Annotated in this window: 107 protein-coding genes, 2 pseudogenes and 2 riboswitches (1 of these 111 cut by a window edge); of the genes and pseudogenes, 41 read left to right on the forward strand and 68 right to left on the reverse strand. The window is 62.9% G+C overall.

Annotated features, from left to right (window positions below; translation table 11 throughout):
- The 5 genes from BC360_RS00005 to ccoG all read right to left on the reverse strand — a co-directional run.
- A partial coding sequence (locus BC360_RS00005) for an NAD(P)-binding domain-containing protein (RefSeq protein ID WP_161491346.1) occupies nucleotides 1-293 on the reverse strand: 293 nt, incomplete at its 3' end.
- A 180-nt stretch (nucleotides 294-473) separates the two neighbouring features.
- Complete coding sequence (ccoS, locus tag BC360_RS00010) at nucleotides 474-632, reverse strand: cbb3-type cytochrome oxidase assembly protein CcoS (protein WP_025427340.1); 159 nt, start codon at nucleotides 630-632, stop codon at nucleotides 474-476.
- Entirely contained in the window at nucleotides 629-2,920 is a 2,292-nt protein-coding gene (locus BC360_RS00015; protein WP_065793819.1) for a cation-translocating P-type ATPase, read from the reverse strand. Before BC360_RS00015 ends, ccoS begins: the two co-directional genes overlap by 4 nt.
- Nucleotides 2,917-3,414: a FixH family protein gene (locus tag BC360_RS00020; RefSeq protein ID WP_065783341.1), complete on the reverse strand. Its 498-nt coding sequence runs from the start codon at nucleotides 3,412-3,414 to the stop codon at nucleotides 2,917-2,919. Before BC360_RS00020 ends, BC360_RS00015 begins: the two co-directional genes overlap by 4 nt.
- Nucleotides 3,411-4,985, reverse strand: a complete 1,575-nt coding sequence (gene ccoG / locus BC360_RS00025) for a cytochrome c oxidase accessory protein CcoG (protein ID WP_065793820.1) — start codon at nucleotides 4,983-4,985, stop codon at nucleotides 3,411-3,413. The genes BC360_RS00020 and ccoG overlap by 4 nt, the downstream gene beginning before the upstream one ends.
- 431 nt (nucleotides 4,986-5,416) lie before the next feature.
- On the opposite strand from ccoG, the gene BC360_RS00030 reads away from it, so the two are divergent.
- From BC360_RS00030 to BC360_RS00040, 3 genes are all read left to right on the forward strand, one after another.
- Nucleotides 5,417-6,202: a helix-turn-helix domain-containing protein gene (locus tag BC360_RS00030; protein ID WP_244512638.1), complete on the forward strand. Its 786-nt coding sequence runs from the start codon at nucleotides 5,417-5,419 to the stop codon at nucleotides 6,200-6,202.
- 80 nt (nucleotides 6,203-6,282) lie between these two features.
- Entirely contained in the window at nucleotides 6,283-6,705 is a 423-nt protein-coding gene (locus BC360_RS00035) for an SRPBCC family protein (protein WP_065794211.1), read from the forward strand.
- The gene (locus tag BC360_RS00040; RefSeq protein ID WP_065793822.1) at nucleotides 6,698-7,051 is read left to right on the forward strand and encodes a VOC family protein; all 354 of its coding nucleotides are present in this window, start codon (nucleotides 6,698-6,700) and stop codon (nucleotides 7,049-7,051) included. Before BC360_RS00035 ends, BC360_RS00040 begins: the two co-directional genes overlap by 8 nt.
- 280 nt (nucleotides 7,052-7,331) lie before the next feature.
- Here BC360_RS00040 and ccoP read toward each other — a convergent pair whose 3' ends face one another.
- The 4 genes and pseudogenes from ccoP to ccoN all read right to left on the reverse strand — a co-directional run bounded on the left by ccoP (nucleotide 7,332) and on the right by ccoN (nucleotide 10,814).
- Nucleotides 7,332-8,195: a cytochrome-c oxidase, cbb3-type subunit III gene (gene ccoP / locus BC360_RS00045; RefSeq protein WP_065793823.1), complete on the reverse strand. Its 864-nt coding sequence runs from the start codon at nucleotides 8,193-8,195 to the stop codon at nucleotides 7,332-7,334.
- Nucleotides 8,196-8,282: 87 nt separating this feature from the next.
- A pseudogene (locus BC360_RS32585) lies at nucleotides 8,283-8,432 on the reverse strand (cbb3-type cytochrome c oxidase subunit 3); the annotation flags it as partial.
- 14 nt (nucleotides 8,433-8,446) lie between these two features.
- On the reverse strand, nucleotides 8,447-9,178 hold the full coding sequence (ccoO, locus tag BC360_RS00055; RefSeq protein ID WP_065793824.1) for a cytochrome-c oxidase, cbb3-type subunit II: 732 nt from the start codon (nucleotides 9,176-9,178) through the stop codon (nucleotides 8,447-8,449).
- Nucleotides 9,179-9,191: 13 nt separating this feature from the next.
- A complete protein-coding gene (gene ccoN, locus BC360_RS00060) occupies nucleotides 9,192-10,814 on the reverse strand; it encodes a cytochrome-c oxidase, cbb3-type subunit I (RefSeq protein WP_065793825.1) in 1,623 nt (540 codons plus the stop codon).
- Between the two features lie 190 nt (nucleotides 10,815-11,004).
- On the opposite strand from ccoN, the gene BC360_RS00065 reads away from it, so the two are divergent.
- Nucleotides 11,005-11,529: a hemerythrin domain-containing protein gene (locus BC360_RS00065; protein ID WP_413813712.1), complete on the forward strand. Its 525-nt coding sequence runs from the start codon at nucleotides 11,005-11,007 to the stop codon at nucleotides 11,527-11,529.
- Nucleotides 11,530-11,586: 57 nt separating this feature from the next.
- Here BC360_RS00065 and BC360_RS00070 read toward each other — a convergent pair whose 3' ends face one another.
- The 8 genes from BC360_RS00070 to hemN all read right to left on the reverse strand — a co-directional run bounded on the left by BC360_RS00070 (nucleotide 11,587) and on the right by hemN (nucleotide 19,503).
- Nucleotides 11,587-12,297, reverse strand: a complete 711-nt coding sequence (locus tag BC360_RS00070; RefSeq protein WP_065793827.1) for a PAS domain-containing protein — start codon at nucleotides 12,295-12,297, stop codon at nucleotides 11,587-11,589.
- Between the two features lie 340 nt (nucleotides 12,298-12,637).
- Nucleotides 12,638-13,567, reverse strand: a complete 930-nt coding sequence (locus BC360_RS00075) for a lipid A biosynthesis lauroyl acyltransferase (protein WP_065783464.1) — start codon at nucleotides 13,565-13,567, stop codon at nucleotides 12,638-12,640.
- An 11-nt stretch (nucleotides 13,568-13,578) separates the two neighbouring features.
- Nucleotides 13,579-14,607 carry a zinc-binding dehydrogenase gene (locus BC360_RS00080; RefSeq protein WP_065783350.1) on the reverse strand — a complete coding sequence of 343 codons (1,029 nt, stop codon included), beginning with the start codon at nucleotides 14,605-14,607 and terminating at the stop codon, nucleotides 13,579-13,581.
- Between the two features lie 54 nt (nucleotides 14,608-14,661).
- Nucleotides 14,662-15,945 (reverse strand): beta-ketoacyl-ACP synthase, encoded by a 1,284-nt coding sequence (locus BC360_RS00085; RefSeq protein ID WP_065783351.1) that lies wholly within the window; start codon nucleotides 15,943-15,945, stop codon nucleotides 14,662-14,664.
- Between the two features lie 12 nt (nucleotides 15,946-15,957).
- Complete coding sequence (locus BC360_RS00090) at nucleotides 15,958-17,160, reverse strand: beta-ketoacyl-ACP synthase (RefSeq protein WP_065783352.1); 1,203 nt, start codon at nucleotides 17,158-17,160, stop codon at nucleotides 15,958-15,960.
- 2 nt (nucleotides 17,161-17,162) lie between these two features.
- Entirely contained in the window at nucleotides 17,163-17,648 is a 486-nt protein-coding gene (locus BC360_RS00095; protein WP_065783353.1) for a 3-hydroxyacyl-ACP dehydratase FabZ family protein, read from the reverse strand.
- A gap of 116 nt (nucleotides 17,649-17,764) precedes the next feature.
- Entirely contained in the window at nucleotides 17,765-18,049 is a 285-nt protein-coding gene (locus BC360_RS00100; protein WP_139109848.1) for an acyl carrier protein, read from the reverse strand.
- Between the two features lie 104 nt (nucleotides 18,050-18,153).
- Nucleotides 18,154-19,503: an oxygen-independent coproporphyrinogen III oxidase gene (gene hemN, locus BC360_RS00105; RefSeq protein ID WP_065794212.1), complete on the reverse strand. Its 1,350-nt coding sequence runs from the start codon at nucleotides 19,501-19,503 to the stop codon at nucleotides 18,154-18,156.
- A gap of 376 nt (nucleotides 19,504-19,879) precedes the next feature.
- On the opposite strand from hemN, the gene BC360_RS00110 reads away from it, so the two are divergent.
- Nucleotides 19,880-20,617: a Crp/Fnr family transcriptional regulator gene (locus BC360_RS00110; protein ID WP_065783354.1), complete on the forward strand. Its 738-nt coding sequence runs from the start codon at nucleotides 19,880-19,882 to the stop codon at nucleotides 20,615-20,617.
- Nucleotides 20,618-20,751: 134 nt separating this feature from the next.
- Here the strand turns inward: BC360_RS00110 and BC360_RS00115 are convergent, their stop codons facing one another.
- The 6 genes from BC360_RS00115 to BC360_RS00140 all read right to left on the reverse strand — a co-directional run bounded on the left by BC360_RS00115 (nucleotide 20,752) and on the right by BC360_RS00140 (nucleotide 26,173).
- Nucleotides 20,752-21,141 carry a L,D-transpeptidase gene (locus tag BC360_RS00115; protein ID WP_244512657.1) on the reverse strand — a complete coding sequence of 130 codons (390 nt, stop codon included), beginning with the start codon at nucleotides 21,139-21,141 and terminating at the stop codon, nucleotides 20,752-20,754.
- 278 nt (nucleotides 21,142-21,419) lie between these two features.
- Nucleotides 21,420-22,394: an adenosylcobinamide-phosphate synthase CbiB gene (cbiB, locus tag BC360_RS00120; RefSeq protein ID WP_065783356.1), complete on the reverse strand. Its 975-nt coding sequence runs from the start codon at nucleotides 22,392-22,394 to the stop codon at nucleotides 21,420-21,422.
- On the reverse strand, nucleotides 22,395-23,450 hold the full coding sequence (gene cobD / locus BC360_RS00125; RefSeq protein ID WP_065783357.1) for a threonine-phosphate decarboxylase CobD: 1,056 nt from the start codon (nucleotides 23,448-23,450) through the stop codon (nucleotides 22,395-22,397).
- Complete coding sequence (locus BC360_RS00130) at nucleotides 23,447-24,748, reverse strand: cobyrinate a,c-diamide synthase (RefSeq protein WP_065793829.1); 1,302 nt, start codon at nucleotides 24,746-24,748, stop codon at nucleotides 23,447-23,449. Before BC360_RS00130 ends, cobD begins: the two co-directional genes overlap by 4 nt.
- Nucleotides 24,745-25,587 (reverse strand): uroporphyrinogen-III C-methyltransferase, encoded by an 843-nt coding sequence (gene cobA / locus BC360_RS00135; protein WP_065793830.1) that lies wholly within the window; start codon nucleotides 25,585-25,587, stop codon nucleotides 24,745-24,747. Before cobA ends, BC360_RS00130 begins: the two co-directional genes overlap by 4 nt.
- 136 nt (nucleotides 25,588-25,723) lie before the next feature.
- Nucleotides 25,724-26,173 (reverse strand): cobalamin biosynthesis protein, encoded by a 450-nt coding sequence (locus tag BC360_RS00140; RefSeq protein ID WP_065793831.1) that lies wholly within the window; start codon nucleotides 26,171-26,173, stop codon nucleotides 25,724-25,726.
- Nucleotides 26,174-26,539: 366 nt separating this feature from the next.
- Between BC360_RS00140 and BC360_RS00145 the strand changes: the two genes are divergently transcribed.
- The 3 genes from BC360_RS00145 (at nucleotide 26,540) to BC360_RS00155 (ending at nucleotide 29,327) form a co-directional block, all read left to right on the forward strand.
- Nucleotides 26,540-27,325 (forward strand): TSUP family transporter, encoded by a 786-nt coding sequence (locus tag BC360_RS00145; protein WP_065783361.1) that lies wholly within the window; start codon nucleotides 26,540-26,542, stop codon nucleotides 27,323-27,325.
- Between the two features lie 768 nt (nucleotides 27,326-28,093).
- Nucleotides 28,094-28,411 carry a hypothetical protein gene (locus BC360_RS00150; protein ID WP_244512639.1) on the forward strand — a complete coding sequence of 106 codons (318 nt, stop codon included), beginning with the start codon at nucleotides 28,094-28,096 and terminating at the stop codon, nucleotides 28,409-28,411.
- Between the two features lie 322 nt (nucleotides 28,412-28,733).
- The gene (locus BC360_RS00155) at nucleotides 28,734-29,327 is read left to right on the forward strand and encodes a methyltransferase family protein (RefSeq protein WP_065793832.1); all 594 of its coding nucleotides are present in this window, start codon (nucleotides 28,734-28,736) and stop codon (nucleotides 29,325-29,327) included.
- A 29-nt stretch (nucleotides 29,328-29,356) separates the two neighbouring features.
- Here the strand turns inward: BC360_RS00155 and BC360_RS00160 are convergent, their stop codons facing one another.
- From BC360_RS00160 to cobU, 5 genes are all read right to left on the reverse strand, one after another.
- On the reverse strand, nucleotides 29,357-29,767 hold the full coding sequence (locus BC360_RS00160; protein ID WP_065783363.1) for an EamA family transporter: 411 nt from the start codon (nucleotides 29,765-29,767) through the stop codon (nucleotides 29,357-29,359).
- Nucleotides 29,768-29,882: 115 nt separating this feature from the next.
- Nucleotides 29,883-30,527, reverse strand: a complete 645-nt coding sequence (cobO, locus tag BC360_RS00165) for a cob(I)yrinic acid a,c-diamide adenosyltransferase (protein ID WP_053253127.1) — start codon at nucleotides 30,525-30,527, stop codon at nucleotides 29,883-29,885.
- Nucleotides 30,528-30,650: 123 nt separating this feature from the next.
- On the reverse strand, nucleotides 30,651-34,427 hold the full coding sequence (cobN, locus tag BC360_RS00170) for a cobaltochelatase subunit CobN (protein ID WP_065793833.1): 3,777 nt from the start codon (nucleotides 34,425-34,427) through the stop codon (nucleotides 30,651-30,653).
- Nucleotides 34,428-34,528: 101 nt separating this feature from the next.
- Nucleotides 34,529-35,593, reverse strand: coding sequence for a cobalamin biosynthesis protein CobW (gene cobW, locus BC360_RS00175; protein ID WP_065793834.1), 1,065 nt, complete (start codon nucleotides 35,591-35,593; stop codon nucleotides 34,529-34,531).
- A 3-nt stretch (nucleotides 35,594-35,596) separates the two neighbouring features.
- The gene (gene cobU / locus BC360_RS00180; RefSeq protein ID WP_065793835.1) at nucleotides 35,597-36,121 is read right to left on the reverse strand and encodes a bifunctional adenosylcobinamide kinase/adenosylcobinamide-phosphate guanylyltransferase; all 525 of its coding nucleotides are present in this window, start codon (nucleotides 36,119-36,121) and stop codon (nucleotides 35,597-35,599) included.
- A gap of 137 nt (nucleotides 36,122-36,258) precedes the next feature.
- Nucleotides 36,259-36,716: riboswitch (cobalamin riboswitch) on the reverse strand.
- 294 nt (nucleotides 36,717-37,010) lie between these two features.
- Between cobU and BC360_RS00185 the strand changes: the two genes are divergently transcribed.
- On the forward strand, nucleotides 37,011-39,248 hold the full coding sequence (locus tag BC360_RS00185) for an adenylate/guanylate cyclase domain-containing protein (RefSeq protein ID WP_065783368.1): 2,238 nt from the start codon (nucleotides 37,011-37,013) through the stop codon (nucleotides 39,246-39,248).
- Nucleotides 39,249-39,389: 141 nt separating this feature from the next.
- Here the strand turns inward: BC360_RS00185 and BC360_RS00190 are convergent, their stop codons facing one another.
- Nucleotides 39,390-40,016: a class I SAM-dependent methyltransferase gene (locus BC360_RS00190; RefSeq protein WP_065793836.1), complete on the reverse strand. Its 627-nt coding sequence runs from the start codon at nucleotides 40,014-40,016 to the stop codon at nucleotides 39,390-39,392.
- 212 nt (nucleotides 40,017-40,228) lie between these two features.
- Nucleotides 40,229-41,707: a cobyric acid synthase gene (locus BC360_RS00195; protein ID WP_065794214.1), complete on the reverse strand. Its 1,479-nt coding sequence runs from the start codon at nucleotides 41,705-41,707 to the stop codon at nucleotides 40,229-40,231.
- Between the two features lie 250 nt (nucleotides 41,708-41,957).
- Here BC360_RS00195 and BC360_RS31220 point away from each other — a divergent pair, with 250 nt between their 5' ends.
- A complete protein-coding gene (locus BC360_RS31220; RefSeq protein WP_139109850.1) occupies nucleotides 41,958-42,101 on the forward strand; it encodes a hypothetical protein in 144 nt (47 codons plus the stop codon).
- Between the two features lie 388 nt (nucleotides 42,102-42,489).
- Here BC360_RS31220 and BC360_RS32470 read toward each other — a convergent pair whose 3' ends face one another.
- The gene (locus tag BC360_RS32470; RefSeq protein WP_208858136.1) at nucleotides 42,490-42,687 is read right to left on the reverse strand and encodes a hypothetical protein; all 198 of its coding nucleotides are present in this window, start codon (nucleotides 42,685-42,687) and stop codon (nucleotides 42,490-42,492) included.
- A gap of 227 nt (nucleotides 42,688-42,914) precedes the next feature.
- Between BC360_RS32470 and BC360_RS00210 the strand changes: the two genes are divergently transcribed.
- The 3 genes from BC360_RS00210 to BC360_RS00220 all read left to right on the forward strand — a co-directional run bounded on the left by BC360_RS00210 (nucleotide 42,915) and on the right by BC360_RS00220 (nucleotide 46,143).
- A complete protein-coding gene (locus BC360_RS00210) occupies nucleotides 42,915-43,913 on the forward strand; it encodes an ABC transporter substrate-binding protein (protein WP_065793838.1) in 999 nt (332 codons plus the stop codon).
- A 276-nt stretch (nucleotides 43,914-44,189) separates the two neighbouring features.
- Complete coding sequence (locus tag BC360_RS00215; RefSeq protein ID WP_065783372.1) at nucleotides 44,190-45,101, forward strand: ABC transporter permease; 912 nt, start codon at nucleotides 44,190-44,192, stop codon at nucleotides 45,099-45,101.
- Complete coding sequence (locus BC360_RS00220; RefSeq protein WP_065783373.1) at nucleotides 45,094-46,143, forward strand: quaternary amine ABC transporter ATP-binding protein; 1,050 nt, start codon at nucleotides 45,094-45,096, stop codon at nucleotides 46,141-46,143. Before BC360_RS00215 ends, BC360_RS00220 begins: the two co-directional genes overlap by 8 nt.
- Before the next feature lie 188 nt (nucleotides 46,144-46,331).
- Here the strand turns inward: BC360_RS00220 and BC360_RS00225 are convergent, their stop codons facing one another.
- Nucleotides 46,332-47,198 (reverse strand): D-alanyl-D-alanine carboxypeptidase family protein, encoded by an 867-nt coding sequence (locus BC360_RS00225; RefSeq protein ID WP_065793839.1) that lies wholly within the window; start codon nucleotides 47,196-47,198, stop codon nucleotides 46,332-46,334.
- Nucleotides 47,199-47,401: 203 nt separating this feature from the next.
- Complete coding sequence (locus BC360_RS00230; protein WP_065793840.1) at nucleotides 47,402-48,517, reverse strand: acyltransferase family protein; 1,116 nt, start codon at nucleotides 48,515-48,517, stop codon at nucleotides 47,402-47,404.
- A gap of 420 nt (nucleotides 48,518-48,937) precedes the next feature.
- On the opposite strand from BC360_RS00230, the gene BC360_RS00235 reads away from it, so the two are divergent.
- Complete coding sequence (locus tag BC360_RS00235) at nucleotides 48,938-50,239, forward strand: O-antigen ligase family protein (RefSeq protein WP_065793841.1); 1,302 nt, start codon at nucleotides 48,938-48,940, stop codon at nucleotides 50,237-50,239.
- Between the two features lie 83 nt (nucleotides 50,240-50,322).
- Nucleotides 50,323-51,339, forward strand: coding sequence for a betaine--homocysteine S-methyltransferase (gene bmt / locus BC360_RS00240; RefSeq protein WP_065783377.1), 1,017 nt, complete (start codon nucleotides 50,323-50,325; stop codon nucleotides 51,337-51,339).
- A 99-nt stretch (nucleotides 51,340-51,438) separates the two neighbouring features.
- Here the strand turns inward: bmt and BC360_RS00245 are convergent, their stop codons facing one another.
- Both BC360_RS00245 and BC360_RS32475 read right to left on the reverse strand, forming a co-directional pair.
- Nucleotides 51,439-52,794 carry an acyltransferase family protein gene (locus BC360_RS00245; RefSeq protein WP_208858137.1) on the reverse strand — a complete coding sequence of 452 codons (1,356 nt, stop codon included), beginning with the start codon at nucleotides 52,792-52,794 and terminating at the stop codon, nucleotides 51,439-51,441.
- Nucleotides 52,782-53,039, reverse strand: a complete 258-nt coding sequence (locus BC360_RS32475; RefSeq protein ID WP_065793843.1) for an acyltransferase family protein — start codon at nucleotides 53,037-53,039, stop codon at nucleotides 52,782-52,784. Before BC360_RS32475 ends, BC360_RS00245 begins: the two co-directional genes overlap by 13 nt.
- 151 nt (nucleotides 53,040-53,190) lie before the next feature.
- On the opposite strand from BC360_RS32475, the gene BC360_RS00255 reads away from it, so the two are divergent.
- A complete protein-coding gene (locus tag BC360_RS00255; RefSeq protein ID WP_065783379.1) occupies nucleotides 53,191-53,385 on the forward strand; it encodes a hypothetical protein in 195 nt (64 codons plus the stop codon).
- 157 nt (nucleotides 53,386-53,542) lie between these two features.
- Here BC360_RS00255 and BC360_RS00260 read toward each other — a convergent pair whose 3' ends face one another.
- Nucleotides 53,543-54,697: an aminotransferase class I/II-fold pyridoxal phosphate-dependent enzyme gene (locus BC360_RS00260; protein ID WP_065793844.1), complete on the reverse strand. Its 1,155-nt coding sequence runs from the start codon at nucleotides 54,695-54,697 to the stop codon at nucleotides 53,543-53,545.
- Between the two features lie 57 nt (nucleotides 54,698-54,754).
- The gene (locus BC360_RS00265; protein WP_065793845.1) at nucleotides 54,755-55,390 is read right to left on the reverse strand and encodes a transcriptional regulator; all 636 of its coding nucleotides are present in this window, start codon (nucleotides 55,388-55,390) and stop codon (nucleotides 54,755-54,757) included.
- A gap of 135 nt (nucleotides 55,391-55,525) precedes the next feature.
- Here BC360_RS00265 and BC360_RS00270 point away from each other — a divergent pair, with 135 nt between their 5' ends.
- The gene (locus tag BC360_RS00270) at nucleotides 55,526-55,873 is read left to right on the forward strand and encodes a hypothetical protein (protein ID WP_065783382.1); all 348 of its coding nucleotides are present in this window, start codon (nucleotides 55,526-55,528) and stop codon (nucleotides 55,871-55,873) included.
- 361 nt (nucleotides 55,874-56,234) lie between these two features.
- On the opposite strand, the gene BC360_RS00275 is transcribed toward BC360_RS00270, so the two are convergent.
- The 6 genes from BC360_RS00275 to BC360_RS00300 all read right to left on the reverse strand — a co-directional run bounded on the left by BC360_RS00275 (nucleotide 56,235) and on the right by BC360_RS00300 (nucleotide 63,067).
- Nucleotides 56,235-58,277: a vWA domain-containing protein gene (locus tag BC360_RS00275; RefSeq protein ID WP_413813713.1), complete on the reverse strand. Its 2,043-nt coding sequence runs from the start codon at nucleotides 58,275-58,277 to the stop codon at nucleotides 56,235-56,237.
- Nucleotides 58,278-58,279: 2 nt separating this feature from the next.
- Nucleotides 58,280-58,807, reverse strand: coding sequence for an RNA polymerase sigma factor (locus BC360_RS00280; protein WP_065793847.1), 528 nt, complete (start codon nucleotides 58,805-58,807; stop codon nucleotides 58,280-58,282).
- 99 nt (nucleotides 58,808-58,906) lie between these two features.
- Nucleotides 58,907-59,656, reverse strand: coding sequence for a phosphodiester glycosidase family protein (locus BC360_RS00285; protein WP_065794216.1), 750 nt, complete (start codon nucleotides 59,654-59,656; stop codon nucleotides 58,907-58,909).
- Nucleotides 59,657-59,993: 337 nt separating this feature from the next.
- Nucleotides 59,994-60,545 (reverse strand): hypothetical protein, encoded by a 552-nt coding sequence (locus BC360_RS00290; protein ID WP_065793848.1) that lies wholly within the window; start codon nucleotides 60,543-60,545, stop codon nucleotides 59,994-59,996.
- Nucleotides 60,546-60,680: 135 nt separating this feature from the next.
- Entirely contained in the window at nucleotides 60,681-61,385 is a 705-nt protein-coding gene (locus tag BC360_RS00295) for a 4Fe-4S dicluster domain-containing protein (RefSeq protein WP_065793849.1), read from the reverse strand.
- A 107-nt stretch (nucleotides 61,386-61,492) separates the two neighbouring features.
- Complete coding sequence (locus BC360_RS00300) at nucleotides 61,493-63,067, reverse strand: trimethylamine methyltransferase family protein (RefSeq protein WP_065793850.1); 1,575 nt, start codon at nucleotides 63,065-63,067, stop codon at nucleotides 61,493-61,495.
- A gap of 336 nt (nucleotides 63,068-63,403) precedes the next feature.
- Between BC360_RS00300 and BC360_RS00305 the strand changes: the two genes are divergently transcribed.
- Nucleotides 63,404-64,102 carry a corrinoid protein gene (locus BC360_RS00305; protein WP_053252923.1) on the forward strand — a complete coding sequence of 233 codons (699 nt, stop codon included), beginning with the start codon at nucleotides 63,404-63,406 and terminating at the stop codon, nucleotides 64,100-64,102.
- A gap of 361 nt (nucleotides 64,103-64,463) precedes the next feature.
- On the opposite strand, the gene BC360_RS00310 is transcribed toward BC360_RS00305, so the two are convergent.
- Nucleotides 64,464-64,622 carry an entericidin gene (locus tag BC360_RS00310; protein WP_065793851.1) on the reverse strand — a complete coding sequence of 53 codons (159 nt, stop codon included), beginning with the start codon at nucleotides 64,620-64,622 and terminating at the stop codon, nucleotides 64,464-64,466.
- 39 nt (nucleotides 64,623-64,661) lie between these two features.
- Between BC360_RS00310 and BC360_RS00315 the strand changes: the two genes are divergently transcribed.
- The gene (locus tag BC360_RS00315; RefSeq protein ID WP_065793852.1) at nucleotides 64,662-65,282 is read left to right on the forward strand and encodes a DUF1638 domain-containing protein; all 621 of its coding nucleotides are present in this window, start codon (nucleotides 64,662-64,664) and stop codon (nucleotides 65,280-65,282) included.
- A gap of 179 nt (nucleotides 65,283-65,461) precedes the next feature.
- On the opposite strand, the gene BC360_RS00320 is transcribed toward BC360_RS00315, so the two are convergent.
- From BC360_RS00320 to BC360_RS00330, 3 genes are all read right to left on the reverse strand, one after another.
- Nucleotides 65,462-66,478: an alpha/beta fold hydrolase gene (locus BC360_RS00320; protein WP_065793853.1), complete on the reverse strand. Its 1,017-nt coding sequence runs from the start codon at nucleotides 66,476-66,478 to the stop codon at nucleotides 65,462-65,464.
- Between the two features lie 175 nt (nucleotides 66,479-66,653).
- A complete protein-coding gene (locus BC360_RS00325) occupies nucleotides 66,654-67,646 on the reverse strand; it encodes a DUF1254 domain-containing protein (protein WP_065793854.1) in 993 nt (330 codons plus the stop codon).
- Nucleotides 67,647-67,818: 172 nt separating this feature from the next.
- Entirely contained in the window at nucleotides 67,819-68,301 is a 483-nt protein-coding gene (locus BC360_RS00330) for a methyltransferase family protein (protein WP_065794217.1), read from the reverse strand.
- A gap of 403 nt (nucleotides 68,302-68,704) precedes the next feature.
- On the opposite strand from BC360_RS00330, the gene BC360_RS00335 reads away from it, so the two are divergent.
- The 8 genes from BC360_RS00335 to BC360_RS00370 all read left to right on the forward strand — a co-directional run bounded on the left by BC360_RS00335 (nucleotide 68,705) and on the right by BC360_RS00370 (nucleotide 75,801).
- Nucleotides 68,705-69,508: a formyl transferase gene (locus BC360_RS00335; protein ID WP_065793855.1), complete on the forward strand. Its 804-nt coding sequence runs from the start codon at nucleotides 68,705-68,707 to the stop codon at nucleotides 69,506-69,508.
- A gap of 259 nt (nucleotides 69,509-69,767) precedes the next feature.
- The gene (locus BC360_RS00340) at nucleotides 69,768-70,070 is read left to right on the forward strand and encodes a virulence factor (RefSeq protein ID WP_065793856.1); all 303 of its coding nucleotides are present in this window, start codon (nucleotides 69,768-69,770) and stop codon (nucleotides 70,068-70,070) included.
- Nucleotides 70,063-70,671, forward strand: coding sequence for a methylenetetrahydrofolate reductase C-terminal domain-containing protein (locus BC360_RS00345; protein WP_065793857.1), 609 nt, complete (start codon nucleotides 70,063-70,065; stop codon nucleotides 70,669-70,671). The genes BC360_RS00340 and BC360_RS00345 overlap by 8 nt, the downstream gene beginning before the upstream one ends.
- Complete coding sequence (locus tag BC360_RS00350) at nucleotides 70,668-71,759, forward strand: methylenetetrahydrofolate reductase (RefSeq protein WP_065783395.1); 1,092 nt, start codon at nucleotides 70,668-70,670, stop codon at nucleotides 71,757-71,759. The genes BC360_RS00345 and BC360_RS00350 overlap by 4 nt, the downstream gene beginning before the upstream one ends.
- A gap of 99 nt (nucleotides 71,760-71,858) precedes the next feature.
- Nucleotides 71,859-72,824, forward strand: coding sequence for a methyltetrahydrofolate cobalamin methyltransferase (locus BC360_RS00355; protein WP_065793858.1), 966 nt, complete (start codon nucleotides 71,859-71,861; stop codon nucleotides 72,822-72,824).
- 45 nt (nucleotides 72,825-72,869) lie between these two features.
- On the forward strand, nucleotides 72,870-73,172 hold the full coding sequence (locus tag BC360_RS00360) for a hypothetical protein (RefSeq protein WP_065783397.1): 303 nt from the start codon (nucleotides 72,870-72,872) through the stop codon (nucleotides 73,170-73,172).
- A gap of 47 nt (nucleotides 73,173-73,219) precedes the next feature.
- On the forward strand, nucleotides 73,220-73,567 hold the full coding sequence (locus BC360_RS00365; protein ID WP_065783398.1) for a hypothetical protein: 348 nt from the start codon (nucleotides 73,220-73,222) through the stop codon (nucleotides 73,565-73,567).
- A gap of 161 nt (nucleotides 73,568-73,728) precedes the next feature.
- On the forward strand, nucleotides 73,729-75,801 hold the full coding sequence (locus BC360_RS00370; RefSeq protein ID WP_065793859.1) for an ASKHA domain-containing protein: 2,073 nt from the start codon (nucleotides 73,729-73,731) through the stop codon (nucleotides 75,799-75,801).
- A gap of 375 nt (nucleotides 75,802-76,176) precedes the next feature.
- Here the strand turns inward: BC360_RS00370 and BC360_RS00375 are convergent, their stop codons facing one another.
- Together BC360_RS00375 and BC360_RS00380 are read right to left on the reverse strand one after the other, a co-directional pair.
- A complete protein-coding gene (locus BC360_RS00375) occupies nucleotides 76,177-76,830 on the reverse strand; it encodes a VIT1/CCC1 transporter family protein (protein ID WP_065793860.1) in 654 nt (217 codons plus the stop codon).
- A gap of 63 nt (nucleotides 76,831-76,893) precedes the next feature.
- Nucleotides 76,894-77,817 carry a LysR substrate-binding domain-containing protein gene (locus BC360_RS00380; protein WP_065794220.1) on the reverse strand — a complete coding sequence of 308 codons (924 nt, stop codon included), beginning with the start codon at nucleotides 77,815-77,817 and terminating at the stop codon, nucleotides 76,894-76,896.
- A 113-nt stretch (nucleotides 77,818-77,930) separates the two neighbouring features.
- On the opposite strand from BC360_RS00380, the gene BC360_RS00385 reads away from it, so the two are divergent.
- From BC360_RS00385 to BC360_RS00400, 4 genes are all read left to right on the forward strand, one after another.
- Entirely contained in the window at nucleotides 77,931-78,251 is a 321-nt protein-coding gene (locus BC360_RS00385; protein WP_139109851.1) for a hypothetical protein, read from the forward strand.
- Nucleotides 78,252-78,362: 111 nt separating this feature from the next.
- Nucleotides 78,363-78,566 (forward strand): hypothetical protein, encoded by a 204-nt coding sequence (locus tag BC360_RS00390; protein WP_065783401.1) that lies wholly within the window; start codon nucleotides 78,363-78,365, stop codon nucleotides 78,564-78,566.
- Nucleotides 78,567-79,021: 455 nt separating this feature from the next.
- Nucleotides 79,022-80,026, forward strand: coding sequence for a GlxA family transcriptional regulator (locus BC360_RS00395; protein ID WP_057210910.1), 1,005 nt, complete (start codon nucleotides 79,022-79,024; stop codon nucleotides 80,024-80,026).
- Between the two features lie 399 nt (nucleotides 80,027-80,425).
- Entirely contained in the window at nucleotides 80,426-81,025 is a 600-nt protein-coding gene (locus BC360_RS00400) for a YdeI/OmpD-associated family protein (protein WP_065793861.1), read from the forward strand.
- Nucleotides 81,026-81,262: 237 nt separating this feature from the next.
- Here BC360_RS00400 and BC360_RS00405 read toward each other — a convergent pair whose 3' ends face one another.
- The 4 genes from BC360_RS00405 to BC360_RS00420 form a co-directional block, all read right to left on the reverse strand.
- Nucleotides 81,263-81,745, reverse strand: coding sequence for a VOC family protein (locus tag BC360_RS00405; RefSeq protein ID WP_065783403.1), 483 nt, complete (start codon nucleotides 81,743-81,745; stop codon nucleotides 81,263-81,265).
- Between the two features lie 179 nt (nucleotides 81,746-81,924).
- On the reverse strand, nucleotides 81,925-83,217 hold the full coding sequence (locus tag BC360_RS00410) for a sensor domain-containing diguanylate cyclase (RefSeq protein ID WP_244512641.1): 1,293 nt from the start codon (nucleotides 83,215-83,217) through the stop codon (nucleotides 81,925-81,927).
- 407 nt (nucleotides 83,218-83,624) lie between these two features.
- Entirely contained in the window at nucleotides 83,625-84,458 is an 834-nt protein-coding gene (locus tag BC360_RS00415) for a response regulator (protein WP_065793862.1), read from the reverse strand.
- 142 nt (nucleotides 84,459-84,600) lie between these two features.
- Nucleotides 84,601-85,668, reverse strand: a complete 1,068-nt coding sequence (locus BC360_RS00420) for a cyclic nucleotide-gated ion channel (RefSeq protein ID WP_065793863.1) — start codon at nucleotides 85,666-85,668, stop codon at nucleotides 84,601-84,603.
- Between the two features lie 211 nt (nucleotides 85,669-85,879).
- On the opposite strand from BC360_RS00420, the gene BC360_RS00425 reads away from it, so the two are divergent.
- Entirely contained in the window at nucleotides 85,880-87,289 is a 1,410-nt protein-coding gene (locus tag BC360_RS00425) for an adenylate/guanylate cyclase domain-containing protein (protein ID WP_065793864.1), read from the forward strand.
- Nucleotides 87,290-87,462: 173 nt separating this feature from the next.
- Here BC360_RS00425 and BC360_RS00430 read toward each other — a convergent pair whose 3' ends face one another.
- Nucleotides 87,463-88,131, reverse strand: a complete 669-nt coding sequence (locus tag BC360_RS00430; RefSeq protein ID WP_065783408.1) for a DUF5074 domain-containing protein — start codon at nucleotides 88,129-88,131, stop codon at nucleotides 87,463-87,465.
- 9 nt (nucleotides 88,132-88,140) lie between these two features.
- Nucleotides 88,141-89,361, reverse strand: a complete 1,221-nt coding sequence (locus BC360_RS00435; protein ID WP_065793865.1) for a DNA-binding protein — start codon at nucleotides 89,359-89,361, stop codon at nucleotides 88,141-88,143.
- 107 nt (nucleotides 89,362-89,468) lie between these two features.
- Here BC360_RS00435 and BC360_RS00440 point away from each other — a divergent pair, with 107 nt between their 5' ends.
- Both BC360_RS00440 and BC360_RS32590 read left to right on the forward strand, forming a co-directional pair.
- Nucleotides 89,469-89,744: a hypothetical protein gene (locus BC360_RS00440; protein ID WP_065793866.1), complete on the forward strand. Its 276-nt coding sequence runs from the start codon at nucleotides 89,469-89,471 to the stop codon at nucleotides 89,742-89,744.
- 42 nt (nucleotides 89,745-89,786) lie between these two features.
- A pseudogene (locus BC360_RS32590) lies at nucleotides 89,787-89,843 on the forward strand (hypothetical protein); the annotation flags it as partial.
- A gap of 16 nt (nucleotides 89,844-89,859) precedes the next feature.
- On the opposite strand, the gene BC360_RS00445 reads toward BC360_RS32590, so the two are convergent.
- A complete protein-coding gene (locus BC360_RS00445; RefSeq protein WP_065793867.1) occupies nucleotides 89,860-90,627 on the reverse strand; it encodes an MBL fold metallo-hydrolase in 768 nt (255 codons plus the stop codon).
- A gap of 88 nt (nucleotides 90,628-90,715) precedes the next feature.
- Here BC360_RS00445 and BC360_RS32045 point away from each other — a divergent pair, with 88 nt between their 5' ends.
- Nucleotides 90,716-90,859: a hypothetical protein gene (locus BC360_RS32045; protein ID WP_161491347.1), complete on the forward strand. Its 144-nt coding sequence runs from the start codon at nucleotides 90,716-90,718 to the stop codon at nucleotides 90,857-90,859.
- Between the two features lie 61 nt (nucleotides 90,860-90,920).
- Here the strand turns inward: BC360_RS32045 and BC360_RS00450 are convergent, their stop codons facing one another.
- The 9 genes from BC360_RS00450 to BC360_RS00490 form a co-directional block, all read right to left on the reverse strand.
- Nucleotides 90,921-91,613 (reverse strand): redoxin domain-containing protein, encoded by a 693-nt coding sequence (locus BC360_RS00450; RefSeq protein ID WP_065793868.1) that lies wholly within the window; start codon nucleotides 91,611-91,613, stop codon nucleotides 90,921-90,923.
- A 274-nt stretch (nucleotides 91,614-91,887) separates the two neighbouring features.
- Nucleotides 91,888-93,447, reverse strand: a complete 1,560-nt coding sequence (locus tag BC360_RS00455) for a caspase family protein (protein ID WP_065793869.1) — start codon at nucleotides 93,445-93,447, stop codon at nucleotides 91,888-91,890.
- Between the two features lie 421 nt (nucleotides 93,448-93,868).
- Nucleotides 93,869-94,132, reverse strand: a complete 264-nt coding sequence (locus tag BC360_RS00460) for a hypothetical protein (protein ID WP_025427439.1) — start codon at nucleotides 94,130-94,132, stop codon at nucleotides 93,869-93,871.
- A gap of 167 nt (nucleotides 94,133-94,299) precedes the next feature.
- The gene (locus BC360_RS00465; protein ID WP_083222407.1) at nucleotides 94,300-97,083 is read right to left on the reverse strand and encodes a mechanosensitive ion channel family protein; all 2,784 of its coding nucleotides are present in this window, start codon (nucleotides 97,081-97,083) and stop codon (nucleotides 94,300-94,302) included.
- A gap of 136 nt (nucleotides 97,084-97,219) precedes the next feature.
- On the reverse strand, nucleotides 97,220-97,780 hold the full coding sequence (locus tag BC360_RS00470; protein ID WP_065793870.1) for a DUF924 family protein: 561 nt from the start codon (nucleotides 97,778-97,780) through the stop codon (nucleotides 97,220-97,222).
- A gap of 179 nt (nucleotides 97,781-97,959) precedes the next feature.
- Complete coding sequence (locus BC360_RS00475) at nucleotides 97,960-98,964, reverse strand: FecCD family ABC transporter permease (protein WP_065793871.1); 1,005 nt, start codon at nucleotides 98,962-98,964, stop codon at nucleotides 97,960-97,962.
- 75 nt (nucleotides 98,965-99,039) lie between these two features.
- Nucleotides 99,040-99,993 (reverse strand): ABC transporter substrate-binding protein, encoded by a 954-nt coding sequence (locus BC360_RS00480; RefSeq protein WP_065793872.1) that lies wholly within the window; start codon nucleotides 99,991-99,993, stop codon nucleotides 99,040-99,042.
- A complete protein-coding gene (locus tag BC360_RS00485; RefSeq protein WP_065783417.1) occupies nucleotides 99,990-100,799 on the reverse strand; it encodes an ABC transporter ATP-binding protein in 810 nt (269 codons plus the stop codon). The genes BC360_RS00480 and BC360_RS00485 overlap by 4 nt, the downstream gene beginning before the upstream one ends.
- A 22-nt stretch (nucleotides 100,800-100,821) precedes the next feature.
- Nucleotides 100,822-101,235 (reverse strand): DUF1636 family protein, encoded by a 414-nt coding sequence (locus BC360_RS00490; protein ID WP_065783418.1) that lies wholly within the window; start codon nucleotides 101,233-101,235, stop codon nucleotides 100,822-100,824.
- A gap of 107 nt (nucleotides 101,236-101,342) precedes the next feature.
- Nucleotides 101,343-101,559, reverse strand: a riboswitch (cobalamin riboswitch).
- 421 nt (nucleotides 101,560-101,980) lie between these two features.
- Here BC360_RS00490 and aspT point away from each other — a divergent pair.
- The 3 genes from aspT to BC360_RS00505 all read left to right on the forward strand — a co-directional run bounded on the left by aspT (nucleotide 101,981) and on the right by BC360_RS00505 (nucleotide 107,251).
- Entirely contained in the window at nucleotides 101,981-103,690 is a 1,710-nt protein-coding gene (aspT, locus tag BC360_RS00495) for an aspartate-alanine antiporter (protein WP_208858138.1), read from the forward strand.
- 54 nt (nucleotides 103,691-103,744) lie between these two features.
- Nucleotides 103,745-105,397: a bifunctional aspartate transaminase/aspartate 4-decarboxylase gene (locus tag BC360_RS00500; RefSeq protein ID WP_065793873.1), complete on the forward strand. Its 1,653-nt coding sequence runs from the start codon at nucleotides 103,745-103,747 to the stop codon at nucleotides 105,395-105,397.
- Between the two features lie 219 nt (nucleotides 105,398-105,616).
- On the forward strand, nucleotides 105,617-107,251 hold the full coding sequence (locus BC360_RS00505; RefSeq protein WP_208858139.1) for an aspartate:alanine exchanger family transporter: 1,635 nt from the start codon (nucleotides 105,617-105,619) through the stop codon (nucleotides 107,249-107,251).
- Between the two features lie 52 nt (nucleotides 107,252-107,303).
- On the opposite strand, the gene BC360_RS00510 is transcribed toward BC360_RS00505, so the two are convergent.
- Together BC360_RS00510 and BC360_RS00515 are read right to left on the reverse strand one after the other, a co-directional pair.
- Nucleotides 107,304-109,079, reverse strand: coding sequence for an SLC13 family permease (locus tag BC360_RS00510; protein WP_065793874.1), 1,776 nt, complete (start codon nucleotides 109,077-109,079; stop codon nucleotides 107,304-107,306).
- A 253-nt stretch (nucleotides 109,080-109,332) separates the two neighbouring features.
- Nucleotides 109,333-110,097, reverse strand: coding sequence for an alpha/beta fold hydrolase (locus BC360_RS00515; RefSeq protein ID WP_083222367.1), 765 nt, complete (start codon nucleotides 110,095-110,097; stop codon nucleotides 109,333-109,335).
- Between the two features lie 154 nt (nucleotides 110,098-110,251).
- Between BC360_RS00515 and BC360_RS00520 the strand changes: the two genes are divergently transcribed.
- Together BC360_RS00520 and BC360_RS00525 are read left to right on the forward strand one after the other, a co-directional pair.
- On the forward strand, nucleotides 110,252-110,731 hold the full coding sequence (locus BC360_RS00520) for a MarR family winged helix-turn-helix transcriptional regulator (protein WP_065793875.1): 480 nt from the start codon (nucleotides 110,252-110,254) through the stop codon (nucleotides 110,729-110,731).
- Nucleotides 110,732-111,015: 284 nt separating this feature from the next.
- On the forward strand, nucleotides 111,016-111,309 hold the full coding sequence (locus tag BC360_RS00525) for a hypothetical protein (RefSeq protein ID WP_065793876.1): 294 nt from the start codon (nucleotides 111,016-111,018) through the stop codon (nucleotides 111,307-111,309).
- A 91-nt stretch (nucleotides 111,310-111,400) separates the two neighbouring features.
- Here the strand turns inward: BC360_RS00525 and BC360_RS00530 are convergent, their stop codons facing one another.
- The gene (locus tag BC360_RS00530) at nucleotides 111,401-112,309 is read right to left on the reverse strand and encodes a LysR substrate-binding domain-containing protein (protein ID WP_139109853.1); all 909 of its coding nucleotides are present in this window, start codon (nucleotides 112,307-112,309) and stop codon (nucleotides 111,401-111,403) included.
- 141 nt (nucleotides 112,310-112,450) lie between these two features.
- On the opposite strand from BC360_RS00530, the gene BC360_RS00535 reads away from it, so the two are divergent.
- Nucleotides 112,451-112,660, forward strand: partial view of a RidA family protein gene (locus BC360_RS00535; RefSeq protein WP_065783424.1) — the 5' portion only. 183 nt of this gene lie beyond the right edge of the window; 210 of the gene's 393 nt are visible here — the first part of the coding sequence; the start codon lies at nucleotides 112,451-112,453; its stop codon lies off the right edge, out of view.

Genomic DNA, 112,660 nt, shown 5'->3' on the forward strand with positions numbered 1-112,660 from the left:
ATGTCGCCCTTGGCGAGGTAGGGCTTGAGGATTTCCATCTGCTGGTCGACCGGCTCGCCGGCCTTGATCATGATGATGATCGGGCGCGGCGGGCGGATGGCGGCGACGAACTCCTCGATGGTGTCGCAGGGCACGATCTGGCCCTGAAGCGCGCCGGCTTCCGCGTAGAATTTGTGCGTCGCCTCGACGGTGCGGTTGAAGACCGCGATCTTGTTGCCTTTTTCAGCGATGTTGAGCGCCAGGTTCGAGCCCATGACGCCGAGACCGATAAGGCCGATTTCCGCCTGTGACACGTGATTGCCTCCATTGGACAGGAGAGCCGGACGCGATCGGGATAAACGCGTGGGAGCCGGCCCCTCGAATTGAACTTCGCCCGCTCGCTTTACCCCTCGGGAAAGGGGCGGACGCGAGATGCGACGGCGGAGGCTGTTTTGGCATTCAAATCGATTAACGACAAGCCATTCCTAAGAAAATCACTCCTTTTCGGGCTTGCCGTCGCCATCGTCGAGCACGCGCCACGAGGCTCCGTCGAGGTCTTCGTACTGGCCGCTCTTCAGCGCCCAGAGGAAGGCGACGAGACCAAGCCCGCCTAAGAACAATGCGATCGGAATAAGATAGATCAGCGTGTTCATGAAGCGGTTCCGATCGCGTCCAGCGCTGTCGGTGTCTGTCGCACGGCCGGTGCCGCCTCCGTCTTGGCCATCCTCGTGCGCAGCCGCAGCGCATTGGCGACGACGATCACCGACGATGTCGACATGGCGACCGCTGCAATCAGCGGCGTGGCGTAGCCCAGAATGGCGATCGGAACGGCGATGATGTTGTAGCCGATCGCCAGCGCGAAGTTCTGGCGGATCAGCCGGCCGGCCCGGCGCGCCGTGTCGATCGCCATCGGCACGGCGGAAAGCCCCTGATGCAGGAAGACGAAGTCGGCGGCCTGCCGGCCGACATCGGCGGCTGTCGCCGGCGCCATCGACACATGGGCCGCACGCAAGGCCGGCGCGTCGTTGATGCCATCGCCGACCATCAGCACGCGGTGGCCGCCTTCGGCCGCCGCCGCGCATTCGTCAACCTTGCCGCGCGGCGACAACTCGGAACGCCAGCTGGCAATGCCGAGCCTGCCGGCAAGTGCTGACACCACCGGCTCGCGGTCGCCCGAGAGAATACCGGTCGCAAACCCCATGCGGGTCAGGCTCTCAACGCTTTCGTGCGCTAGCGGCCGCAGCCGGTCTTCAAAGCGGAAGCAGGCAAGCTCGCGTCCGTCGAGAGAAAGAATCGCCTCCGACTGGCCGCTCGCCTCACCGGCGTCCCCGCAGGCAAAGGCGCGACTGCCAAGGCGGTAGACACCGTCTGCCGTCGCCGCCTCAATGCCGGCGCCCGGGATTTCGCGGATATCACCGGAGAGCACCGGCGCGATCACAGCGGCATTGTGGATCGCGATCGCCAGCGGGTGGCGTGAATGCACGGCAAGACCCGCGGCCGTCGCCAGCACATCCGGCTTGATCTCCGCACCATTGGTAAGGCGCGGCTCGCCGACCGTCAGGGTGCCCGTCTTGTCGAACAGCACCGTGTCGATCTCGGCCAACCGCTCCATGGCCGAGCCGTCCTTGACCATAACGCCGTTCTGGAAGAGCCGTCCGGCGGCGATCACCTGCACGACCGGCACCGCCAGCCCAAGCGCACAGGGGCAGGTGATGATCAGCACTGCGACGGCAACCAGCATCGCATGATGGAAATCGCCGTCGACGAACATCCAGCCGATGAAGCTCAAGAACGCCAGTAGGTGAACCGCCGGCGAGTAATACTGCGCCGCGCGATCGGCGATGCGGCGATAGCGCGCCCTGCCCCCTTCGGCCGCCTCCATCAGGCCCATGATTTCGGCCAGCAGCGAGTCGCGGACAGCGGCCGTCGCCTCGATCGTTAGAGGACCGGTGAGATTGAGCGTGCCCGCCTCGACCATATCGCCGATATGTACCGGCGCGGGCGCGCTCTCGCCGTTGACGATCGAGCGGTCGAGGTCGCTGGAACCGATGAGGACCCGCCCGTCGACCGGAATGCGCTCGCCAGCCGCGATCGCCAGCCGTTCGCCCGGCTTGATCTCGTCGACCGGCCGGTATTCACGGGCACCATCCGCATCGACCACCATCGCTCCGCGTGGCGACAGGCGCGCCAGGCTGCTGATCGCCGAACGGGCGCGGCCGCGCATCATGTGATCGAGCGTGCGGCCGATCAGCAGGAAGAACAGAAGCATCACCGTGCCGTCGAACCAGGCATGGGTGCCGTGGGTGATCGTCTCATAGAGCGAGATGCCGTAGGACAGCGTGATCGCCAGAGCGATCGGCACGTCCATGTTGGTGCGGCCATGCTTCAGCGCATTCCAGGCGGACGCGTAGAAGAACCGGCCGGCATAGATCAGCGTCGGCGCGGCGATCAGCGCCGAAATCCAATGGAAGAGATCGCGTGTCGCCGCCTCGGCACCGGACCAGACCGAGACCGAGAGCAGCATGATGTTGGTGGAGGCAAAGCCGGCGACGGCAACGGCGCGCACCAGCTGCTTCAGCAGCGTGTCGCCTTCCTCCTCGCCGGGGGCGAACAGATGCGTCTCGTAGCCGCGCTCGCGGATCGCGCGCGCCAGTTGGCGCGGGTCGGTGCGCTGGCCAGCGACATCTTCCTTCCAGACGATCGACACCCGGCGCGAGGAAAGGTTGACGCGGGCACGCTCCACCTCCGGCCTCGTCTTCAGCGCTGCCTCGATCGTGGTGATGCAGGCGCCGCAGTGGATGCCGGGCACGCTGAGGTCGGTCTGGCGAAGGCCGCCGCCGAGCGCGCGGCTGGTCAGCCACAGCTCCTCCGAACTCGGCAGGCCCTGGCCACTTCTCTCGATCTCCAGCGCGGTCTCGGCGCCGGCAGCGCAGCAGCTCATGGACGCTCTCCCGGCGCAATGAAGCGGATGGCCTGGCGATAGACGACCTTGTCGCCCGACGTCGCGGTGATATCGGCGATCCATTGGCCGCGCTTGAGGTCAGTCGCGGCCACGAAGACGCCGTCGCCCTGCTGCGCCATCTCGACCCGCACGTCCTCGTGCTCCTCGACCGGACGCTTGAACACGGCAACGACCTTGTCGGCCGAGGTTTCGGCCTTCCCCTGCCGTGTCAGCGTGTAACGCACCGCGCCCGGCTCCAGGTCGAGCTTGCCGTCGAGACCGCTTGCCGCAAAGGCGCGCGCCTCCTTCACCTTGCCGTTGAACTGTTGGCTGGCGACATAGGTGTTCTGGACGACGAGGCCGCTCCAGCTATGGCTGGCGTTCCAGGCCATGATCAGGTTGACGGTGATGATGGTGCCGAAGAACAGCACCATCACGCCGAGCATGTGCCATCCGGTGAAGACACGGGGTTGTCTGCCCTGGTCAGCGGTCATTTCGCGGCTCCCGGTGCGTTGAAGTTGGCCTTGTAGACGTCGCGCTCATGGCTCGATGGGTCCTCCGCAATCAGGCTAAAGCCGTCCTCCGCCTCGCCGAGTTTTTCCTTCGGCAGCGTCACGAACACCTTCAGCGCCGTCACCTTGTCCGGATCGACGCCGACGGCGAAGCTGCGGCCGTCGCCCGGCGCCTGACCGGCGATGCGCATCATCGCCGACGGCAGGCCGTCAATGGTCAGCATAACCGTGCGTTGTTCAGGGATCATGTTCAAGAGCTTGACCATGTAGCCGTTGCGCACCGATCCATCAGATTCGAGCACGAATTGCGGGTTGCGGTCATGCAGCACGTTAAGCTCAAGCCGGTCGCGCGCCAAAAGCGCATAGAGCAGGCCGATGCCGACCAGGGTCCAGACGCCGAGATAGACGAGCACGCGCGGGCGGAAGACGATCTTCCAGTTGAAATGCCTGACCTTGTCGACGAACGTGCCATCGGCATCGCGCACCCGGGCCGGGTCGATCGCCTTCGTGCCGCCGTCGGTGGCAAGCGCCATGTTGGCGGCATAGTCGCTGAGTGTCGCATAGGCGATCAGCCCGCGCTCGCGGCCGAGCTTGTCCATGACGTTGTCGCAGGCGTCGATACAGAGCGCACAGGTAATGCATTCGAGCTGCTGACCGTCGCGGATGTCGATGCCCATCGGACAGACGACGACGCAGGCATTGCAATCGACGCAATCGCCAACGGTCTCCCCGGCCGCTGCGGCCTTCTTCTGGTGGCGCGAACGCGGCTCGCCGCGCCAGTCGTTATAGGTGACGACGAGCGAATTCTCGTCGAGCATCGCCGCCTGGATGCGCGGCCACGGGCACATATAGGTGCAGACCTGTTCGCGCATCAGCCCGCCGAAGACATAGGTCGTGGCTGTCAGGATCGCGACGGTCATATAGGCGATCGCCGGAGCCTCGAGCGATATGAAGCTCTTCAGCAATGCCGGCGCGTCGGCAAAATAGAAGATCCAGGCGCCGCCGGTGGCAATGCCGATCAGGATCCAGATCGAGTGCTTGACGACCCTCTTGCCCACCTTGTTGAGTGTCCACGGCCCGGCGTCCAGCTTCATGCGCGCGTTGCGGTCACCCTCGATGAAGCGTTCGACGACGAGGAAGAGATCGACCCAGACGGTCTGCGGACAGGTGTAGCCGCACCAGGCGCGGCCAACGGCTGACGTCACCAGGAAGAGGCCGAAACCCGCCATGACCAGAAGCCCGGCCACGAAGAAGAATTCCTGCGGCCAGATCTCGATGAAGAAGAAATAGAACCGGCGGGCGGCGATATCGACGAGCACCGCCTGGTCGGGCGCATGTTCTCCGCGGTCCCAGCGGATCCATGGCGTCAGATAATAGATGCCGAGCGTCACCAGCATCACCAGCCATTTGAACTGGCGGAATCGTCCCTCGGCCCGCTTCGGGAAGATCTTCTTGCGCTTTTCGTAAAGCGGCTTGCGCACATGCGCCGCGTTGACCGCCTCGGCCTCGTGGCGTTCGACGATAGGGGCGTTTGTGGCGGATTGAGGCTGCATGTGTGGGAAGTCCCCGAATGTATCGCGTATTGGCCGATGTTTTGCCCGATTTGGCCGCGGGAAACGTTGATCTGTGTCAAGTTTGCGCGCTAATGCGGCCGCATGCGTCGAAACGCCCGGGCCTCGTGCCGCGCGACCCCGATGACGATCGCAGTTTCCGGAATCCAGGGCCCTGCGGAGATGCCGCCGCCCCCGTCGCGGCGCCTTCGAGGAACCGTGACAGCGGCCAGCCCCTTTGCCATCCTCCTCCGGTCCAGTACCGTGAGGAAACGGGCGAACGGCAGTCTTGCCATGGCAAACCGGCCATCTACAGCGCCGCGCGTCTTATCAGAGGCGCAAAGGTCGCTGTAGCACTTTGAATTGCTGCATGTTTTTATCCTTAAATCGAATGCGATTTAAGGAAACATGCAGTAGGCGACGAAGGAAAAAACGTGCACGGCTCGCTTGAACCTCTGACGCTAGCCAAGCGGCGCGGCACCTATCGTGAGCGGCCGGCTCCTGCGTCGCTTGCGGCCCATGTGGAGTGCCTCTGGAGCCATGTCATGCCCGAGGGGCAAGCGTCGCGCATGGCCGTGGTCCCCGATGGCAGCGTCGACATCATCTGGTCGCACAGTGGACTTGCACTTGCCGGACCGGACCGCGTGGCCGCCTTCCCCGTGATCGGCTCCGGCGAAACCCTGATCGGGCTGAGATTTCGAACCGGCATCGCCGCCTGCTGGCTACGCACGCCGCTTTCACAGATAACCGGTACGATCGTCCCTCTCGACGACCTATGGGGGCGAGACGCTCGGGACCTCGACGCACGGATGACCGAGGCTGCGGATACTTCAGCGCGCAGCGCCATCCTCGCCGAAGTGGTGAAACGCCGGATCCCGATGGTAGCAGCCCCGCCGTGCGAGGTCTCCGCGTGCCTCGACCTTCTCCGACATGGCCGCTCCGCGTCGGACAACCCAATCCGGTCGCTCGCTCAGACCACCGGCACAAGCGAGCGAACGCTTCGCCGCCGTTGCCACGAGCACTTCGGCTATGGCGCCAAGACGCTCGATCGCGTCCTTCGCCTGCAGCGTTTTCTCGCGGCCTGCGATGCGCAGGCCGGGGCAAGCCTGACGGCACTGGCGCTCGAGTGCGGATACGCCGATCAGGCGCATCTCACACGCGAGGCAAGGGAATTGACCTCGCTCTCGCCGCGCGAAATCCAGCGTCAACTCGCGGGCTAGCTGGCCGTTTCGTTCAAGACGGCGACGCCGTGCAGTGCTACCCCGTTGACTTCAACAGCAAACGCAAAGCGATGGAACGCATGACGACACTAGCAGCGAAAATCGTCCACATCTCGATCGAGCGCGACTGGAACGAAGTCTATGCCTTCATGGCCAAGCCGGAAAACATGCCGCTCTGGGCATCGGGCCTGTCGTCCGGCCTGACGCAGGACGGCGACGAATGGGTCGCCCCCGGTCCCCTCGGTAATGCTCGTGTGCGCTTTGCCCCTGACAATGCCTTCGGCGTCGTCGACCATCTGGTGACGCTGGAAAACGGCGTGAAGGTGCAAAACGCCTTGCGCGTCGTGCCGAACGGCGATGGCGCCGAGGTGATGTTCACCCTGCTGCGGCAACCCGAAATGAGCGACGGGCAATCCGCCGGCGATGCCGAATGGGTGGCAAAGGATCTCGCCACACTGAAATCAATCTTGGAATCGGAAAGCGACAGGACACATCATGGGTAACAAGGGCAACGATCGCCGCATCGACTATGTCGAGTTCAACGTCTCCGACATCGCCGCCAGCAAGGCGTTCTATGGCAGCGCCTTCGGCTGGACCTTCACGGACTACGGCCCGGAATACTGCGAGTTCCAGGACGGAAGGCTGACCGGCGGCTTCACCACAACGGGCCCGGTCAGAACTGGCGGGCCGTTGATCATCATCTATGCCGACAACCTGGAAGATACACAGGCCCGCGTCGAAAAGGCGGGCGGCAAGATCGTCAAGCCGATCTTCTCTTTCCCCGGCGGCCGCCGTTTTCACTTCGCAGACCCTGACGGATACGAGCTGGCGGCCTGGTCGGCACAGTAACGAAACAAGGCTGGAATGACAAAGGCCGCGTCTTTCGACGCGGCTCCATGACTCAACCAGAAATTCGTAGTTAACGCGTTTCGCGGGCGCGCCCCTCACTGTCCTGCCGGACATCTCTCCCCGCAAGCGGGGAGAGAGACGCTGGGCGCAACGTCATCGCCAATCACCAACGTGGATGATTGGCGGCGTCGGTGGAGCTTGCGCCCTTCTCCCCGCAGCCGGGGAGAAGGTGCCGGCAGGCGGATGAGGGGCAGCCAGGGCCACAATTTCCCCTTCAGCCTTACTCGCCGCCACCGAGCGAATGCACGAACACGGCCAGCTGCTTGACCGTGGTGTCACCGAGGCGTGGCAGCCAGGCCGGCATGACGCCGTGCTTGGGTGCCTTCATCTGCGCGATGATCGCCTGCTCGCTGTCGCCGTTGAGCCAGAGCGCATCCGCCAGATCAGGCGAACCGAACTCGCGGTTGCCCTTGGCGTCGGCGCCGTGGCACGACGCACAATTGGCTTCGAACAGCGCCTTGCCCGGCTCGACCAGCGCCGCATCCGAAGGCGTGCCGGTCAGGCTGACGACGTAAGCCGCCGTCTCCTTGATCTCTTCCAGCTTCAGGATCTCGGCAAAGGACGGCATTTCGGAGACGCGCGTGTCGTCGTCGCCGGTGTAACGGATGCCGTGCGCCACCGTCTGGTAGATCTCCTCAGGCTTGCCACCCCAGAGCCAGTCGTCGTCGTTGAGGTTGGGGAAGCCGGCCGAACCGGCAGCACCCGAACCGTGGCACTGCGCACAGTTGACCTTGAAGGCCGAGGCGCCCGCCGCAACCGCGAACTGGTGAAGCTGCGGATCGGCGATGATCTGATCGAGCGAGCTCGCGGCGATCTTTTCCAGATTGCCGGCCTGCGCCGTCTTCGCATCGGCAAGCTCCGCGCTCAGTTCCGCGCGGCTGGAGTAGCCGATCACGCCCTTGCTCGCATCCGTCAACAACGGCACGGCGGGATAGACGATCATGTAGCCGATCGCCCAAACGATGGTGGCGTAGAAGGTATAGACCCACCAGCGCGGCATCGGGTTGTTGAGCTCGCGGATCCCGTCCCATTCGTGGCCGGTTGTTTCGACGCCGCTGATCTCGTCGACATGTTTGTCCGCCATGGATCAATCCTCCTTACGAGCGGCATGAGGAAAAGTGCGCAGCGGTTTTCCGCCCGCATGCCGCTCTGATTTCTGAGTGTCGATCACATCGTGATCGAAGGGGATGGCTGCGGCCCGATCGGCGGCCTTCTTGGCGCCGGGCCGGAAGATGAAGGCGACGACGCCCAGGAAGAAAAGCACCATGCCGAGCAGCGCCCAGCTGTCGGCGAACTGGCGCATGGCCGTGTAGGTTTCCATGTCCGTGCCCTCCTTTAGCGATAGCCTGTGGTGTCGTCATAGGTGGAGAAGTCGACCAGCGTACCGAGCATCTGGAGATAGGCGACGAGCGCATCCATCTCCGTCAGCTTCTGCGGATCGCCGTCGAAGTCGCCGAGCTTGGCCTTGGGATAGCGCCCCTCGACGCCCGACGTGTCCGCATTCGGATCGGCCTGCGCCTTGATGTCGGCGGCAGCGTTTTCGATCATCTCGTCCGAATATGGCACGCCGACGGCCCTGTTGGCCTTCAGCGATGCCGCAACGTTCCTGACGTCGAGCGGCGTCGACTTGAGGAACGCATAGCTCGGCATCACCGATTCCGGCACCACCGAGCGCGGCTCGATCATGTGCTGCACGTGCCACTCGTTGGAGTAGCGGTCGCCGACGCGGGCGAGATCCGGCCCGGTGCGCTTCGAGCCCCACTGGAACGGATGGTCGTACATGGATTCCGCCGCCAGCGAATAGTGACCGTAGCGCTCCACCTCGTCGCGGAACGGCCGGATCATCTGGCTGTGACAGACGTAGCAACCTTCACGCACGTAGATGTCGCGGCCGGCGAGTTCCAGCGGCGAATAGGGCCGCATGCCTTCGACCTTCTCGATGGTGTTTTCGAGATAGAACAGCGGCGCGATTTCGACGATGCCGCCGATCGAGACGACGAGAAGCGAGCCGACGAGCAGCAGCGTTGCGTTGCGTTCCAGGGTGGCGTGTTTGTCGAGAATGGACATGGTCTATGCCCTCCTATTCCGCAGCCTTGAGCGCGGGCGTCGCACCGAAGATCGGAGCTTCGTCACGCACGCGGCCGAGGATGGTCATTGTTACGTTGAAGGCCATGAGCAGGGCGCCGGCGAGGAACAGGGCACCGCCCAGTGCACGCAGCACGTAGTAGGGCAGCATGGCCGCGACCGATTCCGCGAAGGAATAGACGAGGAAACCCTGGTCGTCGTATTCGCGCCACATCAGGCCCTGCTGGATACCGGCAACCCACATGACGGCGGCGTAGACGACGATGCCGAGCGTGGCGAGCCAGAAGTGCCAGTTGACCATACGCACGCTATAGAGCCGCTCGCGGTTCCACAGCTTCGGCGTGAGGTAGTAGATGGCGCCGAAGGTGATCAGGCCGTTCCAGCCGAGCGCACCCGAATGCACGTGGCCGATCGTCCAGTCCGTGTAGTGGCTGAGCGAGTTGACCGTCTTGATCGACATCATCGGGCCTTCGAAGGTCGCCATGCCGTAGAAGGCGACGGCCATGACCATCATGCGGATGATCGGGTCGGTACGGATCTTGTCCCAGGCGCCCGAGAGCGTCATGAGGCCGTTGATCATGCCGCCCCAGGACGGCATCCACAGCATGATGGAGAAGACCATGCCGAGCGTCTGCGCCCAGTCAGGCAGCGCCGTATAGTGCAGGTGGTGCGGACCGGCCCAGATATACATGAAGATCAGCGACCAGAAGTGGATGATCGACAGGCGGTAGGAATAGACCGGGCGGTTGGCCTGCTTGGGAATGAAGTAATACATCATGCCGAGGAAGCCAGCCGTCAGGAAGAAGCCGACGGCGTTATGGCCGTACCACCATTGCGTCAGCGCGTCCTGGACGCCGGCGAAGGCCGAGTAGCTCTTGGAGCCCAGGAACGACACCGGGACCGCCAGGTTGTTGACGATGTGCAGCATCGCGATCGTGACGATGAAGGCCAGATAGAACCAGTTCGCCACGTAGATATGCGGCTCCTTGCGCACGAGCAGCGTGCCGAGGAACACGGCGAGATAGGCGACCCAGACGATCGTCAGCCACAGGTCGACATACCACTCAGGCTCCGCATATTCCTTCGACTGGGTGATCCCGAGGAGATAGCCGGTGGCGGCCATGACGATGAAGAGCTGGTAGCCCCAGAACACGAACCAGGCGAGATTGCCGCCGAACAGGCGGGCACGGCTGGTGCGCTGGACGATGTAGAACGAGGTCGCGATCAGGGCGTTGCCACCGAAGGCGAAGATCACCGCCGAGGTGTGCAGCGGCCGCATGCGGCCAAAGTTGAACCAAGGCTCGATGTTGAGGTCCGGAAAGGCCAGTTGGAGCGCAACCACGACGCCCACGAGGAAGCCGACAACGCCCCAGAACACAGTGGCGATGACGCCATACTTCACCACCTCGTCGGAGTATTCCGACCTCGGTGCGGCCGCCTTGCCGGCGGATGCCGGGCTGAAATCGAGGCGCCGCAACAAAACGATGGTGCCGCCGAGCAGCACGAAGAACAGCACCCACATATGGGCTTCGAACTGCCGGTCCTGTGCAAATCCGGCGCCTAGAAGCGCCAGGAAAGCACCGACCCCGAGCAGGATCATTTCGAAAGTGTATTTCATGGTTGGGTCCCCAACTTTGTCCTGATGCAGACGTGTGCACACGCCTAAAGGCGGCATGCCAGCGCAGCTTGGCGGAACCTGTCAGAATCGCGATTCCCTCACCTTGATTCAGATCAAGGCCGGCGGCGCCGACTTGCGTCACCCTCAGGAAACAATGAGGGAGCGCCATAGGAGCTGGCGTGAAAACAGCATGAAGAGAACAAATGATAGTGGAATGATCCGGGTCTGGACGGGTTTGCGATCTCGCCCTGCCCCGATCGGCGAGCCGCGGGCCTGGCTGGCGCGCGCGCATCAGGAACAGCTCGCCCTCTGCAACAGCCTGGAGGAAATCGCCGACAGCCTGCCGGCGGAAATCGACCGGCAGAAATGCGCCTATGCCGCCAAGATGCTGGAGCCGCTGATACGCGAACTGCATTCGGGCGAAGAGAGCGCGGTGTTCCGTTGGGTCGAGCAGAACTTCGGCGACGACCCGTCGATCGAAGCCACGCTCGCGCGTCTCAAATACGAGCATTGCGAGGACGAGTGCTTCGCCGAGGAGCTGACGGAGTTGCTGGTCAAGCTCGGCGCCGCCGACGAGAGCGTCAATGCGGAGACCGCCGGCTACATGCTGCGCGGCTTCTTCACCAATCTGCGGCGGCACATCGGCTTCGAGCAGGAATGTCTTCGCACGTTGCTTCCGGCCAGTCCGGACATCACCAGCGCGGACATCAATTGAACGAACGGCGGCTCGAAAGGGCCGCCGTTTCGGTATTGCGATGCAAGCGACAGAGGTTCAGGCGGCGATGGCCCGGCGCCTGTCCGCATGCTCCTGGATCACCAGGATCGCGCCGATGAGCTTGCCGCTGCTCGACATGCAGGGCGTCAGCCGGCAGCGCACCACGACGGTTCGTCCGTCAACGGTCTTGGCGAAGGTATAGTCGACCACCTCGCCGGCAAAACAGCGGTCGAGATAGCTCTTCACGCGCAGTTCGAAGCGCTGGATGCCGATGAACTCGACGATATGCCGGCCGATGAGGTCCATCGGGCGGCTTTCGAGATGGTTGGCATTGAGCGGATTGGTATAGAGATACCGATAGTCCGGCGTGATCACGGCGATGCGGTCCGGGAAACTGTCGAGGATCGCCTCGTTGAGCAGGCCCTCATCCGCCCGTCCCTTATGCGGCAAGGCAGGCGGACGCTCCAATCGCAACTCGGCAGCGTTGACCGCGCCCGTAGCTGCGAAATAGCGATTGATCAGCGACTGCAAAAGCTGTGAATGGCGCAGCACGCAGGAAATGTCGTCGGCCTCGACGCGCAGAATATCGATCAGAAACTGGAACTGAAGGCGGGCATCTTCGACACTGACGGCCTTCTCATCATAGACCGACTTCAGAATAGGATCGAGTTCACGATCCAGAAGTCCGATCAGATGCTCGTCTGCTGTACGGACAGCATACTGCAATTGTGAATACTTGAACCAGAACAGCTCAATCAGTGCGTTCAATTCGAAACCCCAATTCCCCCACGGCCGAGGCCGCGCCGATGCACTTAAATGACAGGCTTTGATGGTGTAGACGCTGATCCAGGTTTTGACGGCTCCCCCCACATCTCTCGCGAAAACCACGTGACTTTGGTCACCCAAAGCGCTTGCAGTTTGCCCCCACGATACAACGATGAGTTTACACTCATTGCCGCCCCGTTCAACATCAGAAAGGGAAGCTTGCGGTTTCGAAGCGCTTTCAGCCGCGCAAAGGCGACGATTTTCTCAGGGAAATGCGGGAGGAAAGCACAAAAAGGGCGCTGCCGCTCTATGGCGGCAACGCCCTTTTCGGGTCCGAAGAGAATCAGTCTTTCAGGTGGCGCTTGATGTGCCAGCGGTCGTGATACCACAGCCACTGCCCGGGATATTCCCTGACCCAGCTCTCGACCTTGTCGTTGAGAACCTGGGCGGTAGCATTGACGTCGACGGCGCCATCGGGCTTGCGCGGGATGTCGATCGCCGGCTCCAGCTCCAGCCGGAAACGGCCACCGGGCAGCCGGATGCAGCGGGCGGGATAGACCTCGCAATTAAACTGGCGCACGAGTTTGGCGAGCAGCGGATTGGTCTGCACGTCCTGCCCGAAGAACTTGGTCTTCAGGCCCTTGCGGAACTTCTGGTCGACCAGGACGCCGACGCCGTTGCCGCGCTCGAGCTGGCGCGCGAGAGCAAAGGACGAACCCGCATGCGACGGCACGAGGTTGCCCATGCGCTCCTTGCGGAACTCGAAGACCTTCTCGGCGACGTAAGGGTTGTTCGGCGGGCGGAAGAGCACCGTTACCTCAAGCCCGAAGGCGGAGCCTGCGACCGGCAGCATCTCGAAATTGCCGCTATGGGCGGTAAAGACGATGAAGGGCCGTGGATTGTCGCGCAGCTCGAGAAAGAGCGGGACGCCCGAAACTTCGACGCGACCGGGCGCGGTCGCCTCGGGATCGAAATCGAACAGCCGGTCGAGAAAGACATATTCGGCCGCCATGCGGCCCATATTGCCCCAGCTCTCCATGGCGATCGCTTCGATCTCGGCCTCGCTCTTTTCGGGAAAGGCGTTGCGCAGATTGGTCAGCGTCAGCTTGTGTCGGCCGGTCTTCGGGCCGATGAAGCGCGCGACGCGATCCATGAAGCGGATGGCGCCATCGGCCGGAAACAGTTTCAGGATCGTCAGAAGCAGGAAGACGAGTTGCGCTATCAGCCACTGCCGGAAATGATCCGCCGCCAGAACCAGCCGTGTGATCAGCATGCGCACCTGGATCAATCCATCTTCAGGATGATCTTGCCGAAGATCTGGCGCGATTCCATCCGCTCCAGAGCCCTGTCAATCTCGTCGAAGCCGACTTCAGTGTCGATCACCGGATGCACCAGGCCCCGCGCCATCTTCTGCATGGCGTTGGCCATGTTCTCCATGCGGCAGCCGAAGGAGCCGAGCAGCTTCAGCTGCTGCTGGAACAGCATCATCAGGTTCATGTCGGTCGACACGCCGGAGGTCGAGCCGCAGGTGACCAGGCGGCCTCCCCGCTTCATGCAGAGCATGGAACCGGCCCAGGTGTCCTTGCCGACGTGCTCGAACACGACGTCGACGCCCTTCTTCTTGGTGAGCTTGCGCACGACGCCTTCGAAGCGGTCGGTGCGGTAGTTGATGACGTGGTCGGCGCCAAGCGCCTTCGCCTTCTCGATCTTGTCGTCCGAGCCGACGGTGGTGATGACCGTGCAGCCGATCTTCTTGGCAAGCTGGATCGCCGCCGAGCCGATGCCGGAACCGCCGGCATGAACGAGAATGGTTTCGCCGGGTTCGAGCTTGGCGTTGTCGAACAGCATGTGCTCGACCGTTCCGAAGGTGACGGGCGCAAGCGCCGCTGCGACGGCATCGATACCGGGGGGGGCCGGAACCAGCAGGCGGGCGGGAAGATTGATCTTCTCCTGCGCGAAGCCGTCGAGGTGGAAGCCGTGCACGCCGCCGACATGTTCGCAGAGATTGTCGCGGCCTTCGCGGCACGGGCGGCAGAGGCCGCAGGTGCGCGCACCGTAGATCGACACGAGCTGGCCCGGAAGGACGCTCGCCACACCAGGACCGATGCTTTCGACGACACCGGCCGCCTCGGCGCCGATGACAAGCGGCATCTTGCGCTTGGCGAAGGCCATGCCGCGCCAACCCCACACATCGATGTGGTTGAGTGCCACGGCCTTGACCCGGAGCGTCACTTCACCCGGGCCGGGCGCTTCCGGCTCGGGAACGTCGGTGATTTCGAGCTTGCGGTCATCGAGCAGTTGCAGGGCGCGCATGATCTTTCCTCTGCCTTGTCGGCATCATTTCGTCTGAAGTTTCGGACCGCCGGCTTAGGCCGGCTCGGCGGTCATGACAAGGCTGGCGTTCTGTCCGCCGAAGCCGAAGGAGTTCGACAGCACGGCAGAAACCTGCTGGCTGCGCTTCACGTTCGGCACGACGTCGAGCACGATGGCCGGGTCGGGATTCTGGTAGTTGATCGTCGGCGGCAAGGTGCCGGTGAGCATCGTCTGGATCGAGAACACCGCCTCGACCGCGCCTGCGGCCGTCAGGGTGTGGCCGATCATCGACTTGTTCGACGAGACCGGGATCGACGGCAGATGCTCGCCGAAGACGGCCGACATCGACAGATATTCCATCTTGTCGTTTTCCGGCGTCGAGGTGCCATGAGCGTTGATATAGCCGATGCCGCCTTCGTCGATGCCGGCGTCGGCAAGCGCCGCGCGGATCGTCGCGATCGCCGGGCCGCCATCGGGCGAGGACCGGGTGCGATGGAAGAGATCGGCCTTCTCGCCGCAACCCTTCAGGATGCCGTAGACGCGGGCGCCACGGGCAACAGCGGCCTCAAGCGACTCCAGCACCAGAGTTGCTGCACCTTCGGCGATGACGAAGCCGTCACGGTCCTTGGTGAAGGGCTTGGAAGCCTTCTCCGGCGGGTCGTTCTGGGTCGACAGTGCCGACAGGAGCGCAAAGCGGATGAGCGCTTCGGCGCTGACCGAACCGTCGGTCGCAACCGTCAGGGCGCGATCGGTGCGGCCCTGGCGAATGGCCTCGACGCCGAGCTGGATCGCGGTTGCGCCCGAGGCGCAGGCCGTCGACAGCGTCACCGGCAGGCCGCGGGTGCCGAAGCGATCGGCAAGCCGTTCGGAGATCGCGCCGAAGAGCACGGCTTCATGGAACACCGGATCGGCCTTCTCGCGCATCGCGGCAAGAAAGCGATTGTAGGCGTCGCCCGGCTGGGTGGACGGCGGCGACCGATCGGCAAGTTCGAAGCGCGCGCTCCATTCCGGCTCGATCGGCGGGGCTGCGAGAAACAGCGGGCCGTTGAAATCGCCGGAGAGGCCCGCCTGCGCCAGCGCCTCGAGCGTCGTCTCGCGCGCCATGGCATAGGAACGCTCGACAGAGTTCGCCGCCGGGATCTCGATGAAATCGACCATGCCTGAAATGCGCGTGTTCAGGCCTTCGGTCGGGAAACGGGTGATCTTGTGGATGCCGGAGACGCCACCGGTCAGCGCTGCCCAGTTGTCTTCGAGACCCTGGCCGAGCGAGGTGATGACGCCCATGCCGGTGACGGCGACAATCGGACGGCCGAGATGATCCTTGTAAGCGTTGCTCATCAATCGTTCCTCTTATTCGGCCGAAAGGACCGCGACGCCTTCGCCGCGTGAATGACCGATGGTCGTCACGACCGCCGTCCTGGCGGCAGCCGTCATCGGCTTTTCGAAGCTTGCATCAAAGGCGGGAACCTTGGCGCCGTGGCCGAGCGTGAGCGCGGCAAGCGCCAGGCCCGCCGGAAACTGTGCTTCGATGCTGTGGCCGACGAGGCCACCATAGGCGCGAACCGGCGCGTTCGCGAGCTTTGCGTCCAGAAACGCCTTTTCGCTGCCGACGAGGTCATGGAGACCTGACGTACCGGAGAAGACCACCGTCTGTGCCGGATCGAGCTTTTCGGCCGGTTTTGCCAGGTCCGCAAGGCGCGCTTCCAGCTTGCCGTCGGTGCGGCTGCCGCGGTCGCTGCCGATCGCGTCGATGGTCGCATAGATACGGGCGCCGCGCGCTTCGGCATATTCACGCGATTCCAGCACCAGGAAGGCGCCGACCGAACCAAGGATCATGCCGCCGCCGTCCTGCCGCTTGCGCGACCAGATCGGGTGCCAGTCGCCGGTTGCCTGCCCCTGGATCGCCTCGATCATAAGCATGATGTCCAGGCGCTCGGCCGAAAACGCGCCGCCCACCAGCGTGTGTGTCGATTGTCCCGCCTTGATGCGGAAGAAAGCCGTCTCGATCGCCGAGATGCCGGCCGCCTCTTCGCCCATGAAGGTGCGCGAAGACCCCGTAACCTTGTGCACGATCGAGATATTGCCGGCGAGAAGGTTGGAAAGCTGGGCCAGGAACAGCGTCGGGCGCAGTTCGGTGGTCAGCTTCTCGTTCAGCACCTGCTCGCGGTCGTTGCGCTTCAGCGCCTCGTCGACGATCAGCGAATCGACATTGATGTCGCGCTCGCCGCCGCCGGCCGCCACGATCATGTCCATGCTGCCGCAGGCGTCGAGATTGTCCTTGAGGCCGGCATCATCGAGCGCCAGGCCGGCTGCGAACACACCGAGGCGCTGCCAGTTTTCCATCTGGCGCTGGTCGCCACGCTTGGCGATCTGCTGCGACCAGTCGATCTCCGGCAGCGGATGCACCGGATAGGGCTTGAACTTTTCGGTCTCGACGCGCGTCGCCGGCGTCTCGGCCGCGCTCAAAAGCACGACATGCGGCTCGACACCGACACCCTGGCTCGTGACGATACCGACGCCGGTGATGACCACGTCGTTTGCGGATTTGCTCATCTTCACTTCTCCGAAGCGGCGTCCGCCGCAAGTGCCGCCATCAGGCCCACCTCGTCGGCGCGCTTGCGCACGATATCGCCGAGCGGCACCTGATCGAACGGCATCGTTCTGAGTTTCAATTGTGCGTCGCAGACCTTCTTGCCCGCAGACGTGATCTTCGCCTTGGTGACGGCGAAACCGGAGCCATCGTGTTCGAGAAAGGCTTCGATATCGAGTTCCGCCGAAGGCTCGACGAAGGTCCGCATCTTGGCGCCATCGACCGACATCAGAAATGGCATCGCCGCGAAATTGGTCGCGGCCAGCACGAGAAATCCCGAAGCCTGCGCCATCGTCTCGATCAGAAGCACGCCCGGCACCAGCGGATAACCTGGGAAGTGGCCCTCGAATACCGGGCTCTTTTCGGGAACGACGGATCGCGCCGTCAGCCGGCCAGCCGAAAGATCGACCGTTTCGACACGATCGATCATCTGGAAGTATTCAAGGAGCATGGAGGCTCACCCCGTTGGTTTCGGGCTCAAGTAAAAACGCCAATGCCGCCTGTCAAGCGCGGGGCGCGACCGGCGGCATTGGAAATCGAGTGAAAAGGCTTGAACCTTGGCCTCAATCAGGCCTTGGCAGCCCGCAGCTCATCGATCTTGGCACAGAGGTTCTTGAGAACGAAGTATTCTTCGGTCGAAACCTTGCCTTCGTTGACCTGCTGCGTCCACTGTTCCAGCGGAATCTTGATGCCGAATTCCTTGTCGATCGCAAAGACGATGTCGAGGAAGTCCAGGCTGTCGATGCCGAGATCGTCGATCGTGTGGCTTTCCTGCGTAATCGTCTCGCGATCGATCTCGCTCGTTTCCGCGATGATGTCGGCAACCTTGTCGAATGTAGCTGTCACGCGCATACCTCTTTATTATTTTATTCCGAGTCTCGGCGATCCTATAGGTAAATGCGCCGCAAAAGCCAATGGCCTTGATAGCAACCACTGCGATTTGAAAAGCGGTGTTGCTAAACGGCGACCGAATGGCGCCCGCGTCCCGATTGAAGATGAGCGTCGAAAATCGCCGCCACCGACCGGGCAAATGGCCGGCCGCGTTCGGTAAGGCTGAAGACGCCATCCTCGATCGTCGTCAGCCCGTCGACATCCCGTGCACGCAAGAGCTTTGCCTCCTCGACGACGGCCCCGGCGAGATCCGGAAACTCCGCCTTGATTCGTGAGAAGGAGAAAGCGAAGTCGCACATGATCGACGCGATCACCCGCGCCCGCAGACGATCGTCGGGCGTCAGCCTATAGCCGCGCACCGCCGCCAGACCCGCGTTCTCCACCTGGCGCAGATATTCGCCGGTTGCCGGCATGTTCTGGACGTAGCCTTGACGGAACTGGCCGATCGCCGAAGCGCCGAGGCCGATCAGGGTTTCGGCGCCATCGCTGGTATAGCCCTGGAAATTCCGGCGCAGGCGCCCTTCCCGGCTGGCAATGGCCAGACTGTCGCCGGGCTTGGCGAAATGGTCGATGCCGATCGCCTCGTATCCGGCGGCAACAAGCATTTCGGCCGCGCGGCTCATCTGGGCAAAGCGTTCGACGATGCCGGGCAGGCTTTCGCCTGATATCATCGACTGGTGTTTCTTCATCCACGGCACATGAGCATAGCCGAAGAGCGCGATACGATCGGGCGAAAGCGACAGCACGGCGTCGATGGTGGCCTCCAGCGACGACAGGCTCTGATAGGGCAAGCCGTAGAGCACATCGCAATTGACCGAACGCACGCCGCGCGCCCGCGAAGCCTCGATCGCGTCGCGCGTCTGCTCATAGGTCTGGATGCGGTTGATCGCCTTCTGCACGACGGGGTCAAAATCCTGGACGCCGAAACTCGCCCGCGTCATGCCGATCGCTGCCAGCGCATCGTGCCGCGCCTCGTCGAGGTCGTTCGGATCCATCTCGACGCTGATTTCGCAGTCACCGGAAAACTCGAAATGACTGCTGAAGGCCCGCTTGAGCGCAATCAGATCATCCGGTCTGAGCAATGTCGGCGATCCGCCACCCAGATGCAGCGCCGTGACCTTCGCTTGGCCGTTCACCCGCCCGCCGATCGACGCGATCTCGCGATGCAGCCCGTTCAGGTAGCTCGCCACCGGCTCGTAGCGCAGCGTCTGCTTGGTGTGACAGGCACAGAACCAGCACAGCCGGTCGCAATAGGGCACATGGGCGTAAAGCGACAGCGCCTCACCCGGTCCGATGGCCTCAAGCCAGGACTGGTATTCGGCACGGCCGACCGCTTCCGAGAAATGCGGCGCGGTGGGATAGCTGGTATAGCGCGGCACGGGGCTCGCATATTTCAGGATCAGAGCGTCGTTCATCGGTCTCTCCGTCACGATGGCCAAGGCATAGGACGGATGGCAAAGGACGCCTTTGATTTTGATCAAGTCGCCGAATTAACACGTCAGAGTCTCGGATGGTTGTTCGCATCCATTCTGTTGGCTCAAACCGGCCGCTCCACGCGAAGGGTGGCGCAGAGCGATGCCCACGCATCGGTCAAGCCATCCGACAAAGTGGGCGGCCGGTTTCAGCCAACAGAATGGATACGAACAACCATCCGAGGCTCTGAAATTGACAATGCTCAATTCAACATGAGACATTGTTTCGCGCTTCCGGAATTAGCACCTGTCAACTCTTGATTTAACCGCCCGCATCCTCTTTGGTCCCCAAGACAAACCCGATGCAGGGAAGAAAGATTTGCAGATCGTGACCGAACAACGCCGCAAGGATATCCACAATTCGGACGTTCCGGCCGTCTGCGCTGCCTGCGAAGCGCGCCATGGCGGCGTTTGCGGCACGCTGACCCCCGACCAGCTTCTCGACCTTAGCCGACATTCGACCCGCCGCCGCGTCGAGCCCGGCCGCGAGGTCGTCGGACAGGGCGAAATTTCGGACAGCTATGCCAACATCATCAGCGGCGTCGTCAAGCTCAGCAAGGTTCTTGCCGACGGGCGCCAGCAGATCGTCGGCCTGCAGTTCGCGCCCGATTTCATGGGGCGGCCCTTCACGCGCGAAAGCGCGCTGACCGCGGAAGCGGCGATCGACACCGACATCTGTTCGTTCCCACGCAATGTCATCGAGCGGCTCGTCGCCGAGGCGCCGGGGCTTGAACACCGCCTGCACGAACAGGCGCTGAAGGAACTGGACGAAGCGCGCGACTGGATGCTGACGCTCGGCCGCAAGACCGCGCAGGAAAAGGTGGCGAGTTTTCTCTATATCATCGCCACCCACATCGATCCGGAAAACGGCACGGCGACGGAGTTCGACCTGCCGCTGTCGCGCGCCGACATCGCCGATTATCTCGGCCTGACGATCGAGACCGTCAGCAGGCAGATCACCAAGCTGCGCAAGGACAATGTCATCCGCATCGAAAGCAGCCGCCGCGTCACCGTGCCCAGCATGGACCGGCTGATCCACGTCGCCGGCATCGATTGAGCCCCAGCGTTCGGGGCCTCAACGTTCGGGGCCTCAGCGCGTTTCCGGTTTAACGCAGTCGCAGAAACGCTCTATCTCTTTGTTTTTACGCATTCCCTGACGGAAAACCGCCTCGCACTTTTCCTGGAAATGCTCTAACGCGTGATGACGATCCGCGTGTTGCTCAACCCGTACTCGCGAGCAAGCGCGAAGAATTCCGCCGCATTGTTGGGATGCAGCCGCACGCAGCCGTGCGAGGCCGGTCGGCCGAGTCGCTTCACGTCATAGGTCGCGTGAACGGCATAGCCACCGTTGAAGAATACCGCGTAAGGCATTGGCGCATTATCATATTTTCGCGAACGATGATTTCGCGAGAGCCACTTCGCCTTCCAGCTTCCCCTTGGAGTGACATAGCCCTTGCGCGCCGTGGAGACCTTCCAGCGATACATCACGACGCCGTTCTGCTTCACGACCATTGTCTGGGAGGATAAGCTGATATTGACAACGAGGTTGGCGGCGCTCACCGGCTGAACGGGAAACTGCATCAGAGCGGTAATCAGCACAGTCAGGAATGCATGTCGCATGCTTCACTCCCCGCGCGCGAAACCTCGACTGCATGTCTCCGAGCCACCGAGAAGATTGTGCAGCAGGTTTCAGGCATTGCAGGGCTGCTTGTGTGTCATGCCTGACGAGCAGCGCTGCAATCGGTGGAACCAAACGCCCGCAGAGAATAACCGGTCCGTAACGATACAAGTGTAATACACATGGAAAGAAAAGTCTTAGCACCAAGATCAACTTGCCGTGGATACGCGGCAGCAGCGGATCAAATCATGGCGATCAGAAGAACAACCAAAGTCATCGCCGAACAGGCGCCATAGAATACAGCGATGCCAGCATCGATGTCTTCGCTCCCGGCAACCGAACGACCGGGAGCATTGATCATCGGCTCGCTGACTTTAACGCCGCCATAAACCCGGGGGCCTGCAAGCTGCAGGTCCAGCGCACCGGCCATCGCCGCTTCCGGCCAGCCGGAATTGGGTGAGCGGTGCAGCCCATGGTCGCGCCGCGCCACGCCGATCGCATCGGCCGCGGCACGGCGGCCACGGTGCAGCAAGGCGCCGGCGGCGATGAGGAGAATGGATAGCCTTGCCGCCGGCAGGTTGGCGACGTCGTCGAGCCGGGCTGAGGCCCAGCCGAAATTGAGGTACTTCGGCGATTTGTGGCCGATCATCGAATCGGCGGTATTCAGCATCTTGTAGGCGAGCACGCCTGGAAGACCGGCAACCGCATACCAGAAGGCAGGGGCCACCACCCCGTCGGAAAAGTTCTCGGCAAGGCTCTCGATCGCGGCGCGGCAGACAGCAGGCGCATCGAGCGTCTTCGGATCGCGCCCGACGATCATCGACACGGCGGTGCGCCCACCTTCCAGTCCACCCCGCTGCAAGCCTTCGGCGACACGCCGGACGTGATCGCCAAGGCTCTTTTGTGCGAGGAACACCGCCACGACGATAGCCTCGAGCAGATAGCCGAGCAGCCCCATCACGCCGAACAATCGATGCAGGACGAACCCGACAACCACACCTGCAAGCAGCAGCAAGCCGATCGTCGCCACGCCACGAAGCTTCAATGCCTTTGCATCGAAGGTGTCATGCTTGTTGAGCGCCCCATCCAAGAACGCAATCGCCTTGCCGAAGAACACCACGGGATGCGGTAGCCGCGACCAGAGCCAGTCCGGATCACCGACGAGGCGATCAAGCAGCAGGGCGGCCACAAGAATGAGAAGGATCTCGCTCGACACTCAGCACTCCCCAGGGCGTAACACGTCCCCGGGGTGCCAGGCATCCCCGCGGCGCAATGCATCCGCCTGGTGCAGCGCATCCGCCAGCCGCCGGTCGCCTTCTGCGTCGGGCGCAAGCCCGATCCGCAGCCAGCGGGGCTCGTAGTCGAATTTGCGCGTCAGGATCTGTGCCTCGCAGAGATGACGGTGCAAGGCGCCGGCATCGGGATGTTCCACCAGCACGAACAGGCCGGTTCCACCGATGCGTTTGAGACCGGCATGGTCAAGAACCGCATCGAGGCCCGCGCGACGATCGAGAATGCCCGCGGCAATGGCCCCGGTATCAGCGGACATCAATGCCCTGGAAATGACCAGCGCCGGCCCGGACACCGCCCAGGGGCCGAGCCATTCGCGCAATGCCTCGAGCACGGCGTCGCTTGCAATGACGAAGCCGAGCCGCAGGCCAGCCAGACCGAAGAATTTCCCGAAGGAGCGGAAAACGATGAGATTGCCGTCGGCACCCACATGGCCGGCGACGCTGAAGTCCGGCTCCAGATCGCCGAAGGCCTCGTCGACGACAAGCACGCCGCCATTCGCCTTCATCGTCGCCGCCACTGCCAGGATTTCTGCTGGCTGGAAGGCGCGGCCGGTCGGATTGTTCGGATTGACCACCACACAGAGGCCGTGATTGGGCCCAAGATCCTCGGCGCGCTCCACCCGATCGACGGCAAAGCCGGCCGCCGTCAGCACCCGCGCATATTCGCCATAGGTCGGGCCGAAGACGGCAATGCCGCGTCCGGACGGAACCAGCCGCGGCAACAGCTGGATCACCGACTGGGTGCCGGGAACAGGCAAGGGCTGGATGCCGTTGGTCCTGTAGTAGCTGGCGGCAGCCGCGCGCGCGCCATCGATCGTCAGCTTGTCGGGCAACCTGTGCCAGGCCTGCTGCGGCACCGGCGGCAGTTCGACCGGACGCGGATTGATGCCGGTCGACAGGTCGAGCCAGTCCTCGAAGCGACCGCCGAAGCGGGCGGCGGCCTCGGTGATCCCGCCGCCGTGCACGATCGGGGCGCTCATGGCCGACCCGCGATGTCGATGAGATGCATGAAGGAGCCGGCGACATTGCCGCGCCGCAAACCCGCCTGCCCCAGATCGACGCCGGCGGCATCGCTGACCGAAAACAGCCGGTCGGCAGCACCTTCCGAGACGATGGTCGCGTAGTGGAATTCGTGCGCCGTCATGGGTCCATCGAAGAACGTGTTGTCGAGGGGCACGACACGGCGGTAGCCGAGGTGCCGCCTGCGCTCGGCAAAACTTGACGTGAGCGGCAGCAGGCCGAGCATTTCGTAGCGCGCACCATCGGCCGCGACAAGTCCCTCGCCCAGCACCATGTAGCCGCCGCACTCGCCGAAGATCCGCGCGCGCCGCTTCACCGCCGCTCCCATGCCCGATCGGAAGCCCCCAGCCGCCCCCAGCCGCCCGGCGTGAAGCTCGGGATAGCCCCCCGGCAGATAGACCGCATCGGCCGCCGCGTCGGGGCCTTCGTCGGCAAGCGGCGAAAAGAAGGAGATTTCCGCCCCAGCGCGGCGCCAGCCGAACAGCAGGTGTTCGTAGCAGAAGGCGAAAGCCACATCGCGCGCCACGGCGATATGCTGGCCGAGCGGCCTGAACCGCGTGACCTCAGCCATCGCCTGTTCACCCGGCGAAAGTGCTGCGGCCGCGCGGATCGCGTCGAGATCGCAGGTCGCCTCGACACGGTCCGCCGCATAGTCGATGAAGGTCTCGAGCGTGCCGTGTTCGCCGGCCTGCACCAGGCCGAGGTGCCGCTCGGGCAGCTTCAGGGCACTATCCTGCCGCAACACGCCGAATACGGGCATGCCGACACGCGTCAGCGCATCGCGCAGCATCATCTCGTGGCGGTCGCTTCCGACCTTGTTGAGAATGACGCCGGCAACCCGGATATCTCCGCGGTGATCGGCATAACCGCGCACGAGTGCCGCCACCGAATGGGACATGCGGGCACAGTCGACCACCAGGATCACGGCAAGATCGAGGGCCGCAGCGAGATCGGCCGGCGTTCCGCTGCCATCGGCAGCTCCATCATGCAAGCCCATCATCGCCTCGACGATGAGCGTGCGCCGATCGGCGGCGTGCGCTGCGTTTGCCGCCAGCAGCGCGGGGCGCATGGCCCACGGGTCATAGTTGAGGCAAGGTTCACCGCTTGCGGCGGTATGAAAAGCCGGATCGATATAGTCCGGCCCCGCCTTGCCCGGCGCGATCGCCATGCCGCGCCGCCGCATGGCGCGCATCAGGCCGAGTGTCACCGTAGTCTTGCCGGAGCCCGAACAGGGCGCGGCGATCAGCAATCCGCTCATGCGGGATCCTTGAGCTCGCGGCTTGCGAAGGGATCGGCCACAAGCTGCCGCCCGCCGAGCGCCCCGATCCAGTCGAGCGACGCCCGCAGCCGCACGACCTCACCGACGACGACGATCGCCGGCGGCTCCAGGCCGGAGGCGATGACATCGGCTTCGGCGCGTGCCAGCGTCGTTTCGAGCACTGTCTGCTTCGCCGTCGCCGCGTTGCAGACAAAGGCGACCGGCTCCTCCGGCGAACGTCCGCCGGCAATCAGATTGGCGGCAATAGTGCCGATATGCTTCATCGCCATGTACATGACGATCACGGACGAGCCCGAGGCAATCCCCTGCCAATTGATCCGATCGGGCACCAGGCCGGAGGAATCGTGACCGGTCAGGAAGGTGACGGCATGATTGACCTCGCGATGGGTGACCGGAATGCCGGCATAGGCAAGCCCGCCGATACCGGCGGTAATGCCCGGCACGATGCGGAACGGAATGCGGTTTTCGACCAGCGTCAGCGCCTCCTCGCCGCCCCGCCCGAAGACGAAGGGATCGCCGCCCTTGAGACGCAGCACCCGCTGGCCGGCGCGCGCCAGTTCCACGAGCCTGAGCGAAATATCGCGTTGCTTCGGCGAAGGCTTGCCGCCGCGCTTTCCCGCAAATTCCAGCGCGGCACCAAGCCGGGCGAGCTTCAGGCAATCCTCGTTGACCAGCGCGTCGTGCACGATGACGTCGGCCTGCCGCAGCGCGTTGGCGGCGTGCAGCGTCAGCAGGCCGGTGTCGCCGGGACCCGCGCCGACAAGCCACACGTGGCCGGGCTCAAGCTCAGGCAGGCCGGAAAAGATCGTGTCGCTCATGCCGTGTCTCCCGCCATTCTCTCAACGGCCATCGCTGAATTGCGTTGGCAACAAGCGGATTCAGATTCGCAGCAATTCCGCATAGGCATTTGAAATATTTGGCACATTTTTTCCATATCGTGATCCGGTGCATCGCTCATGGCGCAGCCGTCGCCAAGGTTGCCGGGCGCTGTTCGGCTGGTCCGGCAATTGCCACTGTTGCATGCGACGAGGTGATCTTGGCAACGAGCAGCACGCTTGCCGACCCCGCGCCGACGAGAGCGGCACCCTCGGCAACGCCGTGGCAACCGGTATGGGCAAAGACGATCGCCGACGGGTTCTGCAGCCGGGGCGCCTCGGCCTCGAGCGTCGCTGCATCGAAGAAGCGCGCCTCGACGGAAAAATGGTCGGCGGCAGCATGGATCGCCGGCTCGCCGCGCCTTGCGTCGAGCGAGGCGACGAAGCCGATATCGGCTTTGTCAGCGCCCGCCTGCACCAACGCCTTCTCGGCAAGGGTGATCACCTCTTCGGCCGGCGTGCCGCGCTCGCAGCCAAGACCAAGGACGAGCGGCCCCGGCGGTCGCTCCGCTATGCTGGATGATATCATGGTCGACCTCGGCCCCCTCGCGCCAATCCACACGAAGCGCCGCCCTGGCTCGAATATCCCGGGTCGGTCTGGACAGCACCGGCTGAAGGCCCCCTGAATGGGTCGGCCGCACCGGACGCTCTTTCAGTCCGCCTGAAGCGGACGCCGTCGCACATCTGTCATTTTTACCGGAGGCAACTGCAAGGGTCAAACCGGATTGCGGCGTCGCCGTGTCGCTATTCGCCAAATCATCCGGATCGACCGACCGGGCGACCGATGCGCCTGGAAACGCCGCGACACCCCGAAAACAAGGGCTTTGCATTTCCCCTTATGCTCTGACACAAGGCGATGACGCTCTCCCACAATCATTCGCTCCCGAGTCCTCCCGTGCCAGATCTCGCCCTTCACCTGCTCGCCTTCCTGTTCTTTGCCGCCTTCCTTGCCGGATTCATCGATTCGATTGCCGGCGGCGGCGGTATGGTGACCATTCCGGCGATGCTGTTGGCCGGCATTCCGCCGCTGCAAACGCTCGGCACGAACAAGCTGCAGTCGCTGTTCGGCTCGGCTTCCGCCAGCCTGACCTATGCCCGCCACGGTCACGTGAACCTGAAGGCGCAGCTGCCGATGGCGCTGATGTCGGCGCTCGGCTCCGTCTTCGGAGCGCTGCTGGCGACCGTCGTGCCGGGTGACGTGCTGAAGGCCGTCCTGCCCTTTCTGCTGATCGCCATCGCGCTCTACTTCGCGCTGAAGCCGAATATCGGCGACATCGACCTGCATCGCCGGATCACGCCTTTCATGTTCGGCCTGACCTTCGTGCCGGTCATCGGCTTTTACGATGGCGTTTTCGGTCCCGGCACCGGCTCGTTCTTCATGCTCGGCTTCGTCACGCTGGCCGGCTTCGGCATCCTCAAGGCGACGGCGCATACCAAGTTCCTGAACTTCGGCTCGAATGTCGGCGCCTTCGCCGTCTTCCTGTTCTTCGGCGCCGTTCTGTGGAAAATCGGCCTGATGATGGGCGTCGGCCAGTTTCTCGGCGCCCAGCTCGGCTCGCGCTACGCGATGGCGAAAGGCGCCAAGATCATCAAGCCGCTGCTGGTCATCGTCTCGATCGCGCTCGCCCTGCGCCTGCTGGCCGACCCGACGCATCCGCTGAGGATTTGGCTCGGGCTTTGAGGCGGGCCGCAGCGTCGCGGAAACATGGAGGCTGCCGCTCATTTGCCCGTCGCATGAGGACTCAGAGTGGAACAGCTGCTAACAATAAGACAGTTGATCTCGGAGAAACCAATGGCTGAGAAGGCTAGCGATGAACCGGCCGAGCCAAAGAAGGGCCCTCGTTACGCGTATGGAGAGCCGTTGCCTCGGGGACACGATATGATTGTCCTGTTCTATAGGTTTTTGATCGCCCTCAAGTCAGCCTTCCCAAAACGATAACTGACAACTGGTTCAGGCTCCACGGTTCGAACGTGGATGTCAGTACCGAATACCCGATGCCTTACCGCCTGGCTGCGCCTGAAATCTAATGCATGGTGACATGCATCAGAGATGACACCTTGGGCGAACTATAGGCGACCAAAAGAACCGTGAAACCAGATCCCCGGCGCGGGACAAGCAATTGTAGTATGACACAAGTTGAGACATCGGGGGAACCGGGCCAGTGGTCCGGCTCCCTATTCAGGCATGCGGGCTCAGCAACGCATTCGCCCGGGATCGAGACTGAGGCCGTGGATCAACAGCGCACGTAAGCGTCTGTCCGGTGAGGACTTTACTTTATCGAAACGGCTCACGCGATAACTTGGAGTCTGATCACGTCAGAACATCAGCCAACATCGACGAATGCCTAGAACAAGGAAACAGCTGCTGGATAGACTCCGACAGGTCGAAGCTCTCGGAGGCGTCGATCGCCCACCATCTCCTGGGATGCTGTCAAGATTCGGAAAGGGTATGGTGGCCTTTTTGCGGGATTATGTCCGTATTCTCGCGTATTGTCTCTCAGCCGGGCCATTTCCCCGCCTCACTCAAATTATTGTTGCAATCGGTCTAGCTGTGTCTGGTCCCGGAATCCTCTACACGGCTATCGAGGCGATGATTACCGGCGAAGTCCGCAGTCGCGGGGCGGTCATAGCAACCGCCAAAGAACAACCTTTCGAATTCTACACCGTGGCGCTCATTCATGGATTGGGGGCTGCCTTCCTTACCGTCTTGTTTGGTGCCGCCTTCCTGTTCCTGCTGTTCAAAGGCCGCGCTTCGCGACGCGGGTGATCTATTGCCGGATTCATCCACCTCTCCGGCCGGAGGCAAAGGTCGCCACGACCAATGTCGCTGGATCTGAAACTGTCGGCAATTTATCGCTAGGCAGGAGGCCGTGACGTCCTCGCCAAGGTCGCGCGGGTGTCACCTTTCACCAGCAACTCGCTGGTCAAGTTCTGGTAACCAGGACGTAAGTCGATTGAGCCAGCCCCTTGAACCTCTAGTCGCTAGAGATCGTAACCTGCGAAAAATGCGTCGCGGATAGTGGGTGGAGATCAGACAGGCCGCCTGACCACAAGCGCCGTCCTGTCATCCCGCTCACCCGGAGGTTCCGATGTTCACCACCCTTCCCGCCATCCTGATGCTTGTCGTCGGCCTGTTTACCCTGGCGCTCGCAATCCTGCGCCGCCTGCAATCCGGCCGCTCGCCCGTGGTTTTGACCTATGGCGACGATGCGGAAGGGTTTGCCGGCAAACTCTTTCGCGTGATCGTCGCGGCGCTGGTGGTCCATCTGCTGGCAATTGCCGCCTTTCCGGAAGCTGTCAGCGCCTCGCTAGGCCGAATCCCGGCGCTCGACGCGCCAATTCTCCACACTGTCGGCCTCGTGCTGATGGCGCTTGGCGGCGGGCTGACGATGCTGTCGCAATGGGCGATGCGCCACTCCTGGAAGATCGGCATACCCGAGGAGCAGGACGCGCCGCTCGTCACATCGGGCCTCTACGCTTTTTCCCGCAATCCGATCTATGTCGGCATGGTCGCGGCGATGATCGGCACCGTGCTCGCCGTTCCCAACGTCGTCTCGGTGGCACTGGCGCTTTCCGCCTGGATCTCGATCTCCTATCAGATCCGCATGGAGGAAGCGCATCTCTCCCGCGCCTTCGGCGAAGCTTATAGCGCCTATTGCAAGCGCGTCCGCCGGTGGATCTGAAATCACACGGCTGGATCCGCGGTCAGGCGTCAAAACACCGCCAGCAGCAGCGCCCCGACAGCAATGAACGCAACCCCGAGCCAGTTCAGCAGGTTGAGCTTCTCGCCGAGGAACAGCACGCCGAAGATGGCGACCATGACGATCGACAGCTTGTCGATCGGCGCCACCCGCGCCGCATCGCCGAGCTTCAACGCGCGGAAGTAGGCCAGCCAGGAGGCGCCGGTGGCAAGGCCGGAGAGCGCCAGGAACAGCCATGTCCGGCCCGGGATTTCCGAGGGCTTCTGCCATTGGCCGGTTGCCGCGACGATGCCGGCGAGCACGAAGAGGATGACGACGGTGCGGATGAGCGTCGCGAAGTCGGAGTTGATCTGTGCAACCCCGACCTTGGCGAACACCGCCGTCAAGGCCGCGAAAGCGGCCGAAAGCAGCGCCCACTGCATGATTCCTTAAATCGGCATCGATTTAAGGACAAAATCATGCAGAACTCTAAGTGCTACAGCGACCTTTGCGCGTCCAAGGGACGCGCGGCGCTGTAGAGCTGCCAGCTCTGGCTCATCAGAACTCGACGCCCTTCTGCGCCTTGATGCCGGAGCGGAAGGGATGCTTGATCAGTTCCATCTCGGTCACCAGATCGGCGGCCTCGATCAGGTCTTCCTTGGCGTTGCGGCCGGTCAGCACCACATGGGTCATGTGCGGCTTTTCTTCCTTCAGGAAGCGCACGACCTCGGCCACGTCGATATAGTCGTAGCGCAGCGCGATGTTGATTTCGTCGAGCAGCACCATCGAGTTGCGCTCGTCGCGGATCAGTTCCTTGGCCTTTTCCCAGGCCTTTTCCGCCATCGCCACGTCGCGGGCGCGGTCCTGCGTTTCCCAGGTAAAACCTTCGCCAAGGGTATAGAACTGGCAGACGTCGCCGAAATGCTTCTCGATCAGGTCGCGCTCGCCGGTCTCCCATGCGCCCTTGATGAACTGCACGACGGCGCAGGGCATGCCATGGGCGATATGGCGGAAGATCATGCCGAAGCCGGCGGTCGACTTGCCCTTGCCCTTGCCGGTGTTGACGATGATCAGACCTTTCTCGTCGGTCTTTGTCGCCATGATCTTTTCGCGCGCCGTCTTCTTCTTCGCCATCTTCATGGCATGGCGCGCATCGTCCTTCTCGGCGACGCCCTCACCCGTGTTGGCCACATCTTCGCTCATGACGCTCTCCTGGATCCGTATGTTTCTATCGCGGGATGCGGACGTAATACCGCCCGCGCTCTCATTCTTTGCAATTGCGCAACTCCGGACGGAAAACGGTCTCACGCCTTTCCGGGAACTGCTCTATTCGTTTCCGGCGCGAAGCCGCATTGCAGCCGTCGTGTGGCCGCTCAGTTCGAATCGCGCCGAGTTCGAGCGCGGGGTCCAGAGATTGCGGTCGATCGCCTCCAGCAGGCGCTCCGAAAGCTCGACGAGTGCCGCCGGGTTCTTCTCGCGCAGGAAGCTCGACACGCGCTCATCGACGATGAAGGCCTGGTAGGCGGCCTCGAAATGGTGGTCGCGCACGGCACCGGTGGTCGCGGCAAAGGCAAACATGTAGTCGACCGTGGCGGCGATCTCGAAGGCGCCCTTGTAGCCGTGGCGCATGACGCCGTCGATCCACTTCGGATTGACGACGCGGGCCCGGACCACACGGCCGATCTCCTCTTCCAGCGAGCGGATAACCGGCTTTTCCGGCCGCGAATGGTCGTTGTGGTAGATCGCCGGCCGGGCGCCGCTGAGGTGCTCGGCGGCAAGGCTCATGCCGCCTTCGAACTGGTAGTAGTCATCACTGTCGAGCAAATCATGTTCGCGATTGTCCTGGTTCTGCACCACCGCCTCGATCGTGCGCAACCGCTCCTCGAACAGATCGCGCTCGGCCTTGCCCTCCTCGCCGGCGCCATAGGCATAGGCGCCCCAGGTGAGATAGGCGTCGGCGAGATCGGCTTGGCTGTCCCAACCCTTTTCGTCGATCAGCGCCTGCAGTCCGGCGCCGTAGGCTCCGGGCTTCGCACCGAAGACGCGGTAGGAGGCGCGGCGGGCGGCTTCTGGCGGTTCGACGCCGGTAGCCTCCAGCCGTTGCATCTCGGCGCGCATGCGCGCGGCGATCATGTTGTCGGCGTCGTCTTCCTCAAGCGCGCCGACGGCGCGGATCGCCTTGTCGAACAGCGCGATCTGGTCCGGGAAGGCATCGCGGAAGAAGCCGGAAATCCGCAGCGTCACGTCCACACGCGGTCGCCCAAGCACGGCGAGAGGTATGATTTCGTAGCCCATCACCCGGCGCGAGACCATGTCCCAAACGGGCTTGGTGCCGATCAGCGCCAGGGCCTGGGCAATGTCGTCGCCGCCGGTGCGCATGTTCGCCGTGCCCCAGGCCGTCAGGCCGAAGGACGACGGCCATTCGCCGTGGTCCTGCAGATAGCGGCGGATCAAAAGCTCGGCGGATTTCTTGCCGAGCTCGTAGGCCGCCGGCGTCGGCACGGAGCGGCTGTCGACGGAATAGAAATTGCGCCCCGTCGGCAGCACGTCCGGACGGCCGCGGGTCGGCGCGCCGGAAGGTCCCGGCGCCACGAAGCACCCATCAAGGCCGGTGAGAAAGCCGGTCATTTCGGCAGCGCCGGAATTGACGATCGACGGTTTCAGCCGCGCCTCGATCTCGCCGAGCACGGCGCGGGTCGCGGCCCAGCCCTCGGGCGCGAGCGTCTCGCCGGAAACGAACGCCGCCGCCAGCAGTTCGATGCGCTCGACCGTATCGCCGGCCGTGCGCCATGGCGCATCGGAAACATCGGCAAGCACATCCGGCCGCAAACCGGCCCAGGCATCGGACATCACGCAATCGAGCGGATCGAATCCGAGCCCTGAATCAGCGGCTATCGCCCGCTGCAGGCTCTGGTCGCCGCCTTCGCCGAGGCCGCGCGGCACGCGTGCCAGCGCCACCGTCAGGTCGGTCAGGAGCCGGCCTTCGGGCGCCACGCCGAAGATGTGCAAGCCGTCGCGGATCTGCATTTCCTTGAGATCGCAGAGATAGGCGTCGAGCTTCTCCAGTGCCTTGTCGTCGCTGTCGCCCTTGTCGATGCCGGCGTCGTGGTCGAGGCCGATGTCGCGCACCAGATCGAGGATCTGCCGGCTCAAGAGCCTGAGCCGCCGCGGATCGCCGCCGGCCGCGTCGTAATATTCGTCGACCAGCGCCTCGAGGTCCTTGAGCGGCCCATAGGATTCCGCCCGCGTCAGCGGCGGCGTCAGATGGTCGATGATAACGGCGCTGGTGCGGCGCTTGGCCTGCGTTCCCTCGCCGGGATCGTTGACGATGAAGGGATAGACATGCGGCAGCGGCCCGAAGATCGCCTCGGGATAACAGGTCTCCGACAGCGCTAAGGCCTTGCCCGGCAGCCATTCCAGATTGCCGTGTTTGCCCATATGCACGATGGCCTGCGCCCCGAACGTGTTGCGCAGGAAGGCATAGAAGGCGAGGTAGCCATGCGGTGGCACCAGATCCGGCGAGTGATAGCTTTCCTTCGGATCGATGTTGTAGCCGCGCGCCGGCTGGATACCGACGACAACCTCGCCGAAGCGGGCGAGCGGCAGCGCGAAAGCGCCATCGAGGAAGAACGGATCGGTTTCGGGCGCGCCCCAGCGGCCGCCGACCTCATCCTGAATCTGTTTCGGAAGCGAATCGAAGAACGCCTTGTAATCGCTGAGTGAAATGACTTCGCGGATCTCGCGGTCGCGGCTCGCCGCATTGGTCGGCCCGGCCATCAGATAGCGGATCAATGCGTCGCCGTCCTCCGGCACGCCGGCAACCGGGTAGCCTTCGCCCGCCATGGCGCGCAGCACCTCGACGGTGCCCGCCGGCGTATCGAGCCCGACGCCGTTGCCGAGCCTGCCGTCGCGGTTCGGGTAGTTGGCCATGACGATGGCGATGCGCCGCTCCGCCGGCCTGGCGCGGCGCAGCTTTGCCCAGTTGACGGCGAGCCTGGCGGCAAAACGCACCCGGTCGGAAAGCGGCTCATGGCCGACGATATTGGCTTCCACCTTGGGATCGTAGATCGAAGCCGCCTTGAACGAGACGGCGCGCGCAAGGATGCGGCCATCAACCTCGGGCAAGGCGACGTTCATCGCCAGGTCGCGTGCCATCAGCCCCTGCGGCGAGGCCTGCCATTGGGCGCGCGACGAGGCGGAGAAGATCACCTGCAACACCGGCGCGCCGGTCGATTCCAGCACGGTCGGCTGCCTGTCGGCGCCGGGGGACGAGACGGCAAAGCCGGTGGCGTTCATCACCACGTCGGGTGCGACCTCGGAAAAAATCGATTGCAGCGTGCCGACCGAAACGGCATCCTTGAGGCTGGCCACGAACAGCGGCAGCACGCGCATGCCTTCTGCGGCAAGCGCATCGATCAGCGCCTCGACCGGCCGCGTCTCGCCGCTCTGAACGAGGGCACGGTAAAAGCAGATCGCGACGGTCGGGGGTTCGAATCCCTCCTCCGCTACCACGCCCCCTTGAACGCACCCCAGCCATTCCCGGACGCCGATGACGCCCGCACCCGGCCACCAGATACCGGCCTTTAGGAGCGGCTTTGCCGGTTGTGGCTTCCCTGCGCCCGAGATCAGCGCCTCGGCATAGTCGAGGAACAGCCCAGCATTATCGGCGCCGCCCTCGGTGAAATAGGCCCAGAGGCGCTGCCGGTCGTCGGGCTCGACGGTCGAAAACGGCTCGAGGCCAGGGTCCGGCTTGTCGTCGCCGGGCAGCACCGCGATCTGGAAACGGTGGGTGACGGCGGCGGCATGCAATGCTTCCAGCACATAACGGAAATAGCTGGCGCCACCGAGCGGCCTGACCACGATGAGCTTCGCATGCCTTGCCGTGCGTTCGACATAGGTGTCGACCGACATCGGATGCATCAGGTTCATCAGGCTGGCGATGCGCAGGCCCCGATCTCCGTCGCGCCGGCCATGGGCCGCTGCGATCGACGAAAGCTCGGTGTCGGCGGCCGACAGGAAAAGGATGTCCGCCGGCGTTTGCCCCAGGTCGATCGCCTCGTTGCCGTCGGCGATCGTTCCTTTCTGGGCGAGAAGCAGATGCATTGTTCTGTCCGTTCAAGCAATTCCAGGAAAGGTGTGAAACGGCCTTCCTGGAATTGCGTTGCTTCAAGGAGTTAGATCATTTCGTTGTTTCAACGAAATGATCAGGCGAGCGCGGTGATGGCGGCGCGCACCGCTGCTTCGTCCATATCGTGCAGGCCGATGACGACGAGGCGCGTGCCGCGCTTTTCGCCGGTCGCCCAGGCACGGTCGTAATATTGGTCGATACGCGCGCCAACGGCCTGGATCAGGAGACGCATCGGCTTGCCGGGCACATCGGCAAAGCCCTTCAGGCGCAGCACGTCATGCTCGGCGATCACGCCCTTGAGGCGATCGATGAAGGCTGCCGGATCGGCGATCGCGCCGAGCTCGACGACGAAGCTGTCGAACTCGTCGTGATCATGCTCCTCGCCGGCCTCATGCTCCATCTCGTGGTGAGACTTGCGGTTGGCGATATCGCTTTCCGTGCCGACACCGAGGCCGAGCAGGATGGCAGCGGCCACTTCGCCGTTCTTTGCCTCGATCATCGTTGGCTTGCGGCTGGTGCGCGAGGAGACCTCGTCGCGTACGGCTTTGAGGCCGGAAGCATCGATCAGATCGGTCTTGTTGAGCACGATCAGGTCGGCAGCGGTCAGTTGGTCCTCGAACAGTTCCTCGATCGGGCTTTCGTGGTCGAGATTGTCGTCCTCGACGCGAAGTGCATCGACCTTGTCGTGATCATCGGCAAAGCGCCCGGCGGCAACTGCGGCGCTGTCGACCACGGTGACGACACCATCGACGGTCACTTCGCTGCGAATGTCCGGCCAATTGAAGGCGGCGATCAGCGGTTGCGGCAAGGCAAGACCCGAGGTTTCGATGATGATGTGATCCGGACGCTTTTCGCGCTCGAGCAGCTTGGTCATGGTCGGGATGAAATCATCGGCAACCGTGCAGCAGATGCAGCCATTGGTGAGCTCGATGATGTCGTCCTCCGAGCAGGCCTCCGCGCCGCAGCCCTTCAGCACGTCGCCGTCAACGCCGAGATCGCCGAACTCGTTGATGATCAGCGCGATGCGCTTGCCGTCGGCGTTCTGCAGCAGGTTGCGGATCATCGTCGTCTTGCCGGCGCCAAGGAAGCCGGTGATGACGGTCGCCGGGATCTTGCCCTGGTTGGCTCTCGCAGTGGTCATGGATCAACCCTTCATTTTCAGCGGCAAACCGGCCGCGACAAAGTAAACTTCCGCAGATTTCTCCGCAACGATCTGGTGAAGCCGGCCGGCATGGTCGCGGAAGTCGCGGGCCATGCGGTTCTCGGGCACGATGCCGAGGCCGACTTCGTTGGAAACAAGGATCAGGCGCGCCCGCGCCTCAGGCAGAAAGGCGGCCAGGGCGGCGAACTCCGCCGCCATGTCGCGTCCTTCCATCATCAGGTTGGTAACCCACAGCGTCAGGCAGTCGACGAGAACCACGCGGTTTCCGTCATCGATGCGTGTCAGCAGCGAAACGAGATCGAGCGGCTCCTCATGCGTCGTCCAGCCTTCGCCGCGCCTCGCCCGGTGATGGTCGATGCGCTCGCGCATCTCGTCGTCCCAGGCACGGCCGGTCGCGACATAGTGCATGTTTAGCCCCGAGGCTTCGACGAGCCTTTCGGAAAAGCTGGATTTGCCGGAACGGGCACCGCCGAGGACGAGAACCGGCCCGGCATTGGAATTGCTCATGTGCGTTGCGGCCTCATGTGCTTGGTAGCGAATTCGAGCGGCAACAGGATTTCACCGCGCCTAAGGCGCGTTCGGGAAACGATCTATGAGCCAAGACAACCTCCGTGATGGCGTGGGAAGCGGGCTTCCCTTCGGGCGGAATGCCCCTGTCGGACGGCAGGTCTCCTGGCTCACGGCGTCACGGGTCCACCGCATCGTGCCCCGCGTTATGACGCGAACACCGATGCCTGGGCCCGAACGGCCCGCCTCACCTTCCCGGCGCTTTCCGGTGCCACAGCGAACCTTTGCGCGTCGTCTCCGACGCGCGGCGCTGTGGGCGGTTTCGTGAAAGGCGGACGATTCGTAGAAGAAGAGGCGTCCAACCCGGCTGATCACGAAGCCACGCCAGTGGCTTTTCCGACTGATTTCCAAACCACCTGCGATTGCCCCATGCAATCGAACGGAAGCCGGCCTTCAGCCCGATGGCGAACCCTGACCGTTCTACAGTCGCGGGGTCGGCTGCGATAAGGATGCCCGATTTGGGTCCATCCGTCACATTCCCAATTATTCCCCCGCATCGCCACGATCCGGGGAAACCATCCAACATCCGATGATTAGGAAGCGGGCGCACCAAAGTCAATCGACGCGTGCGACACGCCACCCATCGAGATGCGGCACGCGACAATTCGCCAGCATTCAGTCGCACATGCCACCAATCAAGGCCGGGGCGCAAAGACACCCTGGCTCCGAATGCGATCGCGAAAGTTGTGCGGGCGCGGAGAGGTTTCCCGCGATACGAACTCGATCTCAGGAAACGGAGGATATTCCGCAGCAAATGAAGTATATTTTAGCAATACAAGATATTTCGACAAAGTAATCGACAAAGCGACTTCGTTTATCCGGAAGGCAAATGGAACGCAGGCTTGCTGCCGTGATGATTGCCGACGTTTCCGGCTATGGGCTACTCAGCCAAGCCGACGAGGAGGGCACTTGCGCGCGCTTTCAGGCCGATCTGCACGAACTGTTCGAACAAAGGATTGCCGCGCATCGCGGGCGGTTGATCAAGACCATGGGCGACGGCTTGCTGGTCGAGTTCCACAGTGTCGTCGAGGCGGTCCGCTGTGCGGTGGAGGTGCAGCGGGCGAAGTCCGAGAGCCGCGGCGTCGATGAGCGCCGGCTGGAATTCCGTATCGGCATCAATCTCGGCGACGTTATCGTTGAGGGCGACGACATCCAAGGCGATGGCGTCATCATCGCCGAGCGGCTGCAGAGCCTGGCCGAACCCGGCGGAATAGTCATCTCCGGCACCGCTTACGACCAAGTTGAGAAGCACCTGGACGTCGGCTTCGTCTTTCTCGGCGAACAGCGCCTGAAGCATATCGAAAAGCCGGTGCGGACCTACCGCCTCTGGCTGGGCGAAGCTCGCCCCAGCGGTGCAACCGTCACGGGACGCCGCATAAGACGCTGGGCAACGCTCGTAACGCTTGCTGTGGTGCTCGGCGTCGCTGGCGGTGTGGCTTGGTGGCGGTCGTGGGAGCCGGCCATGGAAGCAGCCTCGAGCCAACGCTCGGACCTGAGCCCGCCGGATAAGCCGTCGATCGCAGTGCTCCCGTTTGCTAATGTGAGCGATGATCCCAAGCAGGAATATTTCGCCGACGGCATGACCGACGGCCTCGTTACCGAGCTGGCCCAGGTGTCCGGTTTGTTTGTCATCGCGCGCAACTCGACCTTCACCTACAAGGGTAAGGCGGTGACGCCCAGGCAGGTGTCCGAGGAACTCGGTGTCAGATATGTCCTCGAAGGCAGTGTGCAGCGCGCCGGAGAACAACTCCGCATCAATGCCCAGCTCATCGACTCACTCAGCGGAGGACACGTTTGGGCCGGAAAGTTCGACGGTTCACTCGCCGATGTCTTTGCGCTGCAAGACGAAGTGACGCGCGGGATTGCGGATGCTCTTGCACTTCGGCTGAATCCCGACGAGCAGATGGCCTTTGGGCGCAAGGAAACGACGGTCCCGGCGGCGTTCGATGCGTTCCTGCGCGGCTGGGAGCATCACCGACGCACGACTCCCGAAGACTTCGCAAAGGCGGTGCCCTATTTCGAGCAGGCGATTGCGCTCGATCCTGCGTATGGTCGCGCTTACGCAGCGGCGGCCATGGTCTACGCACGCATCTACCTGTGGCGTTGGCATTATCGTTTGGGCATCTCGCGGTTCGAAGCGCGAGCCAAGGCGACGCAGTATCTCCGGACCGCGCCGAAGCAAAAAACGGCGCTGGCCTATCAGGCGGCCGGTGTCCTGTCCGAAGCCGACTGGCAGCACGCCGCAGCGCTTGCCGAGCTCAAGGAAGCCATCACGCTCGAACCCGGCGATTCCTGGAGCTACGCGTTGATGGCATTCGTCCTTACCTCCGCCGGACGGCCGGCAGAGGCCCTGCCTTATATCCGCACTGCAATCCGCCTCGACCCGCATTCCCCGTCGTTTTTCATCTACGTCCTCGGATTGACGGAGTTCAGCCTGGAGAATTTCGAGGCGGCGGCGGTGGCAGCCAAGAGCAGCACCGAACTCAATCCTCAGGATGACGGCTCCTTCCTTCTTCTCGCCGCCGCATCCGGGCATCTGGGTCACCGAGCGGAAGCCGAGGCTGCAGTCGCCCGTTTCAACGCGCTTCGCGTCGGACGCGGTGGAGTTGCCGCCACCATCTCAACCTGCCCGCCACTGGACCTGGCGCGGCCGGAGGACAGCGCTCGGCTCTACCAGGGACTTCGCCTGGCGGGCGTGCCTGAGACCCTGACGAGCAGCGACTTCAGCGGCAGGAACGGGCTGACGGCCGGCGAAATCCGTTCGCTGTTCCTGGGACATCGACTGCGTGGACGCGTGTTGGACTCTGGCGAGGGACATGAGGCAATCATTTCAACTGGCGGCATAGCCACCCTGTCGGGAGGCTGGGCCTCCATGGGCGGTGGTCGCATGGCCGACGTCGAAGTCCGATTTGAGGGAGGCGAGGTTTGCTTCCTGTGGCGCAAAACCACGAACCTATGCGGCGTCGTGCTGCAAAACCCCGGAGGACTAAGCACCAAAGAGAACGAGTTTATCTGGCACCACGGGGACAGGGCCTTCACGTTCTCACCGGTGCGGCAAGCTCCTTGAGCCTTGCCCCTTTCCAACGCCTGCAGCCGCTTCGGGCGGCCCAAAGCTGGCACTGGTCGCATTTGGCGCCGAGTGGCACGATTTGCCCGCTTTCATTTGCTCCGCCGACCGCAGGCGCAGAACCCGTGAGCGACACCGGCGCTACCGCGTCACCCGCTGCAGCACGCTGAACTGAAAGGCCTGGGTAGAGCCCGAGGGGGTCGCGTGGATATGCCGGCGCTCCTCCACAAGCCGGAAGGACGGCCCGATGAGGCCGGCGAGTGTCGCCGGGTCATAGCGCATGACCGGCAATCCGCTGCAACGTTCAGGGCCATCAAGCGCGAAGGTGGCGATGATGGCATGGCCGCCCGGCTTTACCGCGGCGTGAAGCCGGTCGATATAGGCGGCGCGATCATCCGGCTCGGTCAGAAAATGAAAAGCCGCTCGATCATGCCAGACGTCATACGATCGGGTGGGTCGCCACTCGGTCACGTCAGCAGCAATCCATTCCACATCATCGCCGCGCGTGCCAAGCCTTGCTTTTGCGGCGCTGAGAGCGGCGGGCGACAGATCGAGCACTGTAATTGCACGCATGCCTTCGCCAAGGAGTTTGTCGACCAGACGTGATGCGCCGCCGCCGATGTCGATCAAGGAGGCATCCGCAATCGCCACACATTGCCGGATGAGATCGAACGAGACTAACGGCGCATCCTCGAACCAGCTTACGCCCGCCTCGCCCTTGGACGCGTACGCGTTGTCCCAATGGGTCCGTCTGTCTTCGTCGCTCATCAAAACGCCTTCTTTCCGGAGCCGGACAGCCAAACCGCCTTCGAACTCGATTTCAGCGCGCCGGCGTCCCGCCGCTGCTGCATTCTACGGCGCATGGCGCCCTTGGTTCAACGGCGCGACATCCCGACCCTACTGCATAATTCCTTAAATCGGATCCGATTTAAGGATGAAATTATACAGCGAGTTTAAAGCGTTACAGCGTCCTTTGCGCGTCATATATGACGCGCGGCGCTGTAGCCGCCGAGCAGTCCCTCCAGCCAAGCACGGTCGAGAACCGCCTCGAGCTCGGCAGCGACATCATCGAGCGCCGTGTCGACCGACTGGCGGTAATTGCCGATACCGCCTTCGATGCCGAAGCTTTTAAGCAGGGCCGCGCGATAGGCGTCGCTGGAAAACAGCCCGTGCAGGTATGTTCCCATCACCCGGCCATCGGCCGAAAGGGCGCCGTCGACGCGACCGTCGATGCGGATCGACGGCCGGTCGCAATCGGCACCGGTGGTGCGGCCAAGATGGATCTCGTAGCCTTCAAGCGCCACATCGTGTTCCAGCGACCAGGCCCGGCTGTTGCGCAGGGTCTTTTCCGGCGCCATCTCGGTTTCGACGTCGAGCAGTCCGAGCCCCGCGATTTCCCGTTCGCCACCCTCGATACCGAGCGGATCGGTGACACGGGCGCCAAGCATCTGGTAGCCGCCGCAGATACCGATCACCCGGCCGCCGCGCCGCACGTGGCGCTTGAGGTCCTCGTCCCAACCCTGCGCCCTGAAATCCTTGAGATCGCCGATGGTCGATTTCGAGCCGGGGATGACCACGAGCGCGGCGTCCGCCGGGATCGGGCTGCCTGGCTTGACGAAGACGAGATCGACGTCCGGTTCGGCCGCGAGTGGATCGAGATCGTCAAAATTGGCAATTCTCGACAGCACCGGCACGGCAATCTTGAGCGCCCGCCCCTCGCCGCGCGCCAGCTTTTCAAGCACGACCGAATCCTCCGCCGGCAACCGACCTGCCGCCTTCAGCCACGGCACCACGCCGAAGCAGGGCCAGCCGGTGTAGCGGCCGATCGCGGCAATGCCATCGTCGAACAGCGTGACGTCGCCGCGAAACTTGTTGATCAAATAACCCGACACCATGCGTCGATCCTCGTCGGGCAGGATCGCATGCGTGCCCACCAGCGAGGCGATGACGCCGCCGCGGTCGATATCGCCGACGAGGACGACAGGTACATCGGCGCGCGTCGCAAAACCCATATTGGCGATGTCGCCCGCCCTCAGGTTGATTTCGGCCGGCGACCCGGCACCCTCGACGACGACGAGATCGGCGCCGGCTGCGATCTGCTCGAAGCTTTCCATCACCGCGCCGAGCAGCTTCGGCTTCAGCGCCTGATATTCCCGGCCCCTCGCCTGACCGGCGACCTTGCCCTGCACGACGATCTGGCTGCCGACATCCGACTGCGGCTTCAACAGCACCGGGTTCATGTGCACCGAAGACGGCACGCGGGCGGCCAGCGCCTGCAGCCATTGCGCCCGGCCGATTTCGCCGCCGTCATCCGACACGGCGGCATTGTTCGACATGTTCTGCGGCTTGAACGGCCTGACCTTCAACCCGCGATTGGAGGCGAGCCGGCAGAGGCCCGCCACCAATACCGATTTTCCGACATCAGAGCCGGTTCCCTGCAGCATGATCTTGCGTGTCATGGCGCCACCGGTAACATCGATTTGACCGGCAGCAAAGAGCTGTTTTGACACGATTTCGCCGCATTTGCGGCGCGTCGATGACAGACTGTTTCGGTCGCTTATCAAGCTTGTCGAGTTTCTCTCCGAAACCAGCGTAAATGCGACATCCTGTGACGAGTTTGGCATTCAATTTCGTGAGGCGCGAGCCTATATCAGCGCCACCGAAACACACACCGGACCACAGACGTCCGGCCTCTCAAGGTCCATGTCCATGCTGTACATTTTCAGCAAACCGAATTTCGTTCAGATCGCCTGGAATTCCAAGTCACCGGTCAGCCAGTCGCGCGTTCGCAACGTCGTTCTCGACGCTCCCTTCGGACCGCTCGGCTTCATCCGCACGTCCAACGTCGGCTGACCCATCCGGCCCGCGGATCGGGCCCCTATCGGCCACGGCTTTGCATTCCAGCAGCTAACGCCTTCTCCTCCAGCCGTCTCCCCTCGTGGAGGCGGTTTTTTTTCGCCGGATGACCGTGAAATCGCGGGACAAAAACGCGAAAACCGCATCGACCTCCTATCGAGGGATGCGGCTTCCAAAAAACGCTGGTCACTCCGGAAACACACACCGAAGGTTCGCTCAAACCCGGGACGCAATACCTTGATCCGGGCCGGCGGCAGTTGCCCGCCGCGCCACAACAATTAGCCGGACATCGTTACCGGATGGTTATTGAGGATTTAACGAAAGATGAATCGTGGCTTTTTTTGATTTTTTTTCGCGACATCTGCGGAAAATACCAGTGACGCATTCACGACAGGAAAGGTCCTGATTGCAACAGATCAAAAACGAGCATCGCGGCGACCGCTATATTTTGCGGCACTAATTGTCGCAAATGCTTAAATTTGGGACCTCCGAAGCCGAAAAAATCCCCTTCGGTCATGTCGCAGACAGACGCCGCCACCAGCCAGACCCGGCTGTTTTCCGATTCAAGAGGTTGATTTCCCAACGAGAATACTTAGGCTTGCAACGCGGTACAGAGGAGATCCGGCCGGCGACAGGGTTCCGCGGCCAGGACAAAACGAACTCCCAGATCGCCGCAGCGGGGGCTACCCTTGGCTTGTCATTTGCCGAACCCCAGGCTGCTAATTTGGTTCGGGTGACGGGGATGCGAGGGCGTCCCGATGACGCCCGTTTGATCGTTGGCTGCAGTTAAAGACTGGGAGGTCTTGCAACATGAAGAAACTCCTCGCTTCCACCATTCTCGCCGCGGGTCTGTATACGCTCGCGGGTTCCGCGCAGGCCGCGGAATGCGGTGAGGTCAGCATTGCCGAGATGAACTGGGCGTCGGCGGGCGTCGCCGCACACGTGGACAAGTTCATTCTGGAAAACGGGTACGGTTGCACCGTGACGCTGGTCACCGGCGACACCATGCCGACCTTTGCCTCCATGAACGAAAAGGCCCAGCCGGACATGGCGCCGGAACTCTGGGTCAACTCCGTTCGCACGCCGCTTGACGCGGCCATCAAGGAAGGCCGGCTGATCGAAGCCGCCAAGATCCTGAGCGAAGGCGGTGTCGAAGGCTGGTGGATTCCGAAATTCCTCGCCGATGCCAACCCCGACATCAAGACCGTCCAGGATGCGCTCAAGCATCCCGACCTGTTCCCGGCGCCGGAAGACCCCTCGAAGGCCGCCATTCACAATTGCCCATCGGGCTGGAACTGCCAGGTTTCGACCGCCAATCTCTACAAGGCGATAGATGCCGAAAAGGCCGGCTTCCAGCTGATCGACACCGGTTCTGCGGCCGGCCTCGACGGCTCGATCGCCAATGCCTTTGCCAAGAAGACCGGCTGGCTCGGCTACTACTGGGCACCGACCGCCATCCTCGGCAAGTACGAGATGACCCGCCTCTCCTTCGGCGTCGATCACGACAAGAAGGAATGGGACGCCTGCTCGGCCGTGCCGGATTGCCCGGCCCCGAAGGTGAACTCGTACCCGGTCTCCGACGTCTTCACTGTCGTGACCAAGTCCTTCGCCGAAAAGGCCGGCGTCGCCATGGACTACGTCAAGGCGCGCAAGTGGGACAACGGCACCGTCAACAAGGTTCTCGCCTGGATGGATGAGAACCAGGGCACGAACGAGGATGCCGCAAAGCACTTCCTCGAGGAGTTCCCCGACATGTGGACCACCTGGGTAAGCCCTGATGTGGCCGAGAAGGTTAAGGCTGCGCTCTGATTCTGGCTGGTGATGCAGGCGCCCGCATGAAAAGCGGTCGCCTGCATCGGCGTCTTCGCCCGCCGGAAAGATTGCCGGGCGTGGCGACCGATGCTCAGGGCGACGAACGGGCTCAGTTCGCGTCGCATTCAGTAAAGCGGGCGTCACGTTCCGCTGTCACATTCCTCACGCCGGGACCCGAAGAGGTCACCAGCCAAGTCTGCGCAAGGACCGGCAACGACCGGTCTCGAAGACGCAGTCGGCGTTATAAGACTTCAGGCCAAGAAGGGGAAAAATATGGCATCCATCTGCAGTGTCTTGCCAGAGTTGCTCTGCAAGTTCCCTGCCATTGACGACGGAACGATCCGCCTGGCTCGCAAGACAATCGACGATGGCTTCAAAGGTTTCGTCCGCTCCTATGGCGACGCCATCGACACGGTCGTGCAGCCGCTTCAATGGTTTCTGAACTATCTCGAAAGCCTGTTCGTCGGCTCGCCGTGGATCGTCATCCTCGTGCTCATGGTCGCAGTCGTCTATCTCGGCAGCCGCAACATCAACATCACGATCGGCACGGCGCTGTCGATGATCGCCATCGGCCTCGTCGGCCTGTGGAACGACACGATGATCACGCTGGCGATGGTCACCGTCTGCACGCTGATCTCGATCCTGATCGGCATTCCGATCGGCATTCTGATGGCCCGCTCGGATCGGGTGCAATCGATCGTCAATCCGGTGCTCGACGTGATGCAGACGATGCCGAGCTTCGTCTACCTGATCCCGGTCGTGATGATCTTCGGCATCGGCAAGGTTCCGGGCCTGATCGCCGTCGTCATCTACGCCGTGCCGCCGATGATCCGGCTCACCAATCTCGGCATTCGCCTCGTCGACCAGGAAGTGCTGGAAGCCGCCGACGCCTTTGGTTCCTCGGCCTGGCAGAAGCTGAAGAACGTGCAGATGCCGCTGGCGCTGCCCACCATCATGGCCGGCATCAACCAGACCATCATGATGTCGCTGGCGATGGTCGTCGTCGCATCGATGATCGGCGTCGGCGGTCTCGGCAAGAACGTGCTGCAGGCGATCGCCAACCAGTTCTTCACCGTCGGTTTCCTCAATGGCTTCGCCCTTGTCGGTATCGCCATCATTTTCGACCGTACCAGCCAGGCCTTCGGCAGGCGGCTGCAGAAGCATTCGGAGGTTATCCATGGCTAGTCACGCGATCGAGGTGAAGAACCTCTACAAGATCTTCGGGCCCAACGGCGGCGACTATGTCGATGCGGTCAAGCGGGGCCTGGGCAAGGCGGAACTCAACGAGAAGCACGGCCACGTGCTCGGCCTGCAGGACATCAACATCTCGATGCCGGCCGGCGGCGTGATGGTGGTCATGGGACTGTCGGGTTCGGGCAAGTCGACGCTCATCCGCCACATCAACCGGCTGATCGACCCGACCGCAGGCGAAGTGCTCTATGACGGCGTCGACGTCTGCAAGATGAGCGACAACGACCTGCGCGAATTCCGCCGCCACAAGACGGCGATGGTGTTCCAGAAATTCGCCCTTTTGCCGCACCGGACCGTTCTCGACAACACCGTCTACGGCCTGGAAATCCAGGGCGTCGGCAAGGCGGAAAGCGAAAAGCGCGCGCGCGGCTGGATCGAGCGTGTCGGCCTCAAGGGCTTCGAGAACCACTATCCGAACCAGCTTTCCGGCGGCATGCAGCAGCGCGTCGGCCTGGCCCGGGCACTCACCAACGATGCCGACATCCTGTTGATGGACGAAGCCTATTCGGCGCTCGATCCGCTGATCCGCGTCGATATGCAGACCGTGCTTCTCGACCTGCAGAAGGAGTTGAAGAAGACCGTCGTCTTCATCACCCACGACCTCGACGAGGCGCTGCGGCTCGGCGACAAGATCGCCATCCTGCGCGACGGCCGCGTCGTGCAGCAGGGGACGGGCCAGCAGATCGTGCTGTCGCCGGCCGACGACTACATCACAGCCTTCGTCAAGGAAGTGAACCGCGGGCGCGTCATAAATGTCGAGACGATCATGCGGCCGCTTTCCGGCAACCCCGAGGGCATGCCGCTGGCGATGGGCACGGTGCTGGAATCGGCGGCCCGCGCCATGACCGGCGCCCACGTCAACGCGGCCCATGTCGTCGACGAGAACGGCCGCCCGATCGGCGCACTCGATCTGCCGACGATCATCTCGGCCATGGTCACGCCCACCAGCCACGAGGACAAGCGAGCCGCCGCGTAAGGCAGGCAAAAGAGGCCGACCAAGGGCGCCCGGCATTTCCTCCTGGAGGAGCTCGCCGCGGCGCCCGTCGCATTTCAGGCCCGGTAACATCGGCTACTGCGGCTCAGGAGGAGCCGCCTGCTGTCAGGACTTTTTGCGCGCGGCTGATATCAGCCTCGGCATGCCCGGCTATCTGCCGGCCGCGATCCTCAGTTGGTCTTCGTCGTTTCCGCAGCAGCCGGCTCGACGGTGCTTGCGGACGAAAGCGTGTCGCTGGTCGCCGGGAAATATTTGTCGAGCAGGCCCATCATCTGATTGTCACGCTTTTCGGCGGTCTCGCCGCCCATGACGACGCCGACGAGGCGTTTGCCGTCGCGCGTCGCCGAGGTGACGACGTTGTAGCCCGATGCGGTGGTGTAGCCGGTCTTGATGCCGTCCGCTCCGGCATAGCGGTTCATCACGTTGTTGTGGCCGCGAAGCTTCATGCCCCGGAATTCGATGGTGCGGTTCGAAAACAGCGCGAACTCTTCCGGGAAGTCGCGCATGAGCGCAATACCGAGTGTCGCCATGTCTCGCGCCGTCGTCACCTGCTGCGGATCGGGCAGGCCGTTGGCATTCTTGAACACGGTGCTGGCCATGCCGAGTTGATGGGCCTTCTCGGTCATCACCTTGGCAAAACCCGCTTCCGTGCCGGCCAGCTGTTCGCCAATGGCGACGGCGGCATCATTGGCCGACAGCACGATCATACCCATGACCGCTTCGCGGACGGAAACAGTGCGGCCGACGCCGACGGCCAGCTTGAAGGGCTCCTTGCCATTGGCATTTTCCGACATCGTCAGCCGTTGATCCCAGGTCAGCGTGCCGTTCTGAAGCCCCTCGAACGCCAGATAGAGCGTCATCATCTTGGTCAGCGACGCGGGATAGTTGAGCACGTCGGCATTGTCGGCCTCGAGAACCGTGCCGGTCTGCGCGTCGAGAACCACATGGGCCTTGCCGGCGAAAGCGTAGGAAGCACCGCCGAGCAACAGACCGAGTGAAACCGCCGCCGACGCGAGTGTCCGGATAGTGAAATGCATGATGTTCTTCTCGTTTGAGGCTATCGATCAGCGCGCGATATTCGCGGGCAAGCGAGCGACGACATAGGTGCGGCCTTTTACAGCGATCGCAAGCGAGCCGCAATCGCCCATAGGCTGCGGCTTTTCGTCATGAGCACCCGCCCCCCATTTCGGCCAAAATGGCTTCACCGGACAACGGGGCTTCCGCGCGAAATCGAACCTGCCTAGCCGTTGCGCGGCGCGACCGCCCTCGCCCCGAAGGGCCAGCCCGACAGAAAGGGTCTCTCGATGAAACGGAAGGTCAGATAGGAGACAACCAGCACCCCCGCCATGGCGACGAGCGTCACCAGCGTTCCGAACCCTTGGCCGAGCGTCAGAACCGTGTCCCCATCGGAAGCGACGTGGGTTGGAAGCTTCAGGCCGAAGCGCAGACCCTGGGTGACCACCCAACCGACAATGGAATGGGTCAAGTACACGCTGTAGCTGACGGTGCCCAACCAGACGAAGGACGGCCACTCGAGAAAGCGGCGCAACGCGGTACCCTCCTGCAGGTTCGCAACCGCCACGACCGTCACTGCGAAAAGAGGTGGCAGAAAAATCTCCGCACGGCTTCCGCCGAGACCCCAGATTGCCAAGACGACGAGCGCCAGCGCGGCTGCAGCCATCGGCGCCGCCGCCTTTCGGGGAAGCCGGATGTGGAGCGAAGCGGCCCAAGCCCCCAGGAAAAAGGAAAATATGCAGCGGATGATCGCAAAGATCGGATCGGTTTCGAGCCGCCCTCCCTCCAGGGCAAGCAGGATGATGGCCGCTCCACCCGAGAGAACAAGGCACCAGCGCATCGGCAACCGCAGGAGGCCCATGGTCAAGGCGAAGATCAGATAGGTCCAGAACTCCACAGAGATGGACCAACTGGGGATGTTGAACCCGAGCTCGCGCAGAACCACGCCCTGCAGCAGAAAAAGATTGGCAAGGAATGCCTTCGCGTCGGACACGATAAAGGCAGGGTTGTTGGAAACGATACCGGTCTTCTGCTCGAAGACGTATTTGAGACACTCTATGCCGAGGAAAACCAGGAGCGTGAACAGGTGAAGCGGATAGAGGCGCCAGAACCGCCGGCGCTGGAAGCTTGCCAGATCCGCTGGGCTCGACAATCTGTTCGCATAATTGAGAGCGATCACGAAGCCGCTGAGCACGAAGAAGAAGTCGACCATAAGGTAACCGTGCCGGATGAAGGCGTTTTCGCTCAGCAGGCTGCCGTAACGGAAATGGTGCAGAGCAACGGCTAAAGCCGCGAAACCCCGCAAGGATTCGAGCGCCAGAAGTTTGGGTTTCTTCGCCATTGGGGAGAATGCTCCGTCCCTGACAGCTTGCGCCGCCATTTCATCTCGCTGCGCCCGTAGTTTGGATTTTCTGCTTCGAAGGAGGCAGGCTCCGCAAGGACTGTCGTGCGGCAGTTTCGCCCGGGAAGGCTTAAAATCCGGTAATGAGCGTCCTGCGCAACCCAGAAGGGATTGGGCGCCGCTTGTCGGGGCAAGGCGCTTTTGCAAAAAGATGCCGGATTTAGCCAATGCCTCGTTTCATTCGACCTTAACCCAATTGCGCCATCCTCCAAGCCAGGTCCCGGCCCGCTCTTAGCGGTGCAGACAGGGACCGCGAAACAGGAGGCGGCGTCGTGTCGGCGGCGTCCTCGCCCCAGCAATCTCGGCGCCCTCATGCAACGGATCCCCGCCACGGCAGACTTTCCTACGCGAAGGCATCAGGTGCCGGCGCGGTTAAGCTACGACGCGGGGCTCGCACAGCTGACGCGTCATCTGGCTTCGCTTCTGTCCGGCCTCGGGCTTTTCCTCATGGTCTTCACACTGATGCCCTTTCAGGGCGCCACGGAGACCGATCCGAATGCCGCCAACGACGGCAACATCATCAACCAGGTCGGCTACCTCGTGCTCGGCGCGGTCTATCTGTTCGCGATGCTGCTCGTTGTCGACAAACGGGTGCTGGCGCGGCTCGTCTCACCGGCCTGGGCGGCGATCTTCGCCATCGCCTACTTCTCCTGCCTGCAGTCCTACGATCCGGCGGCTTCCGCCCGCGGTCTGACGCTCAGCCTCGTGGCGATGATCATGGTGGCAGGCGTGCTGGTGCTGCCGCGGAGCGAGGAGGATTTCGTTCATGCCGGGGCAAACGCCATCCTGCTCCTCATCCTGATCGACTATGCGGCGCTCATCGTGGCGCCGGACCTGGCCATTCACTCGGCGGCCGGCGGCGAACCCTGGCATGCCGGCTTCTGGCGCGGCCATCTCCTGCACAAGAACGTCTCGGCGCCGGTATTTTCGATCCTGTGCATGTTCGGCATCTACTGCCTGCGCGCTGGCGCCACGCTTCGCGGCTGGGCGATCACCCTGCTCGCGGCGAATTTCGTGCTGCACACCGGCTCGAAGACCACCATCGGCTTCCTGCCGATCGCGATCACGCTGGTGCTTGCCGGACGCGTCGTTCGCAGTCCAGGCCTGATGATCGTCGCCCACCTCGCCATGTCGGCGGTGATCTTCGGGTTGACGCTCGGCACGATCTATTCCGACACCATGTTGTCGATCACCAAGGCGATCATCGATGACCCTACCTTCACCGGTCGCGATGACATCTGGAAATTCGCCAGCGAAAGCATCGCCGAGCACCCGTGGTTCGGTCAGGGTTACTCCAGCTTCTGGCTCTCGCCTGTCATCATGGGGCTCGAGGCCAATTTCGAAGCGAACTGGGACGTGCGCGGCATCGTCGCCGGCCACAACAGCTATCTCGACGCGGCGCTGACGTTCGGCCTGCCCGGCGGCATCCTCATGAGCCTGCTTCTCTTCGTCAAACCGCTCTTCGACTACATCAGCGCCTCGCGGCGGCCGGAGGGACGTGCGTTTGCCGACTTCTGCGTCATGGTCGTCATCTTCATGACCTACAACGCCATGCTCGAAAGCTTCTTCCTCAACCGCGCCGACCCGATGTGGCTGCTGACGGCGCTTGCCATCTTCGGGCTCGGCCTTGCCGGGCGCATGGGCCTGCGCCGCCAACAATAGTCGCGGGCCGATCGCGCGAATGCTTGCAAAGATATAAAGATATCTTTATATCTCACTGCATTCATTCTAGCCGGGAAAAGCCGATGACCGCTGCAGCCAATGTTCTCTCCGACCTCATCGCCGAAAAGGGCGTACTTCTCGCCGATGGCGCCACCGGAACCTCGCTGTTCGCGATGGGCCTCGAAGCTGGCGAAGCGCCGGAAATCTGGAACGAGACCAGGCCGGAGAACATCACCAAGCTGCATCAGGACTTCGTCGATGCCGGCGCTGATATCATCCTGACCAATTCCTTCGGCGGCACCCGCCATCGCCTGAAGCTGCACCACGCCCAGGACCGCGTGCACGAACTCAACAAGCGCGCAGCCGAAATCGCCCGCGCCGTTGCCGACAAGGCACCGCGCAAGGTCATCACCGCCGGCTCCGTCGGCCCGACCGGCGAGCTGCTGATCCCGCTTGGCGCACTGTCCTACGAGGATGCCGTCTCGGCTTTCGTCGAACAGATCGAGGGCCTGAAGGCCGGCGGCGCCGAAGTCGCCTGGATCGAGACCATGTCCTCGCCGGACGAGATCCGCGCTGCCGCCGAAGCCGCTACCAAGGTCGGTTTGCCCTATGTCTATACCGGCTCCTTCGACACCGCCGGCAAGACCATGATGGGCCTGCATCCCAAGGACATCCACGATGTCGCCAAGGATCTCGGCGATGGCCCGGTTGCCGTCGGCGCCAATTGCGGCGTTGGCGCGTCTGACATCCTGTCCTCCCTGCTCGACATGACCTCGGCAAACCCCGAGGCAACCGTGATCGTCAAGGGCAATTGCGGCATTCCGGAATTCCGCGGCTCCGAGATCCACTACTCCGGCACGCCGCCGCTGATGGCGGAATATGCACGGCTGGCAGCCGACGCCGGCGCCAAGATCATCGGCGGCTGCTGCGGCACCACCTGCGGGCACCTGGCCGCCATGCGGATTGCGCTCGACGAGCATTCGCTGCGCGACCGCCCGACGCTCGACGTGATCATCGAAAGGATCGGCCCGTTGCGCAACAAGACGGCCAACGAAGGTCCGTCGGCCCCGGCCCGCGAACGGCGCAGCCGTCGCGGCTAGAGCGTTTTCCTGTTTGCACGGAGTCGCAGAAACGCTCTAGCGCCTTGTTTTCACGCATTTCCTGACGGAAAACCGCTCCGCACTTTTCCTGGAAATGCTCTAACGGCACGCAAAATCTAAAAGAATAAAACGCTCCGGCATCGTCTGATCCGGAGCGTTTTCATTTGTGAGTTCTGCCGTGGCCGCGAAGCGCTCAATCCTGTCGAAAAAGGCCAGCAGGCGCCATTCGAGGCGCTGCAAGGTTGGCGACGGCAAAAGCCAGGGCCGGTGTCCTTCGCTGCGAAAGCACATCACTCTCAGCCGCACCGATAAAGGTTCGGTAGAAATCGAACGAGCGGCCGATCTGCCGCGAACCCTGCGCCGAGAAGTGACCATGGTCTTCGAACAGGGTGACCCCCTTGTCCTCGATTTGCAGGAGTCCTCGTCGCAGAGATAGCCTCTGAAGCTGACGACGGGATATTCGTCGGCGATGTCGGCAAGCACAGACAGCATGTCCTTGTCGTTGGTCATCACATCGCGCAGCGGCAGTTCGCAACGCTCGATCGGATCTCCGAGAAGCCGCACGCGCGCAACGCAAAGCCCGGTGTCACGACCGTTCCGCGGCGGCGCCGCGACGAAGACGGTTTCAAAGCCGTTCGCCTCCAGCCAGGCGAGCGTCGCGCGGAAATTGTCGGTGAGCGTCTTGAGCTCCGACGGCATCTCCCTGATGCCGCCGACAAGCACCTTGTCCTCGATCAGATACTGGCTGAGCTGCGACGACAGCACGACATAGCGGATCGACTTGTTGGCGAGCAGGAACCGCTTGACCTCGGCATTGTGCTTAGCACAGGCCAGCGGCCATTGCTGCCCCAGCCGGGGAACCACAGGTGCGAGATCGAAAAACGGTCCGCAGTTGTTCTTCGTCAGCTGCACCAGCTTCACATCGGGCTTCGATGCGATGATGCCGTCGACGAGGTGGCGGGCATAGGAGTCGCCCCAAACAGCGATTTCGGGCGAGCTGCCGGTGGCGCATTTGAGGTTGACGACCGCATCGCATTCCTTGCTGATGCCGACGCTGGGCTCGATCATGCGCGCGAGTTCCCGATTGCGCGAGGCGAACCCGTCGGTCCCGTCGAACCCGAAACCGACGACCAGCGCCACTGCGCCCGCCGCCAGCGTCGCCCCGAAGACGGCACCGCGACCGACCTTCGCGCGTTGACGGAACGGTTGCTCGACGAAGCGCCAGCTAAGAGTGGCAAGCGCGATGCATAGCACGATCAGAACGACATAGCCCGCCGGCGGGATCTCATCGATCGCCCGCAGCCGGGCAAAGGCGAAGACCGGCTGATGCCAGAGATAGAGGCTGTAGCTGATCAGCCCGATCGCCACCAGCGGCCGGACCGAAAGCAGCTTGCCGACCAGCGTATCGCGACGGCCAAAGGCCAGCACCAGCACCGTTCCAACTACGACCGGCACGGTCGCCCAGCCGGGATAGGCGGGGGCGCCAGCCGGCGGGCTCGGCGCTCGTAGAACGAGACGATGCTGAAGCTGCCCTCGCGGATTTCGCGATGAATAGTCGAGGTGATCAGGAAGCCGCTGATGACGAAGAAGACATCGACACCGGCAAAACCGCCGCCGAGAAATCCGAAACCGGCATGAAAGAGCAACACGGGCGCAACGGCAAGCGCGCGCAGTCCATCGATTTCGGGTCTGTAATGCATGGGGAAGAAAAACCTAGGTGGGGCCGGTTGGCTAACACGGCCTTACGTAGTGGTATATCAGCCTGACGCTTAGTACCCTCGCTAGATGGCGCAAGACGACCCTGATGCGTGTGTGATATAGACTATTTGTTTCTGAGACGAGGAGCTTCCGATGACCGAGAAGACCTTCTTGACGATTGCGGCCGCAATATTCGGGATCGTTGCAGTGGTGCACTTGGTTCGCATTCTCATAGGTTGGTCGGTTGTCATCGACGGCTGGACAGTTCCTATGTGGGTAAGTTGGGTCGGCCTCATCGTCACCGGTGGCTTGAGCTACTACGGCGCCAAGCTCGCCAAGTTGATCTAAGCACTGTTATCGGTACCAAGCGTCAGGTTTTCGCCACTAGCGAGCCAACGGGTGCGCCAGCATATCCACATATATGCGCATTCTAAGGCATGGCCACAGCGTGCCGTGCTGCGCCCATGCCCCATTGGTCTTTCAGGGGGCCGAATGCCCCCGGATATCAGGCGCTGCGCTTGCCGATACGGTCGGCCTGAAGATGCTGCCGCCAGGCCTCCAGCCCGACCTCGATGTTCCTGCGGCCAAAGCCTACGCGGAAACGATCCTGGGCGACCGGCAACAGCTCGGACACGAACAGGCTCGATGGCAGCAGCAGCACGCCGGACTCCCCCACCAGGCGGCGGCAATGGCTCTCGACCCCATCTGCCCCGAGATAGCGGGCAAAGCCGACGCAGCCACCGTCAGGCTCCCGCCATTCGTAAAGGTCGGAGAACTCGGCAAAGAAGGCCCCGAGCTTTTCGAGGTTCGAGGCGCAAAGCGTACGATTGCGGTCGAGCAGATGCTCGCGCGCCTTGAGTGCGATGGTCGCCAGGACCTCGGACGGGCGCGAATTGCAGATCGACAGGTAGTGCTTCATCTTCTCCATGCGCTCGATGAGCGCATGATCGCGGCAGGCGATCCAGCCGATGCGCAGGCCCGGAAGCCCATAGGCCTTGGACATGACGTTGAGGGAGATGCCGTGCTCGAACAGCTCGGCCGCCTGCGGCAGTCTCAGCGCCGGGTCACGTTCCAGCCCGCGATAGACCTCGTCGCTGAAAAGGTGAATGCCGCGTTCGACGCAGAGCTCGGCCAGCGCCTTGAAGGTTTGCCGATCGGCGATCGAGCCGGTCGGGTTGTTGGGAAAGTTGACGGCGATCAGCCGGGTGTTCGGCTTCAGCGCCGCGCGCACGTCGGCAAGATCAAGGCGCCAGTTGTTTTCGGGGCGCAGCGGCACGCCGGTCACCGAGCCGGCGATCGTGACCGGCAGCGTCTCCATCGACTGGTAGTTGGGTACCGTTACGATCGCGTGATCCTGAGGGCCGAGCAGCGCCAGCATGGCGCAGTAAAGTCCCTCCTCCGCCCCGGCAAAGCAGAGAATGTCGGCCGCCGAAAGCCCCTGATAGGTGGACGCAATCGCCGAGCGCAATGCCGGCGCGCCGTAGGTTTCGGTATAGCCGAGCGTCAGCTTTTCCCAGGCTTGCCGGTCCGCGTCGTCGGCCAGCGCCAGCAATTCGCTCATGGCGATGGTTTCGCTGTCGCTTGCGGTCATATGGTGGCGCGCCTTGAACTCCCAACGGGAGAAATGTGTTTCGAGGCGAAAGTCTGGCAAGGTGGTCATATCGGATCCTCCACTGCTTCGCCCGGCAGACGGGCGAAATCGTTGTCTTCGTCGTGTTCAGGAAGCGTCGCTACGGGCAGCGGCAAGATAGTTGTAGATCGAGGCGCGCGAGGTGCCGATCAGGCTGGCGAGATGGTCGACAGCGTTGCGGGTCTTGAACAGGCCGCGCTCTTCAAGGGCGGCCACCAGCGCCACGCGGTCTGTCCGCTTCAGCGCTGCAAGCGCCAGCCCCCGCTCCTTCAGCCAGTCGTGCAGCGACGCGTTTATCTCCTCGCGCCAGTCGCGTGAAAACAGCGCCTGCGGCCGCGGTTGCTCAGCGCCGGCAAAGGCGGAAAGCAGCTTCACGGCATTGTCGATCATCGAGACGTCGAGATTGATGCAAAGCAGGCCCGCCGCGTCGCCGTTGGCATCGCGAAGCACCGCCGAGACGGACTTGATGCGACGGCCGTCGGCGCCGGTCTTCTCGTAGGGTCCGAGCACGCTTTCCGCGCCCGAAACCGCGCCGAACTCTTCCTCGATCAGCGAATCCTCGCCGACCGCACGGCCGGACGAAGCATTCCAAATGCCGACGACGGTTCCGTGCCTGAGGTCGTGCAGCACGACCTCCGCATGCGGATAGAGCAAGGCGCTGATGGCGGCGGCCGAAGGCGCATGCATGGCAATGTCAAAGGCGATAGCGGGCTCGATGTTCATGTCATTGCAATGATCGATTCTAGATTTTTTGTCAATATTAGATATTTTGTAGCATTTCAAATATTCACCGATGCTTGCGCACCCAGCCGCCCTGGCCTATCCCGGATGGGACAAGATTCGCCTGGAGACACTGACATGAATGCCGGCCCCGCTTCCTTTCCCGACAGGGACACCGTTGCCGACAAGCTTTCGGCATTTGGCGAAGCGGATCAGGCCTTTGTCCGGTTGCTGATGGAAAATCCCGAGCAGGACGATCGACTGCTGGAAGGGCTCTACCGCTATCTCGATATCGCCTCCGATGCCCGCTTTCTCAACACGCTGAAGCTCGAGAAACTCGGGCATTGGCTCGGCAACGAGGCACCCGCCCGGCTGCAGATGCGGCTAATGGAAGCCGCCCGCTCCAGCCAGCACCCGGCCTACCAGGCGTTCAGAACGGGCCTGACGAAATCCGGCGGCCTGGAACGCGCTTTTCCGAAGGCTTGAGCGACGGTCCTTGGGCGGGAAACAGCCCCTCACCCTAACCCTCTCCCCGCAGGCGGGGAGAGGGGATGTGCCACGCGATAGGTCTTCGCCTGCGCCGGCCCGCTGTCACCGCTATTCCTGGCGCGTCGACTACACGAAGCCTTTCCTCAGCGCTCTGTCCTGCGCTTGAAAGTTGCCCGACGCTCCCGGTATTGCAGCCTCAGTGGTTTTCGAAGTTTTCAAGGGAACGAAAGCATTGCCACGCGTTCCCTTCTCCCCGCAAGCGGGGACAAGGTGCCGGCAGCCGGATGAGGGGCAGCACCAGGCGTTCACATCGAAGGCGTAACGCTAAGGTCCATTGCCAACCCTCCCCGCCCGACCCTCAATTGGCCGAGTTGCCACCGCCCGAAAGCCCCTTGGCCAGCCGGACCAGATTGACGAACTCACCGCGATAGCCGAATGGGTCCGCCCCCTTGGACGCCGCAGCAAGGTCGATGACAGCATCATAGGAATAGTCCGACAGCGCCGTCACGCCCGACAGCTTCTGCCCGAAGGCCGCCACGGCCACCGAGAAGCGCACATCGTTGGGCGCCTCTGCCAGCGACGGTACGGCGTTCGCCTCGGTGACCGGCGTGGTGATCAGTTCGCTTCTGTCGCCGTCCGGTTTCTTGTAGCGGATTTTGAGGAAGGCGAGTTCGCCGGCATTCACCGCGGCGCTGGCGACCGACTTGTCCGCCGTCTTGTAGCGCAGATCGTCGTTCAGCACCGCCGGGCTGCCCTTCGGCGTCACCTCGTAGATCGCCGTCACGCTGTGGCCCGAGCCGATGTCGCCGGCATCCACCTTGTCATTGTTGAAATCCTCGCGCTTGAGCGCCCGGGTCTCGTAGCCGATCAGCCGGTATTCGGCGATTGCGGCTGGATTGAACTCCACCTGCAGCTTGACGTCCTTGGCGATCGGGAAGAGCGAGGAGCCCGCCTCCTCCACCAGCGTCTTCTGCGCCTCGGCCAGCGTATCGATATAGGCAGCCGTGCCGTTGCCGTTCTGGGCGATCGTCTGCATCAGCGCATCATTGTAGTTGCCACGGCCGAAGCCGAGCACCGACAGGAAGATGCCGCTCTTGCGCCTGGCCTCGATCATCTGCTTGAGTTCGTCATCGCTGGCCGGGCCGACATTGAAATCACCATCGGTCGCCAGCATCACGCGGTTGACGCCGCCCTTGACGAAAGCCTTCTCCGCCAGCCGATAGGCGGCATCGATGCCCGCGGCACCCGCGGTCGAGCCGCCCGGCTGCAGCGTATCGATCGCCGACAGGATCTTCGCCTTGTCCTTGACCGAAGTCGGCTCGAGCACCGTGCCGGCATTGCCGGCATAGGTGACGATCGACACCGTATCCTCCGGCTTCAGCTTCTCGACAAGCAGCCGGAAGGCGCTCTTCAACAGTGGCAGCTTGTCCGGCTCGTCCATGGAGCCGGAAACGTCGATCAGGAACACCAGGTTCGCCTTCGGCGCCTCTGCCGGCACCACGTCATAGCCCTTGATCGCCACATGCATCAGCCGCGTGCCGCCGTTCCAGGGCGTCGGCATCACCGTTACCGTCGCCTTGAACGGCTCAGCAACTGTCGCCGGACGCGGCCAGTCATAGGGGAAGTAGTTGACCATCTCCTCCACCCGCACCGCATCGCGCTCCGGCATCTGGCCCTCCATCAGCGACCGGCGCACAAAGGCGTAAGATGCCGTATCGACGTCGACCGAGAAGGTCGAAACCGGGTCGGTGGCGACGCTTTTGACCGGGTTGCTGTCGGCCTTGCCGAAGCGCTCGCGGTTTTCCTGAGGCGGGAGCTGCATCTCCTGTGTAACGACGGGCGCCGGCAGATAGGTCGGCCGCCCTTGCGCGCCACCTGCTGCCGAAAGCGGTGCGAGGCTGTCGCTCATCATCTGGTTGGCCATGGCATCCGCCTCGGGCTCGGCGGCGGGCGCCGCGCTCTCGGTCCGCGCGACCGGCTGAGCCTCGGCCGACTTCTGCTCACGGGCACGGGCATGCGCCTCGTCGGCATCGGGCTTTGCCGTGACGACCGGCTGTGGCGCTGCCTTCTGTTTCGGCTCCTCCTTGAGCGCGATCTCCGCGCCGGTGTCGCCGGGCAGCATGGTGTTGCGCGTCAACTCAAGCGTCAGGAACGCGGCGGCGGGGATAACCAGCAGTGTGGCCAGTGCCGATCCGGCAAGCAGTTTCCTGTTCATGATGGGGCTCCATATCCGGTTGAAGATGGAGCTTTGACGAACCGGCAGCGCCGATCCTTGGGTGGCGGTCGAATTTTCTTCTGCTGCGTCGAAGGCCTGCATGGCGGCGGCAAGCGCCCGCGCCCGCGCCTCGGTCGAAGCCTTTGGCGGGGTCAGTCCGGAGAGCTTGTCGAAATCGTCGGTCATGATCACACGGCCTCCCTGCCAAGCAATGTCTTCAGCCGCTTGCGTGCCTCGTGCACGTGCCACGACACGGTCGCTTCCGAACATCCGAGCACATCGGCGGCAGCGGCATGGCTCATCCCCTCGGCATAGACGAGCAGCACCGCATCGCATTGTTTTTCCGGCAGCGCCCTCACCGCCGTCCAGAGCGCCTCCTGGCGGTCGTCTTCGAGGGCCTCGCCGCCGCCGAGAACGGCCTGCTCGCTGGCATAGGCCTGCATCCTGCTGTTGTCGCGCATCTGGCGGCGCTTGTGGTCGCGGGCCGCGTTCAGCGTCAGGGTGTAGAGCCAGGTGCGGAACCGGCTGGTGCCGCGAAAGCCGCGGATGGCCGAGCCCAGCCGCACGCAGACGTCCTGGGCGATGTCTTCCGCATCCGCAGCATTGCCCGACCAGCGCCAGGCGACGGCATGGACAAAATCATAGTGCCGCTCGACCAGTTGGCCGAACGCCCGTCTGTCTCCAGACACCGCTTTCTCGACGAGTTCAGCGTCCAATGGCGTGCCCGCTCCCACCTGTTTCAAACCTTAGACGTTGCACGACGACAATTCCTTGGGGCCGTATCGAAAAAAATCTTCGTGGCCCCAAGGAAAAAACTAGCGCGGGAACTTGCCGACCACGGCGATCATCGGCCCCATCGGAAACAGCCGGTCGTGCCGATTGATGTCAGGCGCGTAGAGGCTGGAGATCGTGCCGTCGAGGAAGAGCGCGTTGGGGCAATCGAGAGCGTCGCGGAACAGTGTCGCGAAATCGTGAAACCGCACCGGCCTTTTCGAGACCACGAACACTACCTCGCCCGTCACTGTAACGCCGACGCCGTTGCGGGTCTTGAGGCTTGTGCTGTCGGGCAGGAAGCGCGGATGCAGCGCACCATCGATCACCAGCATCGGCCCGGACTGCGTGGCAAACCGCGGCCGGATATCGGCCGCGCGATAGGCGTCGGCCGAAAGCACGCCGGCCTTGCCGTTATCGACATAGAAGACACCGTTGGGCAGCAGATGGAAGTTTCCCCAGCCGGTGTTGGTGTTGAGCGGAGCCTGTTCGCGCCGCTCCTCGATATGCAGGCCGACGGGCGACAGGTCGTCGTGGTACATGCCGCCGTTCATGGCGAAGAGCATGTATTCGTCGCGATGGCGCAGTTCCAGCGACAGCGCCCGGAACGAGCGGAAGGGAACACCGGCCTGATCCTTGTTGTAGAGGCGGATGTCGTTGTCGGCGGGGTCGACCGTGCAGGCGATATAGTCCTGCCCGAGATGGCTGACGTCGCGGCAGGCGCCGAGCGCAGGGCCGGCAAGACCTGCGGAGAGAACGGCACCGACGAGAAAAGGTTTTGGAAACAGCGGCATGAAAAACATCCAATGGAATCAGCCGCCCAGCATCATCGAGATTGCGGCGGTTCTGGCGCGGTGACAAAGAAAATGCGGCTGGCGGGCCGGTGACTTGCGGCGCAGCACGCTCCCTGCGGTAGACGGGTGGGTTTGCCTCCTTCATCAAGACCATCGTTCCGACCACGCTCTCCCTCACCCCTGTGCTTGTCACAGAGATGAGGGAGAAGAGAGGTCAGCGTCCGTGGCCGCCGCCAAACATGGCATGGTCGCGACGCCGCTCTCTCGCCATCGCACTCCTACGCGCACGGAGATGAGGTGAGGAAAGCGCCAGGTAGCGGCTGCAACAGCCCCGCACTCAACCGCCGGTGAGAAATCCGGCGATGCCCGCCAGCACGAAGCAGCCGGCCGCCGCCGCAAGGCCGAAAATCGCCGCCAGGCAGGCAAGGCCAGCAACGCCGCTGCGCAGGTAGGATCTGTGATCGCCGGGCAGGATCTCGCTCGAAAGCTGGCGCAGCAAGCGCTTTTCCTGCAGCGTGAAGCGCAGATTGCTGGCGTGCTGCCGCGCCACCCGCTGCATTTCGCCGTAATTGTTGGCGATGGCAAAGAAGGTAAGCAAGAGACCGACGCAACCGACGACCAGGGCGGCCTTGCGCAGCATGTCGATCGCTTCCGGCAAGAGATTGGCGCCCAGAACCGACCGATCGAAGAGCGCATCGAAGCCGGCGATCGAGGCGGCGATGACGGCGGCATGGGTCGCGGCAATCGCCAGCAGCCGCTTATAAGCCTCATCGAGAAGCTGGGTGTTGGCGGCGTGGATGCTGTCCAGACGCGAGATCTGCGCGTCGACTTCCTCCCGCGACAGTCGCGGGGGAAAGTTGCTTAACGATACCACTGGGCTGCGCGTCATGAGATGGTCTCCAATGCCACACCGTCCAAATCGGTATAAATTCGGAAATTTTACGTTTCCAGAAAACCTCGAATTTTAGTCATTTCCAGCATTTGCACGCTGTTCTTTCCACAGTTTGGCGGCGGCGGACAGCGCTCAAAGGTCAAGTGCAGCCATGTGAAAGTGTAGCTGATCGGGCGGATAGCGATAGTCCCGCCCGACGGGACAGGCATCGCGCGCGAGGCACCCGCACTTGAGGCAGCCGCTCCCGCCCGCCTCCGTCCGGAGATAGGTCCGACAGCGACCGACATCGAACTGCAGGCGCGCGAGCGCGCCGGCGGGACAGGCGGAAACGCAGGGTTTTTCCACGCAGCCGTCGCAGGGATGCGCGGCCGAGCGATCGCCGTCGCCGGCCAACGGCTGGTCGAAAGCCAGCGCGCCGCGATAGCCGTGCCAGAGCCCATAGCGGGGGTGGATGAGAATGCCGAGCGGTGATGCATTGATGCCTTCCGCCTGCATCGCCCATTGCTGGAACGGCTGCCAGGGCGGATCCGACGGGAAATAGGCCGTCGCCCCATTTGCCCCGGCGATCTCGCCGATCACCACCTTCGACCAGCAATCGAGCGGATCGGTCCCACCATGATCAGGCGCTTCCTCGCGCCAGCGCAGGAAGGGCTGCCAGAGCGAGCCGCCGATATTGCCGATCAGCGCCACGCTCGCCGCCGGCCAGCCATCCGAAAGCAGCGGCGCGGCATCGGCTGAAGCAAAGTTCAGCGTGCCGCGCAAAAAAAGTCCGTGCGGCTCAAGAGCCGCACGGACGGTTTCAAGTCGAGTGTCCGCAGATGCGGAAGGCGCCGTCATTTGGGTTTCGGCCCCTGTAGATCGTAATGCGGGCGCCAGACCTCCTTCTGGATCATGTCGGCCACCTGCGCCGCGCCGCCTTGCTCCCTGGCTCGCTCGGGACCCTTTCAAGTGAAAGCGTCGGGCATCGAATCCTTGCGCTGAGCAATATAGGCCTTGAGCGCTTCGTCGATCGCCGGATCGAGATAAGGCGCCTCGTAATGTTCCAGCCACGTGCGGGCGAGCGCGTTGGCGCGCTGCTCGATACGCTTTTCGCCTTCCACTTCCCACTGTTCGTAGGAATTGTTGTCGGCGAGCGGCGAACGGTAGAAAGCGGTCTGGAAATTGGCCTGGGTATGGGCGCAGCCGAGATAGTGGCTGCCCGGGCCGACTTCGCGGATGGCGTCGAGCGCCTGGGCGTTCTCGGAGAGATCCACGCCCTCGGCCATCTTCTGCATCATGCCGAGCTGGTCCTGGTCGATCATGAACTTCTCATAGGAAGAAATAAGACCGCCTTCGAGCCAGCCGGCCGCATGCAGCACGAAATTGGTGCCGGCAAGCAGCGTCATGTTCAGCGTGTTGGCCGATTCGTGGGCTGCTTGAGCGTCAGGAACCTTGGAGCCGCAGAGCGAACCGCCGGTGCGGAACGGCAGCTTGAGCCGGCGCGCGAGCTGTGCCGCGCCATAGGAGACCAGCGAAGGCTCTGGCGTGCCGAAGGTCGGCGCGCCCGACTGCATCGAGATCGAGGCGGCAAAGGTGCCGAACAGCACCGGCGCGCCCTTGCGGATAAGCTGGGTGAACGACGCACCTGCGAGCACTTCGGCCAGAATCTGCGTCAGCGTGCCGGCGACCGTGACCGGGCTCATGGCGCCCGACAGGATGAACGGCGAAAGCACGCAGGCCTGGTTGTGGCGGGCATAGACCTTGAGCGCGCCCACCATGGTCTCGTCGAAGACCATCGGCGAGTTGGCGTTGATCAGGTTGAGCGTGACGCAATTGTTTTCGACGAACTCGTCGCCGAAGACGAGCTTGGCCATGGCGATCGTGTCCTCGGCGCGCTCGGGCGCCGTGACCGATCCCATGAACGGCTTGTCGGAATATTTGATGTGGCTGTAGACCATGTCGAGGTGACGCTTGTTCACCGGAATGTCGACCGGCTCGCAGACCGTGCCGCCGGACGAATGCATCGACGGCGCCATATAGGCGAGCTTCACGAAATTGCGGAAATCCTCGATGGTCGCGTAGCGCCTGACGCCTTCGAGATCGCGCACGAAGGGCGGGCCATAGACCGGCGCGAAGATCGTCGCCTTGCCGCCGACCTGGGCGCTGCGCGCCGGATTGCGGGCGTGCCAGGTAAACTCGGACGGTGCCGTTTTCAGAAGTTCGCGGCAAAGACCCTTGGGGAAGTGAACGCGCTGGCCGCGCACATCGGCGCCGGCCTGCTTCCACAGTTCGAGCGCCTCGGCGTCGTCACGAAACTCGATGCCGATTTCCTCCAGGATCGTATCGGCATTGCGCTCGATGAGCTCAAGGCCCTCCTCGTCCAGGACCTCGTATTCGCGAATCTTGCGCTGGATATAGGGCAGAGACGGCCCCGGGCCGCCGCCGGTGCGCGAGGCGCGCCGTGCCGCCGCTCCCCGCCCCTCGCCACGCGAGCGGCGACCGCCACCCTCAACCGCGTCCTGATCTGTCACGTCGCTCATTTATTCATTCCTCTCCCGCGCATTTCGATATCTTGCGCCTTCAAGCACCAATTGGCCCTAATGCTACCAAGCCGCAGGGACTGTACGGGTCTCAATGCGCCAACGAGTGGCGCAACTCGAACACTGCGATCCGCGTCATGGCCGGCCAAAAACCGCATGGCGCGAATATATTGTTTTTGTTAAGAATATACAGGCCTCGAAAGAAGCTGCACTCCCGTCGCTTTTTGTCATATGCGACGTCGCTTTCGAAAACAGATTTTTAGACGTCGACCGCTATTGATTGGTGAACGTGTCCGGATTTTAGCCCGGCCGTGCCAGGAACCGAGGAACCCTACTATGGCAGACGATGAAATCATTCTCGAGGACCTTTCCGACGAGGAACTTGTGCAGCAGATGCATGACGACCTCTATGACGGCCTCAAGGAGGAGATCGAGGACGGAACCAACATCCTGCTCAAGCGCGGTTGGACGCCCTACGACGTCCTGACCCAGGCACTGGTCGAGGGCATGCGCATCGTCGGCGTCGACTTCCGCGACGGCATCCTGTTCGTGCCGGAAGTTTTGCTGTCGGCGAATGCGATGAAGGCCGGCATGTTCATCCTGCGGCCGCTTCTCGCCGAAACCGGCGCACCGAAGCTCGGCAAGATGGTCATCGGCACCGTCAAGGGCGACATCCACGACATCGGCAAGAACCTCGTCGGCATGATGATGGAAGGCGCAGGCTTCGACGTTGTCGACCTCGGCATCAACAACCCGGTCGAAAACTACCTGGAAGCGATCGAGCGCGAGCAGCCGGACATTCTCGGCATGTCGGCGCTCTTGACCACCACCATGCCCTACATGAAGGTTGTCATCGATACGCTGAAGGAAAAGGGACTGCGTGACGACTATGTCGTTCTCGTCGGCGGCGCGCCGCTCAACGAGGAATTCGGCAAGGCCGTCGGCGCCGACGCCTATTGCCGCGACGCGGCGATCGCGGTCGAGACAGCCAAGGACTTCATGAAGCGCAAGCACAACCTGCTCGCTGCCGGCTGAGCCTGCTTCACGAACACGAAAGCCGGCCGCAGCAATGACGCTTGCGGCCGGCTTTTTCATTTGCTGGCACGAAAACGGCGGGACTTTGCGATGCGGCGTACTGCATAATTCCTTAAATCGGAATCGATTTAAGGCGAAAATTATGCAGCAAGTTTAAAGCGTTACAGCGTCCTTTGCGCGTCATATTTGACGCGCGGCGCTGTAACCGCCCGTCATGCCGCGATGCCGATGAAAAGATCGGCGCGTCCGAACTGTCTCCTAATGTTCCACACCGCGACGGACGCGGAACATCGGGCGAGAAGCCAGGGCATCAAAGCGGATCGAGCGCCCGAACTCGGCGCGCTCCGCCTCAGACGGAGGCTCAGTTGGCGGCGCGGACCACCTTCTTGCCGGCCGCCTGTGTCGCGTTGACGGTGTTTGCGGTATCCTGACCGATGCCGCGGATCGTATTGCCGCAGGCGCTGAGCGTCGTAAGCGCGATGAGGACGGCTCCGACGAGCGTAACGGTTTGTGTTTTCATGGCCAGCTTCCTTCACGTTGATCACTGGGTGGAATCGAGATGGAAAAAGTATCGCGCGCAATAGAACGTGCACAACCGGAAAAAGTTCACGTCATCGGTTGTGGCGCGATCGCGCGTGAAATTCTCGCCATCTGTCAGGCCAACAGGCTCGACCATGTCGACCTCACCTGTCTGCCCGCCATCTGGCACAACACCCCCGACAAGATCACCCCGGGTGTCAGGGAGGCGATCGCCAAGGCGCGGCAGCAGGGCTTTGAGCGCATCTTCGTCGCCTATGCCGATTGCGGCACCGGCGGCCATCTGGATCGTCTGTGCGAAGAAGAGCGTGTCAAGCGCATCCCCGGCCCGCACTGCTATTCCTTCTTCGCCGGCAACGATGCCTTTGCCAGCCGCTGGGACGACGATATCACCGCCTTCTTTCTCACCGATTTTCTCGCCCGCCAGTTCGAGGCTTTCGTCGTCGAACCGCTCGGCCTCAAGCGCCACCCGGAACTGAGGGACATGTATTTCGGCCACTACCGCAAGCTCGTCTATCTCTCGCAGCAGGAGGATGAAACGCTGCAGGCGAAGGCGAAGGAGGCCGCCGATTATCTCGGCCTCGAATACGAATACCGGTTTACGGGCTATGGCGACCTGACGACATCGCTGCTGGGCGCGTGACGATGTCGCCGCTGCGCGCCGGCCGGCGGCGGCACAGCCAAAAACCAGCGTCTGCCTCGCGCCATTACAGCGCCGCGCGTCAAATATGACGCGCAAAGGACGCTGTAACGCCTTAAATCTGCTGCATAATTTTCTCCTTAAATCGATTCCGATTTAAGGAATTATGCAGTAAGCCGACGTCAATGCGCCGCAGACAGGAACGCAGCGATGTCCTTGGCAAGTGGTTCAGGATCGTGAATGCCGATGCCCATATGCGTCGTGTTCGGAAACTGCTTTATCGTCGCTCGTTTGAGCTCGCTTGAAACGCGTTCCATGCTCGTTGCGCGGAATGGCGCAACAACTTCCTCGTTGAATGCCTTAAGCTTTGCAGATGGCGCCGGGTCAGATCGATCGACCGGAAAGAAACTGGATGCATAGAACACAAGCGCTGGGGCCTTCACCTTCTCATAGTCACGGTACCACTTGGCCATTTCAGCTAGAATCGCGCCATAGGTCGCGTCCGATGGGACAACCCTGATTGAATTGTCTGGCGCAATCCGCAGGAGATCCCGCAAGTATGCTTCCATGCCATTACTCCAGGGAGTATCGCTGCCGAGCCACGCGGCATGATACCAGTCGCGGAAGGCGTCGATCGAAGCGACATCGGAAGCGGCCGGAGCATTCACGGCGAGCATGTCGACAAACGCATTGAGGAAGGCTGGATAGGACCAATCGTATCCCGACTCGAGATAGACGAGCTTGTCTACTCGGTCCGGGTAAGTCCCTGCGAATTCGGTAATTTCATTGCCGCCGAGCGACCAGCCGATCAGACTTGCCTTCTCAATCGCGAGAGCGTCGAGAAGGCCCTTGAGATCGGCAACGAGGGCGGTGTGGTCGTATGGCCCGGCGGGCGCATCCGAATGGCCGTGACCACGCCGCGCGTAGGCGATCAGATGAAAACGCCCTTTAAGGCTATTCGCCAGATCGTCGAAGATATGCGGATCGTCGCCGATGCCGTGGATCATCACGACAGGCGGCCCGTTGTCACCCCAATCGAGATAGTTGAGGCGAATACCGTTTGCCTCGATAAAATTGGAGGAGTGCGGCGAGGCGTCCACGACAGGCGGCGGATCTTTCAAAGCCGGTTCAGCAGACCAGCCGAGCCCACCAGAAACGCCAAGAACCAACGCGGTCAGAATACCAAGGGCACGACGCATCGACGACACTCCTACCGTACTCGCTTTTGAGCGGCCCACAACGCGACTGTCTGCAAGAGGGCTCTGTCCTAATGCATAATTTCTTAAATCGGAATCGATTTAAGAAATTATGCAGCAATTCAAAGTGTTACAGCAACCTTGGCGCGTCTTAAAAGACGCGCGGCGCTGTAGTGCATCAGTTCGACAGTTCCATCTCCGGGAACGTCCATTTTCCCTCCGACAGGTCAGCGCGCGGACGATACAGCCGGACGGTGTAGTTCCAGTCCTTCATGATCGGGATGCAATTGACGGTGTTTTTCTCACACCCTCCGAACTGCACGGTTATGCTTCCATCATCATTCGGCTTGGCGGTCACGTTGTTGATCGAATAGGCGTCAAGATCGTTCTTCTCGAAAAACCCCTTGCCATTGTAGACACTGATGGACCAGAACCCGTCCACCGGCACATCCTTCACGGTGATCTTTTCGATCCTGTTGCCGCTCTCGTCCTTGGGTTTTGCTGTCACGTAGATCGCTGCGGAGCTAGGATTGCCTCCCCACCCGATTGCGGCCCCGATCAGGTGTCGAATCGGATCAACCTCCTCTCTCGAGCCGAACATGCGATCCGAACCGGACAGGGTCGAGCCCGATACCTTCAACGCATCCCGGACCTTCGCCTGTGAAACCGGATCCCAGTTCGGGGCTTGAAACTCGCCTGCCGCCTGTTGCTCGACCTTGATCTGATCTTGCAACGCGTGGACCTCTTTGATGTCGCCCTCACTCTGCGGGTCGACGAGCGTGCGTATGATCACGACCATATACCGCGTGCCGATGGCATCCTTCGTATAGGACTTGGAGCCGGGCGCGTAAGCGATGTCGCGGGTGAAATGATCCTCATCGATGGTCTGCGCCATCATGTAACGCTTTCCCGCGTCCGGAAGCGTCAGCGTGACCGGTCCCGCGTCAAGGTCGAAAACGCCGAAGGAATAAAGCGTGTCCCGATTCATCCTGACGACCTTCTGGTCGTCAACCGAGGGCGGTGTTCGCGCATGCATGAATTTGCCGAGCGCGCCTTCTTTCACGTAGGCGGCCATCGTCACGTCGGTTTCGGCCCGGGAGAAGTTGTCGACCGAGACCGGAACTGTTTCTTGTGCGAAGGAGGGGCTCGCGTGAAGCGACGCCGCGATCATGAATGCAAATATCGACCGCACTGGGAATTTCATCGCGATACCCTCCTGGTTGCAACCGACCCTAAATGAACGTATCGCGAAGGCAAGCCGTTAAAGGCAGTAGGGCCGCAATGGCCGCTTTAGGCCCCGTTCCCGTCGTTCGGTTTCAAGCAGATTGCCTCCCTCTTCGTCGCTACACCCACCGCCCGACGCGGGCCTTGTAGGCGAGATAGGCGTTACCGAACTTCCGCTCGAGATAGGCCTCCTCGCGGGCGACCACGCCGTAGCGGATGACAAGATAGAACGGCACCAATAGGACGATGAGCCAAAGGCTGTCGAAGGCGACGGCGAGGCCGATGAGGCCGAGGAACATGCCGATATAGATCGGGTTGCGCGTGAAGCTGTAGGGGCCCTCGTCGACGATCGTCGTCGTCGGCTGGGTGGTCTGGATCTGCGTCCCCGCGCGGAGGAAGGTTGCCACCGCCCAGATCAGCAGTGCCAGGCCGGCGAGGAAGACGATGCCGCCGAGCCAGCCGGCCGGCACGGCCGCGGGCAGGAATGGCAGCGGATAGAGCCAGTCGAGCGCGAACCCGGCGATCGCCGCGAGCGCCCAGGCGATCGGCGGCCGTACCGCCGCGCCTGAACTGTCGCGCAAATTCCCGGTCGCCTGGTTCATGCCGCCCATCCGATCCTCGGCCCCTGAATTCTGGCGCACGCAGAGCGTGTTTTGTTATATCTGCCAGGGCCGCTCCACCGGTGGAAGTTTACGTCGCTTCGAAGGAGATTTGAAGACAGAGAGGCGCGGACAGCGAGAGGATCGAATTCGGCCGACACTTCTCGCTATGCAAATGTCAGCTTCAGAGAAGCGACGGAATTTGGGTGCACGTTTTCCGATTAAGCGGTCACATGAGAACTTCCGCTTGCCACCCGTGCGGTCCTTCTGGATCGTGGAATGTGGGGCGGCTTCGGGACCATAAGCGGTCAATCGTGGGCATCTGCTCCAGCAGACCGGCCATTAAGCCGCCGGTAACGCGCAAGCGGCCATATCTGATGCAACCACACCGCATCGAGGGCCGGCAATGACCGACGCTGCCAACGAAACCTTACCCGCCGGCGCGCGCCCGGGCCGCGTCGTCGTGGTGACGGCGGGCGGTGAAAACCCGTGGATCATGATCAATGCGCTGGCGGCGCGTTTCGACGATATCGTCGTTCTCCAGGAACGGCCGGAATCCAAGGGCCTCTTCCTGCGCCGGCGGGCGCGAAAACTCGGCTGGCCGACCGCCGTCGGGCAGCTGGCGACGATGATCGCCTCGCGCTTCGGCAAGCGCTTTACCCGGAAGAGAGCGAAAGAAATTCTGAGGCTCTATGGCGTATCCGGCACGCCCGATCCGAGTGTGCCGGTGCGTCAGATCGTTTCCGTCAACGACGACGAGGCCGCGTCGCAGGTCCGCGCGCTCGAACCCGATGTCGTTTTTCTGATCAGTTGCCGCATGTTGACGAAGGCGACGCTTGCGGCGCTCCCCTGCCCGGTCGTCAATTTCCATGCCGGCATCAACCCCGGCTATCGCGGGCTGATGGGCGGCTATTGGGCGCGGATCAACGACGACGTCGGCAATTTCGGCGCGACCGTGCATCTCGTCGACGAAGGCGTCGATACCGGCGGCATTCTCTACCAGTCGCGCCAGACGCCTGCCCGCAGCGATACCGTGCATACCTATCCGCTGCTGCAGACGGCAGCCTCCACCGACATCGCCATCGCTGCCGTCGACGATGCGCTCAAGGGCCGGCTGCGCACGCTCGATGTCGCAGGCCCGTCGCAACAATGGTATCACCCGCCGATCTGGACATGGCTCCGGAATGGAATTCGGCGCGGCATCTGGTAGAAAAACCAGGCGCAGATTGGCCGTTTCCATCGCGCCGCATGTGGCCGCCTGAGGCCCCTAAGGACCTGAAATTTCTAGCACTCCTCAATGCATAGACTTACCGCACCTCGGGCTTGCCCGCAGCGCGGCAACGCGTAGAGTGCTGGGTGTTTTCAACGTTCTACGCCGGCGTCGTTTTTGGACATATCCAACGTCGTGGCGAGGTGAGCCACGACGCCGGGACATAAGCATTGTCGCAGGAAGAGGAGAACGACACCCGATGGCAGATCGCATAATCGTCTACTGGCGCGACATCCCGGCCCAGGTCATCATCAAACGGGGCCGCACGACCGCAAAGCGCGAGCTTTCGCTGCGCTTCACCGAGGCGATCGACATGTGCGCCATGCGCACCGGTGCCGCCGAGACCGACGACTACCTCGCCGAATGGCGCAAGGCCGAGCCTGAGCCCGTATCCGACGACCTGGAGGCGGAAGCCGACCGTGCGGCCGCCGAACTGGAAGCCGTCTATGACCGCGAGCGCCTGGTCTCCCTGGTCAAGGCAGGAGGCCGCGACAATGGCTGACCCGAAGGTCGCAAGCGCAATAGAAACGAAGATCCTCAAGGGCAACGCCGCACCGGCGGCCAAGGCCGCGACCGGTGCCTATACCCCGGCCGGCGTCTCTCCCAGCCGCCGCTCGCGCCACAAATATACCGTTCGCCTCTGGGCGGTGCGCCATTCGCGCTTCCTCGAATGGTTCTACAACCGCTTCGCCGACATGTTCCTGCTGTTGCATCCGTTGTGGAAGGCGATCGGCTACAACAGGGTGGAGCGACCCGTTACCTTCGTCGAACGCCACGTCAAGGGCTTCCTCTTCGACTGTCGCATGTGCGGCCAGTGCGCGCTGTCGTCCACCGGCATGTCCTGCCCGATGAACTGTCCGAAGCAGCTGCGCAACGGCCCCTGCGGCGGCGTGCGGGCCAATGGCAATTGCGAGGTCGAGCCGGATATGCCCTGCGTCTGGGTGCAGGCGTGGAAGGGCTCGCAGAACATGGTGAAGGGCGATGCGATCATGAACGTGCAGAAGCCGGTGAACCAGTCGCTGCGCGAAACCTCTTCCTGGCTGCGGGTGACGGCGGAAGCAGCCGCCAACCGCGAAGCTCAGGCGAAAGAGAACCAGGCATGAGCCCCGACTTCAACCCACACGACCCCGGCGCGCCGCTCGATCCGTTGCCCGGCCACTCCTCGCGCGGACGGCTCGAGCGCGTGTTGCGCCGCGGCGAATTCGCGGTGACCGCCGAACTCAACCCGCCCGACAGCGCCAACCCGCAGGACGTCTACGAGCGCGCGGCGATCTTCGACGGCTGGGTCGACGGCATCAACGCGGTCGATGCTTCGGGCGCCAATTGCCACATGTCGTCAGTCGGCATCTGCGCGCTCCTGACGCGCATGGGCTATGCCCCGATCATGCAGATCGCCTGCCGCGACAAGAACCGCATCGCCATCCAGGGCGACGTGCTCGGCGCCTCGGCCATGGGCGTGCAGAACGTCATGTGCCTGACCGGCGATGGCGTGCAGGCGGGCGACCAGCCGGGCGCCAAGCCCGTGTTCGACCTCGACTGCATGTCGCTGCTCGAAACCGTGCGCATCATGCGCGACAATTCCAAGTTCCTCTCGGGCCGCAAGCTGACGACGCCGCCGCAGGTGTTTCTCGGCGCCGCCATCAACCCCTTTGCCCCGCCCTACGACTTCCGCCCCTATCGACTGGCCAAGAAGATCGAGGCCGGCGCCCAGTTCGTCCAGAGCCAGTATTGCTTCGACGTGCCGATGTTCCGCGAGTACATGAAGAAGGTGCGCGATCTCGGCCTGCACGAAAAATGCTTCATCCTCGTCGGCGTCGGGCCGATGGCCTCAGCCAAGACCGCCCGCTGGATCCGCTCCAACGTGCCGGGCATCCACATTCCCGACAGTATCATCACGCGGCTGGAGGGCGCAAAGGACCAGAAGAAGGAAGGCAAGCAGCTCTGCATCGACATCATCAACGAGGTCAAGGAGATCGAAGGCATCTCCGGCGTCCACGTCATGGCCTATCGCCAGGAAGAATATGTCGCAGAGATCGTGCATGAATCGGGCGTGTTGAAGGGCCGCCAGCCGTGGAAACACGAGACGCTGCCGGCCGATGCGCTGGTGGCCGAACGGCTGGAGCATATTCGCGAAGGCAAGGAAGAAAACCAGCAGGAGATGGCCGAGGCCGCCGCCCACCATCCCCACTGAGGCAATTGCAGACACAACCGGCACCGGCTCGTCCGGCCGCCTCCATCGACCAACGGGTGAGATAACGAAACCCGACGCCACAGGATCAAAGGATCTTACATGACCCGTACCATCGTCGCTTCCGCAACCCGCGAAATCATCATCGGTTTCGACCAGCCCTTCTGCGTCATTGGCGAGCGCATCAACCCGACCGGCCGCAAGAAGCTGGCCGCGGAAATGATCGAGGGCAACTTCGACACCGTCATCAAGGACGCGCTGGAGCAGGTCGCCGCCGGGGCGACAATGCTCGACGTCAATGCCGGCGTCACCGCCGTCAACCCGCACGAGACCGAGCCGCCGCTCCTGGTCAAGACTCTGGAAATCGTTCAGGGCCTCGTTGATGTGCCGCTGTCGATCGACAGCTCGGTGTCGGCTGCGATCGAGGCGGCGCTGCGCGTCGCCAAGGGCCGCCCGCTGGTCAACTCCGTCACCGGCGAAGAGGAAAAGCTCGAGGCGATCCTGCCGCTCTGCAAGAAGTACGACGTCCCCGTCGTCGCCATTTCCAATGACGAAACCGGTATTTCCGAAGATCCTGACGTGCGTTTCGCCGTTGCCAAGAAGATCGTCGAACGCGCCGCCGACTACGGCATCAAGCCGCATGACATCGTGGTCGATCCGCTGGTGATGCCGATCGGCGCCATGGGCACAGCCGGCCAGCAGGTCTTTGCGCTCTTGCGCCGCTTGCGCGAAGAGCTGAAGGTCAACACCACCTGCGGCCTTTCCAACATCTCCTTCGGCCTGCCCCACCGCCACGGCATCAATGCCGGCTTCATCCCCATGGTCATCGGCGCCGGCATGACATCGGCGATCATGAACCCCTGCCGCCCGCAGGAGATGGAGGCCGTGCGCGCCGCCAACGTCCTGAACGGCACCGACCCGAACTGCACCCACTGGATCAAGACCTACCGCGACCACAAGCCGGCCGAGGGCGGTCACGTGGTTGCAGCCGCTCCGGTCGCCGCCGCAGCCGGCGGACGCCGTGGCGGCCGCGCTGCGCGCACCGGCGTTGCTGCGGCCCGCGAATAGGTCTTCGCTTGGCGTCGGACCGCATCTGAAGGGGGCGACACAGTCATGGGAAAGTATCTGCGCGAGGTTGCCATCGCTGGCCTCGTTGTCATCATCGCCAGATACGTACTCTTTAGGGATGCAGACGAGTTTCAAAGGTTCTACAGTGCACTCAGGACCTACGTTCTGCCAGTCGGGTTCGCAAACCTCGCGCTGTTTGCCGTCATGCTTGTTGCGTTAACGGCGAACAAGATCAGCCCTGCCTCTCAGAAACGGGTCGCGAATGTCCTTTTCTGGGTGGGCTCGACAACAATGACCGCAGCGTTTGCCTGGGCAATCGCTGCCGTGAAACTGAGCACGGCATCATAGTCAGGCATCCGACCGCCGCTGTTGCGGCACAAGAGTAGGGATCATCGATGACAACGCGCCGACTTCACCTGGACACGTTCACACTCTGGTTCGAGGCACCTTTCGTGATCGCGCTTCGGCTGCACGAAATGCAGATGGCGGCCTTGACCGGAAAAACGCAGGATTCGACCGAGTTTAACCGCATGGTCTCCGAGAAGATTGCGGCCACCGCCGAAAGCGCCATGGCCGTGAACATGACGCTGTGGCGCGCTGCCTTCGACAATATGGTGCGGCTGATGACCGGCGGAGGCGCGTCGCTTGGCCTGGGGGGAACGGCGGTCGCTTCCGCCGCGCTGAAGCCCTACGGCAAGCGCGTGCGCGGCAATGCACGGCGCCTGTCGCGCAAGACGTCGTGAACGACTAGGCCCAGCGAGCGCAACCCTGACGAAATGATGCTCGCAGATCTTTCCATGTCGGGATCTGACAACTATCAGGCAGCATTCCGGTGCAGTCTGAAGCCGTTTACCCATGCTTCGGTCCATCGGGCAGAAGCGGCCCTGAGGAAAGACAGAACAGAATGCGCATCGAAGGCACTTCCGAAATCGAGACCAACATGACCGAAGCCGCGCGTAAGGATCCGCTCGTTCTGTTCATGCCGTCGGGCAAGCGCGGCCGCTTCCCGGTCGGCACTCCGGTTCTCGATGCCGCCCGCTCGCTCGGGGTCTATGTCGAAAGTGTCTGCGGCGGCCGCGCCACCTGCGGGCGCTGTCAGATCGAGGTGCAGGAAGGCAACTTCGCCAAGCACAAGATCATCTCCTCCAACGACCATATTTCGCCTGTCGGGCCGAAGGAGCAGCGCTACGCCTCCGTGCGCGAGCTGCCCGATGGACGCCGCCTCTCCTGTTCGGCCCAGATCCTCGGCGATCTTGTCGTCGACGTGCCGCAGGACACCGTCATCAACGCCCAGGTGGTGCGCAAGGCGGCAAGCGACCGGGTGATCGAGCGCAACGCCGCCGTCCAGCTCTGCTACGTCGAGGTCGACGAGCCCGACATGCACAAGCCGCTTGGCGATCTCGACCGGCTGAAGGTGATGCTGGAAAAGGACTGGGGCTGGAAGGACCTGCTGATCGCACCGCACCTGATCCCGCAGATCCAGGGCATCCTGCGCAAAGGCAACTGGGCCGTCACCGCCGCGATCCACCGTGACATGGATTCCTCGCGCCCCTTCATCGTCGGCCTGTGGCCCGGCCTGAAGAACGAGGCCTATGGCGTTGCCTGCGACATCGGCTCGACGACGATCGCCATGCATCTGGTGTCGCTGCTCTCCGGCCGCATCGTTGGGTCTTCCGGTGCCTCGAACCCGCAGATCCGCTTCGGCGAGGATCTGATGAGCCGGGTTTCCTATGTGATGATGAACCCCGATGGCCGCGAGGCGATGACCAAAGCGGTGCGCGAGGCAGTCAACGGCCTGATCGGCAAGGTCTGCGCCGAAGGCGAGGTCGACCGCCACGACATCCTCGACATGGTCTTCGTCGGCAACCCGATCATGCACCACCTGTTCCTCGGCATCGACCCGACCGAACTCGGCCAGGCGCCGTTTGCGCTCGCCGTCTCCGGCGCGCTGCAATACTGGGCACACGAGATCGACATCGACGTCAACCGCGGCGCCCGGCTCTACATGCTGCCCTGCATCGCCGGCCATGTCGGCGCCGACGCCGCCGGCGCAACCCTGTCTGAAGGCCCGTACCGGCAGGACAAGATGATGCTGCTCGTCGATGTCGGCACCAATGCCGAAATCGTCCTTGGCAACAGGCAGCGCGTCGTTGCCGCCTCCTCGCCCACAGGTCCCGCTTTCGAAGGGGCTGAAATCTCCTCCGGCCAGCGTGCGGCGCCCGGCGCGATCGAGCGCGTGCGCATCGCCCCCGAAACCCTGGAGCCGCGCTTCCGGGTGATCGGCGTCGACAAATGGTCGGACGAGGACGGCTTTGCCGAGGCGGCGGCTGCCGTCGGCGTCACCGGCATCTGCGGCTCGGCCATCATCGAGATCGTCGCCGAGATGTATCTGACCGGCATCATCTCGCAGGACGGCGTCGTCGATGGCGCGATGGCGGCGAAAAGCCCGCGCATCATCCCCAACGGCCGCACCTTCTCCTATCTGCTGCATGAGGGCGACCAGCGCATCACCGTCACGCAGAACGATATCCGCGCGATCCAGCTCGCCAAGGCAGCGCTTTATGCCGGCATCAAGCTGCTGATGGAAAAGCTTGATATCGACCATGTCGACACCATCCGTTTTGCCGGCGCTTTCGGCTCGTTCATCGATCCGAAATACGCCATGGTGCTGGGCCTGATCCCGGACTGCGACCTCGATGAGGTCAAGGCCGTCGGCAATGCGGCCGGCACCGGCGCGCTGATGGCGCTGCTCAACCGCGGCCACCGCCGCGAGATCGAGCAAACCGTCAGCAAAATCGAGAAGATAGAGACGGCTCTTGAATCAAAGTTTCAGGAGCATTTCATCAATGCCATGGCGATGCCGAACAAGGTCGACGCCTTCCCGAAACTGTCTGCGGTCGTCACCCTGCCGGAGCGCAAGGTGACCGCGGATGATGGCGACAGCAGCGGCCGTCGCCGTCGGCGCAGCCGCGAGTAGATCGCTCTTGCGCGCGGCAGTCCGGTAATCGCTGCGGCTTTCGACCTCACGCCCGCTACGCTCATTTGCCCCTCACCCTAACCCTCTCCCCGCAAGCGGGGAGAGGGAACGCGCTCACCTCGCGGGAGTCGCGAACGTAGCTGGGGATACGAGCGGGCGCGGCATATCCCTTCTCCCCGCTCGCGGGGAGAAGGTCGCGGCAGCGGGATGAGGGGCGGACACGACCTCTTGCGGCCAATTCGAGCCCCGCATCGCTCCACGTAGCCTTCGTCGCAAACGCCCCCAACAGCCCCGCCCAGCCGGATTCGGAATCGAGCGAAGCGCGCGCTTCGTTTGCCTTGGCGCTGACGCTGATTGCGCGAAGTCACGCCGTTTCTAACCACCAAGCGCGATCGTCACCGTAACAAGGACGCCACCGATCGCCGCCATGGCAAAGGCCATCGGCCAGGGGCTTCGCCCCATGTAGCGGCCAAGCTGGGCGCCGATGACGAACAGCATCACCAGCGCGACGGCATTCGAGACGCGCATGGCAAGGTCGATGCGCTCGATCAGCAGAAACGGAATGCTCGGCGGCAGGGTCGAAATGGCGACAAGCGCGAAGATGGCGAGCGCTGCCCGCAGGTCGCGGCGGGTCACGACCGGTTGATGATCGTGGGCCGGCAGCGCACGAACCCTGGTCAGCAGCGTTTCCGCTTCGGCTTCTGAGGCAACCAATCGGACATTGTCGGGCAGGTTCTCGTAAAACACCTCGCGCGCCCGCGGCAAAGGCTCGCGCCGCAGCGTCTCGATCAAGCCGCGGCGCTTGACGCGCTCCACCGCGGTCGTCAGCACATGCATGACGCCGTCGACGATGCCCCAGGCCAGATTGCAGCCGAAAGCGGCGCCGAGTACCGCCATCACTTTCTCGCCGCCACCGACCGCCACACTCATCGTGCCGGTGAAGGACAGCGCCATCAGCAGCCCGAAGACGATCTCCGACAGGCGATCGATCGGATCCAGAACGGGGCGCGGCTGGTCATCGGTCGCCATGGCACGCCATATCCCCTGTGCGCAGGTCAACGAATGACGAGAGGGCCGGAGCCGGCCGCTTGGTCAGGCAACCGCCGACGCAAGCCGCACCTCTCCCGACTGCATCCTCAGTTCGGCGAAGGCTTCGCGAACGTGATCTGCCACCGCCAGCACCGGCGCCGACGCACTGTCGATCACCTGCAGGCCGATATCGTAGTGGCCAAGGTCCGGCAGGCCGTCGCGCTCGCCAAGCTGCACCATCTCGCCGTGGACGAGATAACGCGGCAGCGGCGCGATGGCGAGGCCGGCGAGCACGGCAGCCCGTTGCCCGGTCGTATAGGCACTGAGGAAGGCGATGCGGAACCTGCGGCCGGCGCGCGACAGCTTCTCCACCGCATCGGCCCGCCAGACGCAGCCATCCTCCCACATCGACACCGGCAGCGGATCCCTAAGATGGGCATTGCCGCATTTGGCGCCGGCCCAGACGAGCTTCTCCTGCATCAGGATCTCGCCGTTCTTCGGCGCGATATCGGTCAGGCTGTTGAAGATGGCGATGTCGAGGCGATGTTCATCGACGCGCTTGCGCATGGCGCCGCTCATGCCGATCGATACGTCGACCGTGACGTTCGGATAGGAGTCGGCAAAACGCTTCAGCACATCGGGCAGGATGCGCTCGCCGACATCCTCGGGGGCGCCAACGCGCACGACACCGTTCATGTCAGGCAGCAGGAAGCGCGACACCGTCTCGTTGTTGAGCGCCAGCAGGCGTCGGGCAAAGCCCAGCAGCATCTCCCCTTTCGGCGTCAGCGACACCGAGCGCGCGTCGCGAAGAAAGAGCGTACAGCCGAGCAGCTCTTCCAGCTTCTTGATCTGCATCGAAACCGCCGACGGCGTGCGGTAGACCGTTTCGGCCGCGGTGGTGAAGTTGCCGGTCTCGGCGATGGCGACAAAAGTCTTCAACACATCCATTTCCAGGAGCGGAAGCGCGTGGCGCATCATCATGTTCATGGCGGCATCCTTGTTCAATAAAACTGACAGATTGCTTCAATCCATTTCGTTTGATTGAACATCAACGAAGACCCATAGTCAAGTTGCAAGGACGGTAAGGAAGGAAACCAGCCATGTCCGCGACAACAATGGTCTTCGCTGCCCCGCAGGACATCCAGCGCGTGAGCAAGGTGATGCCCAAGATGAATCGCACTCCGGAACATGCCGTGCGCATGGCAGATGCCCTGCCTGCCAGACAGGCCAATCCCGATGGCGATCTCGTGCTGTCGCTCCTCTCCCACGTGCAATCGCTGATCGACGGCATTGCACGAAAACGACGGGCAAAACGCATCGCCCGGAATCGGGTGGAAACCTACCGCGAATTGGCGAAACTGCCCAAGCGGGTCCGTAACGACGTCATCTTTGGCGAGACGCTGATTGATCACTATGTTTGATGAAAAACATCAAACATATTCGTTTGAATGATGATTAGGGTTGCGACACATATAGACCGTGGTCGCGACCTCTGAGGCACTCAGAAGGAGCCATGAATGTCTACTATTGAAATGTCTACTATCCAGCTATCCCAGACCTCGGAGCGGGCATCCTCCCACTCGTCCATCCCGGGTCTCTTCAATCTTCGTGTACGCGCCTGGGCCGCCTGGAAGCGTTATGCCAACGAACGTGCACTGGAAAACCTGTCCTACGACACGTTGAAGGACATCGGCTTTCCCTCCGTCGACGATGCGGTGCACAAGACGGAACAATGAACGACGGCATACTCTGTCGACGGGGACCCAAGACCCCGAGTGCGAACCGTTGAAGGGCATCGTCGAGAAGGCGGTGCCCTTCTTGTTTTCCGGCCTTGACGGATGCCGACGAGCGGCAAAACGCCCTGAACCGCTCGTTGCGAGAATTTGTCCGATACCGACACCTGGCCCTTTCACCATTCCGGCGTCGCAATCGGCAAACACAACCCAAAGGCGTGCTTTTCGAAAATTACGCACCCCTGGCGTTTCTTGTCAGATTACGTCAGCCGCGCCGGTAAATCTGTCGCATTCCTTACAAAAGCCGCAAAGCCCGCTTGGCAGCGGCTTCCTCACCCCATGTCGCAATGCGAAATGTCTTTGCGGTCGCGGCTTTCCATGTCAATGTCGCAAACAGACAAGCCGGATAGTATCTTCCAAGCGACGAATATACGGCATCGCCAAGCATGGGAAGCCACATGAACAAGCCCTTGACCAAAAAGCGTTCTCTCGTCTTCTTCCTGGTGCCGAACTTTTCCATGCTGCCGTTTTCGGCTGCCATCGAAACGCTCCGCATCGCCAACCGCATGCTCGGCTATGAGGCCTATACATGGCGCCTCACATCGACCGACGGCGAAAAGGTTCTCTCCTCGAGCGGAATCGCCCTCGAGGTCAATTCGTCTCTTGCCGACGAACGCAAGTTCCTGGGCGGCGAAAACCGCCCGTCGATGGTGCTGGTCTGTTCCGGCATCTATGTCGAGGATTTCAACAACAAGTCGGTCAATGCCTGGCTGCGCGAGGTCTACAACCGTGGCGTCGCCGTCGGCAGCCTCTGTACCGGCGCCCATGTGCTGGCGTCGGCCGGCCTCTTGACGGGCAAGCGCTGCGCCATTCATTGGGAAAACCTGCCGGGCTTCTCCGAGAACTTCCCGCAGGTCGACGTCTATGCCGACCTCTATGAAATCGACAGCAACATCTACACCTGCGCCGGCGGCACCGCCTCGCTCGACATGATGCTGAACCTAATCGACCAGGATTTCGGCGAGAATCTCGTCAACCGCGTCTGCGAACAGGCGCTGACCGACCGCGTGCGTGGGCCCCACGATCGCCAGCGGCTGCCGCTGCGCGCCCGTCTCGGCGTCCAGAACGCCAAGGTGCTGTCGATCATCGAACTGATGGAAGGCAACCTTGCCGAACCGCTGTCGCTCCTGGAGATCGCCGAGGGCGCCGACCTGTCGCGCCGCCAGATCGAACGGCTGTTCCGCCAGGAGATGGGTCGCTCCCCTGCCCGCTACTATCTGGAAATCCGGCTCGACCGCGCTCGCCACCTTTTGATCCAGTCGTCGATGCCGGTCGTCGAAGTCGCCGTCGCCTGCGGCTTCGTCTCCGCGTCGCACTTCTCCAAGTGTTATCGCGAACTCTACAATCGCTCGCCGCAACAGGAGCGCGCCGACCGCAAGCTGACGCTGCAGATGGCGCGATAGGACCGGCCGAAACGGACAGGCAAGAGGGCGGGTTTTCCGCCCTTTTTGCTGGTGACGAGCTGCGGCGTAACGGGATCGCCAGCAGCTTCTCCGCTCCGTCATGCTCGGGCTTGACCCGAGCATCCAGGTCGCTCGCGCAATAGCGCCCTTTGCGTCGTAAAATGGATCCTCGGGTCAAGCCCGAGGATGACGGGAGGAGAACTCAGGCATCCGCTTCGGCAGCCGCCTATATGCGGACTTTGTCACACCCCATCCGCGCCTGCGCCGCGAAAGGACCGTTCGACGGACGGGTGGCTTGCCCGCGCGCGATTTTGCCTTGAATGTTGCAACCTGGGAATCACAGGCGTCTTAGTGCCGCGTTTGAGCACAGGCACGCCACGATCAGGAGCAAACCGCCCTATGGCACCCGTGATAATCGACCCGGACAAGGTCCACGAATTCGAGGACGCGGAGCGCTTCTACGCCTGGCTCGGCACCCACCACGCCAGCGAAACCGAGGTCTGGATCAAGATCCACAAGGTGAGTTCCGGGCTGAAATCGATCACACCGAAGGAAGCGATCGACGTGATACTCTGCTGGGGCTGGATCGACGGCGTGCGCAAGGGCCTCGACGACAGGAGCTTCCTGCAGCGCTACACCCCGCGTGGCAAGAAAAGCATCTGGAGCCAGATCAACGTCGACAATGTCGCCCGGCTCATCACCGAAGGTCGGATGACCCCGCACGGGCTGAAAGAGGTCGAGAAGGCCAAAGCCGATGGCCGCTGGGATCGCGCCTATGGCAGCGGCAAGGACATGAAGATCCCGGAAGACCTGCAGGCGGCGATCGACGCCGAGCCGAGCGCGAAGGAAATGCTGGCAAAGCTCAGCGAGCAGAACCGCTTCGCCCTCGCCTTCCGCACCCACAACATGAAGACCGAGGCCGGACGCAGGAAAAAGATCGAGACCTTCGTCGAGATGCTGAAGCGCGGCGAGACGATCTATCCGCAGGCGAGGAAATAGCCGGCACCGGGTGGTCCGAGCAGCGGCCAAGACCGGCGTCGCTGCGCCGATCCGGCTTTGGGACCGATACAGCGCCGCGCGTCAAAAATGACGCGCTAAGGACGCTGTAACACTTTAAACTTGCTGCATAATTTGATCCTTAAATCGGATCCGATTTAAGGAATTATGCAGTAGGCCCTCGCGCCGGTCAAACCTTCAGTCCTTGCCCCTCCCTACCGGGCTTTCCCCGGCGGTTCTTCACCCGTGGCTATGGAACGCCTGTTCGAGTGCGGCGATATCGAGCTTGACCATGCCGAGCATCGCCTCGGTTGCCCGCTTGGCACGCTCGCGGTCCGAATGGGCGATCATATCGCCCAGCACCCTCGGCGCGATCTGCCAGCACAGACCCCAGCGATCTCGCAGCCAGCCGCATTGCTCGGCCTCACCGCCGTTTTCGAGCAGCGCGTTCCAAAGACGATCAATCTCCTGCTGATTGTCGCATTGGATCATGATCGAGAAGGAATGGTTGAACGGGTCGAGCGGCCCGGCTTCGAGCGCCATGAATTCCTGCTTGCCTAACGTGAACTCGATCACCTTGACGCTGCCGGGCGGACCGCTCGGCGACTCCGCAGGCAGCGTCGTCGTGCGGATGATCGCCGAATTGGGGACGAGCGAGATGTAGAACTCGACGGCTTCAAGCGCATCCTTCTCAAACCAGAGATTCGAAACAACATTCGTCATATGCAGGCTCCTCTTCGCATAGCTGCAACATGTCCAGCTAACTAGAGGACGTTTCGCGGATGTCAGGGCCGACAATGCCCAGGGATTTATTGCGGGCACACCGGCAACCAACGCTATCGCGCGGTCATGCGGGAACAAATCCGCCCCGCTGGACCATCAGGAAAATGGCGGATTGCTATCTACGACGCCAGTGCGTCGAGCAAAGCCAGCTCGGAGATCACGCGGTTTCGGCCGGCATGCTTGGCCATATAGAGAAACTGGTCGGCCGCATGCAGGTAGTTCTCGAAGGATTCCGGCGCCTCGATCGTCGCAAGGCCGATCGACACGGTGATCGACAGTTCCTCGTCATCCGCAACGATGCGTGATTTCGCAAGCTCGATGCGCAGCTTCTCGCAGAAGGCGAATGCGCGCTTGACGTCGAAACCGTTGAACAGGATGCCGAATTCCTCGCCGCCGAGGCGCGCCAGCAGGTGTTCGTCGTCGACCAGCGCCGTCAGCCGCTTGGCCACATGCTTCAGCACCACGTCGCCGATCTCGTGGCCGTAGGTATCGTTCAGCCGCTTGAAATGGTCGATGTCGAGGATGGCGATGGCGGTCGTCTCGCCGCGGCGCAGGCATTGTTCGACCAGGCGCGGGCCGGTCAGGAAGAAATGCCGGCGGTTGTAGATGTCGGTCAGATAATCGCTCGCCGCCTGGCGCTGCAGCGTCTGCAGCCGTTTCTGGATACCGGCGGCATAGGCGATGCGGCCGTTGAACTCGGCCTCCAGGAACGGCTTCTGAATGAAGTCCGTGCCGCCGGCCTCAAGGAACCGCGCGCCGATCCGGCGGTCGCCGCTGTCGGAAAGCGCGATCACCGGCAGGGCCTCGTCACCCTGGCGCCGGCGCACTTCGGCAAGCAGCGCCGCGCCGCTCATGTCGGAGAGATCGAGATCGGTGACGACGAGATCGATCGCCTCGCCGGAATCGAGCACCTGCAGCGCATCGGCGGCAGAGGCGACCTCGCACACGGAAATCCGTTGCCGGCGCAGGATGCCGGCAAGCTCGACGCGCGACGGCGTGTCGGAATCGGCAAGCAGCACCGTCGTCTTGCCGTTGGTCAAGGCCCGGTCGACGGCACCGATCAGCAGATTGATCGATTCCGGCTGGTTCTTGATGACGCAGTCCAGCGCGCCGCGGCCAAGGATCTGGTCGCGCGTGCTGTCGTTGAACGCCGCGGTGAAGACCACGGCCGGCAGATTGTTGGCGAGGATGAAGTCGAGCGCCTCGCAATTGGGCGCATCGGGAAGGTTGAGATCAAGCACCGCAAGCGAGAAGCTGCCGGGGGCGGCAGTCATTTCCTGGCGCAGCGCCTCAAGCGAGGCGCAATGGGTGACCCGGATGCCATGCACGGTTTCCAGGCCGTATTTCAGCGCAGTGGCAAACATGCGGGAATCTTCGATCAGCAGCATGCGCTTGTCGCCGTGCTTCTGCACAGAATTGATCCGACCCGGCGTGCGGCGCAATCTCACGTCCCTGCAAATCCCGATTTCGAGCCGCAGGCGTGCTGTCCCCAAAGGGCGACGCTGGCTCCCAATATACGATTATACCCGGCACGGATCGCGCCAGACGTTTCGTCTTGGCATGACCAGGCGCTACCGGGTTCCCCACTTTTTATTGCCGCCGATTGAAAACGGTCCGGATTGCAATTTCGTTAATGCGGCAACCGTAAGGAGTCTTTTCTCGCGACCCGGGTAATTTTGGGGTTCGCAAGCGCAGGAAAGCTGCAATGGCGCCGGCGCGAATGACCGACGGAAGAGCGCGGCCGCCTTCAATCGAAGGCGGCGGCAAGGTCCAGGTGCCGTGCCTGCTGACCCTTCAGCCGGCGAGCTCGGTCGCCGGCCTATGCCGGGACTTTGACCTTTTCGCTCAAGGTCTTGATCTTGGTGAGCGTGTCGAGGTTCTGGTTGACGCGGCAATAGAACTCCTCGTTGACGAAGGGGCGCACGACGAAGTCGTTGCCGCCGGCCTTGAGGAAGCGCGCCGACAGGAGCCGGTTGGTCGAGGACGAAACGCCGATGATGCGCAGCTGATGCGGACCATAGGCGCTGCGGATGCGCCGCGTCAGCTCGAAGCCATCGATATCGGGCATGTTGTAGTCGGTGATGACGAGGCCGATATCCGGATTGTTCTTGAGGATTTCGAGTGCAACGGCACCGTTCTCGGCCGAACTGGTGCGGAAGTTGTAGCGCTTCAGCTGCGTCGTCAGAAGTGCCCGCGCCGTCGGGCTGTCATCGACGACAAGCACGTGGTGCTTGTGGTTGGTGAGGAACCGGCAGACTGATTCCGCCAGCATGTCGACGGCAAAGACGCTGTCCTTGATGACGTAGTCGACGATCTCCATGGCCAGGATCTTCTCGCGCGTCGATTCCTGGAATGAGCCGGTGAAGACGACGGTCGGCACGCTCATCTCGATGAGATAGTTGAGCGCCTCGCCATTTTCGGCGCCGGGCAGATTGATGTTGGAAATGGCCAGCGACGCCGGGAACGTCGCATTTTCGACGGCAAACTGCAGATCGTCATAGTCGCGGCAGACGATGACGTCGATGTCGAACAGCTCTTTCAGCCGCTTCGAGACCATCGACGAAAACAGGTTGGAGTCCTCGGCAAGCACGATGCGGTGCTCAGCAAGGGATTCACCGGAATAGTACATTCCGGAAACGCCGAAAAATGACATTGATCGCCTATAAGAATGAGTGTCCCCGAAGCCATGCTAGGGGAGAAAGACTTTCCCGGCTGTTAATGAGCGGCCGGTGAAATGGCTGCTTGGCGCGCTTGTGTTCAGGTCTGGGCATACGACCCGATGGCATACGGGGCCGTCAGGCTTTCGGCGGCGCGCCGCGCCGCTCGAGCGCAGTCTTGCGGATGATGTCCGCGATCTCCGGGTTGCTGCTGGACAGCATCTGGAAATCCTCCGAATACAGCGACAACAGCGAGACCTCGGTCGCCGCGCTGACGGTCGCCGAGCGGGGCTCGCCCGTAATCAGCGCCATCTCGCCGAAGAAGCTGCCAGCGCCCAGCTCCACCGGGTTCGGTGTCGCGATGCTGACGCGACCCTCGACGATGAAGAACATCTGGTCGCCGGTCTCGCCCTTACGGCAGATGACGGCGCCCGCCGGCACGACGCGGGGCCTCAGCGCCCGCACGATCTCGACGAGCGCGGCCGAGCCAAGCCTCTGAAACAGTGGCACGGCCGCCACCAACTGCCAATTGCGCACGAAGTCCCGGCGACGGACTTCCTCGTAGAAGCCGGTGGCGAGGATGCCGGCCCAGAGCGCAAAGATGCCGATGCCGCACATCATGACCAGCCCGGCAAGGACGCGGCCGGCGAAGCTTTGCGGAATCTTGTCGCCATAGCCGGTGGTCGACAGCGTCACCACCGCCCACCACATCGCCTGGGGGATGCTGCCGAACGTGTCGGGCTGGACGTCGCGCTCGATGAGATAGGCCGCGAGCGCCGCACAGAAAAGAACGATGCCGAAGATCGAGGTGATGCCGATCAGGTTACGGGCCTCTTTGCTCAGGACCCTGCCCATAAGCCGGAAGAAGGGCGATCCGCGCAGAGGCTTCAGCAGCCAGATGGCACAGTAGAGGCTCTGATCGCGCGTGCCGACGAACAGCACCGCGGCGAGAGGAACCAAGACAGCAAGCGCATCGATAGCGATCGCCGGCATACTGTCCCGAACGCCTCTCGCGCGCTGCGCCATCAGCGTCTCGATCAGTTGCAGGATATAGATGGCCCAGATGAGAGCGAGCAGCACCTCCAAACTGAGCCTGGTTCGTCCGGTTATGTCCGGTGTCGTCAGTGCAGCGACCGCCACGAGCCCGATCACGGCGAGCAGCCCGCCGAGCGGCGCAGAAATCTTCGAGAACGGCCGTGCCGACATTCAACACCCCCCGCGGCCTACCACCATCTTACAATAAGATGCTTCAGGCCAAGCGCAAAGGGGCGAACGAGTCGGCCCTGGAGCAGAGTTGACCTTGGCAAAAGCGTCGACACGGCGCCGGCTCCCATCGGCTGGGCGAAGAGCCGGTTCACTTTCCCAGCCGCCAAGACAAGGCGCTGACCGCGCGCCTATTTCAGTATAAGATACCACCATGAGCGAAACCCAGGCCCTCTTCGACGTGCTTCGCCAGTCGGTGGCACCCGCCTTCGCCGATGCCCTCGAGCGGCACGTGCGTGACGCGCCGGACCGCAAGCTCGGCCGCATCAATGCGCTCGCCTTTGCCGCCGAATACGCGCTCGACGAAGAAAAGACGATCGCCGGCTTCCTGCACGCCTCGCGCCTCGGGCTGTTCGAACTGTCCTGGAATGTGCTGTGTCCGGGCTGCGGCGGCGTGCTCGACGCCAACACCTCGCTGAAGACAGTGCAGAGCGAGGCCTATACCTGCGCGCTCTGCGCCGCCGGCTATGAGCCGACGCTGGACGAGATGATCGAGGTGACCTTTACCGTCAGTCCCCGCGTCCGCCACATCGAGGCCCACAATCCGCACGAACTGTCGTCCGCCGAATATTTCCGCCAGATCTACTGGGGCTCCGGCGTCGACCTGCCGGACGATGATTACGAGGAAATGGTCGAAGAATTCGTTCTCGAGACGCTCGAATTGCCGCCCGGTGAAAAGGCGGTCATCGCGCTGCAGCTTCCGGCAGAGTTCGTCATCATCTTCGAGCCGGTGACCCATGCGGCTCAGTTCCTCGACGTATCGGGAGAGCCGACGAAGGAAAAGCGAAACCTGTCCCTGGTGTTCGACCGCACGCACCGGCACAACGAGACCATCAGCCTGCAACCGGGGCCGCTGCGCATCCAGGTGGAAAACCATGCGGAGGTGCGCACCCTGCCGAGTGTCTGCGTCGCCGGCGAAGCGCTGCATGCGCTGCTCGGGCGCCGGCGCCCCTTCCTGACGGCCAAGCGGCTGCTCTCCAACCAGACGTTCCGCGACATCTATCGCACCGATACGATCGACGTCGACCAGCGCCTGAAGATCACCAGCCTGACGTTCCTGTTTACCGACCTGCGCGGCTCGACCGAGCTTTACGAGCGCGTCGGCGACCTCGCCGCCTTCGACCTGGTGAAGACCCATTTCAGCGTGCTCAACGAGATCGTGGCCGCCGAGGCCGGCGCCGTGGTCAAGACGATCGGCGACGCCGTGATGGCAACCTTCCCGACGCCCGACCGCGCCATTGCCGCCGCCATGCGGATGCGCGAGGCCATGCGCCAGCTCAACCAGGAGCGCAGCAGCGAGGACCTGTTGTTGAAGATCGGCATCCACGAAGGTCCCTGCATCGCCGTCAGCCTCAACGAGCGGCAGGACTATTTCGGCCAGACGGTCAACATCGCCTCCCGCGTGCAGCACCTGGCGACCGCCCAGGAGATCTTCGCTACCAGCGCGGTGCTCAAGGATCCGGCCGCCGCCGGCCTGCTCAGCGACCGCGGCCTCAACCCGATGACCCACAACGTCACGCTGCGCGGCATCACCAACGAGATCAGCATTTTCGCCATACCTTGAACGCGGTGTCGGCAAGCGTTTTCGACGCACCGCCTACTGCATAATTTAGCCTTAAATCGGAATCGATTTAAGGATAAATTATGCAGCAAGTTTAAAGTGTTACAGCGTCCTTAGCGCGTCATGTTTGACGCGCGGCGCTGTAGCGTAAGCGGCACCCAGAGTGAGAGCGTGGACTATTTGCTTCTGGCGCTGCGGTCGGCTGCCGCGGGCCGCTTCGGACGGCGGATGGCTCTCACCTTGCCGCTTGAGCCTCCGCCGCAGAAGAAGCGGTCGCCGCCATCGGCCTCGAGCCCCGACACGGCCATGCCGGCCGGCATGTCGAGCCTCTCCAGCACCTCGCCCGTTTCCGGATCGATGCGCCTGATATCGCTGACGTCCCCTTCCCAGGTGCCATGCCACAGGTCGCCGTCGACCCAGGTGACGCCGGTGACGACGCGGTTGGACTCGATAGTGCGCAGGATGGCCCCCGTCTCCGGATCGATCTGATGGATTTTCCGACCCCGATGCTGGCCCACCCAGAGCGTGCCTTCGGCCCAGGCAAGGCCGGAATCACCGCCATTGCCGGGCGCCGGGATCGTCGAAAGCACGCGGCCGGTCTTCGGATCGATTTTCTGGATGCAATCCTCGGCGATCTGGAACAGGTGCTGCCCGTCGAAGGCCGTTCCCGCATGGGCGGCGACGTCGATGGAGCGCACCGCCTGCCCGCTTTCGGGATCGAGCGCATTCAGTTTATCGCCGGAGGCAAACCAGACGTGATGGCCGTCGAAGGTAACGCCATGCACGTGGTCGGCACCGGGAAAGGGGCCATATTCGCGGAGAATTTCGGCGGAGGTTCGTTTCATCGTTTTATCCTAATCGCTCGGCAGCGGACCGGGGAGTAACAACACTGTCGGGAAACCCGGCACCGGCGGCATCATCCAGCGGCGCGCACGCCCCCGCCCGACCGACTGCACCTTGCCGGCGGCGCTAAGCGCGTCAAGCGCCCGCTGCACCGTGCGCGGGCTGGCGCCAAGCGCGATCGCCAGCGCCGAGCTCGCCCACGCCTCGCCATCGGCGAGCAAGGCAAGCACCGCGCCATGCTGCCCCTCGACGGGCGGCGCCAGCACGGCGACCTTCCCGGCGTGCCGCGGCAGAAGTGCAAAACCGCGCCCTGTCGCCCTTACCTCTGCCACGTCCCGTAGCTCTGCCCGAAGCCGCCCGATTTCGACGCGCAGCCGGGCGCGGTGCGATTCATCGGCGTGCCTGGCCCGGAAGGCGCGGGCGAGAAGCAAACTCCTCGGCGCATCCCCGGGCCAGGCTTCGGCCAGCGTCCGGGCGAGCGCAAAGAGAACCGGGCGCGTTGCGAGCGACACGACCCTGTCATCTGCCCGCACGACATGGCGGCATGCATCGACGACCAGTGCGCCGGACGCCAGCAACGCCTCGACCTCCTCAAGCAGCAGCGCCCTCTCCTCGCCTCGGACGATCAAGCGCGCGGCCGGTCTGGCGAGCGCGAGGAATGCGCCGTCGACTTCGGCGATCAGTGCCGGGATATCCGCTTCGCGCGCCGCCTCTCGGGCCTGCACCAGCGCCTCACGCGCCACCTTGGTGCGCAAGCGCCGGATCGCGATGCCCGCAACAATGAGAGCATGGGCGGCCCGCGACGCGGGCGGCAACGGCGTCGGGTCGAAACCGGCAAGCGCCTGCTCGGCCTCGTCGAGGCGGCCGATCAGCACCAGACGGCGGACCTGGAGATTGCGCGCATGAGCAGCGTTGGCGCGATCGCCGCGGGCGTCGAGCGTGGCGCGCGCCGTATCGAGCGCCTTTTCGGGCCAGCCGAGATCGCGCGAAACGAGCGCAATCTCGGCTTCGGCGACGACACATCGCGCCCGTGCCACCGCCTCCCTTGCGCCGAACGCGCGCGCAGCGCTTTTCAGCAAAACCTTTGCGCGCGGGAAATCGCCGAGTTGGGCCATCGCAATCCCGCGCAGCGCCAGCGCCGGCGCGTCGTCGCGAAGTGCTACGCGTTTGAGCGCACCGAGCGGATCGCCCGCCGCCAGCGCCCGCGCTGCAGCCGTGATCAGCGAGTCCATCGCAATCCCGTCAAACTTGTAACTCCCGTCCTCCCGGCATCCGGCGCTAACTGTACCCGCAGATCGGCAGCGACCTGCAAGACCGACCAACGAATGGATATCCGAAAATGACGACGGACAGAACCGGAACGATTGAAGGATGGCGAAGGGCGATAGCACTTGGCCTATCCGACCAGCTTTCACTCCTCGCCAGCCCGACCTTCGCGATCATGGCGCTGCTGACCGGCGTTCTGAGTGCTGGCGAACGGGACATGCTCTGCACGACCGCGCCGACGTCACCGCTGACGGGAATGGTTGCGATGTACGGTCTGATGAGTGCCTTCCACGCCGGGCCCTGGCTCAGGCTGATCGCCGACGGGCGAAGCTCCGCCCATCGGCCGTAAGGCCCGATCGACAAGGATCTCAACACGAAGGAAACCAACACCATGCAGAACGAAATCGTTTCATCTGAGGCGTGGCTGAAGGCGCGCCTGGAACTACTTGCCGCCGAAAAGGAATTCACCCGGCAACGGCAGGCGCTGACAGCACCAGCACATCGCCATCGGCCGGGATCAGCAGTTTCGTTGCGGAAATGCCGCGCGCCTTGGCGGCCTCGCGCAGGTTCTGCCGGCTGATCGTGGCATGGTCGAGCGCCTCCATGTGGGTGGCGACGACCACCGCATCGCCGGATGTTTCGCAGACGGTAACGGTTTCCTGCGCGTCCATGACGATCAGGTCGCCGTCCCAGCGCGCGCCACAGGAATGGGTGACGATGATGTCCGGCTTCGTCTCGGCGATCACGTCTGCGACCGGCGGATAGAGCACGGTGTCGCCGGCCCAATAGATCGAAGGCTCGCCCTCGCCTTCAAGCGTCAAGCCCATGACCGAGCCCATCAGCTCGACGACAGGACCAAGACCGTGGCTGCCTTGACGCCGTGTCAGCGTCAGCCCCTGCCACGTGGCCCGGTCATTGAGCGGCGTAACATCGGTAAAACCCGCGGCGCGGATCTCCCCTTCGTCGCCTGGCTGACAGAAGATCGGCAGATGCTTCGGCAGGCGCTGCTTGGCCACGCTGTCGAAATGATCGGAGTGCAGGTGCGAGACGATGACCAGCTCGACGCCGTCGAGGATCGTGTCGATCGACACCGGCAGCTCGACCATCGGGTTCTCCGACCGATTGGCGAAGGATGGCAGGCTGTGTTTCGGCGCGAGATAGGGATCGATCAGCACCGTGCGGCCGGCATAGTCGAGCTTCAGGGTGGCGTTACGGATCAGCTGCAGTTTCATGGGGGTGCATCCTCTGGCGGCGAGCCATGTTTGAAGGTAGCCGGATCGTTGCGATTGCCACGGTAAAATCAAGCCCCGAAATGCGGCCTTGCCGCAGCCTTTCCGGCTGCCGCTGTTCATCGCCGCCTCGATCGCCCTCGTCTACGCGAGCCGAAAACACGCGGGCGGGCCGGCCGAGGCAGACCGCCAACAGCGCGACACGCGAACAGGCTTCGGTTATCGGCGCGACTGAAACATCGGCGCATGCATAAGGCCCCAGCCTTCGCCACCGCCGCGTCCATCATCGCCGTGCCCTACTTGGCGGAAGAAATCGCGATATCTCTTGCGGCGGCGATGATCCGCTCAGCGGTCGGAAAAGTCCCGATCGCCTCCGGCCCGTTGCGCGCCTCAATCTCAGCCCAGGCAATGCGGCCCAATGCATCGACGAGGAAATGGCCGACAAGCTGGGTGCCGTGATTCTCGAAAATGGACCGGTCGGCGTCCAGCAGCTCGAAGCCATCCTTGGCATTGAGCACGGTATTGGCCTCCATCGGCTGCATCGGCTCGGCCATTTCGCCGTTCGGGTTGATGCGCGCGGCGGCAAATTGTTCGAAGCTGGTGTGGAAGGGCCATTGCGGCTTCTCCCCGCTGTCGGCTGCCGCGAAGACGACGCGTGGCACACCGAAGTCACGATGCGTGCGGCAGTCGGGATCGCACAGCACCGTGACCGGCGTCGGCTGGAACTGGAGATAGAGCCGCGCCCGCTCCACCGGCGTGTTGATCACGGCCAGCGTCTCGACGCCCGCCTCGTGCAAGGCGGGCTGGAGTGCTGAAAACTGCCGGAGCTGACGCCGGCAGAACGGGCAATGCAGGCCGCGAAACAGCCCGATAAGGAACGGTCGGCCACGCAGGTCCGCGAGCGACACCATGCCCTCGATGTTGGCAGCGGGCAGCGAGAACGCTGGAGCGGCCTCCCCTGGGGAGAGTGCTGGAAGCTCATTCGCCATGGAAAACCGTCCTCCCTCCAGAGCAATTCCAGCAAAAGTGCGGAGCGTTTTGCGTCCGGAATTGCCTACAAACAAAGAGATAGAGCGTTTCCACCATTCCGTCTGTACCGGAAACGCTCTGCTGCACAATTCCTTAAATCGGATCCGATCTAAGGAATTATGCAGCAAGTTTAAAGCGTTACAGCGTCCCTTGCGCGTCATATTTGACGCGCGGCGCTCGAATGTCACTCGCCAATCACGTCGTCTCGCGACCATGACGGTTTGCGCGGTGCTCTCACCGCCAGTCGCAATCCCAGGGCTGCCCGCGGGCGGCCCGGCGGCAAACGAAGGCGCGGCCGCAAGAATGCGTGGCGGATCTCACCGTGCGTCCGCGCCCCGTGCCGGGCTGCAACGTCTGGCGGGCCGCAAGCTGGGCACTCGCCGGGCAACTGGCGAAGCTCTTTCTCTTGGCGTCATCCGGCGCCGTGATCGCGTTCGATGGTGTCTTTTTGGCCGGCGTCTCGCCGGTGCTGCGCGTCTTCGACGGCTCCGGCAGCTTCGCCTCGCGTTTGACGTCAACGCAGCGGCCGCTTTTCAGCTGCTGGTTCTGGGCGCAGACAAGCGGGCAGATCTGCGCCTTCTGCGTCCGCAATCGCGCCAGCACGTCACCAGACGGTTCGAGAGCCGCAAGCTCGACCTTGCTGAGCCTGGCGAACTGCTCCAGCGCCCGGCGGCTGCCCAAACCCCAGAGCCCGTCTTCGCTGCCGGCGCGGCAGCCGACGCGGTTCAGCTCCTTCTGGATCGAGCGCACCAGCTCGCGGTCCGGCTCAGTGGTTTCAAGCGCCGGGGTTTCGGTAACCGGCGGCTGCGTCAGCGCGGCCACTTGCTCGGTTGCCGCAGCCCCATCGGCAGCGGCGCGCTCGATGATCCTGATCTTCGCCTTGGCCAGAGAAACGAACGTGCCGGCGGGATATTGCTGGAGATAGGCGTCGAACAGGTCCCGGTCGCTCGATCCCTTGATCGTATCCCAATAGGCAAGCTCGGCCGCATTATCCCCCTTGCCGCTGCCGGTCGATGCGGCGGCTTCCGGCGCCGTCGACGGCTTCAGCACCACCTCGCCCGTCAGCGAGGAATTGTCCCAGGGCACCTGTTTGCCAGCGGTCGCCGCCAGCACGTCGCGGCGCACGTCGATCAGCTCGCGGGTAATGTCCCGCCCCGGCTTGCCGAGATGGCGAAGCAGAGCGGCCGTAAAGGGCGAGTTGCGTCCGGCGCCATCGAGCGCGACGTTGCCGGGCTGGGTGGCAAAGGCGATCAGGGAGCCGATGCCGGTGCCGACCTTCGCCAGCCCCCGGCCGATCGAGCTGGAGCGCGTGCCCATCGAACGGGCAAGATTGACGGCCAGCGGATTGTCGCGACAGGCATCGAGAAACACCAGATTGACCCGGGTGCTGCGCTCCATCGCCGAAAGGATCAGGTTGATCGGCACCGCCTCGAATTCGAGGTCGATATAGGAAAGAAGCTTGGCGTCGACGGGCGCGATGTAATTCTCGCCGTTCACCTGCAGGCCGTGCCCGGCATAGTAGAACAGCGCCAGGTCGGCGCCGTCGAGCTTGCCGACGAAATCGCGGATCGTGTTGCGGACGCCGGCAAGATCGAGGTCGCGGCCGACGACGACCTCGAAGCCCAGATCCCTCAGCTTGGCCGCCATGTCGCCGGCATCGTTGTCGGGGTTGGGCAGCGTCGGCACATGCTGATAGGCCGAATTGCCGATGACCAGCGCCACCCGCTTTTCGGCAAGCGCCTGCGAACAGATCAGCACCAGGAAGACCGTCATGACCATGCGAAGGCAATGCATGTCATACCCCCCGGACATGCCCGTCCATGTCCCTATTGCGTGTTTCCTTAAATCCTTGCCGATTTAAGGATAAAAACATGCGGCAGTTCAAAGTGCTGCAGCGACCTTAGTGCGTACAAAGTCGCCTGCCCCGCCGCCCGCGCACCGGCCGACAATCTGAAGGGTGCGGTCCATTGCCGGCCCTGTCAATGCGGCCGGCCCGCCCCTCCGACACCCGTTCCGCACGAAAACGCTTGGCAAGCTCGTCCCTGGATTAACGAACGATGGCCGCATTTCATTCAATTGCCAAATGGGATTAGGGGGCTCTAACCCATTCGGTTTACGGCCCCTTGCATGCGGATTTTGCCGGCGAGGTCCCGAAACGGAAACGGCGCCGGGTGATCCCGACGCCGTTTCGAAATTCCGGTATGAAGAGGTGCTCTTACTTGACGATCGCCGAACCGTTGACGATCTCGACATTCTCGTCGCCCTGCAGGCCGATGCGGTCGCCGCTCGGCGTGGTGACGAAGCAGCCACTGGGGCAGATCATCTCCGTGGCGCCGGCGCTGATCGCCACTTCCATGCGGCTTTCACCCTCGACGACAACCAGAACAGCAGTCTCGCCATCCTTGTTCGTGACAGTCGCGGCCGATACCGCCCCTGCCGCCAGCACGCCGGAAAGCAAAGCAATCACAAATGTCTTCATCGCCCATCGACGCCCGCGGCGCCGCCCTTTTGTCCAGCCGGCCACCCCGTCGGATTGCGACGGTGGCTCCGGCCACCTCTTCAGCCCGTGACAGCCTAGACCGTCAAAAGAAGAATTGCATGCTTTTTATCGCGGGCAGGCTGAATAGCGGCTGAACGCTCCGTTTATCAGCGGTTGGGGTTTGAGCGGCGGCTGGAAGCGCGGCGCTTGCCGCCTTCCTCTTCACCTTCCTCGTCAAGCGGCGCCGCGGAAGCGGCTTCTTTCTTCGAGGCGGCAGCCCTCGCCTCGGCCGACGTTGCGCCCTTGGGCTCGCCGACCGTCTCCGGTTCGTGGCTCTCGATGCCGGTCTGGTCCTCGACCGGCACGTCCTCGATCTTGAGCGGGAACGGCGCGCCGATGCCCTCGTCGCGGAAGCGCTCGTAGATGGCGACACGAAGGTCGTTGCGCACGCCGCCGCCGGTCAAGACGTCGGCCACATAGATCCTGAGCTCGAAGGTCATGCGTTCATCGCCAAATGCGGTAAAGCCGACGGTTGGGGACGGGTTCTTCAGCACCATCGGATGGGCGCCGGCGATCTCGGCCAGCAGATCCATGATCCGCCGTGGGTCGCTGGCATAGGTGACGGTCACCGCAATTTCCGAACGGCCGAGCTTGTTGCGGTGGGTCCAGTTCCCGACCGACGCGTTGATCAGCAGCGAGTTCGGCATCATGATCGACTGGTGCTGGAAGGTCTCGATCTCGGTGGCGCGCACCGAGATACGCTTGACGAAGCCTTCCGTCGTGCCGCTGACGATCCAGTCGCCGACCTTGAACGGGCGCTCGACCAAAAGGATCAGGCCCGAGACGAAGTTGGACACGATGTTCTGCAGGCCGAAACCGACGCCGAGCGAGAGGGCACCGGCGACGAGCGCGAGATTGGAAAGGTCGATACCGGCCGCCGAAAGACCGATCAGGCCCGCAAGCCCGACGCCGATATAACCGATGCCCGTGCGGATCGAGTTCCTGACGCCGGCATCCACCCGGCTGCGCGCCATGACGTTGCCGTCGATCCAGCGCTGCACCCAGCGGGTGACGACGTAGCCGAGCGCGAAGAACAGGACGCCCGCCATGATGCCCATGAGCGAGATGGTGATGGTGCCGATCTTGATCTCGGTGACGGCGCGATAGGTCCAGGATTCGATGTCGGCGACCTGGAAGCCCCACTGCAGCAGGATCAACGGGATGAAGAACAGGATCACCAGTGCGTAGATGCTGAGCCCGGCGGCCAGACCCACCTGGTCGAGCCCGACCTGTTCCAGCTTGTAGCGGCGCTCGAGATAGCGCCCGGCTGCGGTTTCGGCAAACGCTCCCTGGCGCGAGACCGCCTTGCCGGTGAGGAAGCCGATATACATCATCACCAGGATGGCGCCGGTGATGATGATCTGCGTGGCGATGAAGCGGGATAGGCCGACATAGCCGGAGGCGGCCGCGATGATCAGCGACGCGCCGGTCAGCATCAGCACGATCGAGACGACGCGTGGCCAGGGACGTCCCGGCGCGTCGAAGGGCTCGTCGCGCTTCAGCGTCGGCTTGATCCAGGCCGAAGCAATGATGATCAGGCCGATGACGACGGAGGCGATGAAGCTCTTCACCACGGTCAGAACGACGGGCGAGCCGAGCGCCTCGCTGACGCCGCCGAACATGTAGTCCAGGCCGTTGACCAGCGCCATGGCGAAGATGGTGATCAACAGCACCTTGGCGCCGCGGTCCGACACGCGCACCAGCCGCCACCGCGATTCCCGCGGCGACAGCACCGCATTGGCGAGCGTGGTGACGAAGAACCCGGCCACGATGACGGCAAGCGCAATCGCGATGATCGGCGTGATATCGGAACGCAACACGTTGAAACTGTGCAGGAAGAAGAAACTCGAAACGGCGAAGGCACCCGTTGAAATCGTCGGGATGAGCGTCGACCAGAAGGCAACCGACAGCCGCCGGAAATAACTCGGCTCCTCGTCGGACTTGTCGTGATGGATATAGGGCGAAAACAGCCTGTTGCTGCCGACCAGGAAAACCATTGCCGCGCAGATCGACAGGAAGATCGCGGTCAGCAAGGGAATCCGCTTGTAGTTCCAGACGAAGGTCAGCCAGCTCATCGTGCTGCGCGACAGCACCTTGGTTTCATTGACCGTCGCCGACAGCGCCTCATCGAACATTTCGACTGAAACATCGGTGTTCTTCAGCAGCGTGTTGGAAAACAGCGCACGCCGGGTGGCGGTGATGCCGTTTGACAGTTTCGTCGCCTGGACCGACAGGCTCTCGGCCTCCCCCGTCAGCGCATTGATCTCGCCGCGTTCGGCCAGCAGCCGCTTGCGTTCGGCCGTGACGATGTCGGCTTCCGGCGGCTGCCCCTCGCCCGGCGGATCGCCAAGTTCGGTCAGCCGCGCCTTGATCTCGTCGAGCCGCGGACGCGTGGCGATCGAGGTGGAGATGATCTGCTTGGCGACGGCATCGACCCGAACCTTGAGTTCGGCAAGCGCGATATCGTCGTCACTGGCCTTGGCAACGAGGTCCCTCAGCCGCTTCAGCTCCTTGCCGGCATCGGCCAGTTGCTCCGCCGTCTGGCTCTGGCCGGCTTCGGCAGCGAGGGCTGCGTCGGTCGGTTGCGCAGGCGTCGCGGCGTTTTGCGCCGGTTGGGCCGCACCGCCGGCGGGTTGCTGCGCATTCGGTGCCGGCTGCGCCTTGCCATCGGCGGCCGGCTGCGCGTTCTGGGCGGGTTGGGCGCCGCCCTGGGCGGGCTGGGCGCCGTTCTGTGCCGGCTGGTTACTGGTCTGGGCAGGGGCCTGAGCGGGCGTCTGGGCAGGTTGCGTCGTCGTCTGCGCCGGCAGGGCAGTTTGCGCCACGACAGCGCCGGCACCGGCCAGCGACAGCAGGCAGACAGAAACAGCGAGCAACTTTCCCACGAAATGCAATTTCAAACCCCTCGAAAGCCCGAACCTCGCCCGGTACGGAATCGCCCGGACAATCGTCACAATGCGGTTTGAATACGAAAGACGGCGGAAAGATGCAAAGGCACGGGAAATCATGCCTTCGCCGCCGCTCAAACCGTCAGAATCCCGCGCCCGGCTGCGCCAGGTAGGCCAGTTCGGCCGCCGTCGACGTCCGCCCGATGAAGGCGTTGCGATGCGGGAAGCGGCCGAATTTCTCGATCACCTCGCGGTGCCGGATCGCATAGTCGATATACATGGGATCGCCGAGCTCGGTGAAGAGCTTCAGCGCCATGGTCTGATCCGTCAGGTTCTCCGAATGCTCGAAGGGCATGTAGAAGAACGCCCGCCACTCCGGCCGGACCGCCATGTCGGCGCCGGCGCCGACGGCGAGCTTGGCCTCCCTCAACGCCAGACCGTCGGTCGCAAAGGCGAGCGGCGTGGCGCGATACATGTTGCGCGGCAGTTGATCGAGAAGCACGATCGCGGCCAGCCGGTTTTCCGGGGTCGCCCGCCAGACGTCGCCGATCTCCCTCGCAAGCGCGAGGTGCGACGACTGGAAGCGCTGGAAGCAATGTTCATCGAGTTCGCGCGTCGGCTTGAACCAATGGTCGAGCGACAGTTCCTCGAACCAGAATTTCAGCACGTCATCCGGGGTAAAGGCCTCAGCTTGATAGGTCATTCGCTCCTCATGTCGCGCTGTGGGTCGATCGGCTCTACAGCGCCGCGCGTCAAACATGGCGCGCAAAGGACGCTGTAACGCTTTAAACTTGCTGCATAATTTTATCCCTAAATCGGATCCGATTTAAGGAATTATGCAGTAGAGATAGGCGGCAATCGCACCGTGTCCATGCCGATGGCTTACGCGCGCCGCTTCAGAATGGCAATAAAGGCGATGCCGCCGACAAGCCCGGTCACGACGCCGATCGGCATGTCCTCGGGCGCCATGACGACGCGGGCGAAGAGATCGGCCGAGATCAGCACCAGCGCGCCGACGAAGGCGGAAAGCGGAATGACCCGGACATTGTCGCTGCCGGCAAACAGCCGCACGAAATGTGGCACCATCAGGCCGACAAAGCCGATCGCGCCGGAAAACGCGACCATGACCCCGGTCAGAAGCGCGGTGACGACGAAGAGCACAAGGCGAAACCGGCGAACGGGAATGCCGAGCGTCGTCGCCGTCTCGTCGCCCATGGCAAGCGCATTGATCTCGCGCGACCTCAGCACGAGATAGCTAAGGCAGGCCGTCAGCACGACGGCGGGATAGATAAGGTGCGACCATTGCGCAAGGCCGAGCCCGCCGAGCATCCAGAAGATCACGGTGTGCACCGCCCTCGGGTCCCCGAGGAAAATCATCAGGTTGCCGATCGACGTCAAGGTGAAGGCGACGGCGACGCCGGAAAGCACCAGCCTGTCGGCATTGGTGCCGAGAACGCGCGTGACGAGCGCCACGAGCGCGGTTGCGACCAGCGCGCCGGCAAAGGCAAACAGCGGCACGGTGGCAAGGCCGAGGATGAGGCCGGTGTGCAGGAGCGCGATGATCGCGCCGAGCGCACCGCCGGAGGAAACACCAAGCAGATGCGGGTCGGCAAGCGGATTGCGGGTGACCGCCTGCAGCACGGCGCCGGTCAGTGCCAGCCCCGCCCCGACAAGCCCGGCAAGCACGACCCGCGGCAGACGCACGTCCCAGACGATGCTTTCGCGGCCGGCCGACCAGACGACGTCAACGCTGCCGGGTGAAAGTTTTGAAGCGATGATCGACCAGACGGTCGAGACCGGGATCGGCGCCGAACCCAATGAGACGGCGGCAGTGATCGTCAGGCACAACAACAGCAGCGCCGCGAGAAAGGCGGTCGTGATCTTCACAGTCCGTCCATGGTGAGTTTTCGATGAGAATAGGAGAAGCGCGCCGGTCGGCGCGCGTCCGGCTGGTCGCTCAGCTTACATCGCCTGCCCGTGAAAGGCCTCGGCAAGCCGCGCAATGGCGTCAATGTTGCGCGGCCCCGGCGTCGCCTCGACATAGTCGAGCACGACGAAGCGGTCGTTCTTGACGGCATCGATGTTCCTAAAGGCGGGATTGCTCTTCATGAAGGCGATCTTCTGCTCGGCGGTCACCTCGCCATAGTTGACGATCACCACCACCTCGGGGTTCTTGTCGATCACCGGCTCCCAGGAAATCTCGGTCCAGCTTTTCTCCACGTCGTCCATGACGCTGACGCCGCCAGCCGCCTCGATCATCGCCGTCGGGATGCCGAAACGGCCCGATGTAAACGGCTTCTCCTCGCCGGAATCATAGACGAAGACGCGCGTCGGACGCTCGATGACACCAATGCCGGTGACGATCTTGTCGAGATCGGCGCGATAGCCGTCGACGAGCGCCTCGGCCCGCTCCTCGACACCGAAGATGCGGCCGAGATTGATGAGATCGACGAACATGTCGTCCATCGTCGGCTTGCCCTTGGCCATGACGTGGATGCAGGATTCGGTCAGCTCATAGACGTTGATCTTGAAGGGTTCGAGCGTTTCCGGCGTCACCTCGCCGCCGACCTTCATGCCGTAGTTCCAGCCGGCAAAGTAGAAATCGGCGTCGGCATTGAGCAGCACCTCCTTGGTCGGGTATTTCTCCGAAAGCTCCGGCAGGGCCTTGACGCCTTCGCGCAGCTTTTCGTCCAGCGTCTTCCAGCCGGAAACGCCGGTATAGCCGACCATGCGATCCTGCAGCTTCAGGGCCAGCATCATTTCGGTGAGATTGACGTCGTTGGAGACGGCCCGCTTGGGGGCGGCATCGAAGGTCACCTCGCGGTTGCAGCTCTTGACGGTGACGGGAAAGGCAAGCGCCGGCGTCGCGGCAAGCGTCAGGAGCAGAAGGGCGGAGCTGGCGAATAAGGTCTTCATGATGACATCGATCCCTGTCGAGCGAGTGAAAAGGAAAAGCGCGCGCCGCTGGTAACGGCGTTGCTGTGGGCAGTGGCAGTAACGCCGAAGGCGGCGGAAAGCGCCTGCGGGTTGAGCACGTCTTCGGGCGGGCCGAAGGCCGTCATGCGGCCCTCCGTCAGGATCGCCACGTCGGTGGCAAATTCGGCGGCCAGGTTGATGTCGTGCAGCGTGGTGACGATCGTCAGCTGCAGCGTCTGCAACAGGTCGAGAATTTCGAGCTGGTGGCGGATGTCGAGATGGTTGGTCGGCTCGTCCAGGATGATGATGCGCGGCTGCTGGGCGAGCGCCCGGGCGATCAGCACCCGCTGCTTCTCGCCGCCCGAAAGCGTCGAGAATTGCCGTCCGGCAAGGTGGGTGAGATCGAGATGCTCGAGCGCATGTGCCACCGTCTCGCGATCCTTCGCTGTCCAACCGCTCATGCCTTCACGCCGGGGAATGCGCCCCATCATCACCACGTCGCGCACGCTGAACGGAAAATCGCTCGGCATCTCCTGCAGCACGACGGCAATGATCTTGGCCGCCTCGCGCGCCGTCATCGCCCAGATGTCGACGCCATCGACCTCGATCGTGCCCGCTATCGGCTGGGCCGAGCGATAGAGGCAGCGCAGCAGCGACGTCTTGCCGGCACCGTTCGGGCCGAGGATGGCAAGCCGGCTGCCGGGCGCAATGGCAAAGTCGACCTCGCGGACGAGCCGCAGCTCCGGGCGCGGGCCCCAATCCAAGGCGCGGACCCGAAGGCCGGCCCCTGTCGCGGCGCAGCTCATCGGTTCATCCCTCTCCGCGCCATCATTGGAAATGCCCGCCGATGTCTTCGGAGACCAGCAGCGCTGCCGGAATGCGCGCCAGCGTCTTGCCGTTGAGCCCGCGCGGCCGCTCGGCCGCCCGCGTCATGCCGTCGCCTCGCCCGGCATAGGTCGTGGCGAAGGAAACGAGATCGTCGATATCCTCCTCGGGCGCGATATCGCCGAAAAGGTAGGTCGCCTTTCCCGTTGCCTGGAAGGCGATGGTGCAAGGCCTTGTGCAGGCGGCCATGCAGACCGTTCCAGCGATGGAAAAATCCTGGTCGAGCGGCTCGCCGAGCGCCGCAATGCTGCGGTTCAGCCGCTGGATCAGATCCGCGCCCGGCCGGCAGGGGCCGCCGGTGAAACGGCAATCGGTGCAGACCGTTATCTTGTGCTGTCGGGATGCCGGATTGGCCATATCTCTTCTCCGCCGGATTGGTCCGGAGAGAATGTGGCAAAGCGGTCTGATGACGGATGGCCGTCGCGCAAAAACCAGTTCTTTTCCATCGGAACACCCCGTCCGTTGTGGTTGATCGGTTCGATGGCAGGTCTCCTGGCTCGCGGGTCGCCGCGCATCCACGTCTTCCCGGCTGATCGCCAGTGACATGGTGTGAATGCGCTTTCCGCTCACAGTTGCGGGGGCAGCCACGGTTTCGGCCCCATTCGGGTCGTCCGTTCCGTGTTCCCTTTTCAGCCGCTTCCGCATTGTCGCGGTCGCAGCACCATCAAAGCCTTCGTCGCACACTTCGGCGGAGGTGACAACCGCCGGAACGGATCGGCCAAGGCATATCAACATGCGGCATATCTTCATGTGCATTTAGTTATGTAATATCATAACATAACGCAAGCCGAAAATGAGCTTGCCGAGCACCGACCTTTAGGAGCCCATCATAGTGCACCGAAGAACCACGGAAGCCTGCGGCCGGTTTCCAATGACCGCAAGCGACAGCCCGTAACGTCATCCGTTACTGTTACGTACTTGAAGACAAGCACAATCAGTGATGTGCTTTCAAAATAAGTGATTGCGTCCTTCAGTAAGGCAATCCACGCCGGCATTGTCTTCATTTCGCTCGTCGACGACAGCAGTTCTCGCGCGACGCAGTATCCAACCTGTCCGTGTAAATCCCGGATGCGAGTAGTGGTAACCAAGCTTTCTGAAAGGGATGACGGTGAACCCAATAGATTTTTTCGTTGAGACGCTTCGAAACTATCCTCCCGTGGCCGTCTTTCTTGCCCTCGGCATTGGTTTCCTGATCGGTCCGATCAAGGTCGCCGGGTTCAACCTTGGAAATGTCACCGCCACGCTTCTGGCGGGTGTCGTCATCGGGCAATTGGGGATCCAGGTTTCCGGCGACCTGAAGTCGACGCTGTTCCTTCTGTTCCTGTTTGCCGTCGGCTACGGCGTCGGCCCCCAATTCGTTCGCGGCCTGAGCACGGACGGCCCCAAGCAGATCCTCTTCGCCCTATCGGTATTGGTGCTGTGCCTGATCGTCCCGTATCTGTGCGCGCTCATCGCCGGGCTGCCGCTCGGCTATGGCGCCGGCATGTATGCTGGCTCTCAGACGATTTCGGCGGCCATCGGCGTTGCCAGCGATCAGATCAACGCGATGGGCTTAAGCGCCGAACAAGCCAAGACCTACACCGATCAGATCCCGATTGCCTATGCGGTGACCTATATCTGGGGCACCATCGGCTCGGCGATCATCCTGGCGCAGCTCGGCCCCAAGCTTCTCGGCATCGATCTTCCTGCCGCCTGCAAGGAATATGAGGCGAAGCTCGGCGGCGGATCCGAGAGCGGCGAACCCGGGATCACGCGCGCCTACCACGATTTCGGCCTCAGGGCCTATCGCGTCGACGAGGCGAGCGGGCTCACCGGAACGCCGGTCAAGAACCTGCTTCCCGGCATCCGCGTCTTCGTCGAACGGTTGCGGCGCGGCGGCCAGATCATCGAAGCGGACGGCAACACCGTGCTGCAGCCGGGCGACGTCGTCGCCTTTTCCGGCAGACGCGCCCTGCTCGTCGAGAACCTGGATACCAAGCTGCTTGAGGTCGAGGACAAGGAACTGCTGAACGCCGAAGCCGAGGTCGTGGACGTCTACGTGACCAGCAAGGCGCTCGCCGGCAGGACGCTCGCCGACGTCAGCACCGAAGATTGGGCGCGCGGCGTCTATGCCCGCAAGATCATGCGCTCGCTGGTCGAGATCCCGGTCCTGCCCGGCACGACCGTCGAACGCGGCGATATCGTCACCCTCGGCGGCGCCAGGAGACACGTCGAAGCCGCGATCAAGGCACTCGGCTTTGCCGATCGCCCGGTCGAAACGACCGACATTGCCTTCCTCGGCTGGGGGCTTTTCATCGGCGCCATGATCGGCGCCCTGACGCTGACGATTGGCGGCATACCGATCGGCCTGTCCACCTCCGGCGGCGCGCTTCTCGCCGGCCTTGTGCTCGGATGGCTTCGCACCACCTACCCTGCCTTCGGCCGAATCCCGTCTCCGGCGCTCTGGCTGTTGAACACTCTGGGCTTGAACATCTTCATTGCCGTCGTGGGCATCGGCGCCGGCCCGGGCTTTGTCGCGGGACTGCAGGAGGTCGGCATTTCCCTGCTCCTGTGGGGCATCGTGTCGACGTCCGTGCCGATGATCGCTTCGGTCCTAATCGGCCACTACGTCTTCCGCTTTCATCCGGCGATCCTGTTTGGGGCCTGCGCCGGAGTGCGCACGACAACGGCGGCACTGGGCATGATCCAGGAAGCGGCGAAGAGCAAGGTTCCGGCGCTGGGCTACGGCATGCCCTATGCCATCGGCAATACACTTTTGACCATTTTCGGTCTCGTCATCGTCATCCTGCTGGCACCCTCCGGCGGGCAGTAAACTAAGAGCATCGTTCCGAGAAACAGGGAACGTCCTTTATTGGGAGTGTGGTTCATGTTGGACAGAAAATTCTACGACAGTATCTCCGATCTCAGCCCGTTCGAGATCAAGGACGAACTGATCAAGCTCGCCAAGGTGAGCGCTCAAAAATCCACCAAGGCATTCCTGAACGCCGGCCGCGGCAATCCGAACTGGACGGCGACGCGGGCGCGTGAAGCCTTCTTCCTGCTCGGCCAGTTCGCGCTGACCGAGGCGAAACGGGCCTATTACGACCCCAAGGCGGGCGTGGCGGGCATGCCGCCGCAGGACGGTGCCCATGCACGGTTCCAGAAGTGGATCAAGAAACAGCTTCAGACCGTCGCCGATACGGACGAGGAGGACGAGGGTGTTCCCGCCGCAAAGACCCTGTCCGACGTGGTCGCCTTCGCCATCAAGACGTTCAGATTTGAACCGGACGCTTTCGTGCACGAACTGACCGACTCGATCATCGGCGACAACTATCCCGTTCCGGACCGGGCGCTGCATCACAACGAAATCATCACGCATGAGTATCTCATGTGGGCGATGTGCGCCGGTCACCGGCCGGCCGTGAAGTTCGACCTCTATCCGGTCGAGGGCGGCACCGCGGCCATGTGCTACATCTTCAAGGCCTTGAAGAACGCGCGCATCCTGAACGCCGGCGACACGATCGCGCTCGGCACGCCCATCTTCACGCCCTATCTCGAGATGCCGCAGCTCGAGGATTACACCCTCAAGACCATCAATGTGAGCGCCGAGCAGGAAGACCGGTTCCAGCTTACCGACGAAGATGTCAAGGCACTCGAAAACCCCGAAGTCAAGGCGCTGTTCCTGGTCAATCCCGGCAACCCGTCCGCCGTCGCGCTCGATCCCGATTCGATCAAGCGCCTTGTCGATCTCGTCAACACGAAGCGTCCCGATCTGATCGTTCTCACCGACGACGTCTACGGCACGTTCGTTCCCGGCTTCCAGTCCTTGCTCGGTCATCTCCCGCGCAACACGATCGGCGTCTATTCCTATTCGAAGTATTTCGGCTGCACCGGCTGGCGCCTTGGCGTGATTGCGGTTGCTGAGGACAACATTTTCGAGGAGAAGATCAAGGCGCATCCGGAACCGATCCAGCAGTTGCTGGAAAAACGCTACAAGGCGATGACGCCGAAGCCGCGCGAGGTCAAGTTCATCGACCGCATCGTCGCCGACAGCCGCGACGTGGCGCTCAACCACACCGCCGGTCTGTCGCTTCCCCAGCAGGTCATGATGTCGCTCTTCAGCCTTGTCGAGCTGATGGACGTGGAGAAGCTCTATCAGAAGGCCTGCATCGCCATCTGCGAGAAGCGGTTCTGGAACCTCGTCAACGGCATGGGCGTGGAGCCCAATCCCGGCATCTATTTCGACCACTATTACGGCATCATCGATTTCGAGTTCTGGCTACGCAAATATGTGGGCCAGGATGTCGTCGACTGGGTCAAGGACAATATCCACCCACTCGACATTCCCTTCCGGCTCGCCGAGGATCACGGCATCGTTCTCTTGAACGGCTCGGGCTTCGATGCGCCGAACTGGTCGGCCCGCGTCTCCTTCGCCAACCTCAACGACGAGGCCTATTCGCAGATCGGCCGTGCCGTGCGCTCCGTGGCGCGCGGCTATGTGCAGACGTACCAGGCGGCAAAGGGTCTCAAGATCAGTTAGTGCAACGAGGCGGCCGGCCACTCTGCGGTCGGCCGCCCCTCGCCTGTTTGACCAGACCTGGCGCCCAGAAGCATTTCCAGCAGGCATGAAAGCCCCTGCCAGCCCAGTGACCAGCGCATCGCCCGGCCGAAGGCGCCCTTCTTCGGCGGGCAGAACGGGAAGGATCGTCGCGTGCTCGACACCATCTTCAATAGCCTGCGAATGCATCCGGAGCTTGCCTTGTTTCTCGCACTGGGCATCGGCTATGCGATCGGCAAGATCACGATCGCGGGCGTGACGATCGGGGCCGTCACAGGCTGCCTGCTTGCCGGCGTTCTGATCGGCCAGACCGGCGCCGTGCTGTCGAACGACGTGAAGCAGGCTTTCTTCCTGCTCTTCCTCTTCGCCATCGGCTACCGCACCGGCCCGCAGTTCTTCCAGAGCCTGAATGCCGATGCACTGCCGCAGATCGCCGTCACCGTCACGCTGTGTGTCGTCGCGCTCGTCACCGCGATCGTTCTTTCGATTTTCCTTGGCTTCGATCTCGGAACGGCAGCCGGCGTACTTGCGGGCGGAGCGACGGAATCGGCGACCGTCGGCGTCGCAATCGACACCTTCCGCAAGACGTCGCCGACACCCGAAGCCACCAGCCAGTTCGAATCCGCGGTCGCGACCGCGTTTGCGGTCGCCTATCTCGTCGGCGTCGTGAGCGCGATCCTCGTCCAGTCGCAACTGGCGCCTCGGATGTTCGGCCGCAGCCTCAAGGAGGCCTGCGCCGAGCTCGAAGCCGAGCTCAACATCACCCCGCACGATATGAACAACACCGCCCGCCGCGACATCGAGGCGCGCGCTTTCCAGATTGCCGACACTCTCGTCGGCCTGACGGTCCAGGAAGCGGAAGCCAAAGTTCCGGAACGGCAGAAAGCCTATATCGAACAGATCCGCAGGGGCAACGAGATCATCACCCCTTCAGCCAAGGAGCGCTTGCAGGCGGGAGACGTCATCGCGGTCGCCGGTCTTCGCGGCTTCCTCGTCGAATATGCGAGCCGGATCGGCACCGAGCTCGATGATCGCGAGCTTCTCGACATCCCGGTCGAGATCCTCGACGTGGTGGTGACCAACAAGGAAATTGCCGGAAAACGCCTGTGGCAGCTCAACGAACAGCCGGAGGCGCGTTCGGTCTTCCTGCGCGGGATCCTGCGCGCCGGCCAGCCGATCCCGATCTTTCCCGGGCTGACCGTCCGCCGCGGCGACGTGATGTCGATCGCCGGCGCCAGGCGGCATGTCGAGGATGCGGCCGCGTTGCTCGGTTATGCCGACCGCGAGACGACGGCGACGGACATGGTCTTTGTCGGGGTCTTCATTTTTCTCGGCGGCATCATCGGCATTCCCGCCCTGAAACTCGGAGCATTGGAGATCGGTCTCGGCGTCGCGGTCGGCGTCCTCGTCGCCGGCCTCGTCGCCGGCTGGCTGCGCTCGGTCAGGCGCACCTTCGGCTTCGTGCCGGAGGCGACCCTCTGGTTCTTCGACAGCGTCGGGCTCTGCGCCTTCATCGCCTGCGTCGGCATCTCGGCCGGCCCGAGCTTCGTCGCCGGCCTGATCCAGTCCGGACCGGCGCTGGTCATCGCCAGTTGCCTGATCTGCGTGATTTCGCACGTCGCCGCACTCGCGCTCGGCCGCTGGGTCTTCCGCATGAACGAAGGCGTGCTCGCAGGCACCTGCTGCGGCGCCGGAACATCGGCGCCGGCGCTGGCAGCCGTACAGGAGAGCGCCGGCAGCCAGGTGCCGACCTTGGGCTACGGCCTCGGCTATGCGATCGGCAATGTGCTGCTGGCGCTCTGGGGTGCCGTTCTCGTCACCATTCTCGGCGGCTGACGGCTAACGACCACCGGCACAGCGGCGCCTGCAGGGGCCATGCCAACCTGTTCTACCGCAGCGGCCAGACCGCGATCAGCGCCGGCACGCTGACGATGACGATCACGATGGAGAGCGGAAAGCCGAGGCGCGGATAGTCACTGAACTTGTAGCCACCCGGCCCCATGACCAGCGTGTTGCACTGGTGGCCGATCGGGGTGAGGAAATCGCAGCCGGCACCGATGGCGACCGCCATCAGGAAGGCATCCGGGCGGTAGCCGAGCGAGGTCGCAAAACTGGCGGCGATCGGCGCCATGACCAGCACGGTCGCGGCATTGTTGAGGAACGGTGTCACCGCCATCGCCGCCAGCAGGATCAGCGTCAGCGCACCGGCCGGCGGCAGCCCGGCCGCAACCGTGCCGAGCCAGCTGGCGATCACGTCGGTGCCCCCCGTCGTGCGGAGCGAATCGCTGACCGGGATCAGCGCTGCCAGCATCACCAGAATCGGCCCATCGACCGAGCGATAGACATCACGCAGCGGAATGATGCGAAAGACGACCATGGCAAGGGCAGCGGCGAAGAAGGCGATCGGGATCGGCACCAGGCCGACGGCGGTCGAGCCCATGGCAGCGGCAAGCACCAGGAGCGGCAGCGTCGCCGTGCGGATGGTGCCAAGCAGGATTTCGCGTTGCGCCAGCGGCAGGCAGCCGAAATCCTGCAGGAACGACGGCAGCTCGCGGCGCGCGCCCTGCAGCACGACGATGTCACCAGCCCTTAAGCGGATGCTGCCAAGCCGCTGCTTCAGCCGCTCGCCCTGCCGGCTGACGGCGAGCAGGTTGATGTTGTGGGTATTGAAGAGCGCCAGGCGCTGGGCCGACATGCCTTCGAGCGGCGAACCGCTGCCGACGACCGCCTCCACCGCCTCGATTTCCGAGCCCGTCTTCTCGCGGCCATGCAGCGCACGGTCGCCGGCGATCTTCAGCCTGGCCTGCGAGACGATACGGTCGAGCGCCGCCGGACCGCCCTCGAGCAGCAGGATATCCTCGGCCTCGACCGTCACGTCCGGCAGCGGCGCCAGATGCAGACCGCGGCGAAAGATGCCTATGACGACCGCGCCGCCGTCACCAAGCTTGACCAGACTGTTGAGCGGTTTGCCGATCGCCGGCGAGCCTGCCGCGACTACGGCCTCGGACGTATAGTCGGTGATCTCGATCGCCGACTGGACCGAGACCTGCTGGCTGGCGCGCTGCGGCACCAGCTTGTAGGCAAAGAGCAGAAAGATCACGCCGACCAGCGCCAATGTCGCGCCAACGGGGGTGAAGTCAAACATGGTGAAGCTCTCGCCAGTCAATTCCTGGCGCACGCGCGAAACGACGATGTTCGGCGAGGTGCCGACCTGGGTCATCAGCCCGCCGATCAGCGAGCCGAAGGCCATCGGCATGAGGAAAACGGAGGGCTGCACATTCGAGCGCCGGGCGAACTGGAAGGCGACCGGCAGCATGATCGCCAGCGCGCCGATGTTCTTGATGAAGGCGGAAAGGATCGTCACGGTGACGACGAGCAGCGCGAGCTGCGCCCGGACCAAGGAGATGTTCGGCAGGAACCGCTGGATCGCCGCATCCACGACCCCGGAGCGCGCCACCCCGGCGCTGACGATCAGAGCGCTGCCGACGATGATCACGATGTCGTCGCTGAAACCATCGAAGGCATGATCGAAGGGCACGATGCCGACGGCGACGGAAAGCATCAGGGCGGAACAGGCGATCACGTCATATCGAAACCGCCCCCAGATGAAGAATGCCATCATGGCGCCGATGACGATAAACGCGAGTGACTGTTCGGCGGTCATGCAACACCTGGGCTGGGCAGAAGGACTGGGTGGCGAGACGGACCACGCGGCGGGCGCATGGGCCTAACGCGCAATCCGCGGGGACGTTCACCCAAGGACTACCGCATGTTTCTCCAAATCGGAATTCGTCCCGGCGACAAATCTGGGTATGAGGGCGAAACGCCCCGCAGACCTCCCGTGAAAACAGGACCGGGAGATCCCTCTCCCGGCCCTGTCTTTGGTCGATTGTCCCTATGTGGCTCGTCGCCGACGATCAGTTGGCGGTTTCCGCAGCCTTCTCGATGATTTCGGCGACAGCCTTGGGATTGGAGACATAGATGGCATGGCTGCCGGGCACTTCGACGACGGTGGCGCCTGCGCGCTTTGCCATCATCTGCTGGGCGGCCGGCGGGATCATGCGATCCTCTCCCGCGACCAGGTAGTAGCTCGGCTTCGTCTTCCAGGCCGGTTCGGTCACGGCACCGGCCAACGCTTCGACGCCCCACGGAACCTGGGAATCGGCCATGAATGCCGCCGTCTCGGCATCGACGTCGGCGGCAAAGGAAGCGGCGAACTTTGCCTTGTCGAGGAACAGGAAGCCATCGACCGGGGGCAGGATCGGCGGCACCGGCGCGCCAGCTGGTGGGTTGGCGATCAGCGACGAGACCGACTCGCCCTTATCCGGCGCGAAGGCGGCGATATAGACGACGGATTGGACCTTCTCATGGGTGCCGGCTTCGCTGATGACCACGCCGCCGTAGGAATGCCCGACCAGCACGACCGGTCCATCAAGCTTGTCGATCGCCTGCCTGGTGGCAGCGACGTCGTCGGCAAGCGAGGTCGTCGGGTTCTGGACGATGCTGACGGTGTAGCCGTCCTTCTTCAGGATGTCGTAGACGCCCTTCCAGCCGGCGCCATCGACGAAGCCGCCATGGACGAGGACGACGTTCTTTGCCCCCGCCTCTGCGGCGAATGCGGTGGTGCCGATAGCGGTCAGTGTGAGCGAGGTGGCGGCGGCAAGCAGAGATTTCTTCAACATGTGCGCAACTCCTGATTTGCTTGGCGCGACATTCATTATCGCGATAATCATTAGATACGCCTTGCCGATTCATCTGTCCAGTATTTTTATTATCGCAATAATTGTTTTTGTGCTAAGGTTATGAAAAACCACGGCCTTAAATTGGAGACCACCAATGACCGAACCCGCACCGCTGCCGCTCGACAGCCAGCTCTGCTTCTCGATCTATTCGGCAGCGATCGCCATCAATCGCGCCTACAAGCCGATGCTCGATGCGCTCGGCGTGACCTATACGCAGTACCTCGCCGTCAGCGCGCTGTGGGAACAGGATGGCTTGAGCATATCGGCGATCGCCGACAGGCTCGGTTTGGAGCCGAGCACGATCACGCCGGCGGTCAAGCGGCTTGAGGCAGCGGGCTTCCTTTCGAGACGCAGAAGCACGGTCGACGAGCGGTTGGTCGAGGTCTTCCTCACCGAGAAGGGCAAGGAGCTCCGCCCCAAGACCGCCTGCCTCACCGATACGCTGCTGCGCCGTTCCGGCTTCACCGTGCCCGAGATGATCGACCTCAACGAAAAGGTCCAGATGCTGCGTGACGGTCTCACCGGGGAAGAAGAGCCGATTTCCCGCGGTTACAGCGCCGCGCGTCAAACATGACGCGCTAAGGACGCTGTAACACTTTAAACTTGCTGCATAATTTATCCCTTAAATCGATTCCGATTTAAGGAATTATGCAGTAGGTCTGTCTCTGCCGGCGTGGGCCTTGTCGCTACCGGCAATCGCGTGCCCGCAACTTGGAAATTTCCTTTGACGCGCTACACTTTAGAGAAAGGCGTTGGACAATCGCCTGCGAAGGCCGGAATAAATCGGGCCGCCCGGGAGTCGCGCATCGCATCGGGCAGAAATCCATTCCGCCTCCTGCATGACAGAGGACCGCCGACATGAAACACGCCCTTGCCGCCATTACCGTCGCCCTGCTTCTCAGTGGCTGCACCGCCGGCGTCCAGACCTATGGCTACTCGCCGAACCTTGAGCCCATCCCCGGCAGCATCACCTATGGCGGCCAGCCGCGCACAAAGCTGACGAAGGCGCCGGTCGGCAGCATCGTGCCGCACCAGTTCATCGACCAATATGGCCGGAAGGTCTACGAAACCTACATCATCGAGCCCGACCGGTCGTTGCGTCTCACCAGTCGGCGCTGGCAGCCGGACGATGTCTTTGACTTCGACGACTGAGCGGCGCACCTGACGCCTACAGCGCCGCGCGTCCTACGCGCAGAGGTCGCTGCAGCACGTTGAACTCCTGCATGGAAACATGCCGGAGGCGTCAGGGCACGGATCGGCAATCGCCGCTGCCGAACTGCGCCATCACCCAGTCGCGCAGCAGGCGGGTCGCCGGCCGGTCAGCCATGTGCGGACTGTAGACGAGATCGTAGCGGTCCCCTTCGAGTGACAGCGAAAATGGTTGGACGAGAATGCCGGAGGCAAGCTCCTCTGCCACCAGCGTGAGGCTCAACAGCCCGACCCCCTGCCCGGCCACGACGGCCTGAACCGCGTGGATTTCGTCGGTGAAGGAAATGCCGGCATTGGCATCCACGCCTTCGACGCCGGCACGCGCCAGCCATTGCCGCCAGACCGGCGCGCGCGGATCGTCGCGCCTTGCAAGCCCCCAGTCGAAATGGATAAGCGTCGCCTGCCGAAGATCGGCGGCGCCGGATGGAGCCAGACGCGGCGCGCAGATCGGCGCGAAACGGTCCGCAAACAGCGGCTCTGTGACAAGGCCCAGATAATGCCCAGGGCCAAAACGGATGGCGGCATCGGCATCTGCTTCCAGATCCACGGTCCGGTTGGAGGCATCGAGTCTCAGCGTCCAATCCGGATAGGCTTCGCGAAATGTGCCGGCGAGCGGCGCCAGGCGCCTTGCGACGAAGGCGACGGTGGAGGTGAGCCGCGCCACCTTGCCGTCCTGCTGGCGGCGCACGTCTGCAATCGCCTGCTCGAAACGGTCGAGACCGTCGCGCAACACCGGAAACAGCGCCTTTCCGGCAGCCGTCAGATGCACCTGCCGCGTCTCGCGCTCGAACAGTTTCACCGCCAGCATCTCCTCCAACTGGCGAATCTGGTGGCTGACGGCAGTCGCCGAAACGTTCAGTTCTTCGGCGGCCTGCTTGAAGCTCAGCCGCCGGGCGGCCGCTTCGAAGACCCGCAGGGCGCCAAGCGGCGGCAACTTCCTCATTATCCCCTCATACATGAATTCAGCTCATCTATCGACTGAGAAATCGTCCTTTGTCAGCACGCGATTGCCTCAACATATTGCCTTCAACAGGCAAGGCAACAGCGCCGAGCTGAGAAAATCTCAAGCATGAAAGGACATTCCATGTCTCTTGAACAGGTCGTCACCAAGCCGGATCCCTATGCGCCCTTCCTGCTGTCGCAGGCGATCAAGGCCAATGGCTTCGTCTTCGTCTCCGGCCAGGCCGCAATCGGCGACGATGGCGAAATCGTCGGCGAGGACGATTTCGACCGACAGGCCGAGCAGGCGTTTCGCAATCTCGACCGCGCCTTGACCGCCGCCGGTTCCAGCCTT

This window comes from Ensifer sp. LC163, assembly GCF_001695855.1.
GTDB lineage: Bacteria > Pseudomonadota > Alphaproteobacteria > Rhizobiales > Rhizobiaceae > Ensifer.

Excerpts from the sequence above, each read along its gene's own strand:
- ccoS (WP_025427340.1), bottom strand. The coding sequence starts at position 632 with ATGAACACGCTGATCTATCTTATTCCGATCGCATTGTTCTTAGGCGGG.
- BC360_RS00015 (WP_065793819.1), bottom strand. The coding sequence starts at position 2,920 with ATGAGCTGCTGCGCTGCCGGCGCCGAGACCGCGCTGGAGATCGAGAGA.
- BC360_RS00020 (WP_065783341.1), bottom strand. The coding sequence starts at position 3,414 with ATGACCGCTGACCAGGGCAGACAACCCCGTGTCTTCACCGGATGGCAC.
- ccoG (WP_065793820.1), bottom strand. The coding sequence starts at position 4,985 with ATGCAGCCTCAATCCGCCACAAACGCCCCTATCGTCGAACGCCACGAG.
- BC360_RS00035 (WP_065794211.1), top strand. The coding sequence starts at position 6,283 with ATGACGACACTAGCAGCGAAAATCGTCCACATCTCGATCGAGCGCGAC.
- BC360_RS00040 (WP_065793822.1), top strand. The coding sequence starts at position 6,698 with ATGGGTAACAAGGGCAACGATCGCCGCATCGACTATGTCGAGTTCAAC.
- ccoP (WP_065793823.1), bottom strand. The coding sequence starts at position 8,195 with ATGGCGGACAAACATGTCGACGAGATCAGCGGCGTCGAAACAACCGGC.
- ccoO (WP_065793824.1), bottom strand. The coding sequence starts at position 9,178 with ATGTCCATTCTCGACAAACACGCCACCCTGGAACGCAACGCAACGCTG.
- ccoN (WP_065793825.1), bottom strand. The coding sequence starts at position 10,814 with ATGAAATACACTTTCGAAATGATCCTGCTCGGGGTCGGTGCTTTCCTG.
- BC360_RS00065 (WP_413813712.1), top strand. The coding sequence starts at position 11,005 with ATGAAGAGAACAAATGATAGTGGAATGATCCGGGTCTGGACGGGTTTG.
- BC360_RS00075 (WP_065783464.1), bottom strand. The coding sequence starts at position 13,567 with ATGCTGATCACACGGCTGGTTCTGGCGGCGGATCATTTCCGGCAGTGG.
- BC360_RS00080 (WP_065783350.1), bottom strand. The coding sequence starts at position 14,607 with ATGCGCGCCCTGCAACTGCTCGATGACCGCAAGCTCGAAATCACCGAC.
- BC360_RS00085 (WP_065783351.1), bottom strand. The coding sequence starts at position 15,945 with ATGAGCAACGCTTACAAGGATCATCTCGGCCGTCCGATTGTCGCCGTC.
- BC360_RS00090 (WP_065783352.1), bottom strand. The coding sequence starts at position 17,160 with ATGAGCAAATCCGCAAACGACGTGGTCATCACCGGCGTCGGTATCGTC.
- BC360_RS00095 (WP_065783353.1), bottom strand. The coding sequence starts at position 17,648 with ATGCTCCTTGAATACTTCCAGATGATCGATCGTGTCGAAACGGTCGAT.
- BC360_RS00100 (WP_139109848.1), bottom strand. The coding sequence starts at position 18,049 with ATGCGCGTGACAGCTACATTCGACAAGGTTGCCGACATCATCGCGGAA.
- hemN (WP_065794212.1), bottom strand. The coding sequence starts at position 19,503 with ATGAACGACGCTCTGATCCTGAAATATGCGAGCCCCGTGCCGCGCTAT.
- BC360_RS00115 (WP_244512657.1), bottom strand. The coding sequence starts at position 21,141 with ATGCAGTTTCCCGTTCAGCCGGTGAGCGCCGCCAACCTCGTTGTCAAT.
- cobD (WP_065783357.1), bottom strand. The coding sequence starts at position 23,450 with ATGAGCGCCCCGATCGTGCACGGCGGCGGGATCACCGAGGCCGCCGCC.
- BC360_RS00130 (WP_065793829.1), bottom strand. The coding sequence starts at position 24,748 with ATGAGCGGATTGCTGATCGCCGCGCCCTGTTCGGGCTCCGGCAAGACT.
- cobA (WP_065793830.1), bottom strand. The coding sequence starts at position 25,587 with ATGAGCGACACGATCTTTTCCGGCCTGCCTGAGCTTGAGCCCGGCCAC.
- BC360_RS00140 (WP_065793831.1), bottom strand. The coding sequence starts at position 26,173 with ATGATATCATCCAGCATAGCGGAGCGACCGCCGGGGCCGCTCGTCCTT.
- BC360_RS00150 (WP_244512639.1), top strand. The coding sequence starts at position 28,094 with ATGGTGGCCTTTTTGCGGGATTATGTCCGTATTCTCGCGTATTGTCTC.
- BC360_RS00155 (WP_065793832.1), top strand. The coding sequence starts at position 28,734 with ATGTTCACCACCCTTCCCGCCATCCTGATGCTTGTCGTCGGCCTGTTT.
- BC360_RS00160 (WP_065783363.1), bottom strand. The coding sequence starts at position 29,767 with ATGCAGTGGGCGCTGCTTTCGGCCGCTTTCGCGGCCTTGACGGCGGTG.
- cobO (WP_053253127.1), bottom strand. The coding sequence starts at position 30,527 with ATGAGCGAAGATGTGGCCAACACGGGTGAGGGCGTCGCCGAGAAGGAC.
- cobN (WP_065793833.1), bottom strand. The coding sequence starts at position 34,427 with ATGCATCTGCTTCTCGCCCAGAAAGGAACGATCGCCGACGGCAACGAG.
- cobW (WP_065793834.1), bottom strand. The coding sequence starts at position 35,593 with ATGACCACTGCGAGAGCCAACCAGGGCAAGATCCCGGCGACCGTCATC.
- cobU (WP_065793835.1), bottom strand. The coding sequence starts at position 36,121 with ATGAGCAATTCCAATGCCGGGCCGGTTCTCGTCCTCGGCGGTGCCCGT.
- BC360_RS00185 (WP_065783368.1), top strand. The coding sequence starts at position 37,011 with ATGGAACGCAGGCTTGCTGCCGTGATGATTGCCGACGTTTCCGGCTAT.
- BC360_RS00190 (WP_065793836.1), bottom strand. The coding sequence starts at position 40,016 with ATGAGCGACGAAGACAGACGGACCCATTGGGACAACGCGTACGCGTCC.
- BC360_RS00195 (WP_065794214.1), bottom strand. The coding sequence starts at position 41,707 with ATGACACGCAAGATCATGCTGCAGGGAACCGGCTCTGATGTCGGAAAA.
- BC360_RS31220 (WP_139109850.1), top strand. The coding sequence starts at position 41,958 with ATGCTGTACATTTTCAGCAAACCGAATTTCGTTCAGATCGCCTGGAAT.
- BC360_RS00210 (WP_065793838.1), top strand. The coding sequence starts at position 42,915 with ATGAAGAAACTCCTCGCTTCCACCATTCTCGCCGCGGGTCTGTATACG.
- BC360_RS00215 (WP_065783372.1), top strand. The coding sequence starts at position 44,190 with ATGGCATCCATCTGCAGTGTCTTGCCAGAGTTGCTCTGCAAGTTCCCT.
- BC360_RS00220 (WP_065783373.1), top strand. The coding sequence starts at position 45,094 with ATGGCTAGTCACGCGATCGAGGTGAAGAACCTCTACAAGATCTTCGGG.
- BC360_RS00225 (WP_065793839.1), bottom strand. The coding sequence starts at position 47,198 with ATGCATTTCACTATCCGGACACTCGCGTCGGCGGCGGTTTCACTCGGT.
- BC360_RS00230 (WP_065793840.1), bottom strand. The coding sequence starts at position 48,517 with ATGGCGAAGAAACCCAAACTTCTGGCGCTCGAATCCTTGCGGGGTTTC.
- bmt (WP_065783377.1), top strand. The coding sequence starts at position 50,323 with ATGACCGCTGCAGCCAATGTTCTCTCCGACCTCATCGCCGAAAAGGGC.
- BC360_RS32475 (WP_065793843.1), bottom strand. The coding sequence starts at position 53,039 with ATGCATTACAGACCCGAAATCGATGGACTGCGCGCGCTTGCCGTTGCG.
- BC360_RS00255 (WP_065783379.1), top strand. The coding sequence starts at position 53,191 with ATGACCGAGAAGACCTTCTTGACGATTGCGGCCGCAATATTCGGGATC.
- BC360_RS00260 (WP_065793844.1), bottom strand. The coding sequence starts at position 54,697 with ATGACCACCTTGCCAGACTTTCGCCTCGAAACACATTTCTCCCGTTGG.
- BC360_RS00265 (WP_065793845.1), bottom strand. The coding sequence starts at position 55,390 with ATGAACATCGAGCCCGCTATCGCCTTTGACATTGCCATGCATGCGCCT.
- BC360_RS00270 (WP_065783382.1), top strand. The coding sequence starts at position 55,526 with ATGAATGCCGGCCCCGCTTCCTTTCCCGACAGGGACACCGTTGCCGAC.
- BC360_RS00275 (WP_413813713.1), bottom strand. The coding sequence starts at position 58,277 with ATGACCGACGATTTCGACAAGCTCTCCGGACTGACCCCGCCAAAGGCT.
- BC360_RS00285 (WP_065794216.1), bottom strand. The coding sequence starts at position 59,656 with ATGCCGCTGTTTCCAAAACCTTTTCTCGTCGGTGCCGTTCTCTCCGCA.
- BC360_RS00290 (WP_065793848.1), bottom strand. The coding sequence starts at position 60,545 with ATGACGCGCAGCCCAGTGGTATCGTTAAGCAACTTTCCCCCGCGACTG.
- BC360_RS00295 (WP_065793849.1), bottom strand. The coding sequence starts at position 61,385 with ATGACGGCGCCTTCCGCATCTGCGGACACTCGACTTGAAACCGTCCGT.
- BC360_RS00300 (WP_065793850.1), bottom strand. The coding sequence starts at position 63,067 with ATGAGCGACGTGACAGATCAGGACGCGGTTGAGGGTGGCGGTCGCCGC.
- BC360_RS00305 (WP_053252923.1), top strand. The coding sequence starts at position 63,404 with ATGGCAGACGATGAAATCATTCTCGAGGACCTTTCCGACGAGGAACTT.
- BC360_RS00310 (WP_065793851.1), bottom strand. The coding sequence starts at position 64,622 with ATGAAAACACAAACCGTTACGCTCGTCGGAGCCGTCCTCATCGCGCTT.
- BC360_RS00315 (WP_065793852.1), top strand. The coding sequence starts at position 64,662 with ATGGAAAAAGTATCGCGCGCAATAGAACGTGCACAACCGGAAAAAGTT.
- BC360_RS00320 (WP_065793853.1), bottom strand. The coding sequence starts at position 66,478 with ATGCGTCGTGCCCTTGGTATTCTGACCGCGTTGGTTCTTGGCGTTTCT.
- BC360_RS00325 (WP_065793854.1), bottom strand. The coding sequence starts at position 67,646 with ATGATCGCGGCGTCGCTTCACGCGAGCCCCTCCTTCGCACAAGAAACA.
- BC360_RS00330 (WP_065794217.1), bottom strand. The coding sequence starts at position 68,301 with ATGAACCAGGCGACCGGGAATTTGCGCGACAGTTCAGGCGCGGCGGTA.
- BC360_RS00335 (WP_065793855.1), top strand. The coding sequence starts at position 68,705 with ATGACCGACGCTGCCAACGAAACCTTACCCGCCGGCGCGCGCCCGGGC.
- BC360_RS00340 (WP_065793856.1), top strand. The coding sequence starts at position 69,768 with ATGGCAGATCGCATAATCGTCTACTGGCGCGACATCCCGGCCCAGGTC.
- BC360_RS00345 (WP_065793857.1), top strand. The coding sequence starts at position 70,063 with ATGGCTGACCCGAAGGTCGCAAGCGCAATAGAAACGAAGATCCTCAAG.
- BC360_RS00350 (WP_065783395.1), top strand. The coding sequence starts at position 70,668 with ATGAGCCCCGACTTCAACCCACACGACCCCGGCGCGCCGCTCGATCCG.
- BC360_RS00355 (WP_065793858.1), top strand. The coding sequence starts at position 71,859 with ATGACCCGTACCATCGTCGCTTCCGCAACCCGCGAAATCATCATCGGT.
- BC360_RS00360 (WP_065783397.1), top strand. The coding sequence starts at position 72,870 with ATGGGAAAGTATCTGCGCGAGGTTGCCATCGCTGGCCTCGTTGTCATC.
- BC360_RS00365 (WP_065783398.1), top strand. The coding sequence starts at position 73,220 with ATGACAACGCGCCGACTTCACCTGGACACGTTCACACTCTGGTTCGAG.
- BC360_RS00370 (WP_065793859.1), top strand. The coding sequence starts at position 73,729 with ATGCGCATCGAAGGCACTTCCGAAATCGAGACCAACATGACCGAAGCC.
- BC360_RS00375 (WP_065793860.1), bottom strand. The coding sequence starts at position 76,830 with ATGGCGACCGATGACCAGCCGCGCCCCGTTCTGGATCCGATCGATCGC.
- BC360_RS00380 (WP_065794220.1), bottom strand. The coding sequence starts at position 77,817 with ATGAACATGATGATGCGCCACGCGCTTCCGCTCCTGGAAATGGATGTG.
- BC360_RS00385 (WP_139109851.1), top strand. The coding sequence starts at position 77,931 with ATGTCCGCGACAACAATGGTCTTCGCTGCCCCGCAGGACATCCAGCGC.
- BC360_RS00390 (WP_065783401.1), top strand. The coding sequence starts at position 78,363 with ATGTCTACTATCCAGCTATCCCAGACCTCGGAGCGGGCATCCTCCCAC.
- BC360_RS00395 (WP_057210910.1), top strand. The coding sequence starts at position 79,022 with ATGAACAAGCCCTTGACCAAAAAGCGTTCTCTCGTCTTCTTCCTGGTG.
- BC360_RS00400 (WP_065793861.1), top strand. The coding sequence starts at position 80,426 with ATGGCACCCGTGATAATCGACCCGGACAAGGTCCACGAATTCGAGGAC.
- BC360_RS00405 (WP_065783403.1), bottom strand. The coding sequence starts at position 81,745 with ATGACGAATGTTGTTTCGAATCTCTGGTTTGAGAAGGATGCGCTTGAA.
- BC360_RS00415 (WP_065793862.1), bottom strand. The coding sequence starts at position 84,458 with ATGTCATTTTTCGGCGTTTCCGGAATGTACTATTCCGGTGAATCCCTT.
- BC360_RS00420 (WP_065793863.1), bottom strand. The coding sequence starts at position 85,668 with ATGTCGGCACGGCCGTTCTCGAAGATTTCTGCGCCGCTCGGCGGGCTG.
- BC360_RS00425 (WP_065793864.1), top strand. The coding sequence starts at position 85,880 with ATGAGCGAAACCCAGGCCCTCTTCGACGTGCTTCGCCAGTCGGTGGCA.
- BC360_RS00430 (WP_065783408.1), bottom strand. The coding sequence starts at position 88,131 with ATGAAACGAACCTCCGCCGAAATTCTCCGCGAATATGGCCCCTTTCCC.
- BC360_RS00435 (WP_065793865.1), bottom strand. The coding sequence starts at position 89,361 with ATGGACTCGCTGATCACGGCTGCAGCGCGGGCGCTGGCGGCGGGCGAT.
- BC360_RS00440 (WP_065793866.1), top strand. The coding sequence starts at position 89,469 with ATGACGACGGACAGAACCGGAACGATTGAAGGATGGCGAAGGGCGATA.
- BC360_RS00445 (WP_065793867.1), bottom strand. The coding sequence starts at position 90,627 with ATGAAACTGCAGCTGATCCGTAACGCCACCCTGAAGCTCGACTATGCC.
- BC360_RS00450 (WP_065793868.1), bottom strand. The coding sequence starts at position 91,613 with ATGGCGAATGAGCTTCCAGCACTCTCCCCAGGGGAGGCCGCTCCAGCG.
- BC360_RS00455 (WP_065793869.1), bottom strand. The coding sequence starts at position 93,447 with ATGCATTGCCTTCGCATGGTCATGACGGTCTTCCTGGTGCTGATCTGT.
- BC360_RS00460 (WP_025427439.1), bottom strand. The coding sequence starts at position 94,132 with ATGAAGACATTTGTGATTGCTTTGCTTTCCGGCGTGCTGGCGGCAGGG.
- BC360_RS00470 (WP_065793870.1), bottom strand. The coding sequence starts at position 97,780 with ATGACCTATCAAGCTGAGGCCTTTACCCCGGATGACGTGCTGAAATTC.
- BC360_RS00480 (WP_065793872.1), bottom strand. The coding sequence starts at position 99,993 with ATGAAGACCTTATTCGCCAGCTCCGCCCTTCTGCTCCTGACGCTTGCC.
- BC360_RS00485 (WP_065783417.1), bottom strand. The coding sequence starts at position 100,799 with ATGAGCTGCGCCGCGACAGGGGCCGGCCTTCGGGTCCGCGCCTTGGAT.
- BC360_RS00490 (WP_065783418.1), bottom strand. The coding sequence starts at position 101,235 with ATGGCCAATCCGGCATCCCGACAGCACAAGATAACGGTCTGCACCGAT.
- aspT (WP_208858138.1), top strand. The coding sequence starts at position 101,981 with ATGACGGTGAACCCAATAGATTTTTTCGTTGAGACGCTTCGAAACTAT.
- BC360_RS00500 (WP_065793873.1), top strand. The coding sequence starts at position 103,745 with ATGTTGGACAGAAAATTCTACGACAGTATCTCCGATCTCAGCCCGTTC.
- BC360_RS00510 (WP_065793874.1), bottom strand. The coding sequence starts at position 109,079 with ATGACCGCCGAACAGTCACTCGCGTTTATCGTCATCGGCGCCATGATG.
- BC360_RS00515 (WP_083222367.1), bottom strand. The coding sequence starts at position 110,097 with ATGTTGAAGAAATCTCTGCTTGCCGCCGCCACCTCGCTCACACTGACC.
- BC360_RS00520 (WP_065793875.1), top strand. The coding sequence starts at position 110,252 with ATGACCGAACCCGCACCGCTGCCGCTCGACAGCCAGCTCTGCTTCTCG.
- BC360_RS00525 (WP_065793876.1), top strand. The coding sequence starts at position 111,016 with ATGAAACACGCCCTTGCCGCCATTACCGTCGCCCTGCTTCTCAGTGGC.
- BC360_RS00530 (WP_139109853.1), bottom strand. The coding sequence starts at position 112,309 with ATGAGGAAGTTGCCGCCGCTTGGCGCCCTGCGGGTCTTCGAAGCGGCC.